Source organism: Saccharothrix espanaensis DSM 44229 (genome assembly GCF_000328705.1).
GTDB lineage: Bacteria > Actinomycetota > Actinomycetes > Mycobacteriales > Pseudonocardiaceae > Actinosynnema > Actinosynnema espanaense.
On the sequence record NC_019673.1, the window covers coordinates 1,362,569 to 1,477,911 of the forward strand.

General features: G+C 70.3%; 103 protein-coding genes, 3 tRNA genes and 4 pseudogenes (2 of these 110 running past the window's edge). 63 read left to right on the forward strand and 47 right to left on the reverse strand.

The window, feature by feature from the left end; translation table 11 throughout:
• On the forward strand, positions 1–738 hold the 3' portion of the coding sequence (locus BN6_RS06420) for an SAM-dependent methyltransferase (protein ID WP_041312132.1). Its footprint begins 54 nt before the window's first position; the window shows 738 of its 792 coding nt (coding positions 55–792); its start codon lies off the left edge, out of view; its stop codon occupies positions 736–738.
• Positions 739–832: 94 nt separating this feature from the next.
• Here BN6_RS06420 and BN6_RS48410 read toward each other — a convergent pair whose 3' ends face one another.
• Both BN6_RS48410 and BN6_RS06430 read right to left on the reverse strand, forming a co-directional pair.
• The gene (locus BN6_RS48410; protein ID WP_231905088.1) at positions 833–2,305 is read right to left on the reverse strand and encodes a proprotein convertase P-domain-containing protein; all 1,473 of its coding nucleotides are present in this window, start codon (positions 2,303–2,305) and stop codon (positions 833–835) included.
• 240 nt (positions 2,306–2,545) lie between these two features.
• Positions 2,546–3,067, reverse strand: a complete 522-nt coding sequence (locus BN6_RS06430) for a hypothetical protein (RefSeq protein WP_148302758.1) — start codon at positions 3,065–3,067, stop codon at positions 2,546–2,548.
• Positions 3,068–3,253: 186 nt separating this feature from the next.
• On the opposite strand from BN6_RS06430, the gene BN6_RS06435 reads away from it, so the two are divergent.
• Positions 3,254–4,039, forward strand: a complete 786-nt coding sequence (locus BN6_RS06435; protein ID WP_015098747.1) for an NYN domain-containing protein — start codon at positions 3,254–3,256, stop codon at positions 4,037–4,039.
• Between the two features lie 9 nt (positions 4,040–4,048).
• On the opposite strand, the gene BN6_RS06440 is transcribed toward BN6_RS06435, so the two are convergent.
• Complete coding sequence (locus tag BN6_RS06440) at positions 4,049–4,423, reverse strand: hypothetical protein (RefSeq protein WP_041312138.1); 375 nt, start codon at positions 4,421–4,423, stop codon at positions 4,049–4,051.
• Positions 4,424–4,586: 163 nt separating this feature from the next.
• Here BN6_RS06440 and BN6_RS06445 point away from each other — a divergent pair, with 163 nt between their 5' ends.
• From BN6_RS06445 to BN6_RS06450, 3 genes are read left to right on the forward strand one after another with little or no spacing between them, the layout of a single operon-like run.
• Positions 4,587–4,886 carry a hypothetical protein gene (locus tag BN6_RS06445; protein ID WP_148302759.1) on the forward strand — a complete coding sequence of 100 codons (300 nt, stop codon included), beginning with the start codon at positions 4,587–4,589 and terminating at the stop codon, positions 4,884–4,886.
• A 5-nt stretch (positions 4,887–4,891) separates the two neighbouring features.
• Positions 4,892–5,212 carry a DddA-like double-stranded DNA deaminase toxin gene (locus tag BN6_RS43325; protein WP_269454323.1) on the forward strand — a complete coding sequence of 107 codons (321 nt, stop codon included), beginning with the start codon at positions 4,892–4,894 and terminating at the stop codon, positions 5,210–5,212.
• Positions 5,213–5,214: 2 nt separating this feature from the next.
• Positions 5,215–5,616: an Imm1 family immunity protein gene (locus tag BN6_RS06450; RefSeq protein WP_158509350.1), complete on the forward strand. Its 402-nt coding sequence runs from the start codon at positions 5,215–5,217 to the stop codon at positions 5,614–5,616.
• Positions 5,617–5,646: 30 nt separating this feature from the next.
• On the opposite strand, the gene BN6_RS06455 is transcribed toward BN6_RS06450, so the two are convergent.
• From BN6_RS06455 to BN6_RS06465, 3 genes are all read right to left on the reverse strand, one after another.
• Entirely contained in the window at positions 5,647–5,970 is a 324-nt protein-coding gene (locus BN6_RS06455; protein ID WP_041312143.1) for a hypothetical protein, read from the reverse strand.
• A 578-nt stretch (positions 5,971–6,548) separates the two neighbouring features.
• A tRNA-Arg gene (locus tag BN6_RS06460) sits at positions 6,549–6,621 on the reverse strand.
• Positions 6,622–6,747: 126 nt separating this feature from the next.
• A complete protein-coding gene (locus BN6_RS06465) occupies positions 6,748–7,779 on the reverse strand; it encodes a LacI family DNA-binding transcriptional regulator (protein ID WP_015098751.1) in 1,032 nt (343 codons plus the stop codon).
• A gap of 61 nt (positions 7,780–7,840) precedes the next feature.
• On the opposite strand from BN6_RS06465, the gene BN6_RS06470 reads away from it, so the two are divergent.
• Complete coding sequence (locus BN6_RS06470; protein WP_041312146.1) at positions 7,841–9,019, forward strand: MFS transporter; 1,179 nt, start codon at positions 7,841–7,843, stop codon at positions 9,017–9,019.
• On the opposite strand, the gene BN6_RS06475 is transcribed toward BN6_RS06470, so the two are convergent.
• Positions 8,985–9,551, reverse strand: coding sequence for a DUF3558 family protein (locus BN6_RS06475; protein WP_015098753.1), 567 nt, complete (start codon positions 9,549–9,551; stop codon positions 8,985–8,987). The two genes, BN6_RS06470 and BN6_RS06475, sit on opposite strands and share 35 nt — an antisense overlap.
• A gap of 80 nt (positions 9,552–9,631) precedes the next feature.
• On the opposite strand from BN6_RS06475, the gene BN6_RS06480 reads away from it, so the two are divergent.
• Positions 9,632–11,584 carry a cytochrome c oxidase assembly protein gene (locus BN6_RS06480; protein WP_051075458.1) on the forward strand — a complete coding sequence of 651 codons (1,953 nt, stop codon included), beginning with the start codon at positions 9,632–9,634 and terminating at the stop codon, positions 11,582–11,584.
• Positions 11,585–11,865: 281 nt separating this feature from the next.
• On the opposite strand, the gene BN6_RS06490 is transcribed toward BN6_RS06480, so the two are convergent.
• From BN6_RS06490 to BN6_RS06500, 3 genes are read right to left on the reverse strand one after another with little or no spacing between them, the layout of a single operon-like run.
• Positions 11,866–12,675, reverse strand: a complete 810-nt coding sequence (locus BN6_RS06490) for an ABC transporter permease (RefSeq protein WP_015098756.1) — start codon at positions 12,673–12,675, stop codon at positions 11,866–11,868.
• 13 nt (positions 12,676–12,688) lie between these two features.
• Entirely contained in the window at positions 12,689–13,618 is a 930-nt protein-coding gene (locus tag BN6_RS06495; protein WP_015098757.1) for a daunorubicin resistance protein DrrA family ABC transporter ATP-binding protein, read from the reverse strand.
• Complete coding sequence (locus BN6_RS06500) at positions 13,615–14,229, reverse strand: TetR/AcrR family transcriptional regulator (protein ID WP_015098758.1); 615 nt, start codon at positions 14,227–14,229, stop codon at positions 13,615–13,617. The genes BN6_RS06495 and BN6_RS06500 overlap by 4 nt, the downstream gene beginning before the upstream one ends.
• A 165-nt stretch (positions 14,230–14,394) precedes the next feature.
• On the opposite strand from BN6_RS06500, the gene BN6_RS41635 reads away from it, so the two are divergent.
• The 5 genes from BN6_RS41635 (at position 14,395) to BN6_RS06525 (ending at position 27,711) form a co-directional block, all read left to right on the forward strand.
• Positions 14,395–15,093, forward strand: coding sequence for a single-stranded DNA-binding protein (locus tag BN6_RS41635; RefSeq protein ID WP_015098759.1), 699 nt, complete (start codon positions 14,395–14,397; stop codon positions 15,091–15,093).
• 564 nt (positions 15,094–15,657) lie between these two features.
• Complete coding sequence (ettA, locus tag BN6_RS06510) at positions 15,658–17,334, forward strand: energy-dependent translational throttle protein EttA (protein WP_041312149.1); 1,677 nt, start codon at positions 15,658–15,660, stop codon at positions 17,332–17,334.
• A gap of 11 nt (positions 17,335–17,345) precedes the next feature.
• On the forward strand, positions 17,346–22,022 hold the full coding sequence (locus BN6_RS41640) for a hypothetical protein (protein WP_015098761.1): 4,677 nt from the start codon (positions 17,346–17,348) through the stop codon (positions 22,020–22,022).
• 204 nt (positions 22,023–22,226) lie between these two features.
• Entirely contained in the window at positions 22,227–27,194 is a 4,968-nt protein-coding gene (locus BN6_RS06520; protein ID WP_015098762.1) for an NAD-glutamate dehydrogenase, read from the forward strand.
• Positions 27,195–27,351: 157 nt separating this feature from the next.
• Positions 27,352–27,711: a YciI family protein gene (locus BN6_RS06525; RefSeq protein ID WP_015098763.1), complete on the forward strand. Its 360-nt coding sequence runs from the start codon at positions 27,352–27,354 to the stop codon at positions 27,709–27,711.
• A 22-nt stretch (positions 27,712–27,733) separates the two neighbouring features.
• Here the strand turns inward: BN6_RS06525 and BN6_RS06530 are convergent, their stop codons facing one another.
• Positions 27,734–28,942, reverse strand: a complete 1,209-nt coding sequence (locus BN6_RS06530; protein ID WP_015098764.1) for an RNA polymerase sigma factor — start codon at positions 28,940–28,942, stop codon at positions 27,734–27,736.
• A 174-nt stretch (positions 28,943–29,116) separates the two neighbouring features.
• Between BN6_RS06530 and BN6_RS50115 the strand changes: the two are divergent.
• From BN6_RS50115 to BN6_RS06560, 5 genes and pseudogenes are all read left to right on the forward strand, one after another.
• Positions 29,117–30,798 (forward strand): annotated as a pseudogene (locus BN6_RS50115) (glycoside hydrolase family 13 protein).
• An 11-nt stretch (positions 30,799–30,809) separates the two neighbouring features.
• Complete coding sequence (locus tag BN6_RS06545; RefSeq protein WP_041312151.1) at positions 30,810–31,799, forward strand: LacI family DNA-binding transcriptional regulator; 990 nt, start codon at positions 30,810–30,812, stop codon at positions 31,797–31,799.
• Positions 31,796–32,740, forward strand: coding sequence for a winged helix DNA-binding domain-containing protein (locus BN6_RS06550; protein ID WP_015098768.1), 945 nt, complete (start codon positions 31,796–31,798; stop codon positions 32,738–32,740). The genes BN6_RS06545 and BN6_RS06550 overlap by 4 nt, the downstream gene beginning before the upstream one ends.
• 52 nt (positions 32,741–32,792) lie before the next feature.
• Positions 32,793–33,224, forward strand: coding sequence for an acyl-CoA thioesterase (locus tag BN6_RS06555; protein ID WP_015098769.1), 432 nt, complete (start codon positions 32,793–32,795; stop codon positions 33,222–33,224).
• Positions 33,217–33,843: a hypothetical protein gene (locus tag BN6_RS06560; protein ID WP_015098770.1), complete on the forward strand. Its 627-nt coding sequence runs from the start codon at positions 33,217–33,219 to the stop codon at positions 33,841–33,843. Before BN6_RS06555 ends, BN6_RS06560 begins: the two co-directional genes overlap by 8 nt.
• Before the next feature lie 58 nt (positions 33,844–33,901).
• Here the strand turns inward: BN6_RS06560 and BN6_RS06565 are convergent, their stop codons facing one another.
• From BN6_RS06565 to BN6_RS06590, 6 genes are all read right to left on the reverse strand, one after another.
• Entirely contained in the window at positions 33,902–35,491 is a 1,590-nt protein-coding gene (locus BN6_RS06565) for a glycoside hydrolase family 13 protein (protein ID WP_015098771.1), read from the reverse strand.
• Between the two features lie 57 nt (positions 35,492–35,548).
• Complete coding sequence (locus BN6_RS06570) at positions 35,549–35,932, reverse strand: globin (protein WP_015098772.1); 384 nt, start codon at positions 35,930–35,932, stop codon at positions 35,549–35,551.
• Between the two features lie 181 nt (positions 35,933–36,113).
• Entirely contained in the window at positions 36,114–37,118 is a 1,005-nt protein-coding gene (locus BN6_RS06575; RefSeq protein ID WP_015098773.1) for an IS30 family transposase, read from the reverse strand.
• Between the two features lie 297 nt (positions 37,119–37,415).
• Positions 37,416–38,681, reverse strand: coding sequence for an IS4 family transposase (locus tag BN6_RS06580; RefSeq protein WP_015098774.1), 1,266 nt, complete (start codon positions 38,679–38,681; stop codon positions 37,416–37,418).
• 562 nt (positions 38,682–39,243) lie between these two features.
• Positions 39,244–40,128 (reverse strand): mechanosensitive ion channel family protein, encoded by an 885-nt coding sequence (locus BN6_RS06585; protein WP_015098775.1) that lies wholly within the window; start codon positions 40,126–40,128, stop codon positions 39,244–39,246.
• Positions 40,129–40,157: 29 nt separating this feature from the next.
• Entirely contained in the window at positions 40,158–42,374 is a 2,217-nt protein-coding gene (locus tag BN6_RS06590; protein ID WP_231905099.1) for a prolyl oligopeptidase family serine peptidase, read from the reverse strand.
• A 152-nt stretch (positions 42,375–42,526) separates the two neighbouring features.
• Here BN6_RS06590 and BN6_RS06595 point away from each other — a divergent pair, with 152 nt between their 5' ends.
• Positions 42,527–43,192 carry an HNH endonuclease gene (locus BN6_RS06595; RefSeq protein WP_015098777.1) on the forward strand — a complete coding sequence of 222 codons (666 nt, stop codon included), beginning with the start codon at positions 42,527–42,529 and terminating at the stop codon, positions 43,190–43,192.
• A 1-nt stretch (position 43,193) separates the two neighbouring features.
• Here BN6_RS06595 and BN6_RS06600 read toward each other — a convergent pair whose 3' ends face one another.
• Positions 43,194–43,874, reverse strand: a complete 681-nt coding sequence (locus BN6_RS06600) for a DUF2345 domain-containing protein (RefSeq protein WP_015098778.1) — start codon at positions 43,872–43,874, stop codon at positions 43,194–43,196.
• 264 nt (positions 43,875–44,138) lie between these two features.
• Between BN6_RS06600 and BN6_RS06605 the strand changes: the two genes are divergently transcribed.
• The 3 genes from BN6_RS06605 to BN6_RS06615 are packed head-to-tail and all read left to right on the forward strand — an operon-like array spanning position 44,139 to position 46,077.
• The gene (locus BN6_RS06605; RefSeq protein ID WP_015098779.1) at positions 44,139–45,341 is read left to right on the forward strand and encodes an MFS transporter; all 1,203 of its coding nucleotides are present in this window, start codon (positions 44,139–44,141) and stop codon (positions 45,339–45,341) included.
• Between the two features lie 27 nt (positions 45,342–45,368).
• Positions 45,369–45,614, forward strand: a complete 246-nt coding sequence (ctaJ, locus tag BN6_RS06610) for an aa3-type cytochrome oxidase subunit CtaJ (protein ID WP_015098780.1) — start codon at positions 45,369–45,371, stop codon at positions 45,612–45,614.
• Positions 45,601–46,077, forward strand: a complete 477-nt coding sequence (locus BN6_RS06615; protein ID WP_015098781.1) for a DUF5130 family protein — start codon at positions 45,601–45,603, stop codon at positions 46,075–46,077. The genes ctaJ and BN6_RS06615 overlap by 14 nt, the downstream gene beginning before the upstream one ends.
• 222 nt (positions 46,078–46,299) lie before the next feature.
• Here BN6_RS06615 and pepN read toward each other — a convergent pair whose 3' ends face one another.
• On the reverse strand, positions 46,300–48,861 hold the full coding sequence (gene pepN / locus BN6_RS06620) for an aminopeptidase N (protein ID WP_015098782.1): 2,562 nt from the start codon (positions 48,859–48,861) through the stop codon (positions 46,300–46,302).
• A 220-nt stretch (positions 48,862–49,081) separates the two neighbouring features.
• On the opposite strand from pepN, the gene BN6_RS06625 reads away from it, so the two are divergent.
• The 3 genes from BN6_RS06625 to BN6_RS06635 all read left to right on the forward strand — a co-directional run bounded on the left by BN6_RS06625 (position 49,082) and on the right by BN6_RS06635 (position 53,857).
• Complete coding sequence (locus BN6_RS06625) at positions 49,082–49,684, forward strand: mycothiol-dependent nitroreductase Rv2466c family protein (RefSeq protein WP_015098783.1); 603 nt, start codon at positions 49,082–49,084, stop codon at positions 49,682–49,684.
• Positions 49,685–49,766: 82 nt separating this feature from the next.
• Positions 49,767–51,122, forward strand: a complete 1,356-nt coding sequence (locus BN6_RS06630; protein WP_015098784.1) for an aldehyde dehydrogenase family protein — start codon at positions 49,767–49,769, stop codon at positions 51,120–51,122.
• A gap of 338 nt (positions 51,123–51,460) precedes the next feature.
• Complete coding sequence (locus BN6_RS06635; protein WP_015098785.1) at positions 51,461–53,857, forward strand: LuxR C-terminal-related transcriptional regulator; 2,397 nt, start codon at positions 51,461–51,463, stop codon at positions 53,855–53,857.
• Between the two features lie 111 nt (positions 53,858–53,968).
• Here BN6_RS06635 and BN6_RS06640 read toward each other — a convergent pair whose 3' ends face one another.
• Positions 53,969–54,682 carry a 2-phosphosulfolactate phosphatase gene (locus BN6_RS06640; RefSeq protein ID WP_041312160.1) on the reverse strand — a complete coding sequence of 238 codons (714 nt, stop codon included), beginning with the start codon at positions 54,680–54,682 and terminating at the stop codon, positions 53,969–53,971.
• Between the two features lie 28 nt (positions 54,683–54,710).
• Between BN6_RS06640 and BN6_RS06645 the strand changes: the two genes are divergently transcribed.
• The 7 genes from BN6_RS06645 (at position 54,711) to BN6_RS41650 (ending at position 59,967) form a co-directional block, all read left to right on the forward strand.
• Complete coding sequence (locus BN6_RS06645) at positions 54,711–55,178, forward strand: ribose-5-phosphate isomerase (protein ID WP_197540242.1); 468 nt, start codon at positions 54,711–54,713, stop codon at positions 55,176–55,178.
• Positions 55,178–55,834 carry a hypothetical protein gene (locus BN6_RS06650; protein ID WP_015098788.1) on the forward strand — a complete coding sequence of 219 codons (657 nt, stop codon included), beginning with the start codon at positions 55,178–55,180 and terminating at the stop codon, positions 55,832–55,834. Before BN6_RS06645 ends, BN6_RS06650 begins: the two co-directional genes overlap by 1 nt.
• Positions 55,827–56,630 (forward strand): Fpg/Nei family DNA glycosylase, encoded by an 804-nt coding sequence (locus BN6_RS06655; RefSeq protein WP_015098789.1) that lies wholly within the window; start codon positions 55,827–55,829, stop codon positions 56,628–56,630. The genes BN6_RS06650 and BN6_RS06655 overlap by 8 nt, the downstream gene beginning before the upstream one ends.
• A gap of 193 nt (positions 56,631–56,823) precedes the next feature.
• The gene (locus BN6_RS06660) at positions 56,824–57,315 is read left to right on the forward strand and encodes a YbaB/EbfC family nucleoid-associated protein (protein WP_015098790.1); all 492 of its coding nucleotides are present in this window, start codon (positions 56,824–56,826) and stop codon (positions 57,313–57,315) included.
• 9 nt (positions 57,316–57,324) lie between these two features.
• The gene (locus BN6_RS06665) at positions 57,325–57,633 is read left to right on the forward strand and encodes a type VII secretion target (RefSeq protein WP_015098791.1); all 309 of its coding nucleotides are present in this window, start codon (positions 57,325–57,327) and stop codon (positions 57,631–57,633) included.
• Complete coding sequence (locus BN6_RS41645) at positions 57,630–59,354, forward strand: hypothetical protein (protein ID WP_015098792.1); 1,725 nt, start codon at positions 57,630–57,632, stop codon at positions 59,352–59,354. Before BN6_RS06665 ends, BN6_RS41645 begins: the two co-directional genes overlap by 4 nt.
• Positions 59,329–59,967, forward strand: coding sequence for a pentapeptide repeat-containing protein (locus tag BN6_RS41650; RefSeq protein WP_015098793.1), 639 nt, complete (start codon positions 59,329–59,331; stop codon positions 59,965–59,967). Before BN6_RS41645 ends, BN6_RS41650 begins: the two co-directional genes overlap by 26 nt.
• Positions 59,968–60,034: 67 nt before the next feature.
• On the opposite strand, the gene BN6_RS47250 is transcribed toward BN6_RS41650, so the two are convergent.
• The 3 genes from BN6_RS47250 to BN6_RS06690 all read right to left on the reverse strand — a co-directional run bounded on the left by BN6_RS47250 (position 60,035) and on the right by BN6_RS06690 (position 62,702).
• Complete coding sequence (locus BN6_RS47250) at positions 60,035–60,808, reverse strand: hypothetical protein (RefSeq protein ID WP_015098794.1); 774 nt, start codon at positions 60,806–60,808, stop codon at positions 60,035–60,037.
• Between the two features lie 75 nt (positions 60,809–60,883).
• Positions 60,884–62,092, reverse strand: a complete 1,209-nt coding sequence (locus tag BN6_RS06685; protein WP_041312163.1) for a GNAT family N-acetyltransferase — start codon at positions 62,090–62,092, stop codon at positions 60,884–60,886.
• 271 nt (positions 62,093–62,363) lie between these two features.
• On the reverse strand, positions 62,364–62,702 hold the full coding sequence (locus BN6_RS06690; RefSeq protein WP_015098796.1) for a histidine triad nucleotide-binding protein: 339 nt from the start codon (positions 62,700–62,702) through the stop codon (positions 62,364–62,366).
• A 29-nt stretch (positions 62,703–62,731) separates the two neighbouring features.
• Here BN6_RS06690 and BN6_RS49475 point away from each other — a divergent pair, with 29 nt between their 5' ends.
• Positions 62,732–62,860, forward strand: coding sequence for a hypothetical protein (locus tag BN6_RS49475; protein ID WP_269454324.1), 129 nt, complete (start codon positions 62,732–62,734; stop codon positions 62,858–62,860).
• Positions 62,861–63,000: 140 nt separating this feature from the next.
• Here BN6_RS49475 and BN6_RS06695 read toward each other — a convergent pair whose 3' ends face one another.
• Positions 63,001–63,351, reverse strand: a complete 351-nt coding sequence (locus BN6_RS06695; RefSeq protein ID WP_015098798.1) for a VOC family protein — start codon at positions 63,349–63,351, stop codon at positions 63,001–63,003.
• Between the two features lie 125 nt (positions 63,352–63,476).
• Complete coding sequence (locus BN6_RS06700; RefSeq protein WP_148302760.1) at positions 63,477–63,758, reverse strand: PLDc N-terminal domain-containing protein; 282 nt, start codon at positions 63,756–63,758, stop codon at positions 63,477–63,479.
• Positions 63,759–63,887: 129 nt separating this feature from the next.
• Here BN6_RS06700 and BN6_RS06705 point away from each other — a divergent pair, with 129 nt between their 5' ends.
• Entirely contained in the window at positions 63,888–64,520 is a 633-nt protein-coding gene (locus BN6_RS06705) for a hypothetical protein (RefSeq protein WP_015098800.1), read from the forward strand.
• 22 nt (positions 64,521–64,542) lie between these two features.
• Here the strand turns inward: BN6_RS06705 and BN6_RS06710 are convergent, their stop codons facing one another.
• Together BN6_RS06710 and BN6_RS06715 are read right to left on the reverse strand one after the other, a co-directional pair.
• Entirely contained in the window at positions 64,543–65,013 is a 471-nt protein-coding gene (locus BN6_RS06710; RefSeq protein WP_041312168.1) for an NUDIX hydrolase, read from the reverse strand.
• Positions 65,014–66,327: 1,314 nt separating this feature from the next.
• Positions 66,328–67,536, reverse strand: coding sequence for a helix-turn-helix domain-containing protein (locus BN6_RS06715; protein ID WP_015098803.1), 1,209 nt, complete (start codon positions 67,534–67,536; stop codon positions 66,328–66,330).
• Positions 67,537–67,674: 138 nt separating this feature from the next.
• Here BN6_RS06715 and BN6_RS06720 point away from each other — a divergent pair, with 138 nt between their 5' ends.
• Positions 67,675–67,911 (forward strand): hypothetical protein, encoded by a 237-nt coding sequence (locus BN6_RS06720; RefSeq protein ID WP_015098804.1) that lies wholly within the window; start codon positions 67,675–67,677, stop codon positions 67,909–67,911.
• 149 nt (positions 67,912–68,060) lie between these two features.
• Here the strand turns inward: BN6_RS06720 and BN6_RS06725 are convergent, their stop codons facing one another.
• Positions 68,061–68,444, reverse strand: coding sequence for a winged helix-turn-helix domain-containing protein (locus tag BN6_RS06725; protein WP_015098805.1), 384 nt, complete (start codon positions 68,442–68,444; stop codon positions 68,061–68,063).
• 213 nt (positions 68,445–68,657) lie between these two features.
• On the opposite strand from BN6_RS06725, the gene BN6_RS06730 reads away from it, so the two are divergent.
• The 7 genes from BN6_RS06730 (at position 68,658) to BN6_RS42905 (ending at position 74,841) form a co-directional block, all read left to right on the forward strand.
• The gene (locus BN6_RS06730) at positions 68,658–69,014 is read left to right on the forward strand and encodes a hypothetical protein (RefSeq protein WP_231905101.1); all 357 of its coding nucleotides are present in this window, start codon (positions 68,658–68,660) and stop codon (positions 69,012–69,014) included.
• 2 nt (positions 69,015–69,016) lie between these two features.
• Positions 69,017–69,367, forward strand: coding sequence for a hypothetical protein (locus BN6_RS06735; protein WP_015098807.1), 351 nt, complete (start codon positions 69,017–69,019; stop codon positions 69,365–69,367).
• Entirely contained in the window at positions 69,364–69,735 is a 372-nt protein-coding gene (locus tag BN6_RS06740; protein WP_015098808.1) for a hypothetical protein, read from the forward strand. Before BN6_RS06735 ends, BN6_RS06740 begins: the two co-directional genes overlap by 4 nt.
• Positions 69,736–70,251: 516 nt before the next feature.
• Positions 70,252–71,670, forward strand: coding sequence for an FtsK/SpoIIIE domain-containing protein (locus BN6_RS06745; protein WP_231905103.1), 1,419 nt, complete (start codon positions 70,252–70,254; stop codon positions 71,668–71,670).
• An 86-nt stretch (positions 71,671–71,756) separates the two neighbouring features.
• Positions 71,757–73,370 (forward strand): replication initiator, encoded by a 1,614-nt coding sequence (locus tag BN6_RS06750; RefSeq protein ID WP_041312171.1) that lies wholly within the window; start codon positions 71,757–71,759, stop codon positions 73,368–73,370.
• A 14-nt stretch (positions 73,371–73,384) separates the two neighbouring features.
• Positions 73,385–73,606 (forward strand): helix-turn-helix domain-containing protein, encoded by a 222-nt coding sequence (locus BN6_RS06755; protein ID WP_015098812.1) that lies wholly within the window; start codon positions 73,385–73,387, stop codon positions 73,604–73,606.
• Positions 73,603–74,841, forward strand: coding sequence for a tyrosine-type recombinase/integrase (locus BN6_RS42905; protein ID WP_015098813.1), 1,239 nt, complete (start codon positions 73,603–73,605; stop codon positions 74,839–74,841). Before BN6_RS06755 ends, BN6_RS42905 begins: the two co-directional genes overlap by 4 nt.
• On the opposite strand, the gene BN6_RS06760 is transcribed toward BN6_RS42905, so the two are convergent.
• Positions 74,833–74,903, reverse strand: a tRNA-Gly gene (locus BN6_RS06760). The two genes, BN6_RS42905 and BN6_RS06760, sit on opposite strands and share 9 nt — an antisense overlap.
• Positions 74,904–74,963: 60 nt before the next feature.
• On the opposite strand from BN6_RS06760, the gene BN6_RS06765 reads away from it, so the two are divergent.
• A tRNA-Pro gene (locus BN6_RS06765) sits at positions 74,964–75,040 on the forward strand.
• A 249-nt stretch (positions 75,041–75,289) separates the two neighbouring features.
• On the opposite strand, the gene BN6_RS06770 is transcribed toward BN6_RS06765, so the two are convergent.
• Positions 75,290–76,195, reverse strand: a complete 906-nt coding sequence (locus BN6_RS06770) for a LysR family transcriptional regulator (protein WP_015098814.1) — start codon at positions 76,193–76,195, stop codon at positions 75,290–75,292.
• A gap of 1,319 nt (positions 76,196–77,514) precedes the next feature.
• On the opposite strand from BN6_RS06770, the gene tig reads away from it, so the two are divergent.
• The 5 genes from tig to BN6_RS06795 all read left to right on the forward strand — a co-directional run bounded on the left by tig (position 77,515) and on the right by BN6_RS06795 (position 82,332).
• Positions 77,515–78,873: a trigger factor gene (tig, locus tag BN6_RS06775; RefSeq protein ID WP_015098816.1), complete on the forward strand. Its 1,359-nt coding sequence runs from the start codon at positions 77,515–77,517 to the stop codon at positions 78,871–78,873.
• A gap of 125 nt (positions 78,874–78,998) precedes the next feature.
• Positions 78,999–79,604 (forward strand): ATP-dependent Clp protease proteolytic subunit, encoded by a 606-nt coding sequence (locus BN6_RS06780; RefSeq protein ID WP_197540243.1) that lies wholly within the window; start codon positions 78,999–79,001, stop codon positions 79,602–79,604.
• A 29-nt stretch (positions 79,605–79,633) separates the two neighbouring features.
• Positions 79,634–80,260 carry an ATP-dependent Clp protease proteolytic subunit gene (locus BN6_RS06785; protein WP_015098818.1) on the forward strand — a complete coding sequence of 209 codons (627 nt, stop codon included), beginning with the start codon at positions 79,634–79,636 and terminating at the stop codon, positions 80,258–80,260.
• 207 nt (positions 80,261–80,467) lie between these two features.
• Positions 80,468–81,748 (forward strand): ATP-dependent Clp protease ATP-binding subunit ClpX, encoded by a 1,281-nt coding sequence (gene clpX, locus BN6_RS06790; protein WP_015098819.1) that lies wholly within the window; start codon positions 80,468–80,470, stop codon positions 81,746–81,748.
• Positions 81,745–82,332, forward strand: a complete 588-nt coding sequence (locus BN6_RS06795) for an RBBP9/YdeN family alpha/beta hydrolase (protein ID WP_015098820.1) — start codon at positions 81,745–81,747, stop codon at positions 82,330–82,332. Before clpX ends, BN6_RS06795 begins: the two co-directional genes overlap by 4 nt.
• Before the next feature lie 43 nt (positions 82,333–82,375).
• Here the strand turns inward: BN6_RS06795 and BN6_RS06800 are convergent, their stop codons facing one another.
• Genes BN6_RS06800 through fdhD form a run of 3 tightly spaced genes read right to left on the reverse strand, consistent with a single transcriptional unit; the run spans position 82,376 to position 85,297 of the window.
• Entirely contained in the window at positions 82,376–83,245 is an 870-nt protein-coding gene (locus tag BN6_RS06800; protein WP_015098821.1) for an alpha/beta hydrolase, read from the reverse strand.
• A gap of 55 nt (positions 83,246–83,300) precedes the next feature.
• On the reverse strand, positions 83,301–84,476 hold the full coding sequence (locus tag BN6_RS06805) for a CaiB/BaiF CoA transferase family protein (protein WP_015098822.1): 1,176 nt from the start codon (positions 84,474–84,476) through the stop codon (positions 83,301–83,303).
• Positions 84,473–85,297: a formate dehydrogenase accessory sulfurtransferase FdhD gene (fdhD, locus tag BN6_RS06810; protein WP_015098823.1), complete on the reverse strand. Its 825-nt coding sequence runs from the start codon at positions 85,295–85,297 to the stop codon at positions 84,473–84,475. The genes BN6_RS06805 and fdhD overlap by 4 nt, the downstream gene beginning before the upstream one ends.
• A gap of 67 nt (positions 85,298–85,364) precedes the next feature.
• Here fdhD and BN6_RS06815 point away from each other — a divergent pair, with 67 nt between their 5' ends.
• Genes BN6_RS06815 through BN6_RS06820 form a run of 3 tightly spaced genes read left to right on the forward strand, consistent with a single transcriptional unit; the run spans position 85,365 to position 88,324 of the window.
• Positions 85,365–86,690, forward strand: a complete 1,326-nt coding sequence (locus BN6_RS06815; RefSeq protein ID WP_015098824.1) for an OFA family MFS transporter — start codon at positions 85,365–85,367, stop codon at positions 86,688–86,690.
• A complete protein-coding gene (locus BN6_RS50370; protein WP_456238781.1) occupies positions 86,687–86,794 on the forward strand; it encodes an MFS transporter small subunit in 108 nt (35 codons plus the stop codon). Before BN6_RS06815 ends, BN6_RS50370 begins: the two co-directional genes overlap by 4 nt.
• 9 nt (positions 86,795–86,803) lie before the next feature.
• The gene (locus tag BN6_RS06820; RefSeq protein ID WP_015098825.1) at positions 86,804–88,324 is read left to right on the forward strand and encodes a phytoene desaturase family protein; all 1,521 of its coding nucleotides are present in this window, start codon (positions 86,804–86,806) and stop codon (positions 88,322–88,324) included.
• 4 nt (positions 88,325–88,328) lie between these two features.
• On the opposite strand, the gene BN6_RS06825 is transcribed toward BN6_RS06820, so the two are convergent.
• Entirely contained in the window at positions 88,329–88,847 is a 519-nt protein-coding gene (locus tag BN6_RS06825) for a hypothetical protein (RefSeq protein WP_015098826.1), read from the reverse strand.
• A gap of 111 nt (positions 88,848–88,958) precedes the next feature.
• Here BN6_RS06825 and BN6_RS06830 point away from each other — a divergent pair, with 111 nt between their 5' ends.
• Together BN6_RS06830 and BN6_RS06835 are read left to right on the forward strand one after the other, a co-directional pair.
• Positions 88,959–89,534, forward strand: a complete 576-nt coding sequence (locus BN6_RS06830) for an ArsR/SmtB family transcription factor (RefSeq protein WP_015098827.1) — start codon at positions 88,959–88,961, stop codon at positions 89,532–89,534.
• A 96-nt stretch (positions 89,535–89,630) separates the two neighbouring features.
• Positions 89,631–89,828 carry a hypothetical protein gene (locus tag BN6_RS06835; RefSeq protein ID WP_015098828.1) on the forward strand — a complete coding sequence of 66 codons (198 nt, stop codon included), beginning with the start codon at positions 89,631–89,633 and terminating at the stop codon, positions 89,826–89,828.
• 144 nt (positions 89,829–89,972) lie between these two features.
• Here BN6_RS06835 and BN6_RS06840 read toward each other — a convergent pair whose 3' ends face one another.
• From BN6_RS06840 to BN6_RS41655, 3 genes are all read right to left on the reverse strand, one after another.
• The gene (locus BN6_RS06840; protein WP_015098829.1) at positions 89,973–92,273 is read right to left on the reverse strand and encodes an FdhF/YdeP family oxidoreductase; all 2,301 of its coding nucleotides are present in this window, start codon (positions 92,271–92,273) and stop codon (positions 89,973–89,975) included.
• A gap of 204 nt (positions 92,274–92,477) precedes the next feature.
• Positions 92,478–93,437, reverse strand: a complete 960-nt coding sequence (locus tag BN6_RS06845; protein ID WP_015098830.1) for a hypothetical protein — start codon at positions 93,435–93,437, stop codon at positions 92,478–92,480.
• Positions 93,438–93,518: 81 nt separating this feature from the next.
• On the reverse strand, positions 93,519–94,310 hold the full coding sequence (locus BN6_RS41655; RefSeq protein ID WP_015098831.1) for a hypothetical protein: 792 nt from the start codon (positions 94,308–94,310) through the stop codon (positions 93,519–93,521).
• Positions 94,311–94,430: 120 nt separating this feature from the next.
• On the opposite strand from BN6_RS41655, the gene BN6_RS06855 reads away from it, so the two are divergent.
• Genes BN6_RS06855 through BN6_RS06865 form a run of 3 tightly spaced genes read left to right on the forward strand, consistent with a single transcriptional unit; the run spans position 94,431 to position 98,811 of the window.
• Entirely contained in the window at positions 94,431–97,061 is a 2,631-nt protein-coding gene (locus BN6_RS06855) for a valine--tRNA ligase (protein ID WP_015098832.1), read from the forward strand.
• On the forward strand, positions 97,058–98,416 hold the full coding sequence (gene folC, locus BN6_RS06860) for a bifunctional tetrahydrofolate synthase/dihydrofolate synthase (protein ID WP_015098833.1): 1,359 nt from the start codon (positions 97,058–97,060) through the stop codon (positions 98,414–98,416). Before BN6_RS06855 ends, folC begins: the two co-directional genes overlap by 4 nt.
• Positions 98,413–98,811 carry a DUF4233 domain-containing protein gene (locus BN6_RS06865; RefSeq protein ID WP_015098834.1) on the forward strand — a complete coding sequence of 133 codons (399 nt, stop codon included), beginning with the start codon at positions 98,413–98,415 and terminating at the stop codon, positions 98,809–98,811. The genes folC and BN6_RS06865 overlap by 4 nt, the downstream gene beginning before the upstream one ends.
• A gap of 105 nt (positions 98,812–98,916) precedes the next feature.
• Here BN6_RS06865 and BN6_RS43330 read toward each other — a convergent pair.
• A pseudogene (locus BN6_RS43330) lies at positions 98,917–99,276 on the reverse strand (pentapeptide repeat-containing protein); the annotation flags it as partial.
• Between the two features lie 924 nt (positions 99,277–100,200).
• Here BN6_RS43330 and BN6_RS06875 point away from each other — a divergent pair.
• Positions 100,201–100,974: pseudogene (locus tag BN6_RS06875) on the forward strand (alkaline phosphatase D family protein); the annotation flags it as partial.
• A gap of 518 nt (positions 100,975–101,492) precedes the next feature.
• Here BN6_RS06875 and BN6_RS06880 read toward each other — a convergent pair.
• The 7 genes from BN6_RS06880 to BN6_RS41665 form a co-directional block, all read right to left on the reverse strand.
• The gene (locus BN6_RS06880; protein ID WP_015098839.1) at positions 101,493–101,930 is read right to left on the reverse strand and encodes a DUF488 domain-containing protein; all 438 of its coding nucleotides are present in this window, start codon (positions 101,928–101,930) and stop codon (positions 101,493–101,495) included.
• Positions 101,927–102,487, reverse strand: a complete 561-nt coding sequence (locus BN6_RS06885; protein WP_231905105.1) for a DUF488 domain-containing protein — start codon at positions 102,485–102,487, stop codon at positions 101,927–101,929. Before BN6_RS06885 ends, BN6_RS06880 begins: the two co-directional genes overlap by 4 nt.
• Positions 102,488–102,537: 50 nt before the next feature.
• Positions 102,538–103,239, reverse strand: a complete 702-nt coding sequence (locus BN6_RS43335) for a dual OB domain-containing protein (RefSeq protein WP_015098841.1) — start codon at positions 103,237–103,239, stop codon at positions 102,538–102,540.
• Between the two features lie 652 nt (positions 103,240–103,891).
• The gene (locus BN6_RS06890) at positions 103,892–104,122 is read right to left on the reverse strand and encodes a hypothetical protein (protein ID WP_148302761.1); all 231 of its coding nucleotides are present in this window, start codon (positions 104,120–104,122) and stop codon (positions 103,892–103,894) included.
• 5 nt (positions 104,123–104,127) lie between these two features.
• Complete coding sequence (locus tag BN6_RS06895; protein ID WP_015098843.1) at positions 104,128–105,405, reverse strand: WXG100 family type VII secretion target; 1,278 nt, start codon at positions 105,403–105,405, stop codon at positions 104,128–104,130.
• Positions 105,402–105,704 (reverse strand): type VII secretion target, encoded by a 303-nt coding sequence (locus BN6_RS06900; protein WP_015098844.1) that lies wholly within the window; start codon positions 105,702–105,704, stop codon positions 105,402–105,404. The genes BN6_RS06895 and BN6_RS06900 overlap by 4 nt, the downstream gene beginning before the upstream one ends.
• An 11-nt stretch (positions 105,705–105,715) precedes the next feature.
• On the reverse strand, positions 105,716–106,216 hold the full coding sequence (locus BN6_RS41665) for a YbaB/EbfC family nucleoid-associated protein (protein WP_084672581.1): 501 nt from the start codon (positions 106,214–106,216) through the stop codon (positions 105,716–105,718).
• A 76-nt stretch (positions 106,217–106,292) separates the two neighbouring features.
• Between BN6_RS41665 and BN6_RS06910 the strand changes: the two are divergent.
• Positions 106,293–107,063 (forward strand): annotated as a pseudogene (locus tag BN6_RS06910) (alkaline phosphatase D family protein); the annotation flags it as partial.
• 122 nt (positions 107,064–107,185) lie between these two features.
• Complete coding sequence (locus BN6_RS06915) at positions 107,186–110,194, forward strand: alpha-amylase family glycosyl hydrolase (protein ID WP_015098847.1); 3,009 nt, start codon at positions 107,186–107,188, stop codon at positions 110,192–110,194.
• 272 nt (positions 110,195–110,466) lie between these two features.
• Here BN6_RS06915 and BN6_RS06920 read toward each other — a convergent pair whose 3' ends face one another.
• A complete protein-coding gene (locus BN6_RS06920) occupies positions 110,467–111,057 on the reverse strand; it encodes a hypothetical protein (protein WP_231905107.1) in 591 nt (196 codons plus the stop codon).
• A 223-nt stretch (positions 111,058–111,280) separates the two neighbouring features.
• On the opposite strand from BN6_RS06920, the gene ndk reads away from it, so the two are divergent.
• Entirely contained in the window at positions 111,281–111,691 is a 411-nt protein-coding gene (gene ndk / locus BN6_RS06925; RefSeq protein ID WP_015098849.1) for a nucleoside-diphosphate kinase, read from the forward strand.
• Between the two features lie 50 nt (positions 111,692–111,741).
• On the opposite strand, the gene BN6_RS06930 is transcribed toward ndk, so the two are convergent.
• Positions 111,742–112,329 (reverse strand): GNAT family N-acetyltransferase, encoded by a 588-nt coding sequence (locus BN6_RS06930; RefSeq protein WP_015098850.1) that lies wholly within the window; start codon positions 112,327–112,329, stop codon positions 111,742–111,744.
• 58 nt (positions 112,330–112,387) lie between these two features.
• Here BN6_RS06930 and BN6_RS06935 point away from each other — a divergent pair, with 58 nt between their 5' ends.
• The 4 genes in view from BN6_RS06935 to BN6_RS06950 are tightly spaced (at most 41 nt apart) and all read left to right on the forward strand, a layout consistent with a single transcriptional unit that may run on beyond the window.
• Positions 112,388–113,308 carry an ABC transporter ATP-binding protein gene (locus tag BN6_RS06935; protein WP_015098851.1) on the forward strand — a complete coding sequence of 307 codons (921 nt, stop codon included), beginning with the start codon at positions 112,388–112,390 and terminating at the stop codon, positions 113,306–113,308.
• Positions 113,308–114,078 carry an ABC transporter permease gene (locus BN6_RS06940; RefSeq protein ID WP_015098852.1) on the forward strand — a complete coding sequence of 257 codons (771 nt, stop codon included), beginning with the start codon at positions 113,308–113,310 and terminating at the stop codon, positions 114,076–114,078. Before BN6_RS06935 ends, BN6_RS06940 begins: the two co-directional genes overlap by 1 nt.
• Before the next feature lie 4 nt (positions 114,079–114,082).
• The gene (locus tag BN6_RS06945; RefSeq protein ID WP_015098853.1) at positions 114,083–114,916 is read left to right on the forward strand and encodes an ABC transporter permease; all 834 of its coding nucleotides are present in this window, start codon (positions 114,083–114,085) and stop codon (positions 114,914–114,916) included.
• A 41-nt stretch (positions 114,917–114,957) separates the two neighbouring features.
• Positions 114,958–115,343, forward strand: partial view of a DoxX family protein gene (locus BN6_RS06950; RefSeq protein WP_015098854.1) — the 5' portion only. 25 nt of this gene lie beyond the right edge of the window; the window shows 386 of its 411 coding nt (coding positions 1–386); its start codon is at positions 114,958–114,960; its stop codon lies off the right edge, out of view.

A 115,343-nucleotide genomic window follows, 5' to 3' on the forward strand; every position in this document is an offset into this window, starting at 1 on the left:
GACTACTACCTCGGTGGCGCGCACAACTTCGCGGCCGACCGGGAGATGGCGCGGCAGGCCATCGGCATGTGGCCGGAACTGCCGTTGATCATGCAGGCCAACCGCGCGTTCCTGCGCCGGGCCGTCGAGTACTGCGCGGCGCACGGCGTGCACCAGTTCCTGGACCTCGGTTCCGGTATCCCGACCGTGGGCAACGTGCACGAGGTGGCGCGCAACGCCGACCCGACCGCGCACGTCGTGTACGTCGACAACGACCCGATCGCGGTCACGTACAGCCGGACCATCCTCGGTGACGACCGGCAGACTTCCGCCGTGCAGGAGGACCTGCGGCACCCGGACGCGGTCCTGGCGGCGGTCCGCGACCTGCTCGACCTGTCCCGCCCGGTCGCCGTGATGATGGTGGCGGTGCTGCACTTCGTGACCGACGAGGACGGCCCGGCCGACATCGTGGCCGCCTACCGGGACGCGGTGCCGTCCGGGAGCCACCTGGTGATCTCGCACGCGACCCACGACGGCCAGGACACCCAGGCCGACACCCACCAGGACCTGTACCGGCAGCGCACCGCGACCCCGATGACCATGCGGTCACACGACCAGGTACTGCGGTTCTTCGACGGGTTCGACGTCGTAGAGCCCGGTGTGGTGCACCTGCCGCTGTGGCGCCCGGCGTCCCGGGAAGACGTCGGCGACCACCCGGAGCGCTTCGCCGGCCTGGCCGCCGTCGGCCGCAAACCCTGAACCGGCCCGGAGTCCGCCCTCACGAGCGGACACCGGACCGGCCGTCACGGCGTCAGAACCGCACCGCAGTCCGTCAGAACTGCAACGCGGTCCGTCAGAACTGCAATGCCCAGGAGTCCAACGTGCCCGTGTCACCCTGGTAGGCGTCGTACACGCGCAGCTTCCACACGCCGTTGGCGACCTGCGCGGTGGCGTTCACCGGGTACGTGGCCACGATGTCGTCCGCCGAGTCGTTGGATGTGTCCTTGAGCAGGTACGCCGTCCCGTCCGGACCGACGAGGTGCAGGCGCACGTCACCCCTGTACGTGTGCTTGATGCTCACCTCGACCTTCAACGCCGACGGCGCGTTGCCGGTGAGCCCGCTGGCCGTGATCGGCGACTCGACCGTGGCCAGGTCCTTGATCGCGAAGTCGGCGGCGTTGTCGAACCGCTTGCCCGGCCCCGGGCCGGGACCGCCACCGTCGTTGTTGTCGATCAGGCTCGCGATCTCGTTGTTCACCAGCGAGATCCGGGTCCCCCAGTTCGGGCAGCCGCCGAGGTGGTGCAGTGCGATCACCTTGTGCGACGAGCCGGCCAGCACCGGCGAACCGGAGTTGCCACCCGAGCTGTCGCACTTGTAGCCGGTGTTCACGCCGGACGCGACGACGTCGATCTTGCAGTACGCGCCGCCGTCGCTCTCCTCGTACAGCGACAGCCGCTTGGGCTTGGTGTCGCCGTGGCCGGGGATGTAGATGCGCTCGCCCGCCTTGGGCTCGCGCACGTCCAGGTAGAGCGTGCCGAACGACTTGATCGAGTCGAAGTTGTTCACCGAGAACAACGCGTAGTCCAGGGCGCTGAGCGGACTGGACTTGATCAGCTCCAGCCCGCTGACCTTGGTGCCGGGCTTCGGGTTGTTCCCGCCGCAGGTCGAGCACTGGTAGTCGAACTGGAACTCGCTGGCCCGCAGGTCGGCCGCGCTCTCCATGCAGTGGAAGTTGGTGAGCATCCGGTTGGTGTTGCCGACCCGCCACGCCGTGCAGTGGCCCAGGCCGTTGAGCAGCTGCCGCGCGACCGCGCCGGACCGGGCGTACTCGGTCGGGTGGTTGGTCTGGTAGCAGACCACGTCCTTACGCGCGTCCGTGCCGCACACGCTGAGCGTGCCGGGGTTCGCCGCGGCCGTCTCGGCCTGGTTGAAGCCCCGGTAGTAGCTGTCGATGCGGACCCCGAACCCCTGTCGGGTCAGGACGGCCGCGTTAGGGCGTTCCTTCGCGGCGTGCAGGGTGACCACGGCGGTGTCGCCGTCGACGGACATCGCCGCGAAGCCCGTCCGGCCGTGCACGGTGTGCGCGGAGTCGCCGGGGAACGCCGTGGTGGTGGGGTTGCCGTGGTAGGTGTGGACTTCACGGCCGGACGGGTCGGCGACGGTCACGCGGTCGCCGGGTGCCAGCTTGAGCGACGCGAAGTGCACCTTGACGTAGCTGGAGCCGGGCTCGGTGAGCACCACCTGCCAGGAACGGCCGGTGGGCGCGTACCGGAGGGACTCGCTGCGGGACTTCAGCTCACCCGCCTTGGTGACGTGCTCGTTCACGGTCGGTTGTGGTGTTTGTGCGGGTTCGGCCTGGGCAGGGACCGCAGCCGGTACGGGTGTGGCCAACGCCAGTGCAGCCGCCATCGGCAGTAGCAGGGACCGGATGGACAAGGCGCACCTCCTTGGAAAGGTCGTTTCCGGTGGTGGCGGCGGATCCGGCCAGACCTCGGGTCGAGGCCGGGCCGGACCCGTACGGTCGCACGACCGGAGCCCGCGGCTCCAGCGCCGAGAGTCCTGATCTCACCCGATCCGGGCGCGATACGCCTCGTAGTCCACCTTCACGACCTGGTGCGCCCGCGTCAGCAGGTCCCGCATGACCGTGAGGTCGATCGGTACGACGTGCAGCGCGCTGCCGTGCGCGTGGGCGCGACAGGTGAGCCAGGCCCGGTCGCCGAAGCGGAACAGGTAGCTCCGGAACCCGAACGTGATCTCGCCCCACTCCATGAAGGCGAGCCGCCCGGTGAAGTACTTCGGCAACGCCGAGTCGTCCAGCGAATCGTCGTCCACCTTCTCGTGCAGCACCTTCGGGTCACGCCCGCCGAACACCGCTTCGTACGGCGTCAGGTCCGGCCAGTCGCGCAGCGCGTCGATCGTGCGGCCGACGGAGAACAGGAAGTGCGGCACGTACACCTGGTCGTCGCCGACGGTGAAGTCCACCCCGGTCACGAAGATCCGGATACCGCGCCCACCCCCGTGCACCACGTCGGCCGGTTTCACCACCACCCCGAACGACGCCCGATCGCCGAAAACAGCCGACCCCACCAGGCCCCCTCGCACCCGTCGACGCCCACCGGCCCGAACACTATCCCCGATGCGCACGCGTCCCACCGTGCTGCCCCGATCGGCCGACGTCCGGCGTGGCGAGAAGACGTACGCCGCCGTTCTTCGGGAAGATCAGCAGGGGAGCGGCCGACCCGTGCCCCGCCCGTCGAGGACAAGGGAACCGGCATGGTCTCGGGCAATGAGAACGCCGCCAAGCTCGCGGTGCTCATCGACGCCGACAACGCGCGGCCCACGATCGCCGAGGCGCTGCTGGCCGAGGTGGCCAAGTACGGCACGGCGCACGTCAAGCGCGCTTACGGCGACTGGACCGGCACGAGCCTCAAGGGCTGGAAGGACCGGTTGCTCGCCCAGTCGATCCAGCCCGTGCAGCAGTTCGCGTACGTCACCGGCAAGAACGCGACCGACGCCGCGATGGTCATCGACGCGATGGACCTGCTCTACACGGGACGTTTCGACGGCTTCTGCATCGTCTCCAGCGACAGCGACTTCACCCGCCTCGCCTCACGCCTGCGCGAGTCCGGCCTGACGGTGTACGGCTTCGGTGAGCGCAAGACCCCGAAGCCGTTCGTGGCGGCCTGCGACAAGTTCGTCTACATCGAGAACCTCGCCCACCCGGACAGCGGCGTCGTAGCGGCCGACGCGGCGCTCTCCCCGCCCCAGCGGACGCCCGCCGAGCAGCTCGTCGGGGACAAGGCGCTGGTCAGCCAACTGGCCAACGCGGTGGAAGCGGCGTCGGACGACGACGGGTGGGCCGCGCTGGGGTCGGTGGGCAACATCATCACCAAGCAGCACCCGGACTTCGACTCGCGCACCTACGGCTACGGGAAGCTCAGCGACCTGATGACGGCGACCACGCTGTTCGACTCCGAGCGCCGCAGCCCCGGCGACGGCAAGCCGGGCGTCGTCTACGTGCGCGCCAGGCGTCCGCGGGGTGGCAAGCGGTCCTCTTGACCGGCCCGGTCAGACGGTGGCGGTGACGACGCCGAGGAGCAGCTCGTCGCGCTGGGCGTCGGTCAGGGTGCCGAACTGGTTCGGGCTCTCGGTCGAGCCGACCGGCGGCTGCTTGGCGGTGGCCGCGCACGTGGTCGTGGCCGTCGTCGCCTCGACGGCGTCGGCGATCGGCTTCCCGGTCCGGGCGGCCCGCACCTCGACCCGCAGCACACGGTTGAACAGCCGATTCTTGAACAGGGCAGTCCCCGCCGTGCCTCCGATGGTCCGGTACTCGCACTCCCGCACCTCGATGACGCCGAGCACCATCACGCACGCGACCAACTGGAGGGCCGTGTTCACCTCGGCCTTCCACTCGTCGGGCAACGTGGCGACGTCCGAAGTCATGTCAGCGTCGGGCCCGAACGCGGTACCCCGCGTGGCGCGAACGGAGACCGCAATCGTGTGCGGGCCGGGCCCGGTATAGGCCGCAGCGTCAGGAAACCCGTTCCCGTCGCAGACGGCCGAGTACCCGCTGGCCACGATCGACGGACCTGCGGAGGTAGTGGTCGTGCTCGTGCTCGAAGAGGTAGCCGACTGCGTGACCGTGACCGTGACGACGGCCGGCGGCGGCGAAGCACACGCGGTCGTCGCCAACACGCACACCATCGCCGCCCATAAACCGCTCCGCTTGTTCCACCCCACGGCAGCGAAGCTACCGACCCACGATCCCCACCGGCACCGGTTCACCTCACACGACCGGAAACTTCCGAGTGAGGGCTGGGCCGATCTCAAGAGGATCGGCAGCCAGCTCCACGACCTGCACCAGCGCCCCCGGCGCGACTCGTACAGCATCCACACGAACCCGTAGCCGCCGTGAACTCTGGCACAGTTCATGAGGAAGTGAGCGGCAAGGACGAGAAGTCGGAGGAAGCTCTCCGGTTTTTCGAAGAGATAAAGTCTCGTCGTATTCCGGTCACCGTGGTGGACGTGGAGATCAAGCTTGCGGCACACATGCGGAAGAACGGGATTCCGTCTGCCACGTTGGTATTGAACAATTTTCCGTGTCGCGGTCCGATGGGGTGTGACGCGCTGGTTCCGGTGGTTCTCCCACCCGGTTATACGATGACGGTATATGGTCCTGACGGGTTCAGGCAGGAATACAAGGGAGGTGGGACCTCGAAGTGGGTGCCCTAGACGTGTACTACCTGTACGAGCACGGCGACATTCCCGTCACACTGTCCACAGTGGACGAGGTAGACGCCTTGCTTGACCGCGTTCGCGTCGAGTCCCCGCCGGCAGCGCCCATGCTGATGGATGTACACCTGTCGGGCGATCCGTACGCGCAAGGGTTGGACGTCGGCGTAGCGGTTGATCGCGGCGTGATCCGGTATTCAGGGCGGGAGTGGCCGCACGGTGTTGTCAGCACCGGGGACGGTTCTGCGGACGGTGAACCGCGTTCATACTTCTACATGGGGCATGGCCGCGAGTTCCCTGCAAACTCGGAAGTTCCTATCGACGTTATCCGAAAGGCCGTGAAGGAATTCATGGAGTCAAACGGGGCGCGCCCTACCTGCGTTCGGTGGCAGGATGCGTCGTAGATGACGACTACACCCGCCGACCAGCAGGAGCTACACTAAGTAACCAGTTGTGCCGTCTTCGTAATCGGGGCAGCCGAGATGACGGGAAGACGTCGTGATGGACGCCGTTCCCGATTCTTCACAGAACGCATTTTCGGACCCGACCGGCGCGCGATCCTCGCCGCCGACCTGTCCACTGTGGGTGATCGAGAAGCGCGGGAACGCGACGCCGAACGCGACCGGTTGCGGCGGGTCGTCGCCGACCTCGCCCGCCGACAGAACTCGATCATCAGGCAGGCGCAGGACGGCGACCCCGACGACCCATTCACCCGCGTCCTGCGCGGCACCTATAACGATCTTGAAGCCGAACGGCACGCCGCCCTGTCCGCCGTCGCCGCGTTGGACGCCACCGACGACGCCGCACTCGCCCGGACACGGCGGACGTGGCACTGCTGGACCTGCTCCCGTACTTCACCGGAAACCTGTCCCACGCACCGGAACCGCTGCTGCGTTTGTTTTCGAGGCAACCAGCCTCACCGTCCAGATCACCGACGACGGCGACCACGTGATCATCAGCGTCCGGCTACCCGCCGACACCGGGCCCGAGATCACCAACACGGCGGGAAAGATCAACACCATGGCCGGCGAACCACACGAAACGCCTGGTCACGGTGTGAGCGGCGCTCGTGTGGATGCTGTACGTGCCCCCGGCAGGATTCGAACCTGCGACCTCGGATCAGAATTTCCGAACCAGCCGGATCCATGAGTCTCCAGCTGGGATTATGCCGTGGAGTTGCGTCGCACCGCTGCTTGGTTTCTTGCAAGCCTTGGCAGCGCTCATGCGGTCTGCGTAGGGCCGGTTGGCTCCAGGTGTGGCTCTACGTGAGCTAGCGATGACTCACCTCAGGATTCCCCCTGACCTGTCGTTGCAGGTCAGGGGGCCTTCAAGCCAGCGCCCCCGGCAGGATTCGAACCTGCGACCTCGGGATTAGAAGTCCCTCGCTCTCTCCACTGAGCTACGGAGGCTGGAGGGGCTGTTGACCACGCGCTGTAGCAGCGTAGCTGCCCCACCGGACTCATCGTCCGGGAGACGTGGACCGTTTCCGTCCAGGCACCGGAAGAGTGATCAAGTTGGCCGAAAAGTGATGTGGATCACGTTAGGCGGGCGGTTGAGGCGCGTTCCACGAGGGAAACGGGGAGTCTGGTCGGCTCTCCTGGTCTCCCTCCGTCCAGCAGGCGGAGGGCCAATTCGCCCGCTCGACGGCCTTTTTCGGCCAGGGGTTGACGCACCGTAGTCAACGGGGGCTCCGCGTGCTCGGCTTCCGGCACGTCGTCGAACCCCATCACCGACACGTCGGCGGGCACGCGGAGACCTAGATCACGTACGGCCTGAAGTGCGCCGAGCGCCAGTTCGTCCGAAGCGCACAGCAGCGCCGTGGGGCGGGGCGTCAACGACAGCAACTCCCGTGCGCCTGAACGGCCCATCGACCGGTTGCTCCCAGCGCACTCCCACACCGGCGCGTGACCCACCACGTCCCGGTACCCGGTCAGGCGGTCGCGGGTCACCCGGAACGCACCTTCGCGTCCACTCAGGAAACCCGCGCGCGTCCCGAACGTCAGCACCCCGAACCGCCGGTGCCCCAGCTCCCACAGGTGTGCCGCGGCCATCCGTGCGCCGCCCACGTCGTCCACCTCGACCCGTGCGGTGTCCGGCAGCACGGGCTGGTCGATCACGACCAACGGCAGTCCGCGCGCCCTTACGACGTCCAGCGCCGGCGCGTCGTCCGGCAGCGAGTACGCCACGACCACGTCCGCCTGAGCGCGCGCCACGGTCGACGGGCGCGGTCCGCCCTCGGTGCCTCCGGGCATCAGCACCAGGCAGTGGTCGTGACCGTCGACGGTGGACGCGAGGCCGTCCAGCACGAGTGACACCGCAGGGTCGGAGAACGCCGCGCACAGCGGCTGGCCGAGCATGATGCCGACCGCCGCGCTGTGTCGGGTGGCGAGGCTGCGCGCGACCGGGTCGGGGCCCGCGTAGCCGATCGACGCCGCGGTCTCCAGGATGCGTTCGCGCAGCGCCGCCGAGAGCTGGTCGGGCCGGTTGTAGGCGTTGGAGACCGTGGCGCGCGACACCCCGACCGCGCTGGCCACGGTGTCGAGGGTCGGTTTGCGGGGGCGGTCCACGTGACGAGGTTAACCAGCGGACCCGGTGGATGTCCTGAAGCGCTTCAGCCAGACTCTCCGCATGCGCCTCGCGGTCTTCACAGTGTTCCTCTTCAACGGGGCCGTGTTCTTGTCCTGGGCTGCCCGGATGCCGACTCTCGCCGCACAGGTGGGCGCGAACGAGGCGACCCTGGGCCTGGCGCTGCTCGGCTCCAGCATCGGACTCGCGATCACCGCGCCCTTCGCGGCCCGCCTGTGCGCGACGGTCGGCGCGCGCCGGCTGATCGTGATCGGCGCGATCGTCACGGTGCTGGCCGCGCCCGCCCTCTCGCTGGCCGGCTCGCCGCTGCACCTCGGCTTGAACCTGTTCGTGCTCGGCGGCTGCGGCGCGGCGCTGGACGTCGGCATGAACGTCGCCGCGGTCGCCGCCTCGCGCGCCCTCGACCGACCGCTGATGCCCCAGTTCCACGCCGGGTTCAGCGTCGGCGGGCTGGTGGGCTCGCTGGGCGCTGCCGGCGCCTCCGCGGCGGGATGGGGGCTGCGCACGCACCTCGTGGTGGTCGCGGTTATCGGCGCGCTGGCGATGGCCGCCGTGGTCCGCTCGGTGCCCGGCGCTACCGGCGAGACGGCTGCGGAACGCGCCGGGGACCGTTCCGTCGTGCGCCGTCCGCTGCTGTGGCTGCTCGCGGGCATCACCGTGCTCTCCGCGATCGCCGAAGGCGCGTCGGCAGACTGGTCGACACTGTTCTTCGTCCGCGAACGCGGCCTTACGGAGGCGGTCGCCGCCGCGGCCTACGCGGGCTTCTCTATCACGATGGTCATCGCGCGCCTCGTCGGCGAACCCGTGCAACGTCGGCTGGGCCCATACCGGCTGCTCGGCGCGGGCGCGCTGGTCGCGTCGGCCGGGATCGGGCTGACCGTTCTGGTCGAGGCCCCGGCCGCCGGGTTCGCCGGCTTCGCACTGGCCGGGCTGGGCCTGGCGTTCTGCTTCCCGGTCGTCATGGACCTGGCGGGCGACGCCGGCAAGCGCGCCGACGGCACCGGCGGCGAACGCGAGATCGGCCTGGTGACGACGGTCGCCTACACCGGGTTCCTGATCGGCCCGCCGGCCATGGGCGCGATCGCGCACGCCAGCTCGCTCAGCGTCGCCCTGGGCGTCATCGCGCTGGTCGTCGCCCTGATCGTGCCCACGGTGTGGTTGGCGGACAAGGCCCGCGCCCGTGAACTCAGCCGGCCGGAAGCCGGTTCAGCGCGGCCTTGACCAACGGTTGGAGCGTCGCCACCATCTGCTCGTCCTTGCCGCCGATCAACGTCATCGCGACCAGGATGCTGCGGTTGGGGTTCACCGCGGTCGTAGTGGTGCACACCATCGCGTTGCCGTCCTGGTCGCACGACACCCACGACGAGTGCCCCTCTACGAGGACTTCGCGGCCTTTCGACTGCCGCTGACGTACGTGCTCGTACTTCTGGTAGAGCGCCGTGACGACGCTCGCGCCGTCGAACACGAACTGGCACGACTCCTGGATCTGGTCGTCGCGCCGCGCGGGTTCACGGGTCATCGAGCCGACCGGCTTCAGGTCGTCGGCGGTGAGCATCTTGCACGGGTCCACGCCCGCCACAGACCGCTGTTTGGCGATTTTCGGCGTCCCATCGGACGCGGCCGATGGGGTGGTCGTGGTGTTCGCGGGTGTGACGCCGGTCTCTGGCAACGGGTCGCCGTTGATGGTGTAGCTGCACGCCGTGAGGACGAGCGCGGAGAGGGCCGGCACGACCCACGTGCGAGAGCTGGTCACGATGGGCAACGGTAGCCGGTGTGATCAGGGCACGTCCGGCGGTTGGTGGTCGCGTTGCCGAGCCGCCTACGCTCGACCCCGTGCCCATCGACGCCCAAGTCCGCTCCACGCGCACCGGTCTGGTCCCCCTGCTGGTCGTCGGCACGGCGATAGCCGCGCTGCTGGCCGCCGGACTGGCCGCCGTGACCGGCGGCGACACGTCCGGCCTGCTCGTGGTGCGAGTGGTCACCGAATCCGCCGCCGTCGTGACGATCGGCTCTCTCCTGCTGGCCGCCTTCCTGGTGCCGCCGCAGCAGAACGGGACGCTGGCCGCCGACGGCTACGCCGCGCTGCGCACGGCCGGCTGGGCGGCTCTGGTGTGGACGCTCGGCGCGGTGGCCTCGGTCCCGTTCACCGCCGCCGACGCGCTCGGCCAGCCGGTGAAGGCGCTGCTGGACCCGTCGGTGCTGTTCACCGTCGCGGGCATCCTGGAGCAGACGAAGGCGTGGATGGTCACCGCGGTGATCGTGGCGCTGCTGGCGTTGGGCTGCCGGCTGGCGCTGTCCTGGGGCTGGACCACGGCGCTGTTCTTCCTGTCGGTGTTCGCGCTGGTGCCCGTGGCCGTGACGGGGCACTCGTCCGGCGGCGGCTCGCATGACATGGCCACGAACAGCCTGCTGTACCACCTGATCGGTGCCGCGCTGTGGGTCGGCGGGCTGATCGCGCTGCTAGCGCACGGCCGGCGCGGCGGGGAGCACCTCGGCCTGGCCACCACCAGGTTCTCCCGACTGGCGCTGGTGTGCTGGATCGTGATGGCGTTCTCGGGCGTGGTGAACGCGTGGGTGCGGCTGCCGCTGAGCCAGCTGTTCACCAGCGACTACGGCTTGTTCGTGCTGGGTAAGACGTTCGCGTTGGTCGCGTTGGGCGTGTTCGGCTGGTTCCAGCGGGAGAAGAGCGTCAAGCAGGTCGTGGCGACCGGGTCGGGCCGTTCGCTGCTCAGGCTCGCGGGCGTCGAAGTGCTGCTGATGTTCCTCACGATCGGTTTGGCCGCCGCGCTGAGCCGTACGCCACCGCCGGCGGAGGGGCGCGCGTTCCCGAGCACGGTGGAGCTGCGCATCGGCTACGACCTGTTCGGAGCGCCCTCGGTCACCCGCCTGTTGTTCGACTGGCGTTTCGACCTCATCTTCGGCACGGCGGCGATCGCGTTGGCGGTCGTGTACGTGCTCGGTGTGCTGCGGTTGCGCCGTAGGGGCGACAAGTGGCCGGTCGGGCGCACGGTCGCGTGGCTCGCGGGCTGCTTCACGGTGCTGTTCGCCACGTCGTCCGGGCTCGGCCGGTACGCGCCCGCGATGTTCAGCATCCACATGGAGAGCCACATGCTGCTCTCCATGCTTGCGCCCATCCTGCTCGTGCTGGGCGGTCCGGTGACGCTGGCGTTGCGCGCGCTGCCCACGGCGGGCAAGGACAACCCGCCCGGCGCGCGCGAGTGGATCCTCGCCTTCGTGCACTCGCCGGTGACGAAGGTCCTCACGAACCCGTTCGTCGCGCTGGCGCTGTTCGTGGGGTCGTTCTACGGCCTCTACTTCTCCGGACTGTTCGACTGGGCGTTGGACTTCCACTGGGCGCACCTGGCGATGAACGCCCACTTCATCCTGGTGGGGTACGTGTTCTACTGGCCGGTGATCGGCATCGACCCCGCGCCCAACCGGCTGCCGCCGTTGGGCCGGCTGGGGCTGCTGTTCGCCTCGATCCCGTTCCACGCGTTCTTCGGCATCGTGCTGATGAGCTCGCAGACCGTGATCGGCGAGAACTTCTACCGGGCGCTGGCCCTGCCGTGGGTGACGTCGCAGCTGGACGACCAGCGGCTGGGCGGCGGCATCGCGTGGGCGGCGGGCGAGGTGCCGCTGATCGTGGTGATGGTCGCGCTGCTGGTGCAGTGGGCGCGGTCGGACGACCGGGACGCGCGCCGCACGGACCGCAAAGCCGATTCGGACGGCGACGCGGACCTGGCGGCCTACAACGCGATGCTGCGCAAGCTGTCCGAGCGGGAGTGACGGCGGTACTCGCCCGGCGCGACGCCGTGCTCCCGCTTGAACGCTTTGACGAACGCTAACTCCGACGTATAGCCGGCACGCGCAGCCAGCGGGGCGTCGGTCACCTTGAACAGGCGTGCGGCGGTGAACTTCCGGACATGCTCGGCAGCGGCGGAGTGGTGCACACCGGCAGGCACTACGCCGACGGGCCGGTGCGGACGTCCTCGTTCACGTTCCCTGGTGATGCCGGGCCTCTTGCCGACGTCACGGGGGACTGACTCCCTCGCGTCGCACCCAGTGTCCTAAAGAGGCCGGCGGAACCCGCGCACCGCGAACACCCACCCGATCACCGCGAGCACGGCGCTGGTCCCCAACGCGGCCACCACACCCGTCACGGGGTGCGACAGGGCGAGCGCACGTGCCGCGTCCACGGCGTAGGTGAGCGGGTTGACGTTCGCGATCGCCTGGAGCCAGCCCGGCAGGCCGGACACCGGCACGTACGCGCTGGAGGCGAACATCAGCGGGAACATCGCCAGGAATCCCACGGTCTGCATGAGCTCGGCGTTGCGCAGCCAGCTCGCGATGGCCAGGAAAATCCAGCCCAGTGCCCAGCCCACGGCCAGCGCCAGGGCCAGCGCGCCGGCCACCCCGGCGATGCCGCCGGCCGGCGAGAACCCGAAGATCGTCACCGCGAACAGCAGCATCAGCACCAACTGCGCCGCGGTCCGGACCAGGTCCGACAGGCTGCGCGCGACCAGCACCGAGCCCAGCCGGATGGGCAGTGAGCGGAACCTGGCCAGCACGCCGTTCTTCATGTCGGTGACCAGCCCGACGCCCGCTTGGAGGGCGGACTGCATCGCCGTGTTGACCAGGATCGCGGGCATCAGGAAGTCGATGTAGGACACCCCGGCCGGGAAACCGGGCGTGTTCGCGATGCTCGCGAAGATCTGGCTGAACAGGGTGAGCATGATCAGCGGTTGCAGGATGCTGAACACGATCATCCGCGGGTCGCTGACCAGCGTGCGCAGCGAGCGCTGGGTCAGCACGAGCACCTGTGTGGCGAAATCCGTTCCGCGCCAACGGGTCTGTGGCGCGGCGAGAGTGGCGGTCATTCGGGAGCTCCTGTCAGGCCGCGTGTGCCGCGAGGGTGAGGTAGACGTCGTCCAGGGTCGGTTCGCCCAGCGCCAGCTCGGTGGCCTCCAGGCCCACCTCGTCCAGCGCGCGGACCACGACGGCCAGCTCGCGCGACGAGGTCACCGGCGCGGTGAGCGTGTTGAGCGCCGGGACGGGCTGCATGCCGGCGCGTTCCAGGGCTCCCTGCGCCTTGGGCAGGTCGGAGGCGTCGGCCAGGGTGACCGTCACGGTCCGCTGGCCCACCTGCGCCTTGAGCTCGGCGCTGGTGCCGGAGGCGACCACGCGGCCCTGCGCGAGGACCGTGATGGAGTCGGCCAGCCGGTCCGCCTCGTCCAGGTACTGGGTGGTGAGCAGGACCGTCGTGCCGTCGGTGACCAGGCCCTCCACGACCTCCCACAGGCCGAGCCGGCCGGCCGGGTCCAGGCCCGTGGTCGGCTCGTCCAGGAAGATCACCTCGGGGTGGCCGACCAGGCTCGCGGCCAGGTCCAGGCGTCGCCGCATCCCGCCCGAGTACGTGCGGGAGGGGCGCTTGGCGGCGTCCGCGAGGTCGAACAGCTCCAGCAGCTCGGTGCCGCGCACCTTGGCCTCCCGGGTGCTCGCGCCGAGCAGGCGGGCGATCAGGACCAGGTTGTCCAGGCCCGACAGGCTCTCGTCCACGGCGGCGAACTGGCCGGTCAGGCCGATCCGGCTGCGCACCTGGTGAGCCTGGGTCACCACGTCGAACCCGCCGACGGTGGCCGTGCCCCGGTCGGGCGGCAGCATCGTCGTGAGCACGTTGACCAGGGTGGTCTTGCCCGCGCCGTTGTGGCCGAGCAGGCCGAGCACGGTCCCCTTGGGCACGGCGATGCTCACCCCGTCCAGCGCTTTCTGCGCGCCGAACGCCTTGACGACGTCCGACGCCTCGATCATCAGGTCGTTCACTGGTCCCCCCTCAGTACGCCGTGCAGGTAGAGCTCAACGAGCTGGTCGGTGTCGGCGGAGGTCTCGCCGAAGCCCTCGCCTTGCATCCGGTTGGTGAACACCAGGCCCATCAGCAGCCGCGCGGCCAGTTCCGCGGGGACTCGCATCCGGTGCGCGTCCGGGGTGAACAGCTCGGCGATGCGCGCGGAGAGCAGCCGCATCTCCACGGGCGGGCCCTTGTGCTCGGAACCCTTGCGGTGCGGGTCGTAGCCGGACTCGCGCAGCACGCCCATGAGCCGCCAGGTCCGGTCGAGGTAGCCCGACACGGCGCTGATGGCCCACGACAGCCGGTCGGGGAGCTGTTCGACCTGGCGTGCTTCGGCGAGCACGGCCAGTTCGGCGTCGACCGCCAGCACGGAGCGGACGCAGGTGGCGATCAGCTCCTGCTTGTCCTTGAACGCCCGGAAGACCGTCCCCTCCGCGATGCCCGCGGCCTGGGCGATCTGGCTGGTGGTGACGTTCGCGCCGTGCTGGAGCAGCAGGGGGGTGGTGGCGGCGACGATGGCCTCGCGACGATCTTCGACGCTCATCGCCGGTGCGCGCTTGCGGCGCTGGGTGGTGTCTTCCGACATGGTGCAACACTATGAGTGAGTCCTCACTCATGTCAAGGAGTGAGGACTCACTCATAACTTGTCCACAGCCCTGCGGACCCCATCCACAGATTCCGGAACAGCTCTTTCCCCGCAGCTCCGAGCCCTGCAACCTGGACACCGGAGATCAACCCCAGGAGGCGGGAAATGGCTTACAACGACACGCGGATCACGGTGTGCGGCACCGTCGCGAGCAAGATCGCCCACACCAAGGTCGGCACCGGGTTCAGCCGTGTCGGGTTCCGGATCCACAGCCGGGAACAGCGCTTCGACCGCGGGCGCGACGACTGGATCGCCGGCCCGAACATGTTCCTGATGGTCACCTGCTGGCGCGAACTGGCGGACAACGTGCACGCGTCACTGAACCGGGGCGACCCGGTGGTGGTGCACGGCAAGGTCCGGGTCAAGGAGTTCAACGACGCCGGCCGGACCAGCCAGTTCATCGACATCGAGGCCATCGCCGTCGGCCCGAACCTGGCGTCCTGCACGGCCCACCCGATCCGCGACGCCGAAGGCCCCATCGTCGTCCCACCCCGCAGGGAGGACGAACTCCCCCTCGCCTTCGCCGGCCTGTCCCTCAACCGGCCGGGCTCGGGCGGTCCTGACTCGGGCGGTCCCGATCCGGGCGGCCCCGACCCGAGCAGCCCCGACCAGAGCCGCCGACCCGGGCCAGGCTCACCGTCCGACCACGGCCACCCACCGGTATCCGGCCGCCCGCCCGAAGTCGGTCCGCCTCCCGAGCCGAACCTCTCCGGGCCGGCCGACCCGGCCAACCCGGCTCACCCTCCGGTCGGCCGACCATCGGAAGCCGACCAGCCCAAGGAGGTGTCGAAAGCACCCTTCTGACCACGCGGCCGCCACCCATCGGGCGCCCCTGTCGCCCCTGGCCACCCACGTCGTCGCGGCACCCCCCGCCCCACCGTCCCGAATGCGTCGGCGCAGGTCACCGGCCTCCGTGTCGGACCGGAGTCGGCGCGGCGGCCAATGCAGTCGTTCGGCGGCGCGATCCAGGCCGCTGGTCCAGTGGGTGGGCGCCGTCCCGGTGACGCAGCGCAGTGAGCGGGGGCAACGGAGGTGTGGTCCTGGGCCGTTCGGGGCATGAATGGTGGAAACCGGTCGGCGTGCGGACTCGGCACGGAGAATGCGCGTCGAGTGTCGTCGTCACGAGCATCGAGGAGGGAGGTCGTGGGCAGCCGCTGAGGCGGTACCCAGGGCAGGCGAGAGGGCTTGACACCGCAACGAGTTCACGCATCCGGCTGGATCCGCTGGTCACAGCGCCGCACCCGCGCGGCGGCGACGCGCTGTGACAGGAGTGGGTGACCCACGTTCGCGTTAACTCTGCGTTGTCCCCACCTTCGTTGCCGGCGTCCGAGGTACTTGCCCGATCGGCACCGCTCTACGATCGCGGGCATGGCCGAGTTCATCTACACCATGAAGAAGGTGCGCAAGGCGCACGGGGACAAGGTCATCCTCGATGACGTCACCATCATGTTCTACCCCGGTGCGAAGATCGGCGTTGTCGGTCCGAACGGCGCCGGTAAGTCGAGCGTGCTGAAGATCATGGCCGGCCTGGACACTCCGGGCAACGGCGAGGCTTACCTCTCGCCCGGTCACACGGTCGGCATCCTCCAGCAGGAGCCGCCGCTCAACGAGGAGAAGACCGTCCTGGGGAACGTCCAGGAGGGGCTCGGCGAGATCAAGGTCAAGCTGGACCGCTACAACGAGATCGCGGAGAAGATGGCCGTCGACTACTCCGACGCGCTGATGGAGGAGATGGGGCAGCTCCAGGAGGAGCTCGACCACGCGAACGCGTGGGACCTCGACTCCCAGCTGGAGCAGGCGATGGACGCCCTGCGCTGCCCCCCGCCCGACGCCGACGTCACGACCCTCTCCGGTGGCGAGCGCCGCCGGGTCGCCCTGTGCAAGCTGCTGCTCAGCAAGCCCGACCTGCTGCTGCTCGACGAGCCCACCAACCACCTGGACGCGGAGAGCGTCCTGTGGCTCGAACAGCACCTGTCCCAGTACTCCGGCGCCGTCCTGGCGGTCACCCACGACCGGTACTTCCTGGACAACCTCGCCGAGTGGATCCTGGAGCTGGACCGGGGCAAGGCGCACCCCTACGAGGGCAACTACTCCACCTACCTGGAGAAGAAGGCCGAGCGCCTCGCGGTGCAGGGCAAGAAGGACCAGCGGCTCCAGAAGCGCCTCAAGGACGAGCTGGAGTGGGTCCGGTCGGGTGCCAAGGCCCGCCAGGCGAAGTCCAAGGCCCGTCTCGACCGCTACGAGGAGATGGCGACTGAGGCGGAGAAGACCCGCAAGCTCGACTTCGAGGAGATCCAGATCCCGCCGGGCCCGCGACTGGGCAGCGTCGTGGTCGAGGTCGACAAGCTCAAGAAGGGCTTCGGCGACCGGGTGCTGATCGACGGCCTGTCGTTCAGCCTGCCGCGCAACGGCATCGTCGGCGTCATCGGTCCGAACGGCGTCGGCAAGACGACCCTGTTCAAGACCATCGTGGGGCTGGAGGAGCCGGACGCCGGCGCGGTGAAGGTGGGCGAGACGGTCAAGCTGTCCTACGTCGACCAGAACCGCGCGGGCATCGACCCGAAGAAGAACGTGTGGGAGGTCGTCTCCGGCGGCCTGGACTACATCCACGTCGGCAACGTCGAGATGCCGTCCCGGGCGTACGTCAGCGCGTTCGGCTTCAAGGGTCCGGACCAGCAGAAGCCCGCGGGCGTGCTGTCCGGCGGCGAGCGCAACCGGCTCAACCTGGCGCTCACCCTCAAGCAGGGCGGCAACCTGATCCTGCTCGACGAGCCGACGAACGACCTCGACGTCGAGACCCTGGGCTCGCTGGAGAACGCCCTGGAGCAGTTCCCCGGTTGCGCCGTGGTCATCTCGCACGACCGGTGGTTCCTCGACCGCGTCGCCACGCACATCCTGGCGTGGGAGGGCACGGACGAGAACCCGTCGCAGTGGTACTGGTTCGAGGGCAACTTCGAGGGCTACGAGAAGAACAAGGTGGAGCGTCTGGGTGCGGAGGCCGCGAGGCCGCACCGCGTCACCTACCGCAAGCTCACACGAGACTGAGCAGCGACGTCGTGGCGGCGAGGGGCGAGGCGCAGGCGGACGCCGAGGTGAGCACGCTGGTCGTGCCCGCCTGGCGGCTGCGTTGGCGGGCACCGGAGCTGGCTCTGGTGCTGGGCGAGCGTGCGGTGGCGCTCGCCTCCACCCGCCGTGACGAGGTCGACCGGTTGCGCGCGGAGTCCCTGGTGGTCTTCGCGAGCAACCGGATGGGCCGGGGCGTCAAGATCGCCGACCGCGCCCTGGACGCCCTGAAGGCGGCCGAGGCGGAGGCCGAGCACGAGACGGCGTGGCGCCTGCGGGTGGAACTGGCCGACAGCGCCAGGTCCGTGGGCGCGCCGCTGACCGGGTTCGCCGCCGTCCGCCCGGTCCTCGAAGCGCAGAGCGTCCCGGACGCCCTGCGCGCCTCCGCGCTCGTGCAGGCCAGCGAGTGCCTGGTCTCGGTGGGGCGCGGCAGCGCGCTCACCGAGGCTCTGGCGGAAGCCGACCACCTCTACTCGACCGACCCCGTGATGGACCACGACACCACCCTCCTGCTGCGCGGTCTGCTCCGCGCGGCGGCGGCCGGCCAGCACCGGCGCTGGGGCGACCTGGAGTCGGCGATCACCGCCGGCCGGGAAGGCGTCGGCCTGCTGGACCAGCTCACCGACCAGGCTTGCGACAGCGGCGAGGTCCGCGGCCGGCTCACCGTGGAACTGGTCTGCGCCCTGATGGACGCGGGCAAGCCCGCCGAGGCGTCCGAGACCGGAACGCCGTTCCTGGACCGGCCGGTGCGCGCGCCCTCGGCGGCGGCCGCGGGCTGGTTGCGGCTGGCCCTGGCGACCAGGGTCCACCTCCCCGCGGGTCGGGTCGACCAGGCCCGCGACCTGCTCCGCGACGCGGCCGACAACGCCGAACGCCACCAACTGGACACCCTGCTCGCGGAGAGCCTGCTGGCGCTCGCGCACGTGCACGAGGTGTCCGGCGACCTGACCGAGGCGCTGGCCAACCTCCGCGCCGCCCACGCGGCCGAGCGCCGCCGGGCCCGCGCCGTGTACGCCGTGCGCGCCCGCCTGGCCGCCGAGTTCTCCGGCGTGCACCGGCAGCCGACCGGACAGCACGACCAGTTGACGGCCCTGCTGCGCGAGAAGAAGCCGAGCACCACGCCCGCCGAGCCGCACCTGCCCCCCGAGGTCAAGCAGCAACTCCGCCAGTGGCGTCCGGTGCAGGTCCACCGCGCCGAAGGGCTGCGCGTCAAGCGCTCCCGCCGGGCCGCCGAAGACATGACGGTGGAAGGCATCTCCGCCGCCCGAGCCCACGCCGCCGACCGCTGGCGCCTGGTCCAGCCCTTCGGCGAACCCACGCCACCCCCTGCGGACCGCCCGCAAGGCCACACCCCCGACCTCCCCACCGCCCGCACCCCGGACCAGCAGTCCGCCCACATCCCGGACCACAGCACCGGCCACCCCCCGGACCGCCCCGTCGACCTCACACCGGAACACGCGACCGGTGCCGCGTCGGAAAGCCCGGCGGACCACGCAGTGGGCCACGCGGCGAACCAGTCCGCCGAGCACACCGGGGGCCGCCGCCGAGCCCCGGACCCCACTCCACCCCCCGCACCCCAGGCCGCTCCCGCCCAGCCGGTCGAACAGCCCACCCCGAACGTCCTCCCCGCGCCGCAGACGCCCCAGCGGTCGACGCCGCCGCAGCCGCCCACGCGATCGACGTTCCCCTTGTCGAAGGACTTGGACGCGACGGTGTTCGGCCGTCCCGAGCACGCGAGGAGCGGCGAGGCCCGCCCGCTCCCCACCCGCCCGCGCGAGCAGACCTACCTCGAACAGACGTACTTGGAGCAGAACTTCCCGGCTCCACAGGCGCCACAGCCCCAGCCCGCTCCGCCCGCGTTCCCGCCGCCGCACCACCTGCCGCCCGTTGCGGCCGACGTGCCGCAGCAGGCACCCCCACCCCCGACCCACCCGACCCCGACCCCCGCGGTCCCGTCGCAGCCGGCCGCACACCAGCAGGCCCCGAGCCGTCCGGTCGGCAACCAGCCGGTGGCGAACCAACCCGTCGTGGATCAGTCGGTGGTGGACCAGACGGCTCCGAACCCGGCGCTCGCGGACCCGTCGGCTGCTAGTCCGTCGACTGCGAATCCGCCGGTTGTGGACGAGTCGGTTGTGGAGCACGGGCTGCCGTCGTCGCTCCAGTCCGATTCCGCGCGGGCTGAGAGCAATCTGGCCAGGGCGTTCGAGCCGGTCCACCCGGATTCGCCGTTCGCGGCGCGGGCAGCGTCGGCCGAGTCACCAACAGCCGAGTCGCCGACAGCCGAGTCGTCGACAGCCGGGCCCCACACCGCCGAACCCATGTCCGCGACGGATCCGGTCCCGCCGACCACGGCCTCCGCCGACGTGTCGCCGTACGACGAGTTCGACCGGCCCGCCGCCGGTGAACGCAGTGTGCCCGCCGCCGGGTTGATCGCGGCTGCCGGCGCGGTGCGCAGCGGGCGTCGGCGGGCGGCTCGGAAGGCAGCGGGGGAGACCTCGGCGAACGTGGCTGAGCAGGTCGTGGTCCCGCAGGGATCGGACGGCGGGAACGTGCTTGAAACGCTCAAGGCCGCTGGTCTGCTGGATTCCCAACGCGCCGGCGGACGGCGGCGCGCGCCGGACGCGGGAGATAGTGGCGCCCCCTCCACACCCGATCCGCACCCAGCCGAAACCGTAGCGGCTGAAATCGCAGTGGCTGAAACCGCAGCGATCGACGTGGCGGCGACCGAAACCGCAGGGACCGACGTGGCGGCGAGCCCGGTCGACACCAGCCCGGACGAGACGGGGGACGGGCCTGCTTCCACAGACGTCTCGGCTGCTCGACACACCGGGAACACCCCCGGCTACGCCACCGGGCCCGCGACTGACCGCTCCACCGACTACGCCACCGATGACGCGGGCCGGTCGCAGGTCGACACGGTGTCGTGGCGGGTCGAACCGCCGTCCCGACTGCGGGACGAGCTGCCTTCCCGGACTCGCGACGAGGCTTATTCGCGGCTTCGGGACGAGGTTCCGTTCACCTCCCGGGAGGAGGTGACGTCGATCGACATGTTCGACTCGCCGACGATGGTGCGCCCGCCCGCCCGCGATGACGACGCCCCGCCCGTCGGCCTCGGTGCCGCGTTCGTCAAGGGCCCGGTGATCCCCACCGCGCGGGTGCCCGACCCGCCGGACTACCCGAACCTCACCACGCCCTCCCCGCCCAGCCCGCTCCCCGACCCGGTGCCGAACGTGCCCGAGCCGGACCAGGTGCCGCCCGTCCCGATCCCGGATCCGGTCCCGGACCCGGGACCGCAACTGCCCCCGAACCCCCACCCGTCGCCCGACCCGGACCACACGCCCGCTCCGGATCGCACGCCTGCTCCGGATCGCACGCCTGCTCCGGACCGCACGCCGGCTCCGAACCAGACGGTGGACCTGGGCCGGACGCTGGACCCGGACCAGACGGTGGGGCTGGAACACACGTCGACTTCGGAGCGCACGTCCGGCTCGGACTGGAGCACGGATACGGACTGGAACCCGGGCCGGGAGCCGTCGGTGGGCTCCGAGCGGTCGGCCAAGGCGTCGGACATGCTGGGCCCGTCGGAGTTGTTGCCGTCACCGGGCCCGTTCGACGCGGCCGGGCGGTCGGCGCACGTGGCCCGCTCGTCGCCGGGGACGTTCGCCGTCTCACCGCCCGCCTCCGCTCCCTCCCCGACCTCGGCATCGGCCCCGACTTCGACCCCCGCCTCGGTTTCGGCGTCGATCCCGCCTCCGGTGTCCATTCCGGATCCGATGACCGGCCAGGGACCTGCGCCCAACCCGCTGGGTCCCTCCGGCTTCCTCGGTCACGCCGATGTCGAGGCCGACGATCCCGCCCCCGCCGGGCCCACACCCGCACCGCTCGACAACAGTTCGTCGGACGGTGGCGCGTTCGGTGTCGGGTCGTTCGATGCCGGCCACTCCGATGCCTCTCCCAGTGGCCCGAATCCTTCGGACGGGAATCCGGCTGGTCCGCTTTCCTCCGGTCCGATTGCCGCCGACTCCATTTCGGGGGCTCCCACGTCGGCCGCTGCGGGCCACGTCGACACCAGGCCGGTCGACCTCGGGGTGGCTGGTTCCGGTGAGACCGCCGATGTGCTGTCCGGCGCTACTCCGAACGTCGGTACGCCGGGTGTCGACTCGGCGGCGGCGGAGGGTGCCGGGTCGGGCGGCGACGGTGAGCCGGCCGCCGGGGAAGAGCCGTTCATCACATCCGTGGTCGTCGGCGGGCGGTCGATCGAGTTGCCGCCGTTGATCGAGCCGCCTGCTCCGAGCGAGTCGCCGAGCGTCACGCGCGCGTCCCGCCGGCCCAAGAGCGACCTGAGCCTGGCGGAACTGCTCGCCGAGGCCCTGGTCGCCTACGAGGCCGGCCGGCGTGAGGACGAGGCGGCGCAGGCCGAGTCCGACGACTTCACCACGACCGGGTCTGGTGACGGCCTCACCGGCCAGTCCGGCGCCTTCACCGGCACGTCCGACGCCTTCACCGGCCGGTCCGACGCTTTCACCGGCCGGTCCGACGTGTTCGGCGGTTCGGCCGAACCGACCGTGCCGATCGTTCCGGTGGGTGTGCCGGAAACCGACTCGGAGACCACCGCGCCCATCCGCCGGGTGACCGGCGACGCACCTCGGTGGACGTTGCCCGAAAGCTGAGAAATGATTTGAGGTTTTACTGAGGTTTCCCGCGGGTAACAGCGCCGGGACGCCGAAAATAGCCGTGCCACGGTGAATTTTCCACTTTCCCGCAAGTGGCTCGATTCAGTGCGCAGGGTTGCTCCGACAGGGTGCCGCGCGTCTGGTTAAGTGGTGGCCGGACCCGGCACACAGAGGTGCCGGATAGCGTGGAGTCGCCTGAACATGACCTCGACTGGAGTCCCGTCCCGATCGGAGCTCGCCACCCGCCACGATGCCGGTGCCGGCCGCACGGCCAGTCCCGAACAAGCTCGTGACGAATTGATCGAACGGGCCGCCGCCAACGCCCCCGAACTGGCCGACCTGATCCGCCTGTACTACCGCCACGTCCCCGCCGAGGAAGTCAACGACGACGACCCGGTGGACCTGGTGGGAGCGGTCCGGTCGAACTACCAGCTCGCCGAGACCCGGGTACCGGGCCGGCCGGTGGTGCGCATCCTGAACCCGACCCGCGTGCACGACGGCTGGACATGTCCGGCGACCGTCGTGCAGGTGGTCACCGACGACATGCCCTACCTGGTGGACTCGGTCGCGTCCGAGCTGACCCGGGGCGGCGTGCAGGTGCAGCGGGTGGTCCACCCGATCGTGGTGGTCCGCCGGGATCCGGTGACCGGCGCGTTGCACGAGGTCCTGCCGACGGCCGACCCGGCCGACCCGCCGTCGGACGCGCTGGCCGAGTCGTGGATGTACATCGAGGTCGACCTGCTCACCGACCCGGACCGGGCGCGTGAGCTGGAGACCAAGCTGCACACCGTCCTCAACGACGTCCGTGAGGTCGTCGAGGACACCCGCAAGATGACCGGCACGGCCCTCCAGCTCGCCGAGCAGCTCCAGACCTCCCCGCCGCCGTTGAACCCGGCCGAGGTGGACGACGGCGCGCGCCTGCTGCGCTGGCTGGCCGACGACCACTTCACGTTCCTGGGCTACCGCCAGTACGAGCTGGTCCGCGACGACCCGGCGACCGGCGGCGAGCCCGCCCTGCGCGCGGTGCTGGCCAGCGGGCTGGGGGTGCTCAGGCAGGACAGCCTCGCGGCGCGCAGCCTCACCGCCGGGCCGGACGCGGGCGCGCAGGCGCTCTCGCCCGAGCTCCTGGTGCTCACCCAGGCCAGCGCCCAGTCCAGCGTGCACCGCTCGGTCTACCCGTACTACGTGGGCGTCAAGACGTTCGACGCGCAGGGCAACGTGGCCGGTGAGCACCGGTTCCTCGGCGTGTTCTCCACGACCGCCCTGCACGAGGACGTGCTGGACATCCCGGCCATCGAGCGCCGGGTCCGCGACGTCATCCACCGCGCCGGCTTCCCGCTGCACTCGTACTCGGGGCAGCGGATGCTGGAGGTGATCCAGGACTACCCGCGCACCGAGCTGTTCTCGGTCGACGCGGACACGCTCTACCAGAACGTGACCGGCGTGATCGCGCTGGCCGAGCGCCGCCGGCTGCGGCTGTTCCTGCGCCGCGACCCGTACGGCCGGTTCTTCTCGTGCCTGGTCTACCTGCCGCGCGACCGCTACACCACGACGTCCCGGCTGGCCATGCAGGAAGTCCTGATCGCCGAGCTGGGCGGGCTGAACCTGGAGTACAGCGCGCGCGTCGGCGAGTCCGCGCTGGCCCGCGTGCACTTCACCGTGCACACCGACCCGAGCCGGCAGATCGACACCGAGCCGGACACCGTCTACGTCCAGCAGTTGCTGGCCGAGGCGATCCGCTCGTGGGACGACCGCATGGTGGAGGCCGTCCTCGACGGCGACACCGCCGGCCAGGGCCTGGGCACCGAGTCCTCCTCCGAGCAGGGCCTGCGGTTCGCCGCGGCGTTCCCGGAGGCCTACAAGGAGGACTTCACCGCCGCCGAGGGGTTGGCCGACTTCCGCAGCATCGAGGGGCTGGCCCAAGGCGACCTGGCGATGCAGTTCTACGTGCCGCGCGACGCCGAGCCGGGCGAGCGCCGGTTCAAGCTGTTCCTCGCGGGCGAGCGGCTGACGCTGTCCGACGTGCTGCCGATGCTGCAACGCATGGGCGTGGTGGTGGTGGACGAGCGCCCGTACGAACTCGTCCGCGACGACGGCACCGAGTGCTGGATCTACGACTTCGGCCTGCGCATCGACCAGTCGACGCTGGACAAGCTGTCCCAGGACGACCTGGAGGTGGTGCGCACCCGGTTCCAGGACGCGTTCGCCGCCGCGTGGCGCGGCGAGGCCGAGGTGGACGGCTTCAACACGCTGGTGCTCAAGGCCGGTGTCACCTGGCAGCAGGCCGGGATGCTGCGCGCCTACGCCAAGTACCTGCGCCAGGCGGGCACCCCGTACAGCCAGGACTACATCGAGGACGCCGTCCTCGCGCACACCGAGGTCGCCACGGCCCTGGTGGCGCTGTTCGAGGCGCGGTTCGACCCGGCGCTGGACGACGCGCAGCGCTCCTCCCGCACGGACGCGTTGGCCGCGGAGATCACCGCGCTCATCGACGACGTGACGAGCCTGGACGCGGACCGCATCCTGCGCAGCCTGCTCACGCTCGTGCTGGCCACGTTGCGCACGAACTACTTCGTCCGCGACGCCAACGGCGCCCCGCGCCCGTACCTGGCCGTGAAGCTGGACCCGCGCGCGATCCCGGACCTGCCGCAGCCGCGGCCCCGGTTCGAGATCTTCGTGTACTCGCCGCGGATCGAGGGCGTGCACCTGCGGTTCGGGCCGGTCGCGCGCGGCGGGCTGCGCTGGTCCGACCGGCGCGAGGACTTCCGCACCGAGATCCTGGGCCTGGTCAAGGCGCAGGCGGTGAAGAACGCGGTGATCGTGCCGGTGGGCGCGAAGGGCGGCTTCGTGCTGAAGAAGCCGCCGACGCCGACCGGTGACCCGGGGCTGGACCGCGAGGCGTTCCTGGCCGAGGGCATCGCCTGCTACCGGCAGTTCATCTCGGGTCTGCTGGACCTGACCGACAACCTGAGCTCCGGCACGGTCGTGCCCGCGCCGCAGGTGGTGCGGCACGACGGCGACGACTCCTACCTGGTGGTCGCGGCGGACAAGGGCACGGCGTCGTTCTCCGACATCGCCAACGAGGTGTCCAAGTCCTACGGGTTCTGGCTGGGCGACGCGTTCGCGTCCGGCGGTTCGGTGGGCTACGACCACAAGGCCATGGGCATCACCGCCAAGGGCGCGTGGGAGAGCGTGAAGCGGCACTTCCGGGAGCTGGGCACCGACACCCAGACCGAGGAGTTCACCGTGGTCGGCGTCGGCGACATGTCCGGCGACGTGTTCGGCAACGGCATGCTGCTCTCCGAGCACATCCGCCTGGTGGCCGCGTTCGACCACCGGCACATCTTCATCGACCCGGACCCGACGGCCGCGCCGTCGTTCGCCGAGCGCAAGCGGCTGTTCGAGCTGCCGCGCTCCTCGTGGGACGACTACGACCGCGCGCTGATCAGCGCCGGCGGCGGCGTCTGGCCGCGCAGCGCCAAGTCGATCCCGGTCAGCGACCAGGCCCGCGAGGCCCTGGGGCTGCCCGAGGGTGTGACGAAGCTGTCGCCGCAGGAGCTGATGAAGGCGATCCTGCTCGCGCCGGTCGACCTGCTGTGGAACGGCGGTATCGGCACGTACGTCAAGGCGGGCGTCGAGTCGCACGGCGAGGTCGGCGACAAGGCCAACGACGCGATCCGGGTCAACGGCGCGGACCTGCGGGTCAAGGTGGTCGGCGAGGGCGGCAACCTGGGCCTGACCCAGCGCGGCCGGATCGAGTTCGCCCGCACCGGCGGCAAGGTCAACACCGACGCGCTGGACAACTCGGCGGGCGTGGACTGCTCCGACCACGAGGTCAACATCAAGATCCTGCTCGACGCGCTGGTCCGGGACGGCAAGCTCGACCAGGACCAGCGCAACGAGCTGCTCGGCCAGATGACCGACGAGGTCGGCGAGCTGGTGCTGGCCGACAACTACTCGCAGAACTCGGTGCTGGGCGTGTCGCGCGCCCACGCCGCGCCGATGCTCTCGGTGCACGCCCGCCTGGTCGCGGACCTGGAGCAGCGCGGCGTGCTGGACCGGGCGCTGGAGGCGCTGCCCAGCCCCGCCGAGTTCAAGGCGCTGGAGAAGGCCGGTGACGGCCTGACCTCGCCGGAGCTGGCGACCCTGCTGGCGCACGTGAAGCTGGCGCTCAAGGAGGAGGTGCTGGCGGGCGACCTGCCGACCATCGACGTGATGGCCCGCAAGCTGCCCGACTACTTCCCCAGCGAGCTGCGCGACCGGTTCGCCGAGTCGATCGCGGGCCACCCGCTGTCCCGCGAGATCATCACCACGGTCCTGGTCAACGAGGTCGTGGACGGCGGCGGCGTGTCCTACGCGTTCCGGCTGGCCGAGGAGATCAGCGCGTCGGCCACCGACGCGGTGCGGGCTTACACGATCGTGACCGCGATCTACGACCTGCCGGCGTTGTGGCGCGACATCCGCGCGCTGGACAACGTGATCCCGACCGACGTGCAGGACGACATGGTCCTGGAGACCCGTCGGCTGCTGGACCGCGCGTCGCGCTGGCTGCTCACCAACCGGCCGCAGCCGCTGGCGGTCGGCTCGACCATCAGCCGGTTCGCCGGGGTGGTCGGCGAGCTGGCGCCCAAGGCCCTGGACCTGTTGCAGGGCCGGGAGAAGGAGTCGGTGGTCGCGCACGTCGAGCGGCTGGTCGAGGCCGGCGTGCCGGTGGAGCTGGCACGGCGGATCGCGGTGCTGCTGTTCAGCTACGGGCTGCTGGACGTGACCGAGGTGGCGGAGCTCGCGGAACGCGAGGAGGGCGGCGTCGGCCTGGAGCGCACGCACCCGGAGACCGCGGAGCTGTACTTCGCGCTGTCCGAGCACCTGGACCTGGACCGGATGCTCAGCTCGGTCAGCGGCCTGGAACGCGGCAACCGCTGGCACGCGCTGGCCCGACTGGCACTGCGCGACGACTTCTACTCGTCGCTGCGCTCGATCACGATCGACGTGCTGCGCTCCAGCGAGCCGGGTGACCCGGCAGCGGCCAAGATCGCGGCGTGGGAACAGGCGAACGCCTCCCGCCTCGGCCGGGCCCGCGCGGCCCTGGCCGAGATCAACCGGGTGACCCGGCTGGACCTGGCCACCCTCTCGGTGGCCGCCCGCCAGGTCCGCAGCATGATCCGCTGAGCCGGTCGGGGTCCGGGCCTCCCACGAGCCCCGGACCCCGACCTCCCCCTCGGCCCCGCCGGAGATCCGGCGGGAACTCGTCGCGGAAGCTGTCGAGAACCGGTGCCGCCCGTTCGTCACCCGGACGACACGACCCTTCCGAGCACGAGGAGCGAGCATGAAGTACGCGATGCTGATCTGCGGTGACGACCGCCAGTGGGACGCGCTGTCGCCGGCCGCCGAGCAAGACATCATGAAGCAGGTCTACGCCTGGTTCGAGCGGTGGGAGCCGCTCGGCAAGATCGCCGACGGCGGCGTCGAGCTCCAGTCCGGCGCGACGGCGAAGACGGTCCGGGCCGGTGCGAACGGCGAACCGCTGATCACCGACGGGCCGTACCTGGAGCTCAAGGAGGTCGTCGGCGGGATCGTCGTGCTGGAGTGCGACGACGTCGACGAGGCGGTGCGGATCGCGGCCACCTGGCCGCTCGCGCCGGGGGTGAGCGCGGTGGAGGTCCGTCCGGTGGTCAGCCGCGACTAGGGCCGGTGCCGGGGCGTCGGCTTCACGGCCGGCGCCTCAGCTCGCCCACCCGGCGCGACATCAGCTCGCGCTCGGCCGGGTTGGTGGCCAGTTCCCGGGCCCGCTCCGCCGCCGCCAGCGCCTCGACCGGGCGGTCGAGCGTGGCCAGCAGGTCGGCCCGGGTGGCGTGCCACAGGTGGTACCCGGCCAGCCTGCCCCCGAGCGCGTCGACCTCGTCCAGCGCCGCACCCGGGCCCACGGCGAACCGCGTCGCCACGGCCCGGTTCAGCAGCACCACCGGCGACGGGTCCAACGGGTACAGCCGGTCGTAGAGCGAGCGCACGTCGGCCCAGTCGGTGTCCTCGTAGGAGGCGGCCAGCGCGTGCAACGCGGTGATGCCGGCCCGCGCCTGGTACGGCCCGGGTCGGCCCAGCCGCACCGCCGCGCCCAGCCGGAGCACCGCGCGTTCGATGGCCGCGGTGTCCCACAGCCGCCGGTCCTGATCGGCGAGCAGCACGATGCGGCCCCACGAGTCGAAGCGCGCGGCAGCGCGCGCGTGGTGCAGCTCCAGCAACGCGGCCAGGCCCGCGACCTCCGGCTCACGGGGCAGCAGCGCCGCGAGCTGGCGCGCCAACTCGACCCCTTCCCGGGCCAGCTCCCGCCGCTGGGCCGACCGGCCACTGGACAGGTAGCCCTCGTTGAACACCAGGTAGATCACCGCGAGCACGGCCGGCAGCCGCTCGGCGTACTCGTGCGGCCGGGGCACCTCGAACCCGATGCCGTGCTCCCGCAGCTGGCGCTTGGCCCGGGACAGCCGCTGCGCCATGGTCGGCAGCGGCACCAGGAACGCGGCGGCGATCTCGGCGGTGCTCAACCCGCCGGCGGCGTACAGCGTGAGCGCGACCCGGGCGGGCTCGGCGAGGTCCGGGTGGCAGCACGCGAAGATCATCGCCAGCCGGTCGTCCACGCCCGGTTCCGGCGGCGGCTGGGCCGCCACCAGGGCCACCTTCTCCCGGCCGACGGCGTCACGGCGCAGCCGGTCCAGCGCCTTGCGCCAGGCCGCGGTGACCAGCCAGCCGGTGGGGCTGTCCGGCACGCCCTCGTCGGGCCAGCGCTTGAGCGCCTCGGCCACCGCGTCCGCCAGCGCCTCCTCCGCCCGGTCGAAGTCGCCGAGCCGCCTGCTGAGCGCACCCAACATGCCGCCCGCGTCCGCCCGCCAGATCCGGTCGACCAGGTCGGCCACGTCATCCACCGCACCATGGTCGCACTCAGCCGGAAGAACCGTGACGATCACTGCAAAAGTTTGCAGAACATCCGCCCAGTCAACACGCGCCCAAAAACGCCCTGACCGAACTTGCTGAAAACTCTTGCAACGGATTTCATGGCCTCCGCACCCACGACCCCTTCGGGAAGGAACGGGCACCCCATGAGCCAGGACTGGTGGCGCGAGGCCGTCATCTACCAGGTCTACGTCAGGTCGTTCGCCGACTCGGACGGCGACGGCGTCGGCGTCGGCGACCTGCCGGGCATCCGCTCCCGCCTGCCGCACCTCGCCGACCTCGGCGTGGACGCCGTGTGGATCACCCCGTTCTACACCTCGCCGATGGCCGACGGCGGCTACGACGTCGCCGACTACCGCGCGGTCGACCCGCTGTTCGGCACCCTGGACGACGCCCGCGCGCTGGTCTCCGACGCGCACGCGCTCGGCATCAGGGTGATCGTCGACCTGGTGCCCAACCACACCTCGTCCGCGCACGAGTGGTTCCGCCAGGCGCTCACCGCCGCCCCCGGCTCCCCCGAACGCGCCCGCTACCACTTCCGCGACGGTCGGGGCGACCAGCCGCCGAACGACTGGGAGTCGGTGTTCGGCGGTCCGGCCTGGACCCGCGTCCCGGACGGCCAGTGGTACCTGCACCTGTTCGCGCCCGAGCAGCCCGACCTGGACTGGGACCGCGCCGAGGTGCGCGAGGAGTTCCTCGACGTGCTGCGCTTCTGGCTTGAACTGGGCGTCGACGGGTTCCGGATCGACGTCGCGCACGGCATGGTCAAGGCCGACGGCCTGCCCGACGTCGGCCGCACCGGCCAGCTCAGCCTGCTGGGCACCGAGCCGCTGCCGTTCTTCGACCAGGACGGCGTGCACGAGATCTACCGCGACTGGCGCAAGGTGCTCGACTCGTTCCCCGACCACCGGATCGGCGTCGCCGAGGCGTGGACGCCCAGCCCCGAGCGCACCGCCCGCTATTTGCGCGCCGACGAGTTGCACCAGGCGTTCAACTTCCACTACCTGACCGCCGAGTGGGACGCCGCCGCCCTGCGCGCCGTCATCGACGACTCGCTGGCCGCCATGGCCCCGGTGCAGGCCCCGACCACGTGGGTGCTGTCCAACCACGACGTGCGGCGGCACGCCACCCGCTACGGCAGCCAGGCCCGCGCCCGCGCCGCCGCGCTGCTGATGCTCGCCCTGCCGCCATGGCCCCGGTGCAGGCCCCGACCACGTGGGTGCTGTCCAACCACGACGTGCGGCGGCACGCCACCCGCTACGGCAGCCAGGCCCGCGCCCGCGCCGCCGCGCTGCTGATGCTCGCCCTGCCCGGCTCGGCCTACGTCTACCAGGGTGAGGAGCTGGGCCTGCCGGAGGTCCTCGACCTGCCCGAGGACGTCCTGCAAGACCCCGTGTGGGAGCGCTCCGGCCACACCGACCGGGGTCGGGACGGCTGCCGCGTGCCCATCCCGTGGACGGTCGACGGCCCGTCGTTCGGCTTCGGCGACGCCGCCCCCTGGCTGCCGCAACCGTCCGACTGGGGCGCTAGGAGCGTCCAAGCCCAGCAGGGCGACCCGGACTCGGTGCTGGAGCTCTACCGGGCGGCGCTCCGGATCCGCCGCGAGCACCCCGACCTGGGTGCCGGGACCCGGGTCGACTGGCTGGACGCACCCGAGAACGTGCTCCGCTTCCGCCGCGGCACCTTCACCTGCACGGTGAACCTGAGCGCCGAACCCGTCACCCTCCCGACGGACGGTGACCTCCTGCTCACGTCGGGTACGTGCACCACCGCGGGCCCGACGATCAAGGTGCCGGCGGACACCGCCGTGTGGTCCCACCAGCCGTAAAGTCACCCGATGTGACAGCACGGCTGAGTGAGATCGCCACCCAGGCGGGCGTGAGCGAGGCGACGGTCAGCCGGGTGGTCAACGGCAAGCCGGGCGTCTCGCCCGCGACCCGCCAGGTGGTGGTGGCCGCGATGGACGTCCTGGGCTACCAGCGCCCACCCCGGCTGCGCCGGCGCAGCGCGGGCCTGATCGGCCTGATCACCCCGGAGCTGACCAACCCGATCTTCCCGGCGTTCGCGCAGGTCATCGAGCAGGTGCTGACCCGCGACGGCTACACGCCGGTGCTGTGCACGCAGACGCCCGGCGGCTCCACCGAGGACCAGCTCACCGAGATGCTGGTCGACCGCGGGGTCACCGGGATCGTCTTCGTGTCCGGTCTGCACGCCGACACGACCACCGACATGGACCGGTACGTGAAGCTGGCCGGCCGCGGCGTCCCGTTCGTGATGGTCAACGGCCACACCGACCGCGTGTCCGCGCCGTTCGTGTCGGTCGACAACCGGGCGGCCGTCCGCCTGGCCGTCTCCCACCTGGTGGAACTCGGCCACGAGCGGATCGGCCTGGCCGTCGGCCCGCCCCGGTTCGTGCCCACCCGGCGGATGGTCGAGGCGTTCACCGCCCTCGGCCGCCCCGCCGACCTGGTCGAGCACTCCCTGTTCACGGTCGAGGGCGGCCAGGCCGCCGCCGACGCGCTGCTCGACCGGGGCTGCACCGCGCTCGTCTGCGGCAGCGACCTGATGGCGTTCGGCGCGATCCGCGCGGCCCGTCGGCGCGGTCTGCACGTGCCGCGGGACGTCTCCGTGGTCGGCTTCGACGACTCACCGCTGATCGTCTTCGCCGACCCGCCCCTGACCACCATCCGCCAACCCGTGGACAAGATGGGCCAAGCCGCCGTGCACGCCCTCCTGGAGGAGATCGGCGGCACCCCGGCCCCGCACGCCGAGTTCGTCTTCCAACCCGAACTGGTGGTCCGCGGCTCGACCGGAGCCACGCCCAGATGATCCCCCTCACCCCACCCGACACCCTCGCCCGCCGGATGCACGCCCAACGCCTCTACCACCCGGCAAGCACCCTCGCGGACCTCCTCGACTCCGTGTTCGCCTTGCAAGCACAGGACGTCCCCGCCCTGCGCCTGGCCGCACACGCCCGCGGCGTCGACACCCTCGACGGCCCGTTCGTGCGCACGTGGGCCATGCGCGGCACCCTGCACCTCATCGCCGTCGAGGACCTGTGGGTCCTGCCCGTCCTCAAGCCGTCGATCCTCGCCTCGACCAAGAAGCGCAGGACTGAACTCGGCCTGACCGACGACGTGTGCGGGCGTGGCATCCGCGCCCTCTGCGAGGTGGTGACCGAACCGCTCACCCGCGCCGAGATCGTCACCCGCCTGAACGAAGTCGGCTTCCCGCTCGACCCCGCCTCCCAGGCCCCCGCGCACCTGCTCATGTACGCGGCCGTGTCGAGCTTCCTGCACCGCGACCTGGACGACCGCTACCACCTGTTCGACGACGTGCCGTGGCAGGACGGGACCGTCGAGGACCTCTGGCGGCGCTACCGGCGGGCGTACGGCCCGGCCACCGTCGCCGACTTCGCCGCGTGGAGCGGCCTGCCCAAACGCGAACTGCGTGACCTGCCGGAGATCCCCGGCGAACGCGCCGACCCCGACGGCACCGCCCGGATGCTGGGCCACTTCGACCCGTACCTGCTCGGCTACAAGGACCGCTCCCTGGCCCTGGCCCCCGAGCACGCGTCACGCGTCCAGACCGGCGGTGGCTTCCTGACCCCGCACGTCGTGGTCGACGGCCGGGTCGTCGCCACCTGGCACAAGGCCCCGAGCGGCTTCGAGATCCGGCCCTTCCCCGACCACACCGTCCCCGACCTGCGCGAAGAGGCCGAGCGGGTGGCGGCGTTCCTGGGGACGGGTGCCGACTTAACCTGGCAGTAGCACGCGGATAGGGTCAACGCCACCGGAAGCTACCGCAGGAGGCGCGTTCAAGTTGGGTGTGTTCGTCACGGGTGTGCGTCCGCGCTGGTCGGATATGGACGCGTTCGGCCACGTCAACCACGCCAACACGGTGACCCTGCTGGAGGAGGCCCGGATAGACCTCCTGTTCACCGAGGCCGCCCGGCACGGCGTGCCGGACATGGCGCACGGCGTCGTGGTCGCCCGCCTGACGGTCGACTACCTGACACCGCTGGTGTTCACCGGTGACGAGATCGTGGTCGAGATGTCCGTGCGGGAACTGAAATCGGCTTCCTTCACGTTGGACTACTCAGTGCGCAACGGGCGGCGTGAGGGGAGTCCGGTGGTAGCGACCGCGGAGACCCTGATGGTGCCCTACAACCTGACGGCCGGACGCCCCCGCCGTCTCCTCGAAGCCGAACGCGACTTCCTCGCGGGCTGGCGAGCCGGAGGTAACGGTGCCTGACCTGGTGCTCGCCGATCCCGCCGAGCGGGACGACCTCGGCGCGTTCGTGGCCCGAGCGGTCCGCCTCGACGCCCAGGGCGTCGTCCGCCTGCGCAACCGCCCGGCCGGCGACCTGCTGGACGCCTGGGTGGCCACCCCGTTCGACGCCCTGGCCACCCGGACCGTCGCGGGCCGGATCACCCCCGCCGACGTCACGGTGTCCGGCAGCGACCTGCTGACCGGCCTGGCCGTGGTCCGCAGCGAAACGGTCGACCCGGGCCCCGCCCGCGACCTGATGTGGCGCTCGGCCCTGCCGCCCGCGCAAGGCTGGCTCCCGGTCGACCGCCTGCCCGGCAACGTCGTCGCCGAACTGGCCGAACAGGGCGTGGCCGTGGCCCGCGAGAACAGCGGACCGCACGGCACCCCGCCCGCGTCCCTGCTGGACCAGACCGTGCTGACGGTCAGCGGCTCGGGCCTGGACGTGAAGGTCCCCCTGCGCTGCCTGTTCGCCCTCTCCGGCATGGGCTTCCTGGGCGGCGACGACGTCCGCGTGACCGCCACCGACTCGTGGCTGCGCATAGACGCCCGCTACGGCGCCGTGGTCCGCCGCCGCCACTCGATGCTCCCCCTGCTCGTCTGACACCCGGCACGACGAGCCCCGAACACCGCCCCACCGGGCAACGTCCGGGGCTCGCGGGTCAGACGAGCCAGACGGCCGTGTCGGGTGGCAGCTGGTTGCCGTCCATCGGACCGCTGGAGAGCAGGACCTCACCCGGCGGCAGGGGCACCGGCCCACCGGAGGTGTTGAGGGCGCAGATCAGCCCGCCGCCCTTCCTCCGGAAGGCGAAGCAGCCGGCCGGCGCGCCGTACCACTCCACTTCCTCGCCGGAGATCGACGGGTGCGACTTCCGCAGCTCCACCGCGTGCCGGTAGAGCGACAGCATCGACTCCGGGTCCTCCAGCTGGGACTCCGCCGTCAAGCCCGCCCACTCGTTCGGCTGCGGCAGCCACGTGGTCACACCCTGCGAGAAGCCGAACGGCGGCGTGTCACCCTCCCAGGGAAGCGGAACACGGCACCCGTCCCGCCCGCGCTCCGTGTGGCCGGAACGCAGCCAGGTCGGGTCTTGGAGTGCCCAGTCCGGCAGCTCCACGTTGGGCAGGCCCAACTCCTCGCCGTTGTACAGGTAGACGACACCAGGCAACGCCAGCTCGACCAACGCCATGGCGCGCGCCCGTCGCACACCCAGCGAACCGCCGCCGTACCGCGTCACGTGACGTGTCACGTCGTGGTTGGAGAGCGTCCACGTGGCCGGCGTGCCGTAAGGCGCCACAGCGGCCAACGAGTGATCGATCGCCGTGCGCACCGCGTCCGCGTCGAACGCCGCCTCCACCAACCGGAAGTTGAAGCCCAGGTGCAGCTCGTCGGGCCGGATGTACCGGGCGAAGCGCTCGTCGTCCATGACCCAGATCTCGCCGACGGCCATGCGGCCCGGGTACTCGTCGACGACCTTGCGGATCATCCGGTGCACGTCGTGCACGGCGTCGTTGTCGAACCGGGGATCGCCCGCGACCACGCCCGGCCCCTGGGTCAGGACGCGCGGATCCATGTTCGGCAACCCGTAAGGCTTCGCCATCCCGTTCGCCACGTCGATCCGGAACCCGTCGACACCCCGGTCCAGCCAGAACCGCAAGGTCCGGGTCAGATCGGCGGGGACGTCCGGGTTGTCCCAGTTCAGGTCGGGCTGCTCGGGCGCGAACAGGTGCAGGTACCACTGGCCGTCGGCCACCCGCGTCCACGCCGGCCCACCGAACACGCTGGTCCAGTTGTTGGGCGGCTGCGACCCGTCGTAGCCCTGACCGTCGCGGAACATGTACCGATCCCGCTCCGCGCTTCCCGGAGCCGACCGCAGGGCCGCCTGGAACCAGGCGTGCCGATCGCTGGTGTGGTTGGGGACGAGGTCGACGGTGACGCGGATGTTGTGCTGGTGGGCCTCCGCGACCAGCCGGTCGAACGCGGCCAGGTCGCCGAACAGCGGGTCCACGTCGCGGGGGTCGGCCACGTCGTAGCCGTGATCGGCCATCGGCGAGGTGTAGAACGGCGTCAGCCACAGGGCGTCGACGCCGAGCAGTTCGAGGTAGCCGAGGCGGGACCTGATGCCCTCCAGGTCGCCGACCCCGTCGCCGTCAGAGTCCGCGAACGACCTGACGTAGACCTGGTAGAAGACGGCGTCACGCCACCAGGCGGAGTCGTCGGCGATCTCTGGTTGGAGGTCGGAGGATCGTCGCACGAGATGTCATCCTGCCACCCGCGACGCCGAACCCGCCCCCGTTCGGGTGATCAACAATCACACCCAGGCGTTCAGCAGGCTGTTCGCGGCCATCTCCAGGTACGCCCAAAGCTGGTCACGGTGTTCGGGCGTGATGTCCGCCTCGTCCACGGCGACCCGCATGCACCGCAACCACGCGTCCCGCTCAATGGGACCGATCACGAACGGTGCGTGACGCATCCGGAGCCGAGGGTGGCCACGCTGGTCGGAATAGGTGCGCGGCCCACCCCAGTACTGCACGAGGAACATCCGGAACCGCTCTTCGGCGGGCCCGAGGTCCTCCTCGGGGTACAGGGGCCGGAGCACCGGATCGTCGGCCACCAGCTCGTAGAACCGCGCGACGATCTTGTGAAACGTCTCGTACCCGCCCACCGCTTCGTAGAAGTTCTCCGCACTGCTCACCCCACCATCCTGCCACCCACCGAGACCACCGCACGCCAACAGAGGTGCGCCGGCACACAACCCACCCACCGCGTCGTGTCATCCCCGTATGGCCCGCGCGCCAGCGAACCGCGCTTGGCTGGTCAGTGCAAGCACGCCCTTCGCTTGCACTGACCAGCCAAGGGTGGGTGGGGTCAAGTGGTCATGGCGACGTGTGGGTGTTGACCAGGTCGTTGTAGACCTCGATTGGCTTGCGCCAGTCGAGGGTGTGGCGGGGGCGGCCGTTCATCTCGGCTGCGACCTTGTCGAGGTCGGCCTGGGTGTGGACGGACAGGTCGGTGCCTTTGGGGAAGTACTGGCGGAGTAGTCCGTTGGTGTTTTCGTTGCTGCCGCGTTGCCAGGGGCTGTGGGGGTCGCAGAAGTAGACCGGGATGCCGGTGCGGATGGTGAAGTAGGCGTGGCGGGCCATTTCGCGGCCCTGGTCCCAGGTGACGCTGCGGCGCAGGAACTCGGGCAGGGTCTCCATTTTTCGGGCGAGGAGGGTGGCGACGCGTTGGGCGTTGCGGTCGTGCGGGATGCGGACCAGCATGACGAATCGGGTGGTGCGTTCGACCAGGGTGGCGATCTGCGAGGCGTTGCCGCGTCCGATGATCAGGTCGCCTTCCCAGAAGCCCGGGACCGCGCGGTCGTCGGCCTCTTTCGGCCGGTCGCTGATGCGGACCATGTCCTTGATGTACTGGCGGGCGGCCGCCGGCCGGGTGCGGTCGACCCGCTGGACACGGCCACGGCGCAGCGCGAGTTTCAGTTGGGTGCGCAGTTCGCCCCGGGCCTGGAGGTAGAGGCTCTGGTAGATCGTCTCGTGCGACACGCGCATCTCCGGGTCGTCCGGGTGGTCCAGGCGCAGCCGCCGGCCGATCTGACGCGGCGACCACTTCTCCCGGAGTCCGGTGTTCACCGCATCGTGCAACCGGGCCGACGATTCCAGTTTACGCAGCCTGGGCCGCCGACGATTGTCCGCCGCCCGGCACTGCGCCCGCACCGCCCGGTAACCACGGCGGCCCCCGTTCGCGGCGATCTCCCGCGCCACCGTCGAATGATGCCGACCCAGAAGCGTCCCGAGGACACGGGTCGAACAACGTGCGTTCCGACTCAACTCCCGGGAGACCAGCTCCCGCTCCTCGAACGACAACAACGGGCCACCGGCCATACGAACGACCCCACTACTCGACGGGCGAGATCAAATCTGCTGTCGCCATGACCGTATGACACCGTCGTGGTTGTCTCCGACCGGGCCATACGGCAATGCCGTTAAGTTAGGGCGGGTGAGCGGAGCTTGATGGTCGGTGTTCCGTCATGCCTGATGCTGCGGTGTTCAGGTCGTTTGACGCGGTAGGAGTTGTGGCGTCCGCGTTTGACAACGCGAGCGCAGGTACGGTTGCGACGTCTTCGTGTGGGTCTCCAGAGGATTTCCTCGAAGGTGTCGACAAGTGCTCGCCAGCGGTGGTCAGGGGGAAAAATCCGCCTGAGCGGTGACCTGGCGGCGGACGACGCGGAGAGTGCGGATGAAGGACAGTTCGTCGGGGTCGACATCGGCCTCGTCGGCAGCCCGGCTCATCAGACTGCGGATGGCGTAATGAGTGAGCAGGAATGCCCAGATCTCCTGACGGACCATGTCCGGCGATTTCGACCGCAGTATCCGGGCGTTACCGCGTTGATGCGTCTTGATCTCGTTGAAAACGGACTCGATCTCCCACCGCTGGTGATAGCACCAGGCCAGTTCGGCGGCAGTGGCTTCCGATGGTTCCGGAATAGTGGTGGCCAAGCAGATCACTTCGCCGGTACCGTTGCCCTCCCGGTCGGGTACTTCGTATTCCACAACCCGGACCCGGAATCCCTGCTCGGGGCTGACGGTCTTCCCGGCGGCGGCGTCGGCGATCACCTGTCGGCGTCGTCCGGCGCGGACCTGAGGGTTCAGCAGGATCGAGTCGAAGGAGCCGTCGGAAAGCCATTTCAGCACGGGCAGCTCGACCCCGGAGCCGATCCTCCAGAGCAGGTCGGCGCCAGTGTCGAGGAAATCCTCCCAGAGCGAGTAGCTGTAGAAGTTCCGATCGGCGGTGACCAGCATCCCGGCCTCGACCGAGCCGAGCAACGATCGGGACAAGGCTTTCTCGTCACCGCGGTAGCCACTGATCACGGCATCGACGATCGCATGCGACCCGCATTCGGCCAACGCCACCACCAACGCCTGGGGGAACCCACTTGCTTTGTGGTCGTTTCCGCTCTTGCCGAACTCCGCGACATTCTCCGGCGTGTCCTGGAGATCGAGCATGACACCGTCCACGGCCATGACCCGCCGCGACCTCAGCCATGCCCCATGGGCACCCGGCCCGGCGACCGGCACCGCGACCCGCTCGAACAACACGCGCAACGGCTCGGACCCGAGACGCTGCCGTGCCTGCGCCACCGCCGAGGTCGACGGAACATGCCATTCACCGCGCCACGACCCCATCGACTTCAACGAGCCGACGAGTTTCCGCATGACCTCCTCGTAGTCGTCGTCGAAGAACAGGCACATCGCTTGACAGAACCGCACCATCACATGCGCCGGAAGCAGACGCGTCCGCTGCTCGCGTTTCCCGGTCTCGTCCAGGACCTCCTCGATCAAGTCCCGCGAAACCACCTCGGCCAGAACACCGAGCGAAACCCGGTCGACAAGCCGGACATCTTCGCCGACCGCAACCGACGCTTTCTTCTGCCCAGCACGCGCCATGGCTGAATTCTACCGTAAGGACACTAACTTAGCGGCATTGGGCCATACGGGGATGACACGACGCCCACCGCCTTAGTCATCCTTGGCGGCTCGCCCGTCCGGCGAGGACTCTTTTACGCTTTGGCTCTACGCCACTTCCGCCTAGCGCCACTTGCGCTTTTACGCGGCTTCGCTCTCACGCCACTCGCACCATTACGCCGCTTCGCTCTTGGGCCGCTTCCCAGCTCGCACCGCTTCAGGTTTGCGCCTCGTAGGCGTGGCCTCCGGCCCCCGACACCATCATCCCACGCACCACCGACATCCCCCACACCATCGACGTCCCCGCACCGCCGACATCCCACGCCCGAAGCAGAGACTGTCGCTCAAGCCAACGCCTTACGCCGCCATCTCCCGACACGCCGAAACCTTCAACGCACCGCCATCTCCCGACCCGCCGACCCGTCGGCGCGCCGACCCGTCGACGCGCCGACCCGTCGACGCGCCGACCCGTCGACGCGCCGACCCGTCAACGCGCCGACCCGTCAACGCGCCGACCCGCCGACGCGCCGGGCAGGGGCCGCGGTCAGGACTTGAGGGAGATTCCGGCTTCGTCCAGCGCCGGCATCAGCTTCGCGCGCAACGCTCGTTGCACCGCCCATTGCCGTCCGGGCCGGACCTTCACCGTCACCCGCATCGTGATGCCTTCCGGCGTCACCTTTTCCACGCCCAGCACCTGGGCCTTGTCGATGACGTCCTTCTCCAGCGACTCCTCGGCCACCGCCGCTTCCACCGCCGTCTTCAGCACGTCCGCCGCCGATGCCAGGTTCGCCCCGTAAGCCAGGGGCAGGTCGACGACCGCCACGGCGAAGCCCTGCGAGGAGTTGCCGACTCGCAGGATCTCGCCGTTGCGGACGTACCAGACCGTGCCGTTCGTGTCACGGATCGTGGTGATGCGCAGGCCCACCGACTCGACCGTGCCGGTCGCCGGTCCGAGGTCCACGACGTCGCCCACTCCGTACTGGTCCTCCAGCATCATGAACATGCCGGACAGGAAGTCCTTGACCAGGTTCTGCGCGCCGAAACCGACCGCCACGCCGAGGATGCCGGCCGAGGTCAGGATCGGGGCCACGTCCATGCCCAGTTCGGTCAGGATCTGGATGAACGCTATGCCGAACACCACGATCGTGGTGACCGACTTGAGGACCGAGCCGATGGTCTTCGCGCGCTGCTCGCGCCGCTCCGACACCAGGACGCCCAACGCCTGGGGCGCGCGTTCCCGCAGCGGCCGCAGCAGCTTGGGCTTGCGCTCCGCGGACGGGCTCCTGGTCAGCCGATCGATCAGCCGTCGCAGCAGGAACCGGACCACGACGGCCATCAACACCGTCAACGCGATCCGCAACGCGCCTTCGGCGATCTTCGGCCCGTTGACCACCCACCAATCGACTGCCAGCGTCGACTCCACGTCCACCGACCCACTCCTCCTCTACATCCCAGGCACTACTTCTCAAGCTCTGACTTCTCAAGCTCTGACTTCCCAGGCCCCGACTTCCCGGGCTCTGCCTTCCCGAGCTCCGACTTCTCAGGCCCTGCGTCCCCAGCCGTCCGCGACCCTCGGGCGAACTCCAACCCGGTCGCGCCGGCCAGGAAGGTCAACTGGTCCACGGCCAGCCCCGCCGATCGGCTCACCGACCGTCCCGCGTGCCCCACCTCGGTCTCCCGGCGCAACAGCACGGGGTGCTTCGTCGGGTCGCTCGCCGTCGCGTGCTGCAGCGCGGCGCACATCTTGCGGGCGTGGTTCGGATCCACGCGACTGTCCGACTCGAACACCGTGAACAGCACCGAAGGGTACTCAACGTCCGGGCGGACGCGGTGGTACGGGGAGTAGGAGAGCAGCCAGGCGAGCTCTTCGGGCACCGCCGCGCTGCCGTACTCCTCCGCCCACAGCCTCCCGAGCAGGAAGTTCTCGTACCGCACCATGTCCAGCAGTGGCGCCGAGCACACCACGGCCCGGTACAGCTCCGGTTTCTGGGTCAGCGCCGCGCCGACGAGCAGGCCGCCGTTGGACCCGCCCATGATCGACAGCTGCTGGGGCGTGGTCCAGCCGTCCGCGATGAGTCGCTCGGCCGCCGCGTGGAAGTCGTCGAACACGTTCTGCTTGTGCTCGCGCATCCCGGCCCGGTGCCACTGCTCGCCTTCCTCGTCGCCGCCGCGCAGCGACGCGTGCACCCACACCCCGCCCGCTTCGACCCAGGCCAGCGCGGTGGCGCTGTACCCCGGACCGCGGCCGACCGCGAAGCCGCCGTACCCGGTCAGCAGCGCGGGCCGGGGCAGGTCGGGGTGCTGTTCGCCGGACACCACGAACATCCGGACGGTCGTGCCGTCGAGCGAGTCGTAGGCGACCTGCTGGGTCGTCACCGCCGGCAGCACGGCCGAGCCGGGTGCGGCGGCGTGCAGCGCGGTCTCCCTGCGGGACAACGAGAACCGGAACACCGACAACGGCGTCACGAAATCCGAGAACCCGAACCACAGGACGTCCCGGTCCTGGGCCGTCGCGCTGTCCACTGTGGACCACCCGTGCAGCGAGCCGGTCCCGGGCAGCGGGATCTCGCCCAGGTGCTCGCCCGACGACGGGTCGTGCAGGTGCAGTTCGGACACCGCGTGCCGGGTGCGCAGCAGCACCAGCGCGCCGTCCAGCCAGGTCGCCCCGTCCAGCACCGAGTCCGGCTGCTCCGGGACCAGCTCCGCCCACCGCGCGGGCTCGCCGGGATCGGCCGGGTCCGCCACGCACAGCCGGAAGCGCGGCGCGTCCAGGCTGGTCCGCAGGTAGAGACGTCCTTCTTCGACCCACGCCGAGCACTGAGCACCCGCGTCGGACAGGATCACCGGGCGCAGCTCGCCCGATCCGTGCAGGTCCGCGATCCACACCGAGTCACGGCGCACCGTGCCGGGGGCGCCGCTCACGATCAGCCACCGGCCGTCGTCGGTGACCGACAGCCCGTAGTAGTAGGTGTGGTCCAGCCCGTCGCCGTGGACGTTCACGTCCGTCGCCGGATCCGTGCCGACCCGGTGCCGCCACACGCGGCGGTGGAACTGGCGCTCGTCCTCGGGCACCAGTTTAGGGTCGACGCGCCGCACGTAGAAGAACTCCTCGCCGCCCGGCAGCCAGCCGACGGGGGAGTACCGGCACCGGTCGATCGGGCCTTCGACCAGTTCGCCGGTCGCGACGTCGAGCACGTGCAGCAGGGAGTGCTCGTCACCGCCCACCGACACCTGGTAGGCCAGCCGGTCGCCTTCCACGGACGGTGACCACCGGTCCAGTGTGGTCCGCCCGGACGGGTCGAGTTCGGTCACGTCGAGCAGCACCCGCTCGGTGCCGTCCTCGAGCACGTAGAGCACGGGGAAGTCCTGCTCGGGTCCGCGCCGGGTGTAGAAGGCGCGGCCGGCGCGCCACACCGGCGTGCCCACCGATCCGGTGCGCATCAGCTCGGTCAGCCGTTCACCGAGCGCGCCACGCCCGGGGAGCGCGTCGAGCCAGGAGCGGGCCAGCGCGTCCTGGCGGCCCGACCACTCGGTGGTGCGCGGGTCGGCCGGGTCCTCCAGCCAGCGGTACGGGTCGGGCACCGGGTGTCCGTGCAGGTCGTCGACCAGGTCGAGGCGTTCCGCCGCCGGGTAGGTGATCGTCGCAGGCAGGGCTGCGGGAGAGGGGTCCGTCACCCCGCCGAGAGTAGCGCGCGAAGTGAAAACCATGTCCGATAGGGCTTGGTTCACCGAAGTTTTGACCCCGGGTCCATGACGCGTCACATATCACGCGTGATTTTTGGGGGTGATCTGTGGTCTGCTATGCCTGAACCGGTGGAGGTGGTCGCGTGCCAGACCGACAACCCACCCCGATCGGCGCCCTGGTGAGCACCGGGATCGCGTCGTCGGCACCGTCCGGCCAAAAACAGCCTGTTGTGCACACCGTGCACGCTGTGGTCGACGGGGAGGGGGCCGGTCAGGCGCCCGTGGTGTTGCCCTGGGGAAGACGGAAAGTCCTGCTGCTGAACGCCACGTTCGAGCCGTTGACCGCGCTGCCCCTGAGACGCGCGGTGGTCCTGGTGGTGTGCGGCAAGGCGGAGGTGGTGCACGGCGACCCGGCGGGTGCCGTCGTCCACTCGTCGACGGCCGAGGTAGTGGTGCCGTCGGTGATCAGGTTGAGCAGTTACGTGCGGGTTCCGTACCGGGGCCGGGTGCCCCTGACCCGCGCCGGTCTCATGCACCGGGACCGGTATCGGTGCGCGTACTGCGGCGGACGCGCCGAAACGATCGACCACGTGGTGCCGCGCTCCCGAGGCGGGCCCCACTCCTGGCAGAACTGCGTGGCCTGCTGCGCGAGGTGCAACCACCGCAAGGCCGACAAACTGCTGTCCGAACTGGGCTGGCGTCTCCGGGTCGTGCCGAACGCGCCCCGCGGGCCGCACTGGCGGCTGCTGGCGGGCGTGACCGAGGCCGACCCGCTGTGGCTGCCCTACCTGGGCGAACCGGCGGCGTAACTCACCCCGCCAAGGCGAACTCGTCCTGCGCGGTGATCCGCACGCTGTCGCGCGCCGTGATCCGCACGCTGTCCCGCGCGGTGATGCGCACGCTGTCCCGCGCCGTGATCCGCACCGAGTCCCGAGCGGTGATCCGCACCGAGTCCCGAGCGGTGATCCGCACGGAGTCCCGGGCCGTGATCCGCACGCTGTCGCGAGCCGTGATGCGCACGCTGTCCCGAGCGGTGATCCGAACCGAGTCCCGGGCCGTGATGCGGACCGAGTCCCGTGCCGTGATGCGCACGCTGTCCCGCGCGGTGATGCGTACGCTGTCGCGAGCCGTGATGCGCACGGAGTCCCGTGCCGTGATCCGAACCGACCCGAGCCCGGTGATCCGGACCGAGCCCAGCGACGTGATCCGAACCGAGTCACGCGCGGTGATCCGGACCGAGTCCGAAGCGGTGATGCGGACGGAGTCGCGGGCCGTGATGCGGACCGAATCGCGCAGCGCGGTGATCCGCACGGAGTCACGTCCACTGATCCGAACAGGGTCAAGAGCGGTGATGCGAACGGACGCACGCGCAGTGATGCGCACCGAGTTGGAGGTCACGTCCGGGCGCTGAACAGGCGTAACTGACTCGTCCATCCGGGTGTACGACGAACGAGTGAGGGTGGGGGCCTGGTTGCGGTTCACGGTGTACATGTCGTGTCCTCCGAGACTCATCGGGCGGGAATTAGTATCCGGAAAGGGATGCGCAAGACCCGTACAGGTGAAAAGCTAGAAGCCGAGTGGGCCCAGGACAAGACGCCAAACCGGCCGCCATTCGCCTCCTTACGGGGGAAGGCCGAACGGGTGTACTCACTGCGACAGTAGAACCGTTCGGTTACTGCTTTCGGCAACTATGGACACCGTGCGTAACGTGAGGTCTGGTCGAGAGTCGTCCGGATCACAGACGGGGCGTCGCACGTGGGCAGATCGATCGGCGTCAAGGGTGTCCGCTCCTCGGAATTCCGCCTGCTGACAGGTGCCTGGATCACGTCGTTGGTGGGCGACGGCGTGCGCACCGTGGCCCTCCCGCTGTACACGGCGGTGAGCACCAGGAGCCCGCTCGCCGCGTCCGCCGTGGCCGTCGCCGTGGTCCTCCCCTGGCTGGTGGTAGCGCTCCCAGCAGGGGTTCTGGTGGACCGCTGGAAGCCCCGTCTCGTGGTCGGTGTCGCACACACGTTCAGGGCGGTCGTCACCGGCTTGCTCGCCTACGCCGTGTTCACGGACAGCGCGACCGTCGCCGTGCTGTGCGCCGCCGGTTTCCTGCTCACCAGTGCCGAGACCTTCGCCGACTCCGCGTCCCAGGTGCTGCTCGTGGAGCTGGCCGGACCCGACGACCTGGAGGAGGCCAACGGCCGGTTCGTCACCGCCGAGACCATCGGGATGGACCTCGCCGGGCCGCTCGCGGCGAGCCTGCTGTTCTGGTGGCACCCCGCCGCCTGCTTCGCGCTCGACGCCCTGACGTTCGTGGTCGCCGCCGCTTTCGTGGTTCGACTGCCCGAGGTGGAGCGCCACGAGCACCCGTCACCCGGCACTTTGCGGTCTCAACTGGTCGAAGGGGCAAGCACGCTGTTCCGGGTGCGCGGTCTGCGGGTGCTCGTGCTCGCGGTCGCCGTCACGGCGGTGTGCGCGGCGGGCGTGAACGCCATGCTCGCGCTCTACTCGATCAACGTCCTCGGCCTGCCCGAGCAGTTCGTGCCGTGGCTGGTCGTGGTGATGGCGCTGGGCGCGCTGGTCGGCGCGCGGCTGAGCCCGCGCCTGGCACCGCGCCTGGGTGCCGCGCCGGTGATGGTGGGCGCGCTGGCGCTGCTGGGCGTGGCGTTCGCGGTGTTCGGCGCGGTGCCGCTGCTGCCGGTCGCGATCGGCGCGGTCTTCTTCTTCGGACTCGCGTCGGCCGGCTGGAACGTGCTGTCCGCGACCCGGCGGCAACGCCTGACGCCCAAACCGTTGATGGGCCGGGTGACGAGCGCGTACCGCGTGCTGGCGTGGGGCCTGTCCCCGATCGGGGCGGGGCTGGCCGGTCCGCTGGCCGCCGGGACGTCGCTCGGAACGGTGTACCTGGTGGCGGGCGGCGTGGTCGTGCTGACCGCCGTGGCGCTCGCACGCCCCCTCGCCCGGACGTGACGGGGTCGATCGGTTACCGTAACCGCCGTGACCATCGTGGAGACCGTGCTCGTCTTCGCGCTGATCCCGCTGGCCATCTACGGCGTGATCACGCTACTGACGCTGAGGCCGAAGGCCACCCGCATCGTGCGGTACCGCCCAGGCCAGGAGTGGGGCTACGCCCCGGTGTGGTGGAGCGCCAACCCCGGCGGCCTGCCCGCCACCCACCACCACACCGAGACCGCGCCGGTCTCGGGCACGACCGCCCGGGGAGGCGCACGTGGCAACTGGTGAGATCGCCGAGGTCGACCCGGCCACGCTGGACGTCGGCGCGGTGGTGACCAACAGCGGCCGCGTGTCGGCCGCGAAGATGTACGAGCCGCACCCGCCGGCGCTGCCGTTCACCCCGGTGCAACTGGCCGCGCTGGACGAGGCGATCACCCTCGCGAGCCGCACCACCGGCCTGGACTTCAGCGTGTACCTGGGCGAACTCGGCTCCGACACGCGCGCCAAGGCCGAGCAGCTGCACGCCGCCACCGAGCGCCCGTCGCACGCGGTGCTGCTGGCCGTGTCGCCGGGTGAGCGCGTGGTCGAGGTGGTGACCGGCGAGGAGTCCCACCGCCGGCTCGCCGACCGCGGCGCGAAGCTCGCCGTGATGAGCATGGTCGCGTCCTTCAAGGAGGGCGACCTGGCCGGCGGCCTGGTGAGCGGCCTGCGCATGCTCACCGACCAGGCCGGGCACGCTCCGCGCTCCTGACACCGTCCACGAAGGCCGCGTCCCCCGAACCCGGGCGACGCGGCCTTCGCCATTCCCCGACACCCCAACCTCCGCGCCTGAACCCCAGCGCTCGCAGCGCCGAACCCGAAGCGCAAAGCGCCCGAAACCCGAAGCCTCAGGGCTCGGCGACCCCCGCACACGACGAAGGCCGCGCCCCACGAAGGGGACGCGGCCTCCGAGCACCGTCCGATCAGGACCGGTTCAGGACCGGTCGAACTCCTGGGCCGCCAGTGCGCGCACGATGCCCGCCCGGCCCTCCGACACCAGCCGCCGCAGCGCCGGCGGACGGTCCTCCGCCAGCCACGCGTCCGCCGCAGTCACGGTGTCCTGCGCGATCGACCACGACGGGAACAGCCCCACCACCACGGACTGCGCCCGCTCGCTGGACCGCCGGTCCCACACGTCCGCCACGTCCGCGAAGTAGCGCGCCACGAACGGCTGGAGCAGCGCCTTCTGGCCCGGGTGCTGGATGCCGCCGATGACCGCCTCGCTGACCGCGTTCGGCAGCTCGTCGTCGTTCACCGCCCGGTCCCACGCCTCGGTCTTGGCCTCCACGGTCGGCCGCAGCGCCCGCGCCGACTCGGCCCGGCGCCGCCCGGTCGCCGTCGGGTCGCGGCGCTCTTCGGCGTCGATCTCCTCCAACGTCGCCGCGCCGTGCGCGACCAGCGCCTGCAACAGCCGCCAGCGCAGGTCGGTGTCCACGCCCAGGCCCGGCAGCACGTCCGTGCCCTCGTACCAGCCCCGCACCACGGCCACGCCCTCGGCGTCGAGCACCGAGCCCGCGAGCGCGTTGACGAACGCCAGCTGGTGGTCGGAGCCCGGCTCGGCGGCCCGCGCCAGTTCCAGGGTCTTGGCGACGAACCGCCGCCAGCCTTCGTCGCGCCAGGTCACGTCCGCGTAGGAGGAGAGCGCGGTCTGCGCCTGGAGCAGGAGTCGCTGGACCACACCGACCTCGGTTTCGGCGTGCAGTCCGCCGAGGACCAGGTTGACGAAGTCGCGTGCCTTCAGCTCGGCCTCGCGGGTCATCTCCCACGCGGCGGACCAGCACAGGGTGCGGGGCAGCGGTTCGGCGATGTCGGCGATGTGGTCGACCAGGGAGGCGAGCGAGTGCTCGTCGAGGCGCATGGTGCAGTAGGTGAGGTCGTCGTCGTTGACCAGGACCAGTTTGCCGCGTGGCACGCCGATCAGGTCGGGGACCTCGGTGCGTTCGCCGTCGACGTCGAGTTCGACGCGGTGGGTGCGGACGAGCTTGCCGTCCGGGCCGGAGTCGTAGACGCCGATGGCCAGCCGGTGGGTGCGGAGTTCGCCGGCACCGGGTCGTGCGCCGCCCTGGAGGACGGCGAAGTCGGTGAACCTGCCCTCGGCGTCGACGGTGTACTTGGGGCGCAACAGGTTCAGGCCGGTGGTCTCCAGCCACTGGGCGCTCCACCAGGACAGGTCGCGGCCGGAGGCTTCTTCCAGTGCGCCGAGCAGGTCGGCCAGGGTGGCGTTGCCCCAGGCGTGCTTGGCGAAGTAGACGCGCAGGCCGGCCAGGAAGTTGTCGAGGCCGACGTAGGAGACCAGCTGCTTGAGGACCGAGGCGCCCTTGGCGTAGGTGATGCCGTCGAAGTTGACCTCGACGGCCTGGAGGTCCGGGATGTCGGAGGCGACCGGGTGGGTGGAGGGCAGCTGGTCCTGCCGGTAGGCCCAGGCCTTCTCGATCTTGGCGAACGTGGTCCACGCCTGCCGGTACTCGGTGGCCTCGGCCTGCGCGAGCACCGACGCCCAGGTGGCGAACGACTCGTTGAGCCACAGGTCGTCCCACCAGCGCATGGTGACCAGGTCGCCGAACCACATGTGCGCCATCTCGTGCAGCACGGTCTCCGCGCGCCGCTCGTACAGGTAGCGGGTGACCCGGCTGCGGAAGACGTAGTCCTCCAGGAACGTGACGCAGCCCGCGTTCTCCATCGCGCCCGCGTTGAACTCCGGCACGAAGCACTGGTCGTACTTGCCGAACGGGTACTTCACGCCGAACGCCTTGTGGAAGAACCCGAAGCCCTGCTTGGTCTCGGTGAACAGCCGCTCGTGGTCCATGTGCGGGGCCAGCGACGCGCGGCAGTAGATGCCCAGCGGGATCGTGGTCCCGCCGTCGGTGAACTCGTCGCGCCACTCCGCGTACGGGCCGGCCACCAGCGCCACCAGGTAGGTGGACATCGGCTTGGTGCGGGCGAAGGTGTGCTTGTCCGCACCACCCTCAGCGTCCACAGTGGACTCGATCGTGGCGTTGGAGATGACCTTCCAGTCCGCCGGCGCGGTCACCGTCAGGTCGTAGACCGACTTGAGGTCGGGCTGGTCGAAGCAGGCGAACATGCGCTTGGCGTCGGCCGTCTCGAACTGCGAGTACAGGTACACGCCGCCGTCGACCGGGTCGACGAACCGGTGCAGGCCCTCGCCGGTGTTCATGTACCGGCAGTCGGCCTCGACCGTGAGCTCGTTGACCTCGGCCAGGCCGGTCAGCGGCAGGCCGTCGTCCTCGCGGTAGCCGGAGACGTCGAGTTCGACCCCGTTGAGCACCGCGCGGTGCACGGTGGCGGCCACGATGTCGACCCACGAGGACGCGCCGGGCGTCCGGCTGCGGAAGGCCACCGTGGTGGTGGACCGGAACGTGTCCGTGCCGGGCTTGCCGCCGCCGTCGGTGAGGTCCAGCTCGATCTGGTAGGAGTCGACTTCCAGCAGCACAGCCCGCTGCTGCGCCTGGTCGCGGGTCAGGTTGGGTGCCGCCACTGGTCACCTCGTCTGCCGGCGCCCTCGTGGTCTCGGCGCCGACCTCGTCGGAACGGGGAAGGTGTCGTGTCGGTGAACACGACAGTCGCATCCAATCACGTGAGACGGCGTTAGGTGGACTCCGTCCGAGGGAAGAGTCCGGGAGGCCGGGTGGTTGGCATGGGTGGACACCGCAGCGGCGGAGCGCCCGACACCGCCTGAGCACGAGGAGCACCGCACCATGACCACCAAGGTCGACTTCTACTTCGACCCGGCCTGCCCGTACGCCTGGATCACCTCGCGGTGGATCCTGGAGGTCGAGAAGCAGCGCGACCTCGACCTGCACTTCCGGGTGATGAGCCTCTCCGTGCTCAACGAGGGCCAGGACGTGGACGCGGGCTACCGCAACCTGCTCGACCGCGCCTGGGGTCCGGTCCGGGTGGCCATCGCCGCGGCGCGCCACCACGGCGAGGAGGTGCTCCGCGACCTGTACACGGCGCTGGGCACGCGCATCCACAACGAGCGCATCAAGGACTACGACGAGGTCGTCAAGCTGGCGCTCGCGGACGTCGGGCTGCCCGCGTCGCTGGCCGAGGCGGCGCACTCGACCGAGTACGACGAGGAGTTGCGGGCCAGCCACCACCGCGGCATGGACCCGGTCGGGCAGGAGGTCGGCACGCCCACCATCCACATCGACGGCGTGGCGTTCTTCGGTCCGGTGCTGACCAGGATCCCGCGCGGTGAAGACGCGGTGAAGGTGTTCGACGGTGCGGTGGCGCTGGCGTCGTTCCCGTACTTCTTCGAGCTCAAGCGCACCCGGACGAGCGAGCCCGACTTCTCCTGAGCCCGACTTCTCGTGCAGCCCGGTTTGTGACACTCTGAGGCAGAAAGTGCCCCAGAGTGTCACAACATCCGGGAGTCAGGTCATGATCGAGATCGTCAACCCGACCACCGAAGAGGTCGTCGGCACGGTCCGCGCGGGCACGCCCGGCGACGTGGACGCCGCCGTCACCAGGGCCGCCGCCGCGTTCCCGACCTGGGCCGCCACCCCCGTCGACGAGCGCGCGGCCACCGCGCGGCGGATCGCCGAGGGCCTCGCCGCGCGGGCGGACGAGCTGGCCTCGACCATGACCACCGAGATGGGCACGCCCCGCACGTTCGCGACGAAGGTGCAGGTCCCGAACCCGGTCGGGATCGCGCACGGGATCGCCGACGCGCTGGAGGCCGGCTACTTCGCCGACACCGAGATCGGCAACTCGCTGATCCTGCGCGAGCCGGTCGGCGTGGTCGGCGCGATCACGCCGTGGAACTTCCCGCTCCAGCAGATGGTCGCCAAGGTCGTGCCCGCGCTCGCCGCCGGCAACACCGTCGTGCTCAAGCCCAGCGAGCTGGCCCCGCTCACCGCCGACCTGCTGGCCGAGGTGCTCACCGCGGCCGGCGTGCCGCACGGCGTGTTCGAGCTGGTGCACGGCACCGGGCCGGTGGTCGGCGAGGCGCTCGCCGGGCACCCGATGGTGGACGCGGTGTCGTTCACCGGGTCGACCCGCGCCGGCCGCCGGGTCTCGGAGCTGGCCGCCGCGACGGTCAAGCGGGTCGCGCTGGAACTGGGCGGCAAGTCCGCCAACGTGGTGCTCGACGACGCCGACCTGGCCCGCGCGGTGAAGATCGGCGTCGCCAACGCGTTCATGAACAACGGCCAGGCGTGCAGCGCGTGGACCCGCCTGCTGGTGCCCGCCGACCGGCACGACGAGGCGCTGGAAATCGCGGTCGCCGCCGCCGCCAAGTACGTGCCGGGCGACCCGGCCCTGCCCACCACGCGGATCGGCCCGGCGGTGTCCGCCGCGCAGCGCGACCGGGTCGTCGGCTACATCCGGCGCGGCGTCGAGGAAGGCGCGGTGCTCGCCCTCGGCGGCCCGGACTCGCCCACCGAGCGGGGTTTCCACGTCGCGCCGACCGTGTTCGGCAACGTCCGGCCGGACATGGCGATCGCCCAGGAGGAGATCTTCGGCCCGGTGCTGTCCGTGCTGCCCTGCGCCGACGAGGACGACGCCGTCCGGATCGCCAACTCCACCATCTACGGGTTGGGCGGCGCGGTGTTCTCCGCCGACCCGGAGCGCGCGCTGGCCGTGGCCAAGCGCCTGCGCACCGGCCAGGTGGACATCAACGGCGCGGCGTTCAACACCGCGGCCCCGTTCGGCGGCTACCGGCAGTCGGGCAACGGCCGCGAGTTCGGCCGGTTCGGGCTCGACGAGTTCACCGAGGTGAAGTCCGTCCAGCGGTAGCGGGTCGATCGGGGTCCCAGGGCTGGGACGGCCCGGGACCCCGATCACAACCCCCCTTGACGTCGGCGCGCACCGGGCACGCCGGCGGGCTGCGCGTTCACGGTCGGCTGAATTCACCCCGCGAAGGACCACCGCGTCCCGCCCACCAGGCGCTGCTGGGGAGAACAGCCCCGCCACGCGCACGACGCCGTCCCGATCTCCGGGACGGGTACGAGCCTGCCGGATCCGCGTCGCTTGGCATACCGGTGAACTCCGCACATCCGCGACCGGGGGTCGGCCCGGCCCCCTAAGCTTCGGCGGGCACCTCCAGGGAGGCGCGAAGGGGCCAGAGGGGGGCGATGACGACCGGACGCGCCCGCGCGGCACTGCCCGCGCCGGTGATCGAACTCGTCGGCCGGGAGGCGCTGGCCGCGGCGACCGCGGACCGGCTGCTGGCCGGCCACCGGATGGTGACGCTGGCCGGGCCGGGCGGCGTGGGCAAGACCGTGCTGGCGCTGGAGGTGGCCCGGCGCTGCCGCGACCGGCGGGCGGGCACCGTGGCCGTCGCGCACCTGGGCGACACCACCCGGCCCGACGAGCTGCACCGCGAGGTGGTGCGCGCGGTCGGCGTGAACGACCAGTCCTGCGCCGACCCGGTGGACGTGCTGGTGGACTTCCTGCGGGGCCGGGAACTGCTGCTCGTGCTGGACAACTGCGAGCAGATCCTGGACGCCGTCGGCGACCTGTGCTCGGTGCTGCTGGAGGAGGCGCCCGGGGTGCGGGTGCTGGCCACCAGCCGGCAGCACCTGGGCATCGCGGGCGAGCACACCGCGCTGGTGCCGCCGCTGTCGGTGCACGCCGACGACGCGGCCAGGTCCGACGCGATGTGCCTGCTGCTGCGCCGCGCCGAGGCGGCCGGCCGGCGGATCACCGCCGACGACGACTGGGGCGCGCTGGCCGAACTCGTCGCCTGGTCCAGCGGGCTGCCGCTGGTGCTGGAGCTGGTCGCGGTGCGGCTGGGCGGCGGCATGTCGCCCCGGCAGATCCTGGACCGGCTCGACGGCGGCCGGCTGCTGGCCACCCGCACCCGCCGGGTCCGGCCGCACCACCGCACCCTGGAGCAGACCCTGGACTGGTCCTACGGCCTGTGCTCGGCCGGGCAGCGCCGGCTGCTGGCCCGGATCTCGGTGTTCGCGGGCGGCTTCACCCTCGACACGGTCGAGAAGGTGTGCTCCGGCAACGGGATCGGTGAGCACGAGGTGCTCGACCTGCTGGCCGACCTGGTCGCCCAGTCGCTGGTGCAGGCCGGTCCCGACGGGCGTTACCACCAGCTCCAGCCGGTCCGCGAGTACGGCCAGCGCCGGCTGCGCGCGGCGGGCGAGGAGCAGGGCCTGCGGGACGCGCACAGCGCGTTCTTCCGCGACCTGGCGGGCGAACTGGCCACCACCTGGTACTCCCCGGACGAGGTGGCGCTGCTCCAGCGCGGCTACGACGAGATGCCGAACTTCCGGGCGGCGCTGCACCACTGCGCCACCACGCCCGGCCTGGCCGGGCTCGGCCTGGCCCTGCTGCACGACCTGGCCCGGCTGCGGGTGCAGTTCTTCTTCGCCATGCTCGGCGAGTTCCGGGGCTGGTTCCGCACCCTGCTCGACCTCACCCCGGTGGAGCCGACCCCGGAGCGGATCGGCGCGACCGTGCAGCTCGGCTGGACCATGCTGTGCCAGGGCTCGCAGCACGACGCCGGTGTGGTCCTGGCACAGCTGCGCGAGCTGGTCGGCGACCGGGACGACGTCGCGCCGGCCGTGCTGCTGGAGGGCGCCTACGCGATGCTCGTCGAGGGCGACCCGAGGTGCATCGGGCTGCTGCGCCGCGCGGTGGACCTGTTCGCGGTGATGGGCCCGGAGTACCGGGGCGACCGCGGCAACTTCAAGCTGATCTGGGCGCTGGCCGCCGGGTTCTACGGCGACGAGGCGACCGGGGTGGCCGCGGCCGAGGACTACCTGGCCGACGCGCGGGCCGCGGGCGGCGAGTGGGCGATCAGCTGGGCGTTGTGGGCGCGCGGCCTGGCTCCGCTGCGGCACGGCTCGCCGGCAGAGGCGGTGTCGTGGTTCCGGGCCGGTCTGGAGATCCAGGTCGGGCTGCGCGAGCAGTGGGGCAGCACCTGGTCGGCCGAGGCGATCGGGTGGGCGCTGGCGGGTGTCGCGGAGCACGACGGGGCGTCGTCCGACCTGCTGGAGACCGCGGCGGAACTGCTCGGCGCGGCGGTGCTGATGCGGGCCGCGACCGGGGTGGCGATCACCGGGCTGGTGCCGTTCCGGCGGGAGCGGGAGAAGGCGCACGCCACCGTCGTGGCCCGGTTGGGCTCGGCCCGCTACCAGGCCGCCTACGACCGCGGCCAGGCGCTGGCCGGCCGCGACGACGTGTACGCGCTGGCGTTGCGGCCCGAGGTGCGCCGGACACCGCCGGCGGACGTGACGCTGGCCGACCTGTCCCCGCGCCAGCGCGAGGTCGCCGTCCTGGTCTCCCAGGGGCACCCGAACCACGAGATCGCCCGACGGCTGCACCTGTCGGTGTCGACCGTGGAGAACCACCTGACGGCCATCTTCGCCAAGGTCTCGGTCACCAACCGGGTCGAACTCGGCACGTGGGTCGGCGCCCAGAACGGCTTGCCCCGCAACGGCTTACCCTCGCCCGGCCTACCCCAGCACGACTCACCCCGCCACGGTCCGACACCGAACGGCCCGGCACCTCGATGAGCGCGGACTGCTCGCCCGACGACTCCGACCGACCCGCCGCCCACAGCCCCGCCGCCCACAGCCCCGCCGACCACGCCGCCGCCGGCACGTCGTCCACGGCCGGTCCGGCGATCACGCCCGCAGCACCCCGTCCACCAGGCGCGGCACGGCGGTGCTCACGTTCACCTGGGAGGCCAGGGCCACGTCCGCGCCGTGCCCGCTCGCGATCAGCTCCCGCCCGGACACGCACCCGGCCAGCACGTCCTCCACCGGCGACCGGGCGAACACCTCCGCCGCCACGGCCGCCTCGACCGACGCCGCCCCGTACCCGAGCAGCGACGCCAGCACCGCGCCCGCGCCGAGCAGGTCCTCCACCGAGGGGCGCAGCGGGCCCCGGTGCGCGTCGGCGGGGCTGTTGATGTGCACGCCCCACCGCTCGCCGGCCGCGATCACGCCGATCGGCCCGCCCCGGGCCAGGTCACGGGCCGCCGTGGCGACCGCGCGGGCGTTGCGCAGGCACCCGGCCAGCACCAGCGACTCGGTGGCCGCCGCCAGGTCGCACAGGGTCGCCCCGTTGGGTGAGGGCAGCTCCAGTTCGGTGCCCGCCGGGAGTTCGACCAGCGACGACGGCCGCAGCGTCCACGACGGGTCGGCGGGCCGGGCCGCGTGCGCCCGGTCGGTCCAGCGCACCGGCCGCACCGAGCCGCCCCGCCCGACGATGATGTCGGCCGCCGTGCTGAACGACAGCACGTCCACGACCACCAGCACGGCGCACAGCCCGCCGAGCGCCGCGACGCCTTCGTCGCCCCATTCCACCCGCAGCTGGTATCCCTCTTGACCGAACACCCGAGCAAGGATGGCAGACTCACCGGACGTGCGCGTTTACCTGGGATCCGACCATGCGGGCTTCGAGCTGAAGGCCCACCTCGCGAAGCACCTGTCCGAAGCCGGCCACGACGTGGTCGACGTCGGCCCGGCGGTGTACGACGCGGAGGACGACTACCCCCCGTTCTGCATCGAGGCGGCCCGCCGGGTGGTGGCCGACGAGGGCAGCCTCGGCGTCGTGATCGGCGGCTCCGGCAACGGCGAGCAGATCGCCGCCAACAAGGTGCCCGGCGCGCGGGCCGCGCTGGCCTACAGCGTGGAGACCGCGCGGCTCGCGCGGGAGCACAACGACGCGCAGCTGATCGGCGTCGGCGCGCGGATGCACTCGGCGCAGGAGGCGACCGCGATCGTCGAGGCGTTCCTGGCCACCCCGTTCTCCGACCAGCCCCGGCACGCCCGTCGGATCGCGGTCCTGAGCGACTACGAGCGCACCGGAGAGGCCCCGGAACTGCCCTGATGATCCGGGAACTGCTGTTCGAGGACCTGGACGGGACGTTCGCGCCCGATCCGGAGACGGTCATCGACGCCGCCGCGGCGGACCCCCGCTACCTGGACCGGGTGCCGGGGCTGCTGGCCCTGCTCGCCGCGCCCGGGACCGAGCGCTACCACCGCTTCCTGGCGGTGCAGGCGCTCGCGTCCTGGGGCTGCGGCGCGGTCTACCCGGTGGTGGCGGCCACCGCCGAGGCCGGCCGCCGCTCGCCGTGGCTGGGCGTGGTGCGCGACCTGACCGGCCGGGACCGGACGTTCCCGGAGCTGGCCGGCGCGGTCGCCGAAGGCCGTCGGCACACGGCGGGCACCGACGCGGAGCCCGCCCGGATCGCCGCGCTGGCCGCCCTCGTGGGGCTGGGCGACGAGCTGTTCTTCGACTGGCAGCTGGCCTACGCGGCCGACGAGCCGGCAGCGGCGGACGCGGTGGCCGAGGTCGTGGCGCGCGGCGTGGACCGGACCGACGAAGCCGACTTCGACCGCGTGCTCCAGCTCGCCGGCCTGTGCGCGGTGCTCGGCCGGCACGACCGGGCGCGCGCCGTGCCGCTCGCGGAGCGCCTGCTGCGCAAGGACACCCGGCTCAGCGTGCGGGTCCACCTGCGTCCGGTGGTGGCGATCGGTGCCTGAGGGCCACACCCTGCACCGGCTCGCCCGGCTGCACCGCCGCCGGTACGTGGGCGCGCCCGTCGCGGTCACCAGCCCGCAGGGCCGGTTCCACGCGTCCACTGTGGACGGACGAGTGCTGCTCCGCGCGGAGGCGCACGGCAAGCACCTGTTCCACGTCTACGGACCGGACGCCACCGTGCACGTCCACCTGGGCCTGTACGGCACGTTCAGCGAGTACCCGCACCCGGTCGTCGAGCCGGTCGGCCAGGTCCGGATGCGCCTGGTCGGTCCGACGCACTGGACGGACCTGCGCGGACCCACCCGGTGCGAGGTGCTGACCGACGTCGAGGTGGCCGCGCTGCGCGCCCGGCTCGGCCCGGACCCGCTGCGCCGCGACGCGCGTCCCGACCTCGCGTTCGCCCGCATCGCCAAGTCCCGCAAGTCGATCGGCGTGCTGCTGATGGACCAGGACGTCATCGCGGGCGTCGGCAACGTCTACCGCGCCGAGGTCCTGTTCCGCCACGGCCTGCACCCGCTGACGCCGGGCAACAAGGTCGACCGCGCGCTGTGGGACCTGATGTGGGCGGACCTGGTGGTGCTGATGCGCCACGGCGTGAAGGTCGGCCGGATCGACACCGTGCGCCCCGAGCACCTGCCCGCCGCCACCGGCCGCGCCCCGCGCGAGGACCGGCACGGCGGCGAGGTCTACGTCTACCGGCGCACCGGGATGCCGTGCCTGGTCTGCGGCACGCCCGTGGCGATGGCCGACCTGGCCGCCCGCAACCTGTACTGGTGCCCTGGCTGCCAACCGGAGTAGCGCCTTCCCCCTGAACCGCGACCTCTGCATCGCGACCTCTGCATCGCGACCCCTGAACCACAGCCACTGGATCGCGACATCGTGACCCGGCGCGGCCGTACCCGGTACGCCGGGAACCGCTCGCCGCTCGCGCCGTCGAAGCTAACGGAAACAGGTCCGCGAACGATCAGCCGGCAGGAGAAGGGGGCGTGGGGTGACCGATCCCGTGTTCGGCGGCGACGAAGTCCGCACGGAGCAGGAAATCGCCCGGTGGGTGGCGGGTGTCGCGGCGAAAGCCGAGAAGTACCAGGAGATGAGCCGGCAGGTCGCCGAGGTGGCGGTCGCCGAGGTGTCCAAGGACGGCCTCGTGCGGCTCAGCGTCGGGGCGTCCGGCGCGTTGCAGAACATCGAGATCTCCGACAAGGCGCGCGAGGTGTCCGGCGCGACCCTCGCCGCGTCGATCATGACGACCATGCGCCGGGCGCAGTCCCGGATCGCGGGCCGGGTGTCCGAGATCGTGACCGCGGTCGGCGTGGAGGAACCGGGAACCGCCGACGCGCTGGTCTCGTCCTACCGGCAGCGTTTCCCCGAGCCTTCGTCCGACACCCCTCCGTGGGCGGACCAGGTGCGGCCGACCACGCCGCCGCCCGCCCGGCGGCCCGTCCAGGACGACGAGGACTGGGACGGTCCTTCCGTCACCGAGTAGGGGGTTCGCGTGAACCAGGGTTACCAGGTCCTCGTCGAGGAGTTACGCGGCCACGCCGACCGCCTGCGCGGCGTCGAGGACCAGCTCGCCCAGGCCGTCGACGCCGCGCGGCAGGTCAGCCTGTCCGGCCAGGCCTACGGCAAGACCTGCATGATGCTGCCGCCGATGATGACGTTCATCGCCAACGCCGGGGTGCACGCGCTGACCGAGGTCGCCGGGTCCGTCGGCGAGACGATCGAGACCGTGAAGCGGACCGCGGCCGACTACGAGGCCGTCGAGCAGGGCAACGCCCAGGCGTTGCGCGGGAGCGGCGGATGAACAACCCGCTGGTCGCCGAACGGCAGGACTCCACCCAGAGCTACACCGGCATCGGCCCGATCGAGGCCGCCGTCGACCTCCAGCAGGCGTTCGCCAGTGGGACCTGGCTCGACCAGGGGCTGGCCCTGGCGGGCGGCGGGCTGGAGGCGCTCGCGTTCGTGCTCGACCCGCTCGGGTCGCTGATCGCCACCGCCGTCTCGTGGATCATCGAGCACGTCGGCCCGCTGCGCGAGGCGTTGGACTGGCTGGCCGGCGACGCCGACCAGATCGCCGCCTACGCCAAGACGTGGGGCAACGTCTCGCAGGCCGTCACCAGGGCCAACGAGACCCTGGTCAACGAGGTCGGCCGCGGCGCGGCCGGCTGGACCGGCGCGTCCGCCGACGCCTACCGCGCGTCGATCACCGGCCAGTCCCGGCACATCACGGCCGCCGCGCGGTGCGCCGAGATCATCGGCACCGCGGTCGAGGTGTCCGGCGTGCTGGTCGGCACCGTGCGCGCGATCGTCCGGGAGATCATCGCCGAGTGCGTGGCGACGCTGATCGCCCGCATCCCGCAGTGGCTGCTGGAGGAGGCCGTCACGCTCGGCTTCGCGACCGCGCACGTGGTCGCGGCGGCGGTGGCGGTCATCGCCAACTTCGTGAAGAAGATCGGCGACAAGATCGCCCAGCTGCTGCGCTCGATCGCCAAGCTGCGGCCACTGCTGTCCCGGCTGGACGAGATCTGGGAGCTGATCAAGCAGGGCCTCAAGGCGCTGCGCAAGGGCGACGCGCCCGGTGGCGCGCCGAAGGCCCCCGACCCGGTGAAGAAGCCGGGCAACACCGACGTGAAGCCGCAGGGCGACCCGGGCGGCACCACCACGCCGGCCAAGCAGGGCGGCGACCCGCCGGTGTCGAAACCGCCGCAGACCCAGGGTGACAACGGCAGCACGCCGCCGCCCAGGCAGGGCGGCGAGGCACCTCCGGTGGCCAAGCCCCCGCAGCCGCACGGCGGCGACCCGGGTGGCACCACGACCACGTCCGGCACGACCGGCGGCACGACTGACGCCCCCACCAGGCCCACGGGCGGCGACACCACCCCGGCCGGCGGCGGTTCGGGCTCGAACCCGCCGACCGACGGTAGCGGCGGCGGCGCGAACAAGCCGCCGGGCGACACCACCCCGCCGCCGACCCCGGGCGACCCGAACCCGCACCCGCTGGGCCGCCGGCCGATCGACCCGAGGCAGCCGCACCCGGAGCTGACGCCCGCCGAGAAGGCGGCGCTGGACAAGCACGTCCGGGAGCTGGAGGCCAAGAACCCCGAGCGGTTCAAGGAGCTGGAGAAGGACCCGGACCACAACGGCAAGCCCCGTGAAGCCGCCCGCGACGAGGCCCGGCTGGCGCTCGACCTGGAAGGGCGCGGCTACGGCCCGTTCGAACGCCCGACCGGCCCGGACGGCAAGCTCCTCCCGAAGCACGGCGACTTCGTGGATGCCTCCGGCCAGCTCTGGGACGCGAAGAGCATCAACTCGGACTGGCCGCCGGGCGTGCCAGCGGACATCCGGAAGAACCCGTACACCAACGGGTACACCGAAGCGTGGCTGGAACGCACGGTAGAGGACCAGTTCACCAAGCAGCGTAACGTCATCCTCGACACGCGCAACGCCAACGCGGCGGACATCGAGAGCGTGCGGGCCCTGGTGGAGAGGAAGGGTTGGGGTGACCGAATCATCTTCTACCCGTGAGCCGTGGCAGCCCCTGCGCTGGCCCGACGCGCCGGAGGCGGTCGCCGCCCTGCGCCGGTGGCTCGACGACCCGGACCAGCCGCTCTACGCGCTCGACGTGGACCTGCGCGGCGCCGACCTGTCCGGCGGGCCGTTCGTCGACAGCTGGCTGACCCGCTCCAACCTGGCCGACGTGGTGCTGCGCGGTACGGAGCTGTGGGGGGCGCACTGCGAGCAGGCCCGGTTCATCCGGGCCAACCTGGTGGACGCCGACCTGGTCCGGGCCGTCCTGCACGGGACGAGCTTCGTCCGGGCCAAGCTGATCGGCGCGAACCTCACCAAGGCCGACGCCATGGGTGCCCGGTTCACCGAAGCCGACCTGCGCCGCGCGGACCTGGGCGACGCGTCGTTCATCGACGCCGACTTCACCCGCGCCGACTTGTCCGGCACGTCGGTGACCACGACCTCGTTCCGGGATGCGGTCCTGATCGACGCCACGGTCACCGGTATGACCGGCACCGTCCTCGGCCCGGCCGAAGTGGTGCCCGGCCTCAAGCTGGGCGGCGCGGAACTGGAGCAGTGGTTCGGGGCGCGCGGCGCGGCGGTGTCCGTGCTGCGCACCCAGTCCGTCTGACCCCGTGAACGTCGAGAGGGGCCGTCCGACACCGGACGGCCCCTCTCGCGTTCGTCGCGTGCGTCGGTCAGAAGTCGAACCCGCCGCCGAAGTCGCCGCCACCCCAGTCGCCGCCGCCGCCATCGCCCCCGGCGACGTCGCCGCCGCCGTCACCACCGCCGCCGTCACCACCGTCGCCGCCGTCGGCAGCCGCGCCGTCGGCGTAGCCGTCCGAGTAGGCGCCGGCCATCGCGACACCGGCCATGCCCGAGAACATCGCGTTGAACAGCAGGAACGAGCCCACGCCCCACGCGCCGGCGACCAGCGCCGGCTTCCACCACGGCTCGCTGTACCAGCCCTGCGGCACCGGGCGGCCCGCCACCACCCCACCGGGGTAGTAGTGCGGCGTCCCCGCACCCGGCCGCGGCGAGGCGGCGTAGTCGTGGCCCTCGACGCTGACCTGGCGGTCCTCGCTGACCTGGCCCGCGCGGCTCTGACCGGTCAGGTCCGGCAGCTCGGGACCGGGGTCGATGCCCATCGCGGTGCGCGCCGCGCGGACGTAGTACAGGCCCTCCATCGCGGTCTGCGTGACGAGCTTGCACTGCTCGACCGTCTTGGCCTGCTCCATCTGCGACCCGGCCGCGGTGAACCGCTCGGACGCGTCGGCGAGCGCCTGGCTGGACGCGACGTCCGTGCCGGTCAGGTTCATCACCTGCCCGCCCAGCCGCTCCACCCAGCGCCGGGCGTCGGCCTGGGCGTCCTCCAGGGCCCGCTGCCGGGCGGCGGCACGGGACTTGGCCAGGTACCACACACCGCCGATGACCACGACGATCAGTACGAGCACCACGATGGCGGCGTTCACGGGGTCCTCCCGGACGGTGCGAGGGCATTGCTGTCAGGTGAACGCACCAGACCGGGGCAGAGGTTCCCGAACCGGTCAGAACACCTCCGGGCAGTGTGGCTCGTGGTCACCCAGAAACGCATGTGACAGGCCGTTCAGCGTGCCCGGTGTGAGTTCCCGCACCCGCTGGCCCCGGGCCAGCGTCGTCAGCCTCGTGCCGCCCAGGAACGCCGCACCGAGCGCCTGCACGTCCAGCGCCACGTCCGGGGCGTCGTCCACCCGGCGCACGGACGCCTCGCCGCCCTTCACCGTGAACCGCCACCGGGCCTGGTTCCACGGGCAGAACGCGTCGGTCACGTCCAGCACGACGTCGACGTCGGACAGGTAGCGGCGCAGCGACAGCGCCCGGTCGACCTCCACCAGCCGCACCCACAGCGAGTCGGTGCGCGCCCGCAGCGCCAGCCGTGCGTCGTCCAGCAGGTGCACGATCGGGTCATCGGAGGCCGTGAAGTACTTCACCTCGCCGACGTGGTCGAGGTCGAGCAGGTACCGGTAGAGCGCGGCGTACGCCTGGTCGTTCTCGGCGGCGAGCGTGCGCACGTGCAGCTCGTTGCGCGGACCCCGTTCCCGCCAGTCCGACTTCACCCGGTACACCGCGTAACCCTGGGGGTGCACCGCGTAGCGGAAGGCGGTGAGCCCCTCGCGGTCGTCCTCCTGGTCGGCCAGGTGGTGCTCCCAGTGCGCGTCGGTGCGGCTCAGCCACCCCGTCCGGGTCGGCCGCAGCCGCTCGTAGATCTCCTTGACCAGCGGCAACGCCTCCTCCGCCGACACCTCGCGGATCCGCGTGCCGTCGACCTCCACACCCGGCCGGAACGCCGCGCCGCGCGGCACGTCGAGGCGGGTGAACTCGGCGGCCAGGCCGTAGCCGAAGCGCGGGTAGATCGCCGCCTCGGACGCCCACAGGGCCGCGAAGGCTTCCCGCTGGTCCTCGAACAGCCCGTGCAACTGGCCGGTCATCACCCGGGTGAGCACGCCCCGCCGCCGGTGACCGGGCTTCACGCCCACGGACGTGACCGCCGCGCAGGGCTGCGGACCGTTGCCGGGCACCGTCATGTGCCGGGTCTGGATACCGCCGCCGCCGATCAGCTCGTCGCCGTCGAACACCGCGTGGTGCCGGTCCGGCTCGAACATGCCGCGCCAGCGCTCCAGGCGATCGTCCTTGGTGTCGGACAGGAACGACTGGTCGACCATCCGCTGGAACGTGCGGAGTTCGTCGGAGCGGAGGGTGCGAAACGTGAGCGCCATACTCACGTCATACGCCGTCCGCCCCCGTCGGCGCGATCCGATTAGGGATGTCGCCCGGCGGGCGGGCTCGGACATGCGCCGCCGAGGGACGCACAGACGCTCGACAGCGCCCTGCGGGCCGGGGTGGCGCCGTAGCGGCAGACCTCGCGCGGGAGACTGCCGGCTGCCCCGCCCTGACCGTGGCGGGGCTCGTCGGGCACGTCGGCCAGGTGCACCGCCTGGTGACCCGGGCCTGTCCGCTCCGCTGGACCCGGTGTCGACCGCCTGGGGCCTATCCGGGCGGCCAGGTCATCGAACGCCCACCGAGCACGTGGCAGTGCACGTGGAACACGGTCTGCCCACCATCCCGCCCGGTGTTGAACACCAACCGGTAGCCGTCGTCGGCGAGCCCCTCGGCCTTGGCCACGTGGTGCGCGGCCTGCAGCACGGCGCCCGCCGTGACCGGGTCGAGATCGCCCACCGCGCGGTGGTGCGCCTTGGGGATGACCAGCACGTGCGTGGGGGCCTGGGGGTTGATGTCGTGGAAGGCGAGCACGGTGTCGGTCTCGTGCGCGACCCGGGCCGGAACGGAGCCCGCAACGATGCGGCAGAAGAGACAATCCTCGGTCACAACGGCATCGTAGGGCGCACACTGTGGCGATGACGCGTACGAAGCTCCGGGTGCTCCTGAGATGCCTGGCGACCTTCACCATCGGCTTCCTCATGCTGTTCCTGGCGGTCCGTTTCGGCGAGGCCCTCTGGCGAGCCGTAACCACCTACGGCCGCTGACCCCGCACCCCCGCGTCACCTCCACCTTCCCCTGCACCGCACCGCACCGCTCCCACGCACCGCTCCCGCGCACCGCTGCCACTTCAGCGCACCGCTGCCGCTTTAGCGCTCCGCCCCCACAGCACCCTCTTCCGCGGCCGTCACGACACTTCCGCAGCCGTCACGAAGCAGAACTCGTTCCTCTCCGGATCGTGGACGACCTGGAAACTGCCCTGCTCGTCCGTCACGATCGCGCCGCTCGCAGTCGCCCCGAGCCCGACCGCCACCTCGACGGCGGCGCGGATGTCGTCCACCCCGACGTCCAGGTGCAGCCGGTTCTTGACCCTCTTGTCCTCCGGCACGGGTTGAAACGAGATCCGCGGCCACCCCGGCGGTTCGACGTGCGACCACCCGAGCGCCCGGTCCACAGCCGTGCCCCCGAGCAGCCCCGCCCAGAACCGCGCCAGCGCGGCCGGGTTCCGGCAATCCACCACGATCTGGTCAAGTCGCATGCCCCATCATGTGCGACCACAGCCCCGTCTCGCACCCCACCCGAGACGAGCCGCCCACCCATCACCAGCCGCCAACGACCGAACCCCACCCTCCACTGTCCTTTGTGGACACAGTTCGAATGCCCTCACACCCCCACCGCAGGGCCTCCCGCATTGCTGACCGGAACTGTCTTCACCAACTGCGCACCGCGCCCGAAGAGGAACCACCCCAGGCTTCCCAGGAAGGGGAACCCGATGATCACCACGATCCAGAGCAACTTCCCGCCGCCGGTGAGCCGGTCCTGCCGCATGACGGAGATGAACGCCGCCACCCAGAGCGCCACCAGGAGCAACGAGATGAACAACAGGAACACCGCGATCGTCACACTGGTCGAGTCGGCGGTGTCCTGAGCGAAAACCGTGATCATGGTCCCCAACTTAAAAGCCAAACCCCCCACACCCTCGCCGAACCACCCGGACGTGTGACCGCCTCCCGCCCCCTCGGCCCTTCCTTTCGAGCGTCCAAGATTGTCGGTCCCCGGTGCTAGCTTCCGGGCATGATCGAAGAGGCACACGGCGTGGCCCTGACGGAGCGGGTGCTGGAGTCCGTGCGACGCGACCCGGGCAGGTCGATGTACGACTTCGTGAAGGTCGCGTGGGTAGCGGCCGGAACCCCGAAACCCATGTCCGCAGACACACTGGCTGCCCTGACGTTCCCCTCGGGCAGGCCGCTGTCCCCGAGCCTGCGGACGTGGCTGGCCTACGACACGAGCCTGTTCGAACGCCACGGCTGGTTCGCCCCCGACGGCACCCTGACCCCACGCCCCTTGGACCGCCTCGCGTCCGACACCCTGGGCGAGTTCTGGGGCGAGTGCTTCACCCCGATCACTCCTCAGTTCCCCGAGTGCTTCCTACTACCAGGCGGCTCCGACTCCAGGCGCGTCCTGGCCGTGGGTGAGCCGGACTCCACCGGCGAGCACCCGATCCTGGCCCTCGACGTGGACGACATGCCCTTCGCCGGCCTCATGTACCCCGGCTTCGACGTCTACGCCGCCAACGAAGCCAGCCTGATCCAACACGAGTTCGACACCTACTTGGACTTCTTCGACAACCCCACCTACGCCCACCGCATGAACGAACACGCCAAGCACCGCTTCGCCGGCGAGCAGTGCTACGAGCACTTCTTCTGACCCACGACCGACCGCAGCCTGCTCACGTGAAGTAGGGGGCGCGGTCGTCGATCAATCCGTGGACGATGCGCAGCCGGATCGACGGGTGGATGTCCAAGTCGTCCAGATCCGTGGGCTCGGCCCACAGGACTTCCGTGGACTCGTCACTGGTGCGCAGGTCGCCGCCAAGCGGACGAGCGCGGAAGCAGATGGAGAACTCCTGGCGGACCTCGCCATCGTCGTAGGCGATGACGTGCGCCGGGTTGGAGTAGAGCCCGACCAGACCCGTGACCTCGACACGGATACCGGTCTCCTCCTCCACCTCGCGCACGACAGCCGCAGCAAGGGTTTCGCCCACGTCCTGCCCACCGCCGGGAATGGCGTACTTGTCGTTGTCCGCCCGCCGGATCATGAGGATCCGTCCGCCCTGGTCGCGGACCACAGCGCTGACAGCCACCCGGATGCCGGTCGCCCTGGGCGCGTTCGGTTCGTTGAGGTAGTCGATGCGGCTCACACCCCCCGACTCTGCCAGAACCCCACCCGCTGCACCGGCCCCCATGCGCGGTCGGGGCACGCGGGGAGCACGGAAGATCAAGAAGGCCGGAAAGATTGTCCACTTGGGACGGACTGCAAGGCGTCTACCAGCGAGGGAGTCAGAGAGCGGGTGACGGGAATCGAACCCGCATGACCAGCTTGGAAGGTCTGGCAGTGATCAAGCTCCTGGCCAGCTAACCCTCTGACCTGCACCTTTGCTCGATATCTGACCGCCCGTGCCCCTGATTGACCGTTGTTGCCCCTGAGATGGGGCACGGAAGGGGCACGGGCGGTCCAGCCATGCCTTTGGGTGGCGGGCCAGCCGTGGCACGATGCCATCGTGCAGCCGCTAACTGTGTCCGTACTCGCCTTTGGGGTTTCGTGTCTATCTTTATTTGTTTCAGTCGGATCGCTGGTGTGGAATATGTACTCTTTCCGGAACCAGGGTCCTCGTGTTGCGGTTATGACGGGCGGGAGTCAGTCTCGGGTAGATAATAGTGTCGCGGAAGAGCCTCTAGATGCAAATGGTAGCTTTTTGAGTCTCGTTGTCTATGTCACGAATTATGGGCGCGCTGCCGTAAATGTGGATCAGATAATGTTCGAGCGGGTACGACGGGGTGAGAACGATCCCTTGGCTTGGGGGGCGTATGCTTCAAAAGGGGCCGAGCTACCAGCGAGACTCGAATCCCATTCCACGCTAAAGTGGGAGTTCAACTTCGTTAGAGTGAACGAACTCGTGGAACTCCGGGCGTCCACTGGTGAGCTCGAGCCCTTTCGTGTGGCAGTAACACTAGGAAGTGGTAAGCAGGTCAAGTCGAAGCCAGAAAAGCATGAATGGCTCCATGATAGAATGCCTGTTGAATCTGGCGAGCCAGGCCGGGAAAAATGGTAACGCGGATGTTGCTACGAATGCCCTGCTATTTCGTGAGTGGCTGGCTTCGAAGTTGGTCCACTTTGTGAATGTGCGATGGCAAGGCGGCGGAGCCGTCGCGGCAGCCGATCGCCGTGCCCAGCGCTGCCAAGTCTGTGACCGCGCGATCGTCGGAATCTGGACGCTGGAAGCAGCTGCCGCCCAAGCGCGATACCTTTGCGCGCCGCGACCCGGTCACGTGCACCGACTCCGCGCACGGCCGCTGGGCGGAGCGGAGCGGGAGCCCGGCGTGCCGGGATGCGGGGAGTCGGTGCCAACGTGCGCCGGGACTGGCCGCGCGCCGCCGCAGGCGGCGCGCCTTGATCCCATAAAGCACAATTCATCAACGCACGCGACCACCCCGACGAACCACAGTCGCGTGGCTCAGCGGGATGGCAGGGAAGCTCTGAACACCGCGAGTTCTTCTTGCAGTGGCTTGGCGGCGGGATCTCCTGGCATCAGCTCGCGGACCTTCTCCGACAGTTCGTCGGCGACCATCGCCAGGTGGGTCACGGACCTGCGGTCGGCGCTGAACGCCTCGTGTGCCCAGTTCGCGGACGCCTCGACGTCTCCGGAGTCCAGGGCAGCGACCGCCAGGGTCAACCGGGCCTCGCTGGCGCGCATCGGCGAACGTTCGGTGCCGTCCGGCTTGCGCGAGAGCTTCAGGACTTCGTGTGCGTGTTCCGATGCCCGGTCGTTGTCGCCCACCAGGCGGTAGCAGTCCATCGCGTAGAAGTCCCACTTGGTCGGGTCGATCACGAAGTGGTTCTCCGGCCGCAACGGGTTCTGGTGCTGCTCCAACAGCCGGTAGCCCTCGTCAAGGATTCGTTCCACCTCGGCGCGGTTTCCCATGCGCGCCTGGGCTTTCGCAGCCTGGGCGGCGAGCTGGACCACCACTGACGAACCGGGCGCGGCCTTGCTTCCGGCCTCCGTGTACTCGGCCACGGATCGCAGACGGTCCTGGGTGAGGGCGAACCAGGCGCTCATCTCGAACGACCAGGCGACGATCTCTCCGTGCCCTGACTCGCGACCCAACTGGAAAGCCGCGGTGCGAGCGCTCTCGGCGTGGCGCGGTAGACCCAGGTCGTAGTCGACACAGCCGATCAGCAGGGTCAGCCATCCGGCGTTGACCATCAGCTCGCGGTGTTCGCGCAGGGTGGTGGGGCCGTTCAGGAGTTGGCCGACGTATTCGAGCTGCTGTTGCGCGTCCCTGCGAAGGTCGTCGGCGTTCCGCCACGCGTATTCGCAGCACAGCTCCTCGGTCATCACCGAGAGCTGATCAATCGTCTCGTGCCCGACGTCCGAACGGTGGATCTGGCGCATGACGTCGCTGATCATCCACGGGGCCTGGACGTCGGGCGTGGGGCTTGGCGTCCCGCCGTTCGCACCGCTCACGAGATGAGCCTTGATCAGCGCGCCCCGCGCCTGCAAGAGTTGGTCCAGACGCGTCACGGTTCCTTCATCGGGGAGGAACCTGTCGCCTTCGGAACGGCTGACCTGGCTCTGGCTCCATCGCGCTGCTTTCGCGAGCTCGGCCTGGCTGAGCCGTGCGGCCACACGGAGTCGGCGCAACGCTTCGCCGAAGGTCTCCACGGGCTCACCTCTCGTTCATGCGTATGCGCATGTCATGCGCGCATCGCGCATATCGTTCCCTCTGGCCACCCTAGCGCCGATAGTCCAGATGGCGGGTCATCTGACCTGCCGTCGCTATCCGTGGGAGGTGGGACAGGGATGGACGTGGTCGTGCGCCCCCGGTTCGGGGACTCCGCGCAGGTCGCAACCGATGCGGCTGGTCGCCCCAAACTCGTCGTGGACGTCGGTACCGGCTCGCTGGTGATCGACCTCGACGGTGAGCCGGGGAGCGTGGAGCTGGCGGCCTGCTTCGCGGACAAGCTGGCTGACGCCGCACTCGCCTTCGCGGCGCGGTGCCGGGAACTCATGGGGAGCAAGGCCACCACCTTGAGTTGAGAAACGCGGTCAGCGAGACGGAGGACGCGGAGAAGCGGGGGCAGTCGTGAGCAAGCGGATAGCCGGCGGTGCCGCTGGACTGAGTGAAGCCGAGTGGGGCGACGTGGTCGACGGTCTGCACCGGCTCACGCGGCGGGTGGAGGAACTGGCTACACGGTTGGACCTGGTCGAGAGCCGTCTTCCTGGTCCAAGCGCTGTTCGACAACGGCCAGGCGGTCCGAGAGCTGGTCAACGACGCGTTCGAGCTGGTGGAGCATCGTGACCACCTGCGCACCGGAGACCGGCACCTGGTCAGGCGTGGGGGCGCGAAGCACGAACACGCCCTTGCCCTGTCGCGCGACCACCAGCCCTTCCGACGCAAGCATCTTGATCGACTCGCGGACCGTCATCACGGCGATGCCGTGCTTGTCGGCGAGTTCGTTCATCGTGGGAAGTTGGTCGCCTGGCGCGTACGTGCCGGCGGCGATTGCTCGGCGCAACGCATCCGCGAGCTGTTGGTACGCGGGGCGGCCGTCAGCGGCCTCGGTCTCCATGACGCAACTGTAACGACAGACCTAGGTGATCTGTAGATCACCTGATCGGAGTACGGCAAACTGCACAGTCATAAGGGTCATACAGCTAATATGGATGACAGGTTCCCGCCGTTGGGACCGTCCCACAACCACAAGAGGTGCTGACAGATGGCTATTCCTGCTGGTCACAGGTTCCCGATCACGTTCGATGAGTTGTTCCCCCAGGGGTTCTTCGTGATTTCGGTGGAGCGGGGCAAGGACTGGGTGGACGGGAAGTCGCGGGACGCGGTGGACAAGGTGTCGGGGCGGCCGGTGTGGGTCGTGCAGGGCACGGACCCGTCCGCGAAGGGCAAGAACACGGGGCAGGTGGTGAAGATCGCGGCTGAGGTGCAGCCGGTTCCGCCGGAGGTGTTGGCTGGAACGCCGTTCCGGCCGGCGGTGTTCACGGGGTTGAAGGTGACGCCGTACGTGAAGGACAACTGGGTGACGTACACCGTGTGGGCCGACGAGATGGTCTCGCCTCAGCAGGCTTCCCGGCGTGGTGGGTCGTCGCCGAAGTCGGATGGCGGCTCGGGGCAGGTGGCGGCGTAGTCATGACTGCCGAGTTGAGGTTGATGTTCGCCCCGGACATGGGTTCGCGGGTCGAGGTCGTGCGGTGGCCGGACACGAAGCTGCACGCGATGCGGTTGGTGCTCGGTGCCGGTCAGTCAGTGCTGATCGCTCCGTCCGAGCGTGTGGACGGCGGGGTCGAGCTGGCCGCGTACATGACGAAGGTCGCGCTTCAAGCGGCGACGTTGGCGGACCTGCTGGACCCGAAGGCGATGGGTCGCACGGCCCGAGGGCAATCGTTGATCGAGATCGCCGAAGAACTGCACGAGCAGGGACTCGGTGACGTGCTGCGGGAGCACTTGAGCGAGACGGAGACAGGGAGGCGTGGGCGATGAGTGACTTGTCCAAGGAAGAGCGGAACGTGCTGGAAGACCTGCGCGTGTTGACCGCTGAACTGGTGGAGTACATGGCTGCTGCCCGGGAGAGCTTTCCCGTGCACGCGTACCGGCCGGAAGACGAGCGGTCGATCGGTCAGGACATGGCGGTGATCGGTCGACGGCTCAAGGAGATCGCCGACCAGCACGAACGCGAGCGGGCATGTTCGGGGATCTGGGTTTCCTGCCCGGTCGAGGAATGCTCACTCGGCCGCGTGCCCGCCGTGAACGGTGATCAGGAGCGCTGTGAGAAGTGCTTCGGCACCGGAAGCGTGCGCAGCGAGGATGCCGAGGTGAACACCTCAACGGGCCTGGTGAGCCAGCGGTGAGAAGGGCTGACCAGCCGCACGGCTGATCTGTTCTGAGAGATCGCACGCGGCGGACGTGCTGATGGGCCGTCGTGGCGATGGCGCACGCCCTGAACACGGCGTGTGACGACAACTGAACAACTCGAAAGCCGGTGGGTGCGATCGCCGGGAACAGCCCTCAGTCTTGGCGGGCCTTGGTCTGTTCCCGGCGACACACCGACTGGCGTCTCTGCACTTCGTTGAGGCACAAGGGATTCCAGTCATGACAAGGGTATCTGTGCGTGGGGGTCGGTCGTCAAGCCGGCGCGTTCACGCAACGGTGTGGAAGCTCCCCAACGGCACCCGGTGCGTCCGGTGCCATCGGTTCGGCATGTACACGCGGCGTGAGCGGGTGTGCTGCTCCTGCCTGGGGTTCCTGCCGCTGGTGTTCGACGCACCCGTGGTGATCCCGCAGGGCGGGGGTGTGTGGTGATGGCTGCCGGAAAGTGGGTGGACCCGGCTCCGTTCGAGGGTGCTCGGCCTCGTGTGCCGTGGTGGATGTTGGTGCCGGGCCGGTTGAAGTGGTTGGCGGCGCTGCTGGCTCTGGTGTGGCTGGTCCTGGCGGCGGTCGTGCGCCTGGTGCTCGTTGTGGTCCGGTACCCGGTGGCCGTGTTGGTGCCGTCGTCGGCGGCCTGGTGCTCGTTGCGGTTCGGTCCTGGGCCACTGGTGCTGGTCGTGCTCGCGGTGGTGGCGGGCCTGCTGATCTGGTCCGGGCTGGATCGGGAGTCGTTCCTGCGGCATACCTGGCTGCGGCTGGTGACGGAGTGGCGGCGGGCGACGGTCTACGTGCCCAAGTGGCGAACGACGATGCGGCTCGCCGAGTTGACCAAGGACAGCCGTGGGCGCGAGTACCGGCCCCGGTTGCGGCGGGTGCGCTCCGAGGGCTGGCGGGATCGGGTCCGGGTTCGGATGGTGCCCGCACAGGCCCCAGATGCGTGGGAGCTACGCCGTGAAGGGTTGGCGCACTCATTCGGTGCTCGGTCGTGCCGTGTGCGGGTGCTGAAGCCGCGGCTGCTGGAGCTGGATTTCGTGCACTCCGACCCACTGGCCCGTCCGGTTCCGGTGCCGGCGTTGTCCCGTGACACGGACGTGGATCTCAAGCGGGTGGTCGTCGGACGGACGGAGACAGGTCGGCCGTGGCGGTTGCGGCTGCTCGGCTCTCAGGTGCTCGTGGTCGGCGTCCCCGGCGCGGGTAAGGGCTCGGTGTTGTGGTCGTTGGTGTGGCAGCTCGCGCCGGCGGTCCGGGCCGGGCTCGTGCGCCTGGTCGGGATCGACCCGAAGGGCGGGATGGAGCTGGGGCAGTGCCCGGACGCGTTCGACCGGGTCGTCTACGACAACGGACCGGACGCCGTGGCCCTCCTGGAAGAAGTCGCCGCAGAGGTGAAGGAGCGGGCGGCGAGGTATAGGGGCGTGCGGCGGCTGTGGGCGCAGTCCAGCGGCGAACCGCTCACCGTGCTCGTGGTGGACGAACTCGCGGACCTGATCGCCTACCAGCCGGACAAGGGGCTGCGGGAGCGTGCGGCGCGGGCGATTCAGACGATCACCTCCCAGGGGCGTGCACCGGGCTACGTGGTGGTGGGCCTGGTGCAGGACCCGCGCAAGGAGGTCGTGTCCTTCCGGCACCTGTTCACCACCCGCGTGGCACTGCGGCTGGACGAACCGGGCCAAGTGGACATGGTCCTGGGCGATGGGGTCCGTCAACGGGGTGCAGCGGCGCATGAGATCGGAGAGAGCACGCCCGGCGTCGCCTGGGTGAAGCAGGACGGCCAGCGGGAACCGGAGCGAGCACGGGCCTTCCACGTCACCGACGCCGATCTGGTCGAGCTGGGTCTGTTCCTGACCACGAAGGACGCGACGGTGCACGAGTTCCCGAGCCGTCCCGGCCCGGACGACAACACTGGGGGTGTTGCGGCATGAATGAGTCCACAAAGGTCACGACGAACGAAACCGTTGGCATCACAGCGGTTTCGGTGGTTCCGGCGGTCCCGCTTGACGTGGCGGGGATGACCTCGGCGGAACGTGCCCGGATGCCGCTGACACTGGACGTGGTGAAGGCGGCGGCTGAACAGCACGGAGTCTGCACCCGGCCCGTTCTGCGTGAAGTCGTGGACCTGGACACCGGTGAGGTCCGGATCGTCGGCATTCGCTGCAACGCGACCCAGGCGACAAAGTGCCCAGCGTGCGCGGACCGCAACCGGCGCTCCCGCATGGCCCAGTGCCGCGAGGGATGGCACCTCGACCACGAACCTGTCGCGGAACGACACACACCGACCGACGATCAGGTGGAGCTGGTGACCTACCGCTCGGACCTGACCGCCGGCTACCGCCACGCCGTGGCCACGGGCAAGCTGGGAGACGCCGACGACTACCGGGAAGGCATCCGCGAGGCGGACTGCGACCTGCGGCGGGAAGGTGTGCGCGGGAACCTCCCGGCGGTGGAGCGCCCGGCCCGGACGACCCCGGCCCGGTCCACACGGCGGCGGCAGGACGCGCCCAACCTGCCGCGCCGCAAGGTTGACAAGCGCACCGTGGGACGTGAGTTCGCGGGGCGTTACCGGCCGTCGACGTTCGTCACGCTCACGCTGGACACCTACGGCAAGGTCCGTACGGACGGTGCGCCGGTTGACCCGGCCACCTACGACTACCGGCGCGCGGCCCGGGACGCGGTCCACTTCGCCAGTCTGGTGGACCGGTGGTGGCAGAACCTCCGGCGCGTGGTCGGCTTCGACGTCCAGTACTTCGGCACCGTCGAGCCGCAACGCCGGATCACCCCGCACGCGCACTTCGCCGTGCGCGGCTCGATCCCGCACAAGGTGATCCGCCGGGTGACCGCCGCGACCTACCTCCAGGTGTGGTGGCCCGAACACGACGAGATCAAGTACAGCGGCGGACGGCTGCCGGTGTGGGACATGCGCGCCAAGGGCTTCGCAGACCCCGACACCGGGGCCGCGTTGACCACGTGGGCGGACGCGGTGGCCGAACTCGACCAGCCGGCGCACGTCGCCGAGTTCGGGGCGCAAGTGCACTCCAAGGGCATCCTCGGCGGCACCGAGGAAGCCGGACGCCACGTCGGCTACCTCACCAAGTACCTGACGAAGTCCATCACCGAGGTGGTCGACACCGACGCTTCGGCCCGCCTGGTCGACCATGCCGACCGGTTGGCCGCGCAGCTCGCCGTGACGCCGTGCTCGGAACGGTGCGCGGTCTGGCTGCTCTACGGCATCCAACCCAAGGGAGCCACCTCCCGGACCACACCGGGCCACTGCAAGGGCAAAGCCCACCGCCGGGACACCCTCGGCTTGCCCGGCCGGCGGGTCCTGGTCTCCCGTCGCTGGTCCGGCAAGACCCTCGCGGAGCACAAGAGCGACCGGGCCACGTTCGTCCGCGAAGCACTCGAAGCCGCGGGAATCTCCAAGCCCGACGTCGAGCGCGCTCGCCTCCAGTGGGCACCCGTCCGCCCTGGCGACCCGCACGTGCCCTCTCGGACCGAACTGCTCATGCACATGATCGCCCAACGCCTGAAGTGGCGAGCTGAGTACGACCAAGCGCAAGACGTGCTCGCCCGGCTGCGGCTGGCACCCGTAGATGTTTCAGCAACCTCGCCGGCAGCGGCTTGACCAGGGGGAACGCGATGAGCGACAAAGAGCACTTCAGCGTGCCCGAGGCGGCTGAGTACATGAGCACGACCGTGCGGTTCGTCCGCCGGTTGATCGCGGAGCGTCGGGTGCCGTTTCACCGGCTTGGGCGACTGATCCGGTTCAAGCGGGCGGATCTTGACGCGTTCATCGAGGCCGGCCGGGTTGAGGCGTTCGACCCTAGCGCCGTTCTGCGCCACTTCCGGAGTGCGTCATGAGCGACAAAAGGCGTCGGTTCGGTGCGGTTCGACGGTTGCCGTCCGGGCGGTTCCAAGCTCGCTACCAAGGCCCAGACGGCAGGTACCACCCTGCGCCCGAGACCTTCGGGCGGGAGAAGGATGCGGAGCAGTGGCTGAACACCATTGAGACGGACATCGTCCGGGGCGACTGGACGAACCCTGACGCCGGGAAGATCAAGCTGTGGTTCTACGCCGAAGTCTGGATCAAAGAGCGGGACCTGGCGGTGCGCACGGTCGAGTTGTACGAGGGGCTGTTGCGCAACCACGTGGGGCCGAAGCTCGGTGACGTAATGCTGGCTGACCTCAGCCCGGCGCGCGTTCGGCAGTGGCGGAAAGAGCTGCTGGCGGACGGGGTCGGTGAGGTCACCGTGGCAAAGGCGTACCGGTTCCTGCGGGCCGTGCTCAACACGGCGTCGGCCCCGGAGGAACGACTGCTCAAGCACAACCCATGCACCATCAAGGGTGGCGGCAAGGAGGAGAGCCCGGAGCGGCCCACGGCGAGCCTTGAGCAGGTCTTCGCGGCGGCTGACGCCATTCAGGATCGGTACCGGCTCGTGGTGCTGCTGGCCACGTTCGGAAGCCTGCGGTTCGCCGAGATGGTGGGGCTCCGGCGGCGGGACTTCACGCGGGTGGCCGATGAGGGCGTGACGTTCTACGTCGTCAAGGTCGACCGGCAGACGGTCCAGCCTGACTCGGGGGAGTTGTTCGATGACGATCCCAAGGCCAAGGGCAAGCGGCCGGTGACGTTGCCGCCGTTCCTCACGGAGGAGATCGAGGCTCATTTGAGCCTGTTCGTCGGTGACGATCCGGATGACTGGGTGTTCGTCGGGCCGAAGGGTGGTCGGCCGAAGCGGAGCAACTTCTGGCACCTCTGGAATGCCGCTCGGGTCGCGGCCGGGATGCCTGAGGTTCACCTGCACGACCTCCGGCACACCGGGAACACGATGGCCGCCGAGACGGGGGCGACGCTCCGTGAACTCATGGATCGGATGGGGCACAGCTCGACCCGTGCTGCGCTCGTCTACCTCCACGCGCGGGAGGAGCGCGGGCGGAAGATCGCGGCCGGGATCGAGGCGATGGTCAAGGCCGCGAACGGCACGGCCAAGGCGGCTACTGGCACGCGGATGGCACGGAAGATCAAAAAGGGTGATCGGATCGTCCACTTGGGACGGACTGCAAGGCGTCTACCTGCGAGGGAGTCAGAGAGCGGGTGACGGGAATCGAACCCGCATGACCAGCTTGGAAGGCTGGGGCTCTACCATTGAGCTACACCCGCATCGCGCCCACGGGGTGGGCGCGGGGACAGCTTAGCCTGTCGCGATAGGGTGTCGGTGACCGGGGCGTGGCGCAGTTTGGTAGCGCACCCGCTTTGGGAGCGGGGGGTCGCAGGTTCAAATCCTGTCGCCCCGACCAGGTCAGAGGCCCTGTCCTCCTTCGGGAGGGCGGGGTTTCTGCCGTTCTGGGGGTTGCCCGGGAGACGATCTTGTCATCGTTGTCGGTGGTGTGCACGTCGGGAGGGTGACGGGCCCGAAGGATCGAGGCGGCAGGGGGTGGGGCCCAGGGGGAAGTCCTGGGGACCACCGGGGGTGGACTGAGACCTGGTGCGTGCCGTTCTTGAGCACACCCGCGCCATCGGGCGCTCAAGAACGGCGGTCCCGGGTGTCAGGCCGGTGTTGCCACCTGCTCGCTCACCACCTGTGCCGCGGCCGACACCAGCGCCGTCACCGACGGGTTGGTGGAGTTGTCCTGTCGCCACGCGAACTGGGTGTACACCCGGAACGGCGGGACCCAGGGCAGGCGGCACAGGCGTCCGTCGGCCAACTCCGCGGCCACCGTCACCTCGGGCACCAAACTGATCCCCAGGCCCGAGGCGACCGCGCGCTTGGCGGCGTCGATCGAGTCCAGCGCCAGCACCGGCGACCTCGACTCCGCTTCCTGGAGGCCGAGCGCCTGCTCGAACTGCTCGTAGTAGCTCGCCCCGTTCTCCGCCCGGATGAGGGTGCTCCCGCGCAGCTCATCCTCGGTGATCACGGAGCGCCGCGTCAGCGCGTGCGTCGGCCCGGCGACCATGACCAGCGGCTCCGGGCACAGCACGGTCGTCTCCAACCCCTCGCGGGGCTCCACGGAGCCGATGAAGAACGCGCAGTCCAGCCGCCCCTCGCGCACCGACGACAGGTTCGTCTGGGTGTTGCGGGAGTGCAGCGAGATCTGGACGCTCGGGTAGCGCCAGCACATGTACTCGATCAGTGGTAGCAGCCGGTAGTCGGTGAGGCTCTGGGCACTGCCGATGACCAGCTTGCCGTGCGGCTCGCCGTTCATCGTTATGGCTTTCCGCGCCTTGTCCGTCAACGTGATGATGTTGCGCGCGAAAGGCAGTAGTTCGACTCCCGCGGAGGTCATCTGGATCCCGCGCGGGAGGCGGCGGAACAACGGCACGCCGAGGGTCTCCTCGAGTGCCTTGATCCGCGTGGTTATGGTGGGTTGCGAGCAATTCAGCGTGGCGGCTGCCTTGGTGAAACTGCCCGTTTGAACCACAGTTGTGAACGCCAAAAGCTGACGTGTCTCCATGGAGCTCCCCAACGGTGCGTGAAAGTGATCCACGAGCGGCCGGTGTAGGACGGCGCCGTGGGTTCGTTGCGTGGCGGCGGTCGACCTAGCTGCGCCGGATGGCCGGACGCTGCGTCCTGCTGGTCAACATCGCCGCTCCACCGTGAGGAGCGGTACCCGATGGTCTCGTGTTCCGGCCTGGGCCCGTCGGAGTTCGGCGCGGTGCTGGTAGGAGCCGGCCTCCGGGGAGGGTCCTGGGTTACTGTTCGGCAGCGGCGGAATGGCTCTCATCGGGTCATCGGCACCTTGTCTGGTAGGTGGTTAAAGAGCTCGATGACATTGTTTCGCTCGTTCCTCTGGTCCCGGTTGCCGGTGACGTCCGCTGCTGGCCCCCCAGAACGCCCGGCAACGTGAATTGTTTCGTGGTCCAGCGATGCGGGTCCGGGCGTCACGCTACCTGAAACCCACACTAATGGACTACGGCGAGTGGAGTCATCTCGACAAGTGAAAGTTTTCCGTCGACCACTACTCCAAACGGCCGCAATTCACCCCTTGTGCCGAACCTCCCCTCGGTGGTGGTTGCCGACGGTTAGTCGCCGCTGCGGCATCCGTGTTACACGGCGGTCCCGCGACTGCGGTCGGTGATGGTGCGTCTCGCTCCGTCAGCAAACGACGCCGTCACTCGAACGGCTCAATACCGAAGTCGTTCCCTGGTCCGCCGGGAGCAGTGCCGGCCGCCGAACCGCCGAACCCGCGGCCCCGTCACCTGGCATGGCCTCCGCGACGGCGAATCCGCACTGTTGCGGACTGTGCTCGCAGGTCGGCGCGGGTCAAGATCGGCTCCGACGCGACCCGCGCCCGACGCCGCCCGGGGCGCGTCAGGGGACGCCCGCCGGCCGCCGCTGATCCCTCGGGCTCACTCTTTGCGGTGAAATCGAAAAACAATCCGCGGAAATGGCGGCTGCGCCGAACGGCGAACGCCTGCGGACTCCTCCGGAAACGGCCGTCCAATTCACCCGCACGGCCCGTGGACGAGCGCGAAGCGCCCCCGCCGACAAGCCCGCGACCTGCCCGCCGCAAGTCCGCCACAAGGTCTTCGGACCAGCCCGCCGACAAGCCCGCGAGCCCCTCGCGGTGGCGATCCCGAAGCGGTCCGAACGCGATCCCGAAGCCGGTCGGAGACGATCTCCCGCTCAGGCGCCCGCGCGGTAGTGCGCGCGAGTTCCCGGGGTGCCGGACCCCCGTCACCCCCCACCGCCTAGACTCATGCGGAATCCCGGCGCCCGACCAGAGCGTTTCCGGGATGTTCCGCACGTCCTGCCCGTTACGAGGAGACCACGTTGAAGAGCACCGTCGAGCACCTGAGCCCGACGCGGGTCCGGATCAACGTCGAGGTGCCGTTCGACGAGCTCAAGTCGGACTTCGACCGCGCGTACCGCAAGCTGGCCAAGCAGGTCCGCATCCCCGGCTTCCGCCCCGGCAAGGCCCCCGCCCGCGTGCTGGAGAGCCGCATCGGGCGCGCCCCGGTCCTGGACGAGGTGGTCCAGGAGGCCATCCCGGCCAAGTACCTGGAGGCCGTCAACTCCGGCGAGATCCGCACGCTGGGCCGGCCGGACTTCGAGGTCACGAAGATCGAGGACGGCGAGTCGCTGGCGTTCACCGCCGAGGTCGACGTCCGCCCGGAGATCACCGTGCCCGCGTTCGGCGAGCTGGCCGTGAGCGTGGACGAGCAGGAGGTCACCGACGAGGACGTGGCGACCCAGCTCGACGAGCTGCGCGCCCGCTTCGGCACGCTGACCGGCGTCCAGCGCCCCGCCCAGGAGGGCGACTTCGTGGTCGTCGACCTGTCCGCCACGGTCGACGGCGCGGAGGTCGAGGAGGCCAAGACCGCCGGCCTGTCCTACGAGATCGGCTCCGGCCAGCTCGTGGAGGGCATCGACGAGGCCCTGATCGGCGCCTCCGAGGGCGAGTCGAAGAACTTCACCACCAACCTGGTCGCCGGCGAGCACGCGGGCCGCGACGCCGAGGTCACCGTGGTGCTGAGCTCGGTCAAGGAGCGTCAGCTCCCCGAGCTCGACGACGACTTCGCGCAGCTCGCGAGCGAGTTCGACACCCTGGACGAGCTCAAGGACGACCTGCGGGTCCGCCTGGGCCGGGTGAAGAAGATGCAGCAGGGCGTGCAGGCCCGGGACAAGGTCCTGGAGGCGCTGCTGGCCGCCGTCGAGGTGCCGCTGCCCGAGGCCGTCGTGCAGGGCGAGGTGGAGGCCCGTGCGCACGACGCCGTGCACGCCTTCGACCACGACGAGAACCGCTTCGCCGAGTGGCTGGTCGAGCAGGGCCAGACCCAGGAGGAGTTCGACACCGAGGTGCGCACCGCCGCCGAGCAGGCGGTCAAGACCCAGCTCGTGCTCGACGCCATCGCCGACGCCGAGCAGCTCTCGGTCACCGACGGTGAGCTCACCGAGCGGATCATCTACCAGGCGCAGCGGTTCGGCATCAGCCCGGACGAGTACGTCAAGCGGGCGCAGCAGTCCGGCCAGCTCGGCGCGATCTTCGCCGACGTGCGCCGCGGCAAGGCGCTGGCCTCGGTGGTCCGCCAGGCCGCCGTGACCGACGAGGCCGGCAACGCGCTCGACCTGGACGAGCTGTTCGGCGAGACGAAGTCCACTGAGGAATCCGCGGCCGAGCCGACGGCGTAGCCGCTCGGACCTCATCCGGAGTTGAAGCCCTGAGCGAACGCGGGCGGTGTCGGGAAGGCGACGCCGCCCGTCTTCGTTAAGGTCGTTGCTACGAGACTCTTTTCGGCAAAGTTAGGCAGGCAGACGTGACGCAGCACTTCCCGACGCCCGAGATGCGGTCGGCCACGGGGATGAACCTCAACGACTCGGTCTACGAGCGCCTGCTCCGCGAGCGGATCATCGTGCTGGGGTCGCAGGTCGAAGAGGGCATCGCCAACCAGATCACCGCGCAGTTGCTCCTCCTCGCGGCCGAGGACCCCGAGAAGGACATCACGCTCTACATCAACTCGCCCGGCGGCTCGGTGACCGCGGGCATGGCGATCTTCGACACGATGCAGCTCATCGAGCCCGACGTGGCCACCTACGCGATGGGTCTGGCCGCGTCGATGGGCCAGTTCCTGCTCTCCGCGGGCACGCCCGGCAAGCGGCACGCCCTGCCGCACGCCCGCATCCTCATGCACCAGCCCTCGGCCGGCGTCGGCGGCACCGCGGCCGACATCGCCATCCAGGCGGACATGCTCACCCGGACCAAGCAGGAGATGGCCGAGCTGATCGCGCAGCACACCGGTCAGACGGTGGAGCGCGTCATCGCCGACTCCGACCGCGACCGCTGGTTCACCGCCCAGGAGGCCCTGGAGTACGGCTTCGTGGACAAGGTGATCAGTCGGGCCAGCCAGGCGACGACCAACTGACCGGGCAGCAGAGGACCAGGAGAGAACCAGTGAGCCAGTTCCACGCGCCGCAGTCCCGGTACGTGCTCCCCTCGTTCGTCGAGCGCACGAGCTACGGCATCAAGGAGTCCAACCCGTACAACAAGCTGTTCGAGGAGCGCATCATCTTCCTCGGCGTGCAGGTGGACGACGCGTCGGCCAACGACGTGATGGCCCAGCTGCTCGTGCTGGAGTCGGAGGACCCCGACCGCGACATCCTGATGTACATCAACTCGCCGGGTGGCTCGTTCACCTCGCTGATGGCCATCTACGACACCATGCAGTTCGTCCGGCCGGACATCCAGACCTACTGCCTGGGCCAGGCGGCCTCGGCCGCCGCGGTGCTGCTGGCGGCGGGTACGCCCGGCAAGCGGCACGCGCTGCCCAACTCGCGGATCCTGATCCACCAGCCCGCGACCGAGGGCGTGTACGGCCAGGTCTCCGACCTGGAGATCCAGTCGAACGAGATCCAGCGCGTTCGGCGCCTGCTGGAGAGCACGCTCGCGCGGCACACCAGCCGGACGCCCGAGCAGGTGCGCCTGGACATCGAGCGCGACAAGATCCTGACCGCCGAAGAGGCCCGGGAGTACGGCATCGTGGACAGCGTCCTGCCGTACCGGAAGCTGTCGGCCAAGTAAGTGCCACGTGACGCCCGACACGCCGAGCCGACCAGGGTTCCTGCCCGGTTCGGGGTGTCGGGGGCACGCTGGTCCTCCCACACAAGTGGGTAGGCCAGGTACCGTCGAGGGGAACGGGCGGACCCCGCAGCCGGCGGGCGGATGCCGACAAAGCAGTCAGGCGCACCTCACCAGGACGTGCGCCGGAGGGGACAGAGGTCAGCGGTCATGGCGCGTATCGGTGACGGCGGCGACCTGCTGAAGTGCTCTTTCTGCGGGAAGAGCCAGAAGCAGGTGAAAAAACTCATCGCCGGCCCCGGTGTCTACATCTGCGATGAGTGCATCGACCTCTGCAACGAGATCATCGAGGAAGAGCTCGCGGAGGCGGGGGACGTCAAGCTCGACGAGCTGCCCAAGCCCGCCGAGATCCACGAATTCCTCGACCAGTACGTGATCGGCCAGAACGAGGCCAAGCGCACGCTCTCGGTGGCGGTCTACAACCACTACAAGCGCATCCAGGCGGGCGACCGCGGGCGCGAGGGGCGCGACGACGGCGTGGAACTCGCCAAGTCGAACATCCTCATGCTCGGCCCCACCGGGTGCGGCAAGACCTACCTGGCCCAGACCTTGGCGAAGATGCTGAACGTGCCGTTCGCCATCGCGGACGCCACGGCGCTGACCGAGGCGGGCTACGTGGGCGAGGATGTGGAGAACATCCTGCTCAAGCTGATCCAGGCGGCGGACTACGACGTCAAGCGCGCCGAGACCGGCATCATCTACATCGACGAGGTCGACAAGATCGCTCGAAAGAGTGAAAATCCGTCGATCACCCGCGATGTCTCCGGCGAGGGCGTGCAGCAGGCCCTGCTGAAGATCCTGGAGGGCACCACCGCGTCCGTGCCGCCGCAGGGCGGGCGCAAGCACCCCCACCAGGAGTTCATCCAGATCGACACGACGAACGTGCTGTTCATCGTGGCGGGTGCGTTCGCGGGCCTGGAGAAGATCATCCAGGACCGGGTGGGCAAGCGCGGTCTGGGCTTCGGCGCCGAGGTCCGCACCAAGGCCGAGGTCGACGCCGCGGACTACTACGCCGACTCGATGCCCGAGGACCTGATCAAGTTCGGCCTGATCCCCGAGTTCATCGGGCGGCTGCCGATGGTGGCCAGCGTCACCAGCCTCGACAAGGAATCGCTGGTCCGCATCCTCACCGAGCCGAAGAACGCGCTGGTCAAGCAGTACCAGAAGCTGTTCGAGATGGACGGGGTGGAGCTGGAGTTCACCAAGACCGCGATGGAGGCCGTGGCCGACCAGGCGATCCTGCGGGGCACCGGCGCGCGCGGCCTGCGGGCGATCATGGAGGAGGTCCTGCTGCCGGTGATGTACGACATCCCCAGCCGCACGGACGTCGCCAAGGTCGTCATCACCGAGCAGACGGTCAAGGAGAACGTGAACCCGACCATCGTCGCGCGGCAGCCGTCCCGGCGGGAGCGGCGCGAGAAGTCGGCGTGAGCCTTCCCCACACGCTGATCCTGCACGGTCTGGGCGGTTCCGGACCGACGCACTGGCAGAACTGGCTGGCAGGCGAGCTCGCCCACCACGGTGGGCAGGTCGACCTGCCGCAGTTCACCCTCCCGGACGCGCCGCGGCTGCACGTGTGGCTGGCCGAGCTGCGCGAACACCTCGCCGCCGCGCCCAGCTCGGGCGAGCGGGTGGTGGTCGCGCACTCGCTGGCGTGCCTGCTGTGGCTGCACCACGCGGCCGGGGAGTTCGACGAGGCGCTGCGGGTCGACCGGGTCCTCCTGGTCGCCCCGGTCAGCCCGGAGTTCGCCGGCGAACCGCTGATCAGCGAGTTCCTCGACGTCCCGCTGGACCCGACGACCGTGCGCCGGGCGGGTGCGAGCACCCGCCTGGTCCTCGGCGAGGGCGACCCGTACTGCACGGTGGTGCGGGGCAAGGAACTGGCCGAGGCGCTCCGGCTGGACGTCGACGTCATCGTCGGCGGCGCGCACCTGAACGTGGCGGCCGACTACGGCCCGTGGACCGCGGTCCTGAAGTGGGTCCGCAGCGACCGCACGCCCCTCACCCCACGCTGACCCCGCTCACGCCGCGCTGACCCCGCTCACGCCGCGCCGGCCGTCACGGGGTCTCGACGCGTTTGCCCAGGAAGCGGATCACGTCCGGCACGATCTTGCGGTAGAACACGTCGTCGTGGCCGCCGGGGGTCACCGAGGCCACGGCGGGCTTCGCGGCGGCGATGAACTTGCGGGTGCCCTCGATGAACCGGTCGTGGTCGCCGATCCACACGCCGACCGGGGCCGGGCCCAGCTTGTCCACGTGCTTGAGCGGGTCCAGGGCGGCCCACTGCTCCTGGTTCGCGAACGCGCGGCGCTTGGCCATCTCCGGCCAGGTCAGCAGCAGGCCGGGGGAGATCGCGGCCACCGCCTTGAGCGGTTCACGGCGTTCCGCGCGCCGGCGGGCGTGGACCAGCGCCCCGAAGCCGCCCATGGACACCCCGGTGCACGCGAAGACCGGCCCGCAGGAGCGCTCGGCGAGCCAGCGGGGCACCTCTTCGAGCAGCATCGCCATCGGGTCGTCGCCGGGCGCGTTCTCGTGCCAGTAGTTGTCGCCGCCGTCGACCGCGACGAAGCCGAACGGCGGCACGGACCGCCGGCCGACCGCGGTGACCAGGGCGTCCGGCAGGCCGCCGACGGCCGCGAAGCGGGCGTTGCCGTGCAGGCCGTGCAGGAGGATCGACATCGGCAGGGTGGAGGTGGGCACGCCGGGCGGCAGGATCGTCACCAGGTCGACCTCGCGGCGGCGGTACTGGGAGTACACCCGGTCCACCCGCACCACGGGCCGCTTTCCGGCGGGCACCGGACCCGCCACGCCCAGCACGTGCCGCAGCGCGTCGCTGCCCGGCGCGTGCCCGTTGAGCGTCGCGGCGACCCCCGTCACGGCCAGCCCGGTCGCGCCGAGCGCGCCGAGCACCGTCCGCCTGCTGACCATGTCCCCCTCCTGCGATCCCCCGGTTCCATCGCGCCGGGCACCCCCGGCGTTTCCGCTACACCACCGATCGCGCCCGAAGTTCGGCTATCCGCTCCAGCGGGTAGCCGAGCGTGCTCAGCACGTGGTCGGTGTGCTCGCCCAGCGCGGGCACCCGGCCCGGCGCCCAGTCCCAGCCGGTGGAGTCGACCGGTGGGCGCAGCACCGCCGCCTCGCCGCCCGGCACGCCCACCCGCGTCCACCGCTCGCGGGCGGCCAGCTGCGGGTGGTCGGGCAGGTCGGCGACCGAGCGGGTGCGGGCGGCGGGCACGTCGGCGGCGTCCAGTGCGTCGAGCAGGTCGGCCGCCGCCCAGCCGGTGAAGTCGAGTTCGGCGTGCAGCTCGGGCCGGTGCGCCACCCTCGTGCCCACCGTGCCGAACCGCACGTCGTCGGCCAGCTCGGGCCGGCCGAGCACCCCGCACAGCCGTCGCCACTGCGGGTCGTTCTGGACGGCCAGGTGCACCGCCCCGTCCCGGCAGCGGAACGGCCCGTACGGCGCGATGCTCGGGTGGTGCGCCCCGGTGCGCGGCGCGGCGGCCCCGGTGCCGGCGGCGTAGAGGGCGGGCTGGTGCATCCACTCGGCCATCGCCTCGAACAGGGTCAGCCGCAGCGTGACGCCCTCGCCGGTGCGCTCCCGGTGCAGCAGGGCCGCGAGCACCGCGGACTGGAGCTGCACGCCCGCGGCGATGTCGGCGACCGAGATGCCCGCCCGCGCGGTCACCTCGCCCTCACCGGTCAGCTCGACCAGGCCCGCTTCGGACTGCACGAGCGCGTCGAACGCCTTGCGCCCGGCGTACGGGCCGGTCTCGCCGTAGCCGGACAGCTCGCCGACCACCAGCGACGGGTGTTCGCAGCGCAGCGTCTCGGCGTCCACACCCAGTCGACGCGCCGCGCCCGGCGAGAGGTTGCACAGCACCACGTCGGCGCGCGCGACGAGGTCGGCGAGCACCTCGCGGCCCTCGGGGTGCTTGAGGTCGAGGGTGAGCGACTCCTTGCCGGCGTTGGTCCACGCGAAGTACGAGGACACCTCGCCGCACGCCTGGTCGTAGTGGCGGGCGAAGTCGCCGCCGTCCGGGCGCTCCACCTTCACCACCCGCGCGCCCAGATCGGCCAGCAGCTTGGTCGCGTACGGCACCGCCACGGCCTGTTCGACGCTGACGACGAGCACGCCGTCCAGGGGTCTCGCGGGGCTCAAGCGGTGATCCGTTCCACGCCGGTGTAGACGTTCATCGAGTCGCCGCGCAGGAACCCGACCAGCGTCACGCCCTGCTCCTCGGCCAGCTCCGCGGCCAGCGACGACGGCGCGGACACCGCGGCGAGCACCGGCACCCCGGCCATCGCGGCCTTCTGGACCAGCTCGAACGACGCCCGCCCGGACACCATCAGCACCGTCCCGGTCAGCGGCACCCGGTCCTGGAGCACGGCCCAGCCGAGCACCTTGTCCACCGCGTTGTGCCGCCCGACGTCCTCGCGCACGACCAGCGCCTCGCCCGAGGAGGTGAAGAGCCCGGCGGCGTGCAGGCCGCCGGTGGAGGCGAACACCTTCTGCTTCGCGCGCAACGCGTCGGGCAGCGACGTCAGCACGTCCACGTCGACCCGGACGGCGTCCTGGGCGGGGGAGTAGCGGGTCTTGAGCTTGACCGCGTCCAGCGCCGCCTTGCCGCACACCCCGCACGACGAGGTGGTGTAGAAGTTCCGCTCGACCCCGGGGTCCGGCGGCGGCACGTGGTCGGCCAGCGTGACGTCGAGCACGTTGTAGGTGTTGAGCCCGTCCGGGCCGGTGCCCTCGCAGAACCGGGCCACCGACACGTCGGCGAGCCCGCCGATCACGCCTTCGCCGAGCAGGAAGCCGTGCGCGAGCTCCACGTCGTGGCCGGGTGTGCGCATGGTCACGGTCAGCGGTTTGCCGCCGACGCGCAGCTCCAACGGCTCCTCGGCGGCCAGCGAGTCGACCCGCGTGCGGTGCGTTCGTCGCGAATACGTGACCACTGGGCGACGGACGGTGACTCGCCCCATGGTGGAACTCCTTCTCGGCGCTTAGTTTCCAGGTCAGTCATCCACCAGGTTACGGAGGTGTCGGCCAGTGGGGGCCCGACCAGGGGGTTTTCTCGACCGCTCGCGAACCGTCGCGCCACCGGGGTGGAACCGCTGGCTGGTGCCGCCCGCGGCGCTCTCGGTCCACCTCGCCATCGGCCAGGCGTACGCGTGGAGCGTGTTCAAGCCACCGTTGGAGAGCGCGCTGGGGCTGTCCGGCACGCAGAGCGCGCTGCCGTTCCAGCTCGGGATCGTGATGCTGGGCCTGTCGGCGGCGTTCGGCGGCACGCTGGTCGAGCGCAACGGTCCGCGGTGGGCGATGTTCGTGTCCGCCACGTGCTTCTCGTCGGGTTTCCTGATCTCCGCGCTCGGCGCGTGGACCGGGCAGTACTGGCTGGTGGTGCTCGGCTACGGGTTCGTCGGTGGCATCGGGCTGGGCATCGGGTACATCTCGCCGGTCTCCACGCTGATCAAGTGGTTCCCGGACCGGCCGGGCATGGCCACCGGTATCGCGATCATGGGCTTCGGCGGCGGCGCGCTGATCGCCTCGCCGTGGTCGGCGCAGATGCTGGAGACGTTCGGCCGCACGAACACCGGCATCGCGCAGACGTTCCTGGTGCACGGCCTGGCGTACGCGGTCTTCATGTCCGTGGGCGTGCTGCTGATCCGGGTTCCCACCGAGACGGCCGAGAAGCGGGTGGCCCGCTCGGCGGTGAACGTGTCGGCGCGCAACGCCCTGAAGACACCGCAGTTCTGGTGCCTGTGGGTGGTGCTGTGCTTCAACGTCACCGCGGGCATCGGCATCCTGGAGAAGGCCGCGCCGATGATCCGGGACTTCTTCGCCGACACGTCCGCGCCGGTCGCCGCCGGGGCCGCGGCCGGGTTCGTGGCGCTGCTGTCGCTGGCGAACATGGCGGGCCGGATCGTGTGGTCGTCCACATCGGACCTGGTGGGCCGCAAGAACATCTACCGGGTGTACCTGGGCGCGGGCGCGTTGACCTACCTGGCGCTGGCGTTGGCCGGTAACACGTCCAAGGTGCTGTTCGTGGTGTGCGCCATGCTGATCCTGTCGTTCTACGGCGGCGGGTTCGCCACGATCCCGGCGTACCTCAAGGACCTGTTCGGCACCTACCAGGTGGGCGCGATCCACGGCCGGCTGCTCACCGCCTGGTCGCTGGCGGGCGTGCTGGGGCCGTTGATCGTCAACGCCATCGCGGACGGCCAGAAGGCCGCGGGCAAGGCCGGGCCGGACCTCTACACGACCTCGCTGCACATCATGATCGTGCTGCTGGTCGTCGGGTTCGTGGCGAACGAGCTGGTGCGCCCGGTGGCCGCGAAGCACCACGAGCCGGTGCTGGAAGGAGCGTCCCGGTGAACCGCACGGCGCTGGTGGTATTCGCCTGGCTTTGGGTCGGGCTCCCGTTGGCCTATGGGTTGGTGGAGCTGATCCGCAAGGTGACGGCGCTGTTCAGCGGTTAGTGTCGGAGGGTGGATTCCTACGACGTGGTGGTTGTCGGCGGCGGGCACAACGCCCTGGTCGCGGCGGCCTACCTGGCGCGCGCCGGGCGCTCCGTGCTGGTGCTGGAGAAGCTCGACCACGTCGGCGGCGCGGCCGTCAGCGAGCAGGCGTTCCCCGGTGTGGACGCCCGGCTGTCCCGCTACTCGTACCTGGTCAGCCTGCTGCCCGACCGGATCGTGGCCGACCTCGGGCTGACGGTGGCGCTGCGGTCGCGGGCCGCGTCGTCCTACACGCCGGCCGGGAACCTGCTGGTCGAGCGCACGCCGGGCGAGGTCACCGCGGCCTCGTTCCGCGCGCTGACCGGCTCGGACGCCGAGTTCGAGCGCTGGCAGCGCTGGTACGCCGACCTGGAGGCGCTCGCCGCCGCCCTCGCACCGACCCTGCTGGAACCGCTGGTGTCCCGTCAGCACGCCCGGATCCGGGTGGACGCGGTGGCCCGGATGCGGCTGTGGGAACAGGTCTTCGAGCGCCCGCTCGGCGGCACGCTGGAGGAGCTGTTCACCGACGACGTGGTGCGCGGCGTGGTCGCGACCGACGGCCTGATCGGCACGCACACCTCGGTGCACGACCTGGCGGCCAACCGGTGCTTCCTCTACCACGTGATCGGCAACGGCACGGGGGAGTGGAAGGTGCCGGTCGGCGGGATGGGCGCGGTGACCGGCGAGCTGGTGCGGGCCGCGCGCGCGGCGGGCGCGGAGATCGTGACCGGCGCCGAGGTGTCCAGGGTGGACGCCGACGGCAAGACCGCCGAGGTGGAGTACGACGGGCGCACCGTGGGCGCGCGGTTCGTGCTGTCCGGCGTCGCGCCGCACGTGCTGGACGCGTTGCGCGGCAAGGAGTCCGGGCCGGTGGCCGAGGGCAGCCAGCTCAAGGTGAACATGCTGCTGGAACGGCTGCCGAAGGTGCGCGGCGGGGTCGACCCGAAGCTCGCGTTCGCGGGCACCCTGCACCTGGACGAGTCGTACGACCAGCTGGAGACGGCCTACCGGGAGAGCGCGGCCGGGCAGGTGCCGACCGTGCTGCCCGCCGAGATGTACTGCCACACGCTGACCGACCCGTCGATCCTGGCCCCGGACCTGGTCGAACGCGGGTGGCACACGCTCACCCTGTTCGGCCTGCACACCCCGGCCGCGTTGTTCGAGGAGGACAACGACGGCCTGCGGCAGCGGCTGGTCGACCGGTACCTCCGAGCGTTGAACGCGCACCTGGAGGAGCCGGTCGAGGACTGCCTGGCCCGCGACGCCGAGGGCCGGCCGTGCCTGGAGGCCCGGTCGCCGCTGGACCTGGAGGCGGAACTCGGGCTGCCGCGCGGCAACATCTTCCACGGCGCGCTGGCGTGGCCGTTCGCGGAGGAGGAGGACGAGGTGGGGCGTTGGGGCGTGGAGACCGACGTGCCGAACCTGTTCGTGTGCGGTGCGGGGGCGCGGCGCGGCGGCGGGGTCAGCGGCATCGGCGGGCACAACGCCGCGATGGCCGTGCTGGAGCGCTAGCCCGTCAGACCCGCTCGAACAGGGCGGTGACGAGCTTCTTCTCCTGCTCGAAGTTCGCGCCGGAGGTCACCACGACCTCCAGCGGGCCCTTGCGCGCCGCGAGGGTGTTGACCAGGACCTCGCCGGTGCCCAGCGAGCCGGTGTAGGCCTCGTCGAAGAAGCCCGGCAGGTCCTTGGCCCGTTGGCCGCCCGAGCCGAACCCCTCCTTGCCCTTGGCGAACGAGGCGGCGTCGGCCCCGGTGGCGAACCGGACGGAGGTCATCGCGCCGCCGCCGTCGTAGTGGCAGGTGACGAGCTTGCCGTCGATCTCCTGCCGGGGGTGCTTCAGGTTGAGCTGGAGGGCCGCGCCCACGACGTCGGCGGGGGCCTTGGCGCAGTCGATGCCGGCCACCGCCGCCTGCGTCGTGGACGTCGTGGTCGGCGGTGCCGAGTCGCCGGTGGTCGGCGCGCTCTCCGGCGTGGCGGTGCAGGCGGTGAGCACGGCGAGCCCCAGCACTGCCGCGAGCGCGTTCTTGATGACCACAGATCCTCCAGGCGTGTCGCCCGGAGGTTCGCCCGGACGGGTGCCGACGTTACCCGAGCGCTATATCAAGGAACCTTGCTAAAGGGTTCTTGATATGCGTACGCTCGGGGCATGGCCGAGCCGCGCGACGACCTCATCCGGGATCCTCGGGAGCTGCGCGCGCTCGCGCACCCGTTCCGCTGGAAGCTCATCGACCTGCTGTCCAGCGAGGGGCAGCGGACCGCGACCCAGTGCGCGCAGGCCCTCGGCGAGAGCGTGGCCGGCTGCTCGTACCACCTGAACATGCTGGCCAAGTACGGGTTCGTGGAGGAGGTGCCGGACGTCAAGGGCCGGCAGAAGCCGTGGCGGATGCTCCGGCACCACCAGAGCTGGTCCACCGAGGACATGGACGACGAGACCGTCCTCGCCGCCGAAGCGGCCAGTGACGCGTTGATCGAGCAGGAGTTCGCCGCGCTGCGCGAGCGCTTGCGCCGCAAGAGCCTCGAACCGCTCGAATGGCAGACCGCCACCGGCATCCGGGGGCACCTGGAGTTCCTCACCGCGGCGGAGGCGGAGGAGGTCCAGGCCGCCATGTTCGCCGTGCTGGAGAAGTTCGCCGACCGCCACCACGACCCGGCGGCCCGGCCGGAGGGCGCACGCCCGGTGCGCATCTTCCAAGCCACGACCGTGGCACCGCGGCGGGACTGAGCACGCGCTATATCGGTGGAGGCCGCCCGGCGGGCTCGCTACCGTTCGACGTTCACCCGTTTTCCGAACCGGCCCAGCGATCGAGGGGGATTCGCCATGCCCGTTTACGACGCCCTGTACGACATAGCCCGCCAGCGCAACCACGACGACCAGGCCACGGCCACGCGGTACCGGCTCGGCCGGAGCAGGCTCAAAGCCTTCTCCGGCCTGCTGAAACTCGACTGGGAGGTGGCGCGCGAGCGTCGCTCCCTGGTCGCGAGCGTCGGCTTCTCCTGGCAGCGCACGGCCGGCTGACCGACTGCCCCGCTGGTAGACCCTCCGCCGCCGACGTCCTCCGCCTCCGAGCACTCCGCACAGCCCGAACGCGGTGTCCGCCGCCCGACGAGGGGCCGGGCGGCGGACACCGTGTCAATCGGGGTCAGTCGGGGTCGGACGGGGTCAGTCGAGCAGCCGTTCCAGCCGCACCACGATCGACTTGGACGTGGGCGTCCCGGAGACGTCCGCGGTGGAGTCCAGCGGCACCAGCGGGTTCGCCTCCGGGAAGTACGCCGCCGCGCAGCCCTTCGCGGTCGGGTACGACACCACCCGGAACCGCTCGGCCCGCCGCTCGGTCACCCCGGTCGGGTCCTCCGGCCACTCGCTGACCAGGTCGACGTAGTGCCCGTCGAGCAGGTCCAGCTCGTCCAGGTCGGCCGGGCTGACGAACACCACCCGCCGGCCGTCCTTCACCCCGCGGTAGCGGTCGTCCAAGCCGTAGATCGTGGTGTTGTACTGGTCGTGGCTGCGCATGGTCTGCAACAGCAGCCGGCCGACCGGCACCCGCAGCACGGTCAGCTCGTTGGCCGAGAAGTGCGCCTTGCCGGTGCGGGTCCCGCTGAACTCGCGGGCATCGCGCGGCGCGTGCGGCAGCACGAAACCGTCGGGCCGGCGCACCCGCTCGTTGTAGTCCGCGCACCCCGGCACGACCCGGGAGATCCGGTCCCGGACCACGTCGTAGTCCTTCTCGAACTCCTCCCACGGCACCGGGTGGTCCGGGCCGAGCACGGCCCGCGCCAGCCGGCACACGATGGACACCTCGGACAGCAGGCGGTCGCTCGCCGGTTCGAGCCGGCCACGCGAGCGGTGCACCACCGACATCGAGTCCTCGACCGTGACGAACTGCTCGCCGCTGTGCTGGAGGTCGCTCTCGGTGCGGCCCAGCGTGGGCAGGATCAGCGCTGTCTTCCCGTGCACCACGTGCGACCGGTTGAGCTTGGTGGACACGTGAACCGTCAGGTCGCACGACCGCAGCGCGCGCTCGGTGACCTCCGTGTCCGGCGTGGCGGCCGCGAAGTTGCCGCCCACCGCGAAGAACACCCGTGCCTTGCCGTCGCGCATCGCCCGGATCGAGGCGACCGTGTCGAGCCCGTGCTCGCGCGGCACGGTGATGCCGAACTCGGTCTCCAGCGCCGACATGAACTTCTCCGGCATCTTCTCCCAGATGCCCATGGTCCGGTCGCCCTGCACGTTGGAGTGGCCGCGCACCGGGCACAGGCCCGCGCCCGGCTTGCCGATCATCCCGCGCAGCAGCGCCACGTTCGCGATCTCGCGGATGGTCTGCACCGAGTGCTTGTGCTGGGTCAGGCCCATCGCCCAGCAGAAGATCGTGCGCTGCGAGTCGGCCAGCATCCGGGCCAGCAGCTCCACCTGCTTGCGCGGCAGCCCGGTCGCCGTGTCGACGGCGTCCCAGTCCAGCTCGCGCACGTGCTCGGCGTACTCGGCGAACCCGTCGGTGTAGTTCCTCACGAACTCGTCGTCGGCCGCGTCCCAGGACAGCAGCAGGTTCCCGACCGCCTGGAACAGCGCCTGGTCGCCGCCGAGCCGGATCTGCAGGAACTCGTCGGCCAGCTGCGTGCCCGCGCCGATCACGCCGCGCACGTTCTGCGGGTTCTTGAACCGCAGCAGGCCGGCCTCGGGCAGCGGGTTGACCGCGACGATCTTCGCCCCGGTCTTCTTGGCCTCCTCCAGCGCGGACAGCATCCGCGGGTGGTTGGTGCCGGGGTTCTGGCCGACCACCACGATCAGGTCGGCGCGGGCGAAGTCGTCGATGCTCACCGAGCCCTTGCCGATGCCGGTGGTCTCCGACAGCGCCGCGCCGGAGGACTCGTGGCACATGTTCGAGCAGTCCGGCAGGTTGTTCGTGCCGAATGAGCGGACCAGCAGCTGGTAGAGGAACGCGGCCTCGTTGCTGGTCCGGCCGGAGGTGTAGAACACCGCCTCGTTCGGGTCGGCCAACCCGGTGAGCCGGTCCGCGACCAGCGCGAACGCGTCGCTCCACGAGATGGGCTGGTAGTGCGAGGCACCCTCGCGCAGCACTACCGGGTCGGTGATCCGGCCCTGCTGGCCCAGCCAGTAGTCGGTCTTGCCGGCCAGGTCGGCGATCGGGTGCGCGGCGAAGAAGTCCGGACCGACCCGGCGGCGGGTGGCCTCCTCGGCGACGGCCTTCGCGCCGTTCTCGCAGAACTCGGCCAGCTTGCGGTGCCCCTGCGGCTCGGGCCACGCGCAACCCGGGCAGTCGAACCCCTCGCGCTGGTTGAGCAGCCGCAGCGTGGTCACCGTGCGGGCCACGCCCATCTGCTCCACGCCGCGCTTGAGCGACACGGCCACGCCGGGAATCCCGGCCGCCCACCGCTTGGGTCCGGTCACGTCGAGCCGCGACTCGTCGATGTCGTGCTGGGGTGGCTTGCTCATGGGGACCATTGTGCGCTGGCGCGCCCCGCGCGAGCGCGCCAGCGGTACCGCGATCCACCGTCGGCGACGGGGTGGCGCCGGACCGCTGTCACGGGCCCCAAGGGGTTGAGAACGGCCCGTGAATCCGATGCCGGGTCCCCGCGGCGACCGGTGATCACGGTGAATTGTGAGCGGCGCCACTGATCGCGCGAATCGACCGATCGGGTGACCTGGTCAGCCGCAGCTGTCCCGGATCTCCAGCGACCGGTTCGGGTCGAAGTAGTCCTCGGACGGCCCGTCGCCGGCCCCGTCCCCGGTGTCGTCGGCGCGGTCGGGGCGTTCGCTGATGCCCGGCGCGAGGAAGCCCTGCTTCGCCGCCTCGCACGCGATCGAGAAGTCGTAACCGTCCGTGTCGTCGGTCCACAGGCCGTTGCTCTCCGGCGCGAACGTGTCGCCGCTGCGGACGACGTAGGTCATGGTCACCCGCCGCACGACCACGACGTCCATCGGGCTCGTCGGCGTCTTGTCGGTCTCGAACGCGTAGGCGAACACGTAGTTCGTGCGCACCACGAGTTCGCCCGGCTGCCCGGCCTCGGCGGTCATCGTGCCGTTCACCTTGGGCCCGGCGGGCAGCAGCCGCTGGCCCTTGGCGATCCGGGTCACCGCCATCGACGCCTCGGCGTCGTGCCGCCCGTCGAAGAGCTGGCGCATCTGGTCCTGCAGGTCGTGGGCGAGCAGGCCGATGTACCGCTCGACGTCGTGGTCCTGGATCACCGAGCGCTCCAGCCGTGAGGTCACCACGGCCTGCTTGACCTGCCGGTACGCCGCCGCGACCTGTTCGGCGGTGAACCCGCCGACGGGCGTGGCCGCCGGCGGCGCGACGCCCGCCTCGCCGTCGGCCCAGCCGTCGGCGGGCGTGTTGCGGAACGGCCGCTCGGGGTCGATCCGGAAGGTCTCCTCGGCGGGAGCGCTCAGCGCCTCCTCGACCCCGGCGAACGTGCCCTCGCGGTAGAGCCCGAACAGCAGAGCGGCGATCGCCACCACCGCGATCGCGGTGACGATCCGCCCGCCGTTGGCCTTGACCCGAGCCGCCCGCCGCTGCTTGCGGAACTCCCTGCGGGCGCGCTTGTCGGCCTCCGCGATCCACTTCGCGTCACGCAGGTCGGGGTGGTCGTCGAGCCCGTCGGTGTGCACTTGCCCCCCAGCAGGTGTGATCAGTGCGCCGATCCCCTGATCGGGTGACGGCCGGCGGACGTTAGCAGGCTCGCCGCACGCTCAGCAGTTGTCTTTCCGCCAGGCGCTCCCCGGTGGCGCGATGAAGCCCTTCGGCGAGGCCTTGCACGTGGCGGAGTGCGTGCTCTCGTGGACCGGCCCCACCTCGACCTGCGGAACGTCGCCCACGAACGTGACCAGGTAGGTCATGTCGGTCCGGCTCACGACGGCGGGCCTGCCCGGCGGCGGGGAGCCGGTGGCGAACACGTAGGACACCGAGTAGTCGGCACGCACCTCCAGACCGCCGCCGCGGACCTGCGCGCGCATGGTCCCGGTCACCGGGGGGACGCCCGGCGCGAGCTTCTCGCCCGTCGCGATCCGGTTCACGATCGCCGTCTGCACCTGCCGGTCCGGCTCGGCCCATGCTTTGCGCAACGGCCCCTGCTGAGCGGGCGCGAGCAGCGCGAGCACCGGTTCCACGTCGTGGTCGCGCAGCACCCGCAGGTCCAGCCGCGAGGCCACGACCACCCTCCGGACCCGCTCGTACGCAGCCGCCACCTGCTCCGCGGTGAACTCACCCACCGCTACGGCCTCCGGCACGACGATCCCCGCCTCGCCCTCGGGCCAGGTCGTGATCTCCAAGACGGCGGGCGGCAGCCCCTGGGTGGTGGACGGGCGCTGCGGCAGCGGGGCGGGTCCTTGCTCCGTCTCCCACGCCAGCGCCACCACGGGCGCGGCGAACAGCAGCAGAGCGGTGCCCCACACCAGCACGCGGTGGCGTTGTCGCCAGGTGCGTCCCCGGCTGTCGCGGTGCTCGGACACCACGTCGTCCGCTTCCCCGTCGTCGCTGCGCACGGTAACCCCACCCCCAAGCCGGTGACAACGGCACCCAGCGTGGTGGAGGCCGTCGGCAGGTGGGGGCGTTACCAGGTATCTGATTCGAAGTCGATACCGCGACCTCCGTAGACTTCCCACGTGACTGAAACGCCCACCGCACCCCAGCGCTCCGAACTCCCGCCGGCCTGGAACCCGGCCGAGGTAGAAGCCGGGCTGTACCAGCGGTGGGTCGATCGCGGCTACTTCACGGCCGACGCGACCAGCGACAAGCCGCCGTTCTCCATCGTGCTGCCCCCGCCGAACGTCAACGGCAGCCTGCACATGGGCCACGCCCTCAACCACAGCGTCATGGACGCCCTCACCCGCCGCCGGCGGATGCAGGGCTACGAGGTGCTGTGGCTGCCGGGCACGGACCACGCGGGCATCGCCACCCAGACGGCGGTCGAGCGCGCGCTGGCCTCCGAGGGCATGTCCCGGCACGACCTGGGCCGCGAGAAGTTCGTGGAGCGGGTCTGGCAGTGGCGCGAGGAGGTCGGCGGCCGGATCCTCGGCCAGATGCGCCGCCTCGGCGACGGCGTGGACTGGGACCGGGTCCGGTTCACCATGGACGAGGGCCTGTCCCGGTCGGTCCAGACGATCTTCAAGCGGCTGTTCGACGACGGCCTGATCTACCGCGCCGAGCGGATCATCAACTGGTGCCCGCGCTGCCAGACCGCGCTGTCGGACATCGAGGTCGACCACTCCGAGGACGACGGCGAACTGGTCTCGATCCGGTACGGCTCCGGCGCGAGCTCGATCATCGTCGCGACCACCCGCGCGGAGACCATGCTGGGCGACACGGCGGTGGCCGTGCACCCGGAGGACGAGCGCTACCGGCACCTCATCGGCACCGACGTCGAGGTCCCGCTGACCGGCCGGTACGTGCCGGTCGTGGCGGACGAGCACGTCGACCCGAAGTTCGGCACCGGCGCGGTCAAGGTGACCCCGGCGCACGACCCGAACGACTTCGAGATCGGCCGCCGGCACGACCTGCCGATGCTGACCGTGATGGACGGCCGCGGCGTGATCACCGCGAAGGGCCCGTTCGAGGGCCTGGACCGGTTCGAGGCGCGCCCCGCCGTGGTCGCCGCGCTGCGCGAGCAGGGCCGGATCGTCGCCGAGAAGCGCCCCTACCAGCACTCCGTCGGCCACTGCTCGCGGTGCGACACGGTGATCGAGCCGCGCCTGTCGCTGCAGTGGTGGGTGAAGGTCGAGCCGCTGGCCCGCGAGGCCGCGGCCGCCGTGCGCGACGGCCGCACCAAGATCCACCCGCCGGAGCTGGCCAAGCGCTACTTCGACTGGGTCGACAACCTCAACGACTGGTGCATCTCGCGCCAGCTCTGGTGGGGGCACCGCATCCCGGTCTGGTACGGCCCCAACGACAAGGTGATGTGCGTCGGGCCCGACGACGAGCCGCCCGGCGAGGGCTGGACGCAGGACGAGGACGTGCTCGACACGTGGTTCTCCTCGGGCCTGTGGCCGTTCTCCACGCTGGGCTGGCCCGCCCAGACCGCCGACCTGGCGAAGTTCTACCCGACCAGCGTGCTGTCCACCGGCTACGACATCCTGTTCTTCTGGGTCGTCCGGATGATGATGTTCGGCCTGTACGCGATGGACGGCAAGCAGCCGTTCGACCACGTGTTCCTGCACGGCCTGATCCGCGACCAGCACGGCAAGAAGATGTCGAAGTCGCGCGGCAACGGCATCGACCCGCTGGACTGGATGGACTCCTACGGCGCGGACGCCACCCGGTTCACGCTGCTGCGCGGCGCGAACCCCGGCTCCGACCTGGCGATCGCCGAGGAGTGGGCGGCCGGCTCCCGCAACTTCACCACGAAGCTGTGGAACGCGACCCGGTTCGCGCTGGGCAACGGCGCGACCGTGCAGCGGCCGGTGCCGGCCCGCGAGCAGCTCACCGACGCCGACCGCTGGATCCTCGACCTGCTCGACCAGCTGGTCACCGACGTGGACGGGCAGTTCGAGGCGTTCCAGTTCGGCAAGCTCGCCGAGGGGCTCTACCACTTCACCTGGGACGAGTTCTGCGACTGGTACCTGGAACTGGCCAAGGTGCAGATCGCCGAGGGCGGCGCGCGGGCCGAGGCGACCCAGGCGGTGCTCGGGCACGTGCTCGACGTCGTGCTGCGGCTGCTGCACCCGCTCGCGCCGTTCATCACCGAGACGCTGTGGACGGCGCTGACCGGCGGCGAGTCGGTGGTGGTCGCCGACTGGCCGAAGCCGCACGGCGGCGCGCGCGACGAGGTCGCCGCGAGCCGGATCGAGGGCCTCAAGAAGCTGGTCACCGAGATCCGCCGGTTCCGCTCCGACCAGGGCCTCAAGCCCGCCCAGAAGGTCGCGGGCAAGGTCCGCGGCGCGTGCTGCGTCGACCTGGTCGACCAGGTGCCCGCGGTGCGCGTGCTGACCCGGATGACCGAGCCGGGCGAGGAGTTCACCGCCTCGGCGCAGATCGAGGTCGGCCTGCCCAAGGGCGCGGTGAAGGTCGAGCTGGACCTGTCCGGCGCGATCGACGTGGTCGCCGAGCGCAAGCGGCTGGCCAAGGACCTGGCGGTGGCCGAGAAGGAACGCGCCCAGTGCGAGGGCAAGCTGAACAACCCGGCGTTCACCGACAAGGCACCGGCCGAGGTGGTCGCGAAGATCCAGGCCCGGCTGACGGCGGCCAACGCCGACATCGAGCGCATCCACGCCCGCCTCGACACGCTGCCGCAGTCGTGACCGGGCCCGACTCGCTGGACGAGCTCCGCCAGGTCGAGGCGGAGCTCAACCAGCGCTGGCCGGAGACCAAGCTCGAACCGAGCCTGGACCGGATCAAGGCGCTGGCCGAGCTGATGGGCGACCCGCAGACGTCCTACCCGGTGCTGCACATCACCGGCACCAACGGCAAGACGTCGACCTCGCGGATGATCGACGCGCTGCTGACCCGGGTCGGCCTGCGCACCGGCCGCTACACCAGCCCGCACCTCCAGCTGGTGACCGAGCGGATCAACGTCGACAACGAGCCGCTCAGCCCGCAGCGCTACGTCGAGGTCTACCGCGACATCGAACCGCTGGTGTCCGTCGTGGACAGCCGCAACGAGGTGCCGCTGAGCAAGTTCGAGGTGCTCACCGGGATGGCGTTCGCGGCGTTCGCGGACGCCCCGGTGGAAGCCGCCGTGGTCGAGGTGGGCCTGGGCGGGCGCTGGGACGCGACGAACATCGCCGACGGCCAGATCGCGGTGATCACGCCGGTCGGCATCGACCACGTCGAGTACCTGGGCTCCACGCTGGAGGGCATCGCCGAGGAGAAGGCCGGGATCATCAAGCCCGGCGCGGTGGCGCTGCTGGCCGAGCAGGACCCGGTGGTCGAGCAGGTGCTGCTGCGCCGGATCGCCGAGGTCGACGCCATGGTCGCCCGGCAGGGCTCCGAGTTCGGGGTGCTCCAGCGGGACGTGGCCGTCGGCGGGCAGATGCTGCGGTTGCAGGGCCTCGGCGGCGTGTACGAAGAGGTGTTCCTGCCGCTGCACGGCGCGCACCAGGCGGCGAACGCGGCGCTCGCGCTGGCCTCCGTGGAGGCGTTCTTCGGTGCCGGGGCGGACCGCCAGATCGACGTGGACGCGGTGCGCGAGGCGTTCGCCACCGTCGCGTCACCGGGCCGGCTGGAACGGGTGCGGTCCGCGCCCACCGTGCTGGTCGACGCCGCGCACAACCCGCACGGCGCGAAAGCCCTGGCCAAGGCGCTGGACGAGGAGTTCGGGTTCCGCAAGCTGGTCGCGGTCATCGGCGTGATGGACGACAAGGACGCCGTGGGCATCCTCAGCGAACTGGAGCCCGTGGTGCACGAGGTCGTGCTCACCGCGAACTCGTCACCGCGCGCGATGGACCCGGACCTGCTGGCCGGCGTGGCGATCCCGATCTTCGGCGAGGACCGGATGTACGTGCAGCCGCACCTGGTCGACGCGCTGGAGGAAGCCGTGCGACTGGCAGAGGAGGACGACGGCGGCGACGTGATGTCCGGCGGCGGCGTGATCGTGACGGGCTCCGTGGTGACCGCCGGCGAGGCCCGCGCCCTGTTCGGCAAGGAGCCGTCGTGACAACACCGGCGGGCGTGCCCGCGCCCAAGAAGGACCCGATGAAGTCGTTCCGCGGCATCATGGCCGGGACGCTCATCCTGGAAGTGATCGTGGTCGCCCTGGCGCTGCCGGTGGTGGCGAAGCTGGGCGGCGGGATCGGCACCGGCACGGGCTACCTGGTGCTGGGCCTGATCGTGGCCCTGATCGGCACCTGCGCGCTGCTCAAGCGCCCGTGGATCGTGTGGGTGATCGCGCTCCTGCACGTGGTGATGATCGCGTCGTGGCCGCTGCTGACCGCGCTGGGCGCGATCGGCGTGCTGTTCAGCCTGGTCTGGGTGTACCTGCTGTGGCTGCGCCGCGACGTGGCCAAGCGGATGGCCGCGGGCCGCCTGCCCAGCCAGCAGCAATCCGCTTAGCCGCTCACCGCCCGTCGCGGATCCCTTGGCCCCGGTGAAGTCGGCGCGGAACACCGCCGCGCCGCCGAGGTCGGTGTCGGTCAGGTCCGCGTAGTCGAGGTGCGCGTCGCGCAGGTCGGTCATGGACAGGTCGGCCCGCACGAGGTAGGCCTCGCTCAACCGGATGCCCCGCAGGTTGCCCGCCTGGAGGTTGGCGCCCGCCAGGTGCGCGCCGCGCAGGTCGACGCCGCTGAGGTCCGCGCCGTACAGGTAGCCCCGGTCAGGTCGATCGTGGTCGCCGCCCAGAAGTGCTCGGGCTGGTCGCGCCGGCGGTGGTGGGCCAAGACCCGGTGCGCCGTGATCCGGACCTGTCGCTCCTGCGCCCGCGCGGTGACCAGCTCGTCGAACCGCTCGCGCTCGGCGGTGGACGCGTCGTCGGGCAGCACGCCCGGCACGGCCGGGAACGGCATCCGCAGGTAGGCGCACAGGACGTTGAGGATCGTCGTGCGCTGTTCAGGCTCGGCCTGGCCGAGGCGCTGCATGGCGTACAGGCCGGCCAGCCGGACGGCGGCGTGCGCCGACCCGAGCTGGTCGGCGGCCTTGTGTAGAGGTCGGTGACCCGGCGCTCGCGCGCGTCGGCCTCGGTCGCGGCGGCCACCCGCTCCTGGTGGCTCTGGTCGATTTCCTTCTGCCGCAGCCCGATCTCGATCGAACGCTGCCGCCGCCACGCCAGGTACAACGCCACTGCCCCACCGCCGCCGACCCCGACGCTCAAGCCGATCCGCAACGCGTCGAACCGCGCGGACACCAGCTCGCTCCCCGCCAGACCACTCGTCCCCGCCCACCACAGCGCGGTCACCGCACCGGCGGTCAACAGGAGCGCACCCCCGGCGACGACTGCCATCCACCGCCCGGAGAGGACGTTCGGGATCGCGCTCGCGCCCCGTGCGGGTAAACCACTCGTTTCACTCACACCTGATCATCGCCCGACCCGGCACAGACGCTTCACCCCGTACGGACAACGGCCTGACCGATCTGACTTCCGAGCGCTTGCGCACAGCAGGACGTCTGGACGTGGGTGCGCGGGCGATGCCGCGCGACGACGCTCGACCGGTTCAAGCTGGTGCAGCACGTCAGGCCAAGGCCACCATTGACCAGCGGCGGCTGGTTCGGGAGATCCGTGTCGCGCGCAGCTGTCACGACGCCGTGAATCCGGAGTTCGGCCATCGACGTCCGCGACAACCACTACGGGGTCCAAGCGCGAAGGCGGCTGGATCGACCAGGACCGGGGCGACTACACCGGCCGTGACCACTGAACACGGGATCCCCGCGTGACGCTGACCGGCGGATGTCGCCCGGTGAGCAGCCCGAGTTCACCGGGGGTTCGGGTTCGGCGGTTACAAACCGGCCATGACCGAAGGTGTGGTGAACCGGCGGACGCTGCTACGCGCCGGAGCGATCGGTACGGCGGCGGCGTTCGTGCCCGGGGTCGCGTTGGCGGCGTCGGGGCGTCCGGTGCTGACGCACGGCGTGCAGTCCGGTGACGTGACGTTCGACGGCGGCCTGGTGTGGACGCGGGCGGACCGGCCGGCGCGGATGCTCGTGGAGGTCTCGGCGGACCCGTCGTTCCGCCGCGCCCGCACGGTGCGCGGCCCGCTGTTGACCCCGGAGACCGGCGGCACGGGTCGGTTGCGGCTGCGCAGGTTGCCGCCCGGCCGGCGGGTGCACTACCGGGTGGTCGCCGAGGACCTCGACGGCCGCGCCCGCAGCCAGGCGGTGACCGGCAGCTTCCGCACCGCGCCGATCGGCCGGGACGGCGTGCGGTTCGTCTGGTCCGGCGACGTCGCGGGCCAGGGCTGGGGCAGCAACCCCGACCTGGGCGGGATGCCGATCTTCGGCGCGATGGCCGCGCGCCGCCCCGACTTCTTCATCCACAGCGGCGACACCGTCTACGCCGACGGCCCGCTCAAGGAGTCGGTGACCCTCGCCGACGGCCGGATCTGGCGCAACGCCGTGACGCCGGAGAAGCTCAAGGTCGCCGAGACCCTCGACGAGTACCGCGGCCAGTTCGCCTACAACCTGCTGGACCAGCAGTTCCGCTCGTTCGCCGCCGACGTGCCCGCCTTCGTCCAGTGGGATGATCACGAGGTCGTCAACAACTGGTACCCCGGCGAGATCCTGGACTACTGCTTACTGGGGTTACAGTAGCACCACAACAGGGGACTTTCTGCTGGACTCTAGGGTCGTCAGTCGGCAGATAACGCCGCTTCCGTCGTTGACCGGAATCGAGGGGGCGTGAAAGGTGCGATGAGTACGCATGGCAAGTGGCCGAGCGCTACTCGGACTACGTCTCGGCATCGCGCTTCGCGAAGGCGCGCTCAGACTGGGAGCGACTCGTCGCGGACGTGACCGCGGACGAATCGATATCGTCGTGATGGGGGTCTGTCCTGCGGTGATCGTACGGTCGCCAGTTGGGCGGCGTTCATGAATCTATGTCGGGACGCGTTTCCTCTTGCGAGGCGCAGCTCCGTGGTGAAGGTCTTGTTCAGGAGGATCGAGAGCGGTCCGGCACCGCAGCACCTGAGCCCTTGGTCGCAACGAGACGACCGTCTGCGGAGCACAATCGAGCGTACGGCCATCGAGTGGCAGGCCGAAGTGTAGTGACTGGTTAGAGCGTCCCGCAGCAATTCCGGAGCGCTTGCTCAGACCAAGTGCTCGATCGTAACGCTGTCCCAGTGCTGCGCAAGATACTCCGCGACGAGCCGACGGTGGCAGTGGTGCGGCTTGTCCTCGCTGCAAAGCAGGACTGCATTGTCAAGCAGTTCCTGCGGAATTACATCTTCAATACTGCGATGCCTCATCAACTCCAGGAACTGGCCTTCGTACGTTGTCCAGTCGGTGCTCTGCTTTTTGTAATCGTCGAGCATGGGCTGTGTTGGCGCTAATTCAGGTTGATGGGTATATGTCATGCCACAAAGTTCGCCGAGGAAGTATTTCAAGTCATCCCGTTTAGCGAAAGCTGCCAATTGTGAGACATTGTTAAGTCGAACGTCGACCAGGGTTGCGGCTTTTGAGGTGCGCAACAGGCCGAAGAATTTTTCGGCGGACTTTTTTGTGAACCCGATCGTGTAGATTCTCATACTTCTGCCGTCTCGTCGTCGCGAAACTCGTCGTTAACGTATGCGATCCGGCATTCTTGACGGCTCAGTGCCTCTTCAAGACGCTCGGTCGGTGTGCGGAATAGATCGGCCTCCGCCAGCCCGAACATGGCCATGAGGCGCTCCATTGCCGAGTAATGGCTCTCGATCCGCCCGTCGCTATGGATGTGGTCGACTGTGACACCGTGCTCAGTGAGCACTCGCGCAACGAGCACGGTGCGATGGCAGTCCAACGGCTCGCCCTCAGTGCACATGACAGCGATCCGCTCGGTATGTGCACCCTTCAATAGGCGTTCAATGCCGCTGGCGAATTCAGGTGTCTTGGCAAGGCGGTCGTACTGAACCCGTCCGTCGATATAGCAGGCTGAGTCTTCCGTACGGGCGCCGAGTTCTCTGCCTAGGAAGGCGTACTTGATGTCGACCTCGTGTAGACCGCGCTGTATCGAGCTGCGGTTGAACTGGGGCGTGAACCGGCTGACGGGGACGGAGCGTACATCGGCGATTGCTGTGACCTTATGCTGCCGAAGCAGCTTAACCAAGCCTGGGAGGTTATGTGTGGAGTGGCCGATTGTGAGTATCGTGCCGAGCGTCATCGCCTGCTACCGAGGTTAACATCAGTGCGTTCGACGATAGCCGCCACCAATTTGTAGAAGTCGCCCTCGAATTCTTCACCTAGGCTCACCGTCAGGAATGATTCACTTAACTGGTGATTTCCAAGCCCGTTGGCTCGAAACTTCTCTTCATGCACCGGATCGGTCACTTTCAGTCTGTACGTCGAGCCTGCGTATCGAAACCGAGCTCGCACGGTCGGCCTCTGGTTCATGGCATTCGGATGGGCATGCCTCACCTCTATGGTCGCGCTGTGGACTCGGATTAGTTTGAGTGAGTCTACCACTCGGTCTCCTTGTTCGACCGGCACGCGGTCGTTGAAGCCGGCGGACGTGTGGTAGCCGTTAATCCATAAGCTCCGGGGATGCTCCTCCAAGGTGCATAATTCATCCCAATCGATCCGGCGGACCTTCTGCCAGCGGAGTCTGGGGTCGAGAAGCCAGTTCTCCCGCTGGAATCCAATCGGCCGAGGTGCGACAAGCGGCACGGAGATGACATCGAGTACCTGTGGTTCCACCGCACCTCGGTATTGTCGCTCTGCTGCGGACACCTCGTGGCGTGTGCGGTTGCTGACTGGGCGAATCCATCTTCGAGAGCCATCGAGGATTTCCATACCCGCGACGCATCGCCCCATGTATTTACGGGAATTCGCTAAACACACCAGCTCCTTGGTGACTGCCACCTATACCCTCCGAACTTGCCGCATCGACTCTCATGTGATGGTAACCTAGAAGTAAGCCTCTCGCGATGGTCGTTTTCCGTCTCAAGCGGTCCTTGGGAACCCTTGGCGCTACCCACAGGTAATGTGAATCGGACTCAAGTGTCGTAACGGGTCGAAAGCGCGACGCTACCCCTGTCGCCGACCATGATCTGCAAGAGGACTGCGCCATGGCTGGCACCGACGAGGCCGGACACGCCTTACTGCTCGGCGACGAGCCGGCCGTCAACGGTCTGCCAATGCGGGCTGTCGTAAGCGACCGGCTATAGACGACGGGCGATGCCGTTGAAGTAGCGGATGCCGCAGGTGTGCAGAGCAGGGAAGACCGCCTGTCCACCGACCGTAGTTGAGCGTACGACCACCGAGTAGTGGACGGGAGCAGTGACCGCGCCAAGCTGGCAGGCTTTACTCGACGGCATCAACGGCCAGGTGCCAAGCGTATTCGGCCACGACACGGCTTCCTTGCCTTGGCCGGATATGGTTGAAATCCGTCCTCTCCGAACAGCACCTTCACGCCCGACGAACGCAAGACGCCGAAGCTGCGATGAAGGATGACGTTGGCCGCAAGCGCCGTGTTCACGAACCGTAGGGACTGCGATCGGTACACCCAGGCCGGTCAGCTCTGGTGGATCAGCCGATCAGGCGCGGCCTTCGTGTACAGCCAGGCCCTGGCCAACTTGCCCGCCGCCGCGCGGAACACACCGTCGCGGTTGCCGTCGTCGGGTGTGATGGTCTCCGACCGCTTGTCCAGCACGAGGTACCGGTCAGAGCCGCCGTCGGTGTGGAACCGGTAGCGCGCCTCGGCTTCGGTCTCGGCCTCTTTGTGCAGGTACACGAGCATCGCCAACGCGATCACCTCCAAGGCTTGCTGTAGTCCTCATTGGACGCGGGTGGGATCTGGGTTTCCCACCGCGACACCTCGTTTGCTGCCGCGTGAGCGTCCTTGTACGAGGCGTTCGGGTTCTGCTGCCAGTATCGCGCCTCGGCGAGTTCGTGTTCGAGCAGGGCGATGTCCGATGGCTGCGACTGGCCCGAGCGCAGCCTCAGCCACGCCTCCGCCATGTCGGGGTTGGGGTCGAAGCGGGCCATCACTGTGCCACCGTCGACACCCTCCAGTGGGTGCAGGTCCTCGAACACGTGGTTCTTGATCTGCTCGATCTCGGCGCGGGTGAACCCGGTTCCACCCCCGACCCGGGGTACGTCGGCTACATGGCCCGCGACATCGCCGATGTCATCGGAGCCTCGGATCGACTGGTACGCGTTCTCCGACCAGCGGTCGATGCGGTCGTAGGCGCGCAACGACCCGTCGTCCACCGGTCGCGCGCCGCCGGTCTGTCCGGGGCGTGGAAGTTCATCACCCGATCGGGCCGGGGTCTTGAGGTCGTCCAGCACCTTACGGACCTTGTCGAACACGTCGCCGAGCTTGCGCAGCAGCGGGACGAGCTTGCTGATCGTCCGCACCAGCTTCTTGAGGATGTCGCCGATCTTCGCGCCCCACCGCGCCACGGCCGCTGACGCCTGCGCGACCACGACCGGCGTGGCCAGACCGACGGTGAACGCGACCTCCAGCGCCCAGGCAATCAACCGTCCGACCAGATCGGCGATCAGGTCCCGCACGAACTCGCGCACGACGGCGACCACGACGCCCGCCATCTCCACGGCCGAACCGAACCCGTCGGCAGCGGTGGACGCGCCGCCGAGCACCTCGGCGGTGTTCTTGGCAGCGGCCCGGTAGGCGTCCCCCGCCTGTCCCTGCCACCCGGCTGTGTCGCTGGCCACGTCGCGCGTGTAGTCGTCACGGACGTCGGCCACGGCTTTGGCGACGTTCTTCCAGGTGGCCGCGTGGGAGGCGACGAGGTCGGCGTTGCCCGCCAGCCAGTCCAACGCGTCGGACAACGGCTTGACGTGCTCGATCAGCCATGAGACGCCAGCCGACAGCAGCGAGCCCAACGGGTCGATGACGATGCTCAGCGCCTCGAGCCCGACGCCCGCGACACCCATGCCGATGTCGATCCAGCTGCCGCTCTCGATGCCGGACTTGAGGTCGGCGGCGGACTCGGCGATACCGATGCCGGAGTACCACTGCGTGCTGTCCTGAACAGGCGCGATGAGCGGATTGGCGTCTGTCACCGCAGACTCCCGAACGTGACAGCCGCGTCGTCCTCGCGCTGCTCGTACTCATCGGCCGTGTACTTCACCTGGGTGGCGATGTCGGCCATCCCCTTGGTGCCGGCGGTCAACGCGTCACTGGCCTGATCTTCGATGCTGCGCATGACCGCGGGCAGGAACTGGCACAGCTGCCCGTAAGCGCCGTCGGCCATGCTCACCGTGCGGGCGGCGTGCACCGCCTCACCCAGCCTGTCGGCCAGCGCTTCGAGCTTGGCGGCATGCGCACGCAGTTCACCGGGCAGGACGTCGTATCCGCTCACTGCCGCCTCCTTTACCTGAGGTACGAGTCGTCGCCGAAGTCGTCGTCAACGTGCCTGCGTGCCCGTGGTGCGGGCGGTGGAGTGTCACCGAAACGATCGCGGTACGCGTCCACGACCATCCGACGGGTGTCCGGCAGGTCGTCGCCCACCTGCGACTCCGTGGCGGCTCGAACCTCACCGGCGATTCGCGCGCGGGCGGCGTTCAAGGTGCTCATGAACAGCCGGCCGAGGTCGTCCGGCCGCACCGAAGCCGCCCGATCGGTGAACCGGACGTCTACCGGGGAGCCGGTGGAGTCGACGGTCACGACAACCGCGCCGTTGACGCTCGTCTCCGTCACCCGGATCTGTTCCATCTGATCACGCAGCGCCTTCAAGCGATCTGCCCGGTTGCGCATCCCTTCGACCCAGTCGTCGATGCCGCGCTCGGCCTGCCCTGGATCTCCGCTCAGCAGTCCGTCCCATCGTGGCTCTGCCATATGACGGTTATAGCCGGATGCCATCGAGGTGATCACGCGATCGGGAGATATCCCACCCGGATGCGCGTCCCCACAGTGAGCGCGATTGCCTGGAGATTACGGAGCATCCGCGCACCCAAAGGCAACACTGGACCTGCCGCAGTACACCGAGAAGCGGGTGGACGTGCTGGCCGCGCGGGCGTTCCGGGCGTTCCACGAGTGGCAGCCGATCGACCCGCGCAAGGCCGTGGACGGGCGGGTGTACCGGAAGTTCCCCTACGGGCAGCACGTCGAGGTGTTCATCCTCGACATGCGCACCTACAAGGACGCGAACAACGCGCCGCGCGACGGCGTCGGCCACATCCTGGGCGAGAAGCAGGCGAAGTGGCTGGTGGACTCGCTGGACCGCTCGCGCGCCACGTGGAAGATCATCGCCGCCGACCTGCCGATCGGTCTGACCGTGCCGGACGGCGCGGACATCGAGGGTGTGGCGAACGGCCTGCCGGGCAAGCCGGGCGGCCGGGAGACCGAGCTGGCGTGGGTGCTGCGGGAGATCAAGAAGCGCCGGGTGCGCAACACCGTGTGGCTGACGGCGGACGTGCACTACACGGCCGCGCACCACTACTCGCCCGAGCGCGCGGCGGTCGCCGACTTCGACCCGTTCTGGGAGTTCGTGTCCGGTCCGCTGCACGCGGGCGCGTTCGGGCCGAACGTGCTGGACCCGACGTTCGGGCCGGAGGCGGTGTTCGTGCACGCCCCGCCGGCGGCCAACACCACGCCGCTGGACGGCTTCCAGCACTTCGGCGAGATCGAGGTGTCACGTGACGGCGAGCTGACCGTGTGGTTGCGCGACATCGCGGGCGCGTCGCTGTGGTCGAAGAAGTTGCAGCCGAAGCGGCGGTGAGTTCCTGCAAGTCGATGCCTCCTCCGGCGGCTTGTCCGACCAAGATTGTCGTGGTTCCGTGAGCCCTCATCCGGCCTTGTGCCGGGTGGGGGCTCGCAACTTCTTGCGCCAAGGAGGTCGCCGTGCGCCGCCTGGTCCTGGTAGTCCTGCTGCTCGGCGGGGTGCTGACGCCGATCCCGCCCGCCGTCGCCGCGCCCGCCGGACGGCTCGCGGTCGGCGCGGTCACCGACATCGCGCCGGGTGTGCGTGCGGGGGACCGGGGATTGGCGCGTGACGCGCTGCGCGGGGTCACCGGTGAGCGGTTCTACTTCGTGCTGCCCGACCGGTTCGCCAACGGCGACCCGGGCAACGACCGGGGGCGCTCCGGGGACACCGACCGGCTCCTGACCGGCTTCGACCCGTCGGACAAGGGCTTCTACCACGGCGGCGACCTCAAGGGGCTGCACGGCGAACTCGACTACCTCGACGGCCTGGGCATCACCGCGATCTGGTTGACCCCGGTGTTCCGCAACCGCTGGGTGCAGGGATTGGGCACGGACGTGTCGGCCGGCTACCACGGCTACTGGGCCACCGACTACACCAAGCTGGACCCGCACTTCGGCACCACCAACGACATGCGACGGCTGATCCGCGACGCGCACCGACGTGGCATCAAGGTGTTCTTCGACATCGTCGCCAACCACACCGCCGATCTGATCGACTACGCCGAGGGCCGGCACGACTACGTGTCCACGGGCGCGGTGCCGTACCTGGACCCGTCGGGGAAACCGGTCGACATCGCGGCCATCGCGGGCCGCAAGGACTTCCCGAAGCTCACCGCGCCGTACACGCCCGTCGTGCGGGGGCGCAAGGAACCGTTGTGGCTCAACGACCCGTCGCTCTACCACAACCGGGGCGACTCGACGTTCACCGGCGAATCCGACCAGTACGGCGATTTCTTCGGCCTGGACGACCTGATGACCGAGCACCCGACCGTCGTCGCCGGCATGAAGCGGATCTTCACCAGCTGGATCGACGCGCTCGGCATCGACGGCTATCGCGTCGACACCGTCAAGCACGTCAACATCGAGTTCTGGCAAGCGCTTGCGCCGCACGTGAAGAGGTACGCCGAGCAGCGCGGCAAGAAGGACTTCTTCGTGTTCGGCGAGGTGCTCGACTCCGACCCGGCGGACACCTCCCGCTACACCACGACCGGGAAGATGCAGGCCGTGCTGGACTTCCCGTTCCAGAGCGGCGCGGCCACGTTCCTGTCCGGGCGCGGGGCGGCCCGGCTGGGCGAGGTGCTGGTGGACGACGACCGGTACACCGACGCCGACTCGAACGCGGCGTCGCTGCCGACGTTCCTGGGCAACCACGACCTGGGCCGGTTCGCGTGGACCCTGCGGCAGAACCGGCCCGGCATCACCGAGCCCGAACTGCTGGACCGGGTGGAACTCGGCAACGCCCTGATGTACCTGTGGCGCGGCAACCCCGTCGTGTACTACGGCGACGAGCAGGGTTTCGCGGGCACCGGCGGTGACAAGGCGGCCCGGCAGGACCTGTTCGCGTCCGCCACTCCCGAGTACCGGGCGGAGGACCTGATCGGCAGCGACCGGACCGGCGCGGTCGACAACCACACCACCGACCACCCGCTCTACCGGCAGTTGCGCGACCTGGCGGCGTTCGTCGACTCGGATCCGGTGTGGCGCGAGGGGAACCAGACCCTGCGCCTGTCCTCAGGTGACGTGGTCGCGTTCAGCCGTGTCGGTGCGGCACAGCAGGTTGAACACCTCGTGGTGGCCAACGCCGGCACGTCCCCGGCGTCGGTCGACGTGCCGGTGGACAGCGCCGCGCTGCGCCCCGTCTGGCCTGTTGCCGGGGCGGAGGTGAGAGCGGTCGACGGCAAGGTGAGCGTGACCGTGCCGCCGTTGTCGGCCCTGGTGTTCAAGGGAACGGGCCGGTTGCCTGCGGTCGCACCGACGCCCGTGGTGGTCGCGCCGCCCGTGGGCACGGTGCTGGACGACCGGGTCGAGTTGCGGGCGGACGGGATCACCTCGCCGTTCGCACAGGCCACGTTCGCCGCGCGGGTCGACGGCGAGGACTGGACGGTCCTCGGCACCGACGACGCCGCGCCTTACCGCGTGTTCGCCGACATCAAGGCGCTGCCGGGTGCGGCGGTGGGCAAGAACGTCGAGATCCGAGTGGTGGCGAAGGATTCCACGGGCACGTTGGGCGCGGACGGCGTCACGTTGGCGCTCACAGCCGCGCCGGACGTCGACCCGCCGGGCACGGTTTCGCCCGACTGGCTGGTGGTGCACTACAACCGGCCCGCCGGCGATTACGAGGGCTGGGGCCTGCACGTCTGGGGCGACGTCGTGGACGCGCCGACGTGGGAGCGGCCGTTGCCGTTCGTGGGGGAAACCCCGTACGGCCGGTTCGCGTGGGTGCGGGTGAAACCCGGTGCGCGGCAGGTCGGGATCCTCGTGCACCGGGGCGACGAGAAGGACACCTCCGCCGACCGGTTCGCCGATCCCTCGGCGACCCCGCAGGTGTGGCTGCAACAGGGGCAGGCCCCGTTGTGCGCCAACGAAATCGCGGCAACCGGACAGGCGGTCGTGCACCACACCGGCGACACGTCCGGGCTCGTCGTGCGCTCGGGCGCGACCGACGTGCTGTTCGACGGGGGAGTGGCGCGCATCCCGGCCACCGCGCCCGTCGAATTCTCGGTGCAGCGCAACGGAAACGTCGAAGCGTCCGGACGTACCGGCGGCCACGCGTGGGTCAACCCGGGGTCCGCCCAGGTGTTCACGAGCCTCGCGGCGGCGCAGCACCGTGCGGTGATCCACTACCACCGCCCGGACGGGGACTACCCGGACTGGTCGCTGTACCACTGGACCGGCTCGCTGGAACCGAGTCCGGGCTGGAACCAGTCACGCCCGCCGGACGGCTCGGACGGGTTCGGCGCGTACTGGGCCGTCCCGCTGGCCGCAAGCGCGACCGGGCTGGCGCACATCATCCACCGGGGCGACACCAAGGACCCCGCAGCCGACCAGTTCCTGGACCTGAACGGCACCGGCCACGAGGTGTGGTTCGTGTCGGGCTCGACGCGTCCGGACGGGTCGGCGTCGTACGTGCTGCCGCCGTCCGGCTGACCGGGAGTGGACGGTGTGGGACGTCCCGGTGGTGCCCTCGGACGGCTACCGCCTGGAGTACGCCGGGAAGGTGCTGCCGCTGGAGCCGTCGACCGCAGAGGTGACCCCGAAGTCTCCGCACCTGCGCGGGAAACCGGTGTTCGGGGTGCGCGACGCGCGGCCTGCTCGGCGACCAGACCGAGCACGGAACCACCGAACTGCACGTCCGGGACTTCTCATCGGCCGGCATGACCCACCTGCGCGCGCCGGCCGACGTGGGGCTGGACACCGTGCTAGTGGTCGGTCAGCTCGACCCGCGAACGCACTTCGTCGTCGCGCAGGATCCGAAACTCCTGATTGTCCGCGACGAGCACCTTCAGGAATCCCGGGCTGGTCTCCACCACGTACGCCTCAATGGGCCCGCTCGTCGTCTCGATGTGTTCCCGCGGCACCCACGGCGTGGACACGACCGCGGCCACGATAAGCGCCATCCCGCCCACGATCCACCCGATCCGGTGCAACACGAACTTCGCCGGCCCCGGCTCGTCATTGCGCCGCCGTGCCGCCACCACCGCTACGGCCAGAGCCAGCACAACGGCCAACGCTGGCACCCACCACTGGTGGTAGGTCAGGACGTGCGCCACGAGAAACGCGATCAACACCGTGACCACGAGCGGCGCGGTACGGGAGCGGGTCGCGGCGGCGTAGAAGGCGGCCAGTGGCACGGTGAGGATCAACAACACCGTACTGATCCGCCGGTCGGCCATGAACGTGCCGAGGAACAGCCCCGGCGCGTCCTCCAAGTCGAGGGTGTGCAGAAGCGCGAACGTCGTGTGCCAGTCATACCCGGACACGGCCAGCAGCCGAAGCAGCACGAACAGCACCGCGGCACCCGTGAGCGTGGTCCCCGCACCCGACTTCTCAGTGGTCACGGCCGGCACTATCGCACCGCCGGATGACCCGCACCCGCTGAGTCGGACGTCGGACGATGACTGGATGGGCTCGGCCTGTCGGGCGCGGTTACCCGGTGGGCACGGTCGGTGCCGTCGTGGCTCCGGCTACCCTTCTCTCACTTGCACGATCCCGTACGAAGGAGTACTGACGGCCGTGAGCGAGCGCACCCTGGTCCTGGTCAAGCCCGATGGCGTCAGCCGCGGCCTGGTCGGCGAGGTCATCTCCCGCATCGAGCGCAAGGGCCTGACCCTGGCCGCGCTCGAACTGCGCACCGTGGACCGCGCGACCGCCGAGCAGCACTACGCGGAACACGACGGCAAGCCGTTCTTCGGCGACCTGGTCGAGTTCATCACCGGCGGCCCGCTGGTGGCGCTGGTCGTGGAGGGCACCCGGGCGATCCCGGCGTTCCGCCAGCTGGCCGGCGGCACCGACCCGGTGGAGAAGGCCACGCCGGGCACGATCCGCGGCGACTTCGGGCTGGAGGTCCAGTTCAACCTGGTCCACGGCTCCGACTCGGCGGAGTCGGCCGAGCGCGAGATCAAGCTCTGGTTCCCCAACCTCTGAGCTGACGCTGCCGAACGGCCCGGGTCGCCCGACCTGGGCCGTTCGGCGTTTCACGCCTTGCGCCGCGGCGACGACCCCTGCCCGCCCGCAGCGGACCCGTGCAGCACCACGTCCTCCGGGAAGCCCAGCGGCATCGCCATGCGCACCTCGTCGTACCGCGCGTCGCCCACCGCGATCGCGTAAGGCAGCCGGCCCCACTCGCGGAACCCGAGCCGCTCGTACAGCTCGATCGCGCCGTGGTTGTTGCCCCGCACACCGAGCTTCAACTGCTCGATCCCCGCCGCACGGGCGTTCCCCACCACGGCCGACACGAGCAGCGAACCCAGCCCCAGGCCCCGTGCCGACGGGTGTGCGGTCACCCGCCCCAGTTCCGCCGTGTGCTCGAACACCTGGCCGGGCGAGCGCACCCAGCACGCCGTCCCGCGCACGACGCCGTCCACCTCCGCGACCACCAGCGCCGCGTCGCCGGCCCGGGTCTGCTCCAGCACCGACTCGACCCACGCGTCGGTCTCCGCCCGCCCCGGCGGCTCCAGCCACCCGATCGCGCCACCGGCCGCGACGACCGCGTGCAGCACCTCGTGCACCTCTGCGAGCAGCCGTTCGCCGGCGGCGGAAGGCCAGGTCAGATCGATCCCCATGGCACCAACCCTAAAATCGCCACGAAGTTTGTCGTACCCCGCCGCTACCGTGACGTTCGTGACCACCACCCTCGTAGAAGCCCGCAACCTGACGAAGCACTTCGGTGCGTTCGAGGCGGTCCGGGGCATCGACGTGGCGGTGGGCAAGGGCGAGGCGTTCGGGTTCCTCGGCCCCAACGGCGCGGGCAAGTCGTCCACCATGCGGATGGTGTCCTGCGTGTCCCCGCGCACCGGCGGCGAGCTGACCGTGCTGGGCATGGACCCGGACCGCGACGGCCCGCGGATCCGCGCCCGGCTCGGCGTCGTGCCCCAGCAGGACAACCTCGACACCGAGCTGACCGTCCGGCAGAACCTGGAGGTCTACGGCCGCTACTTCGGCCTGTCCAAGGCGCACGTCCGCGCCAAGGCCGTCGAGCTGCTGGAGTTCGCCCAGCTCGCCGACCGCGCCGACGACGAGGTCGAACCGCTCTCCGGCGGCATGAAGCGCCGGCTGACCATCGCCCGCTCGCTGGTCAACGACCCCGAGCTGGTGGTCCTCGACGAGCCGACCACCGGTCTCGACCCGCAGGCCCGCCACCTGCTGTGGGACCGGCTGTTCCGGCTCAAGCAGAACGGCGTCACGCTGATCGTCACCACCCACTACATGGACGAGGCCGAACAGCTCTGCGACCGGCTGGTGGTGATGGACGGCGGCCGGATCGCCGCCGAGGGCTCGCCCGCCGAGCTGATCCACCGGTACTCGACCCGCGAGGTGCTCGAACTGCGCTTCCCGCCCGGCGGGCAGGACCCGGTCCCCGTCGAGGGCATCGCCGACCGCGTCGAGGTGCTGCCCGACCGGCTGCTGCTCTACACCGCCGACGGCGAGGCGGCGCTGTCCGCCGTGCACGCGCGCGGCGTGCGGCCGACGTCCAGCCTGGTCCGCCGCAGCTCCCTGGAGGACGTGTTCCTGCGCCTCACCGGCCGGACCCTGGTCGACTGATGGCACCACGACCCGCCCTGCTCGTGGTCGAGGGCCACTGGGCCTGGTACCGCCGCAACTGGCGTGCCACGGCGATCTCCAACTTCGTCCAACCCGTGCTGTTCCTGCTGGCCATGGGCGTGGGCTTCGGCTCCCAGGTGCAGCCCGGCGAGGCCACCGGCGGCCTGCGGTACGTCGTGTTCCTCGCGCCCGCGCTGATCGTCACGGCCGCCACGCAGAGCGCCATGTTCGAGTCCACCTACTCGGTGTTCTCCGCCTTCAAGTGGCAGAAGACCTACGTCGGCATCGTGTCCACGCCGATCACGCCCGCGCAGGTCCTGCACGGCCAACTGCTCTGGATCGCCCTCAAGCTCGCCGTCGGCTCCGGCATCTTCCTGCTGGTCGCGGCCGTGCTCGGCGCGGTGACCAGCCCGGCCGCCGTGCTCGCCGTGCCGTTCGCGGTGCTGTCCGGCATGGCGTTCGCCGCGCCGGTGGTCGCGTTCACGGCGACCCGGGACAAGCCCGACGCGTTCACCGGCCTCTACCGCTTCGTCCTGATTCCGATGACCTTGTTCACCGGGGCGTTCTTCCCGATCAGCCAGCTGCCGGGCTGGCTGCACTCGATCGCCTGGCTCACCCCCGTGTGGCACGGCATCGAGTTGGCGCGCGGCGTCACGTTCGGCGCGCTCGACCCGCTCCCGGCGCTTGGCCACGTCGCCTACCTGGTGGCCGTGGTCGCCGCGGGCGTCGTGCTCGGCCGCCGCCACTTCCACCGACGACTGGCGGTGTGACCCCGTGACCGTAGTCCTCGACCACGCCGCCAAGAACCGCGTCGGCCTGCTGTTCCGGATCGTGCCGCCGGGCCTGTACGCGGGCCGCGCGCACGTCCTGGTGGAGCGCGCGTTCCTGGTCAACCGGCGCGCCTGGCTGTCGGTGGTGTCCGGGTTCTTCGAGCCGGTGCTGTTCCTGCTCTCGCTCGGGTTCGGCTTCGGCAAGCTCGTGGCGACGGTGGCCGGCCCCGGCGGGCCGCTGCCGTACGCGGAGTTCGTCGCGCCGGCGCTGCTCGCGGCCTCGGCGATGAACGGCGCGGTGTTCGACACCACCTTCAACCTGTTCTACAAGATCAAGTACGCCCGGCTGTACGAGGCGATGCTGGCCACCCCCCTGGGCCCGGTCGACATCGCGCTGGGCGAGGCGACCTGGGCCCTGGCGCGCGGCGGCCTCTACTCCGCCGGGTTCCTCGCCGTGATGCTCGGCTTCGGCCTGGTCGCCTCGCCGTGGGCGCTGCTCGCCCTGCCCGCGTGCCTGCTGGTCGCGGTCGCGTTCGCCGCCGTCGGCATGGCCGCCACCACGTTCATGCGATCGTGGCAGGACTTCGACCTGGTCCAGCTGTTCGTGCTGCCGCTGTTCCTGTTCTCCACCACGTTCTACCCGCTGACCGTCTACCCGCCGGTGCTCCAGACGATCGTCCAGTTCACCCCGCTCTACCACGCCGTCGAACTCACCAGGTCGCTGACCACGGGTTTCGTCGGCTGGGGGCTGCTGGGCCACGTCGGCTACTTCGTCGTGATGGCCACGATCGGGGTACTGGTGGCCTCCCGACGGCTCGGCCGGTTGCTCACCGCCTGACCGGGCTGAACACTGGACGGACCGCAAACCGGGAGGTCGTCGTGGACGTGATCGCACTCATCGGCCGCATCCTGTTCGTGTTCCTCTTCTTCGGCTCGGCCGTCGGCCACCTCACCCAGACCGACGCCATGGCCGGCTACGCCGCGTCCAAGGGCGTGCCCTCGCCCAAGCTCGCCACCCAGGCCACCGGCGTGCTGATGATCGTCGGCGCGCTCATGGTCCTGCTCGGCGTGTGGGCCGACCTGGGCGCGCTGCTGCTGGTGCTGTTCCTGCTGCCCACAGCGTTCCTCATGCACAACTTCTGGACCCAGACCGATCCGCAGGCCAAGCAGGCGGAGATGATCCAGTTCAACAAGAACGTGTCCCTGGCGGGCGCGGCGCTGATGTTCTTCGGCCTCTACGCGGGCGCCGGCTCCGGGCTCGGCCT

What these genes read in the sequence shown, in the direction of transcription:
- BN6_RS06735 (WP_015098807.1), top strand. Translation starts at nt 69,017, where the DNA reads ATGACTGCCGAGTTGAGGTTGATGTTCGCCCCGGACATGGGTTCGCGG.
- BN6_RS06600 (WP_015098778.1), bottom strand. Translation starts at nt 43,874, where the DNA reads ATGTACACCGTGAACCGCAACCAGGCCCCCACCCTCACTCGTTCGTCG.
- clpX (WP_015098819.1), top strand. Translation starts at nt 80,468, where the DNA reads ATGGCGCGTATCGGTGACGGCGGCGACCTGCTGAAGTGCTCTTTCTGC.
- BN6_RS06520 (WP_015098762.1), top strand. Translation starts at nt 22,227, where the DNA reads ATGACCTCGACTGGAGTCCCGTCCCGATCGGAGCTCGCCACCCGCCAC.
- BN6_RS06500 (WP_015098758.1), bottom strand. Translation starts at nt 14,229, where the DNA reads ATGTCGGAAGACACCACCCAGCGCCGCAAGCGCGCACCGGCGATGAGC.
- fdhD (WP_015098823.1), bottom strand. Translation starts at nt 85,297, where the DNA reads ATGGGGCGAGTCACCGTCCGTCGCCCAGTGGTCACGTATTCGCGACGA.
- BN6_RS06770 (WP_015098814.1), bottom strand. Translation starts at nt 76,195, where the DNA reads ATGGAGACACGTCAGCTTTTGGCGTTCACAACTGTGGTTCAAACGGGC.
- BN6_RS06740 (WP_015098808.1), top strand. Translation starts at nt 69,364, where the DNA reads ATGAGTGACTTGTCCAAGGAAGAGCGGAACGTGCTGGAAGACCTGCGC.
- BN6_RS06835 (WP_015098828.1), top strand. Translation starts at nt 89,631, where the DNA reads ATGCCCGTTTACGACGCCCTGTACGACATAGCCCGCCAGCGCAACCAC.
- BN6_RS06575 (WP_015098773.1), bottom strand. Translation starts at nt 37,118, where the DNA reads ATGGCCGGTGGCCCGTTGTTGTCGTTCGAGGAGCGGGAGCTGGTCTCC.
- BN6_RS06650 (WP_015098788.1), top strand. Translation starts at nt 55,178, where the DNA reads ATGATCCGGGAACTGCTGTTCGAGGACCTGGACGGGACGTTCGCGCCC.
- BN6_RS06880 (WP_015098839.1), bottom strand. Translation starts at nt 101,930, where the DNA reads ATGAGAATCTACACGATCGGGTTCACAAAAAAGTCCGCCGAAAAATTC.
- BN6_RS06930 (WP_015098850.1), bottom strand. Translation starts at nt 112,329, where the DNA reads ATGGGGATCGATCTGACCTGGCCTTCCGCCGCCGGCGAACGGCTGCTC.
- BN6_RS06440 (WP_041312138.1), bottom strand. Translation starts at nt 4,423, where the DNA reads ATGACTTCGGACGTCGCCACGTTGCCCGACGAGTGGAAGGCCGAGGTG.
- BN6_RS06800 (WP_015098821.1), bottom strand. Translation starts at nt 83,245, where the DNA reads ATGGTCAGCAGGCGGACGGTGCTCGGCGCGCTCGGCGCGACCGGGCTG.
- BN6_RS06940 (WP_015098852.1), top strand. Translation starts at nt 113,308, where the DNA reads ATGGCACCACGACCCGCCCTGCTCGTGGTCGAGGGCCACTGGGCCTGG.
- BN6_RS06755 (WP_015098812.1), top strand. Translation starts at nt 73,385, where the DNA reads ATGAGCGACAAAGAGCACTTCAGCGTGCCCGAGGCGGCTGAGTACATG.
- BN6_RS06635 (WP_015098785.1), top strand. Translation starts at nt 51,461, where the DNA reads ATGACGACCGGACGCGCCCGCGCGGCACTGCCCGCGCCGGTGATCGAA.
- BN6_RS06745 (WP_231905103.1), top strand. Translation starts at nt 70,252, where the DNA reads ATGTTGGTGCCGGGCCGGTTGAAGTGGTTGGCGGCGCTGCTGGCTCTG.
- BN6_RS06550 (WP_015098768.1), top strand. Translation starts at nt 31,796, where the DNA reads ATGATCCCCCTCACCCCACCCGACACCCTCGCCCGCCGGATGCACGCC.
- BN6_RS06630 (WP_015098784.1), top strand. Translation starts at nt 49,767, where the DNA reads ATGATCGAGATCGTCAACCCGACCACCGAAGAGGTCGTCGGCACGGTC.
- BN6_RS06725 (WP_015098805.1), bottom strand. Translation starts at nt 68,444, where the DNA reads ATGGAGACCGAGGCCGCTGACGGCCGCCCCGCGTACCAACAGCTCGCG.
- BN6_RS41645 (WP_015098792.1), top strand. Translation starts at nt 57,630, where the DNA reads ATGAACAACCCGCTGGTCGCCGAACGGCAGGACTCCACCCAGAGCTAC.
- BN6_RS06470 (WP_041312146.1), top strand. Translation starts at nt 7,841, where the DNA reads ATGCGCCTCGCGGTCTTCACAGTGTTCCTCTTCAACGGGGCCGTGTTC.
- BN6_RS06695 (WP_015098798.1), bottom strand. Translation starts at nt 63,351, where the DNA reads ATGCGACTTGACCAGATCGTGGTGGATTGCCGGAACCCGGCCGCGCTG.
- BN6_RS06435 (WP_015098747.1), top strand. Translation starts at nt 3,254, where the DNA reads ATGGTCTCGGGCAATGAGAACGCCGCCAAGCTCGCGGTGCTCATCGAC.
- BN6_RS41635 (WP_015098759.1), top strand. Translation starts at nt 14,395, where the DNA reads ATGGCTTACAACGACACGCGGATCACGGTGTGCGGCACCGTCGCGAGC.
- ettA (WP_041312149.1), top strand. Translation starts at nt 15,658, where the DNA reads ATGGCCGAGTTCATCTACACCATGAAGAAGGTGCGCAAGGCGCACGGG.
- BN6_RS49475 (WP_269454324.1), top strand. Translation starts at nt 62,732, where the DNA reads ATGACGCGTACGAAGCTCCGGGTGCTCCTGAGATGCCTGGCGACCTTC.
- BN6_RS06625 (WP_015098783.1), top strand. Translation starts at nt 49,082, where the DNA reads ATGACCACCAAGGTCGACTTCTACTTCGACCCGGCCTGCCCGTACGCC.
- BN6_RS42905 (WP_015098813.1), top strand. Translation starts at nt 73,603, where the DNA reads ATGAGCGACAAAAGGCGTCGGTTCGGTGCGGTTCGACGGTTGCCGTCC.
- BN6_RS06685 (WP_041312163.1), bottom strand. Translation starts at nt 62,092, where the DNA reads ATGGCGCTCACGTTTCGCACCCTCCGCTCCGACGAACTCCGCACGTTC.
- BN6_RS06490 (WP_015098756.1), bottom strand. Translation starts at nt 12,675, where the DNA reads ATGACCGCCACTCTCGCCGCGCCACAGACCCGTTGGCGCGGAACGGAT.
- BN6_RS06580 (WP_015098774.1), bottom strand. Translation starts at nt 38,681, where the DNA reads ATGGCGCGTGCTGGGCAGAAGAAAGCGTCGGTTGCGGTCGGCGAAGAT.
- BN6_RS06830 (WP_015098827.1), top strand. Translation starts at nt 88,959, where the DNA reads ATGGCCGAGCCGCGCGACGACCTCATCCGGGATCCTCGGGAGCTGCGC.
- BN6_RS06720 (WP_015098804.1), top strand. Translation starts at nt 67,675, where the DNA reads ATGGACGTGGTCGTGCGCCCCCGGTTCGGGGACTCCGCGCAGGTCGCA.
- BN6_RS06840 (WP_015098829.1), bottom strand. Translation starts at nt 92,273, where the DNA reads ATGGTCCCCATGAGCAAGCCACCCCAGCACGACATCGACGAGTCGCGG.
- BN6_RS06525 (WP_015098763.1), top strand. Translation starts at nt 27,352, where the DNA reads ATGAAGTACGCGATGCTGATCTGCGGTGACGACCGCCAGTGGGACGCG.
- BN6_RS06700 (WP_148302760.1), bottom strand. Translation starts at nt 63,758, where the DNA reads ATGATCACGGTTTTCGCTCAGGACACCGCCGACTCGACCAGTGTGACG.
- BN6_RS06705 (WP_015098800.1), top strand. Translation starts at nt 63,888, where the DNA reads ATGATCGAAGAGGCACACGGCGTGGCCCTGACGGAGCGGGTGCTGGAG.
- BN6_RS06750 (WP_041312171.1), top strand. Translation starts at nt 71,757, where the DNA reads ATGACCTCGGCGGAACGTGCCCGGATGCCGCTGACACTGGACGTGGTG.